This window comes from Pseudomonas sp. A-RE-19 (genome assembly GCF_019956555.1).
Classification (GTDB): Bacteria; Pseudomonadota; Gammaproteobacteria; order Pseudomonadales; family Pseudomonadaceae; genus Aquipseudomonas.
The window spans coordinates 55,968-171,310 of the sequence record NZ_JAHBDQ010000005.1 but is presented as its reverse complement, the minus strand read 5'-3'; the positions used below and the strand labels follow the sequence as shown (position 1 = coordinate 171,310).

98 protein-coding genes and 1 pseudogene (2 of these 99 cut by a window edge) are annotated in these 115,343 nt (G+C 59.6%); 64 read left to right on the top strand and 35 right to left on the bottom strand.

Translation table 11 applies throughout. From position 1 onward, the window contains the following. Positions 1–69 carry the 5' end (the start) of a phosphoribosyltransferase gene (locus tag KGB14_RS04625; protein WP_411740771.1) on the bottom strand. 636 nt of this gene lie to the left of the window's left edge, so the window shows 69 of its 705 coding nt (coding positions 1–69); the start codon lies at positions 67–69; its stop codon lies beyond the left edge, outside the window. A 254-nt stretch (positions 70–323) separates the two neighbouring features. On the opposite strand from KGB14_RS04625, the gene KGB14_RS04620 reads away from it, so the two are divergent. Further along, complete coding sequence (locus tag KGB14_RS04620) at positions 324–890, top strand: phosphoribosyltransferase family protein (RefSeq protein WP_223484303.1); 567 nt, start codon at positions 324–326, stop codon at positions 888–890. Positions 891–1,401: 511 nt separating this feature from the next. On the opposite strand, the gene KGB14_RS04615 is transcribed toward KGB14_RS04620, so the two are convergent. Further along, positions 1,402–1,983, bottom strand: coding sequence for a Spy/CpxP family protein refolding chaperone (locus KGB14_RS04615; protein ID WP_223484302.1), 582 nt, complete (start codon positions 1,981–1,983; stop codon positions 1,402–1,404). 127 nt (positions 1,984–2,110) lie between these two features. After that, a complete protein-coding gene (locus KGB14_RS04610) occupies positions 2,111–2,671 on the bottom strand; it encodes a nitroreductase family protein (protein WP_223484301.1) in 561 nt (186 codons plus the stop codon). 248 nt (positions 2,672–2,919) lie between these two features. Here KGB14_RS04610 and KGB14_RS04605 point away from each other — a divergent pair, with 248 nt between their 5' ends. The 3 genes from KGB14_RS04605 to KGB14_RS04595 are packed head-to-tail and all read left to right on the top strand — an operon-like array spanning position 2,920 to position 7,366. Further along, the gene (locus tag KGB14_RS04605) at positions 2,920–3,756 is read left to right on the top strand and encodes a polysaccharide deacetylase family protein (protein WP_223484300.1); all 837 of its coding nucleotides are present in this window, start codon (positions 2,920–2,922) and stop codon (positions 3,754–3,756) included. Then, entirely contained in the window at positions 3,753–5,024 is a 1,272-nt protein-coding gene (locus KGB14_RS04600) for a putative glycoside hydrolase (RefSeq protein ID WP_223484299.1), read from the top strand. Before KGB14_RS04605 ends, KGB14_RS04600 begins: the two co-directional genes overlap by 4 nt. Beyond that, entirely contained in the window at positions 4,976–7,366 is a 2,391-nt protein-coding gene (locus tag KGB14_RS04595) for an exo-beta-N-acetylmuramidase NamZ domain-containing protein (RefSeq protein ID WP_223484298.1), read from the top strand. The genes KGB14_RS04600 and KGB14_RS04595 overlap by 49 nt, the downstream gene beginning before the upstream one ends. A 14-nt stretch (positions 7,367–7,380) precedes the next feature. Here KGB14_RS04595 and KGB14_RS04590 read toward each other — a convergent pair whose 3' ends face one another. The 7 genes from KGB14_RS04590 to groL form a co-directional block, all read right to left on the bottom strand. Next, positions 7,381–7,659, bottom strand: a complete 279-nt coding sequence (locus KGB14_RS04590; RefSeq protein WP_223484297.1) for an acyl carrier protein — start codon at positions 7,657–7,659, stop codon at positions 7,381–7,383. Between the two features lie 9 nt (positions 7,660–7,668). Next, complete coding sequence (locus KGB14_RS04585) at positions 7,669–8,784, bottom strand: dihydrolipoamide acetyltransferase family protein (RefSeq protein WP_223484296.1); 1,116 nt, start codon at positions 8,782–8,784, stop codon at positions 7,669–7,671. 40 nt (positions 8,785–8,824) lie between these two features. Further along, positions 8,825–9,811: an alpha-ketoacid dehydrogenase subunit beta gene (locus KGB14_RS04580; RefSeq protein ID WP_223484295.1), complete on the bottom strand. Its 987-nt coding sequence runs from the start codon at positions 9,809–9,811 to the stop codon at positions 8,825–8,827. Further along, the gene (pdhA, locus tag KGB14_RS04575) at positions 9,808–10,740 is read right to left on the bottom strand and encodes a pyruvate dehydrogenase (acetyl-transferring) E1 component subunit alpha (RefSeq protein WP_263294512.1); all 933 of its coding nucleotides are present in this window, start codon (positions 10,738–10,740) and stop codon (positions 9,808–9,810) included. Before pdhA ends, KGB14_RS04580 begins: the two co-directional genes overlap by 4 nt. A gap of 47 nt (positions 10,741–10,787) precedes the next feature. Then, positions 10,788–12,551 carry an acetate--CoA ligase gene (gene acsA / locus KGB14_RS04570; RefSeq protein WP_223484293.1) on the bottom strand — a complete coding sequence of 588 codons (1,764 nt, stop codon included), beginning with the start codon at positions 12,549–12,551 and terminating at the stop codon, positions 10,788–10,790. 119 nt (positions 12,552–12,670) lie between these two features. Then, on the bottom strand, positions 12,671–13,561 hold the full coding sequence (locus tag KGB14_RS04565) for a universal stress protein (RefSeq protein ID WP_223484292.1): 891 nt from the start codon (positions 13,559–13,561) through the stop codon (positions 12,671–12,673). Between the two features lie 181 nt (positions 13,562–13,742). Continuing rightward, positions 13,743–15,359: a chaperonin GroEL gene (gene groL, locus KGB14_RS04560; RefSeq protein ID WP_223484291.1), complete on the bottom strand. Its 1,617-nt coding sequence runs from the start codon at positions 15,357–15,359 to the stop codon at positions 13,743–13,745. 299 nt (positions 15,360–15,658) lie between these two features. Between groL and KGB14_RS04555 the strand changes: the two genes are divergently transcribed. Then, positions 15,659–16,156 carry a BCAM0308 family protein gene (locus KGB14_RS04555; protein WP_223484290.1) on the top strand — a complete coding sequence of 166 codons (498 nt, stop codon included), beginning with the start codon at positions 15,659–15,661 and terminating at the stop codon, positions 16,154–16,156. 228 nt (positions 16,157–16,384) lie between these two features. On the opposite strand, the gene KGB14_RS04550 is transcribed toward KGB14_RS04555, so the two are convergent. Next, positions 16,385–16,582, bottom strand: coding sequence for a YbdD/YjiX family protein (locus KGB14_RS04550; protein WP_007900300.1), 198 nt, complete (start codon positions 16,580–16,582; stop codon positions 16,385–16,387). Between the two features lie 14 nt (positions 16,583–16,596). Beyond that, positions 16,597–18,654, bottom strand: a complete 2,058-nt coding sequence (locus tag KGB14_RS04545; RefSeq protein WP_223484289.1) for a carbon starvation CstA family protein — start codon at positions 18,652–18,654, stop codon at positions 16,597–16,599. A gap of 366 nt (positions 18,655–19,020) precedes the next feature. Between KGB14_RS04545 and KGB14_RS04540 the strand changes: the two genes are divergently transcribed. From KGB14_RS04540 to KGB14_RS04520, 5 genes are all read left to right on the top strand, one after another. Further along, complete coding sequence (locus KGB14_RS04540) at positions 19,021–20,382, top strand: cache domain-containing protein (RefSeq protein WP_223484288.1); 1,362 nt, start codon at positions 19,021–19,023, stop codon at positions 20,380–20,382. A 33-nt stretch (positions 20,383–20,415) separates the two neighbouring features. Next, on the top strand, positions 20,416–21,048 hold the full coding sequence (locus tag KGB14_RS04535) for a response regulator (RefSeq protein ID WP_018925859.1): 633 nt from the start codon (positions 20,416–20,418) through the stop codon (positions 21,046–21,048). 195 nt (positions 21,049–21,243) lie between these two features. Continuing rightward, the gene (locus KGB14_RS04530; RefSeq protein ID WP_223484287.1) at positions 21,244–22,776 is read left to right on the top strand and encodes an efflux transporter outer membrane subunit; all 1,533 of its coding nucleotides are present in this window, start codon (positions 21,244–21,246) and stop codon (positions 22,774–22,776) included. Then, positions 22,773–23,921 carry an HlyD family secretion protein gene (locus tag KGB14_RS04525; RefSeq protein WP_223484286.1) on the top strand — a complete coding sequence of 383 codons (1,149 nt, stop codon included), beginning with the start codon at positions 22,773–22,775 and terminating at the stop codon, positions 23,919–23,921. The genes KGB14_RS04530 and KGB14_RS04525 overlap by 4 nt, the downstream gene beginning before the upstream one ends. Beyond that, positions 23,911–24,966 (top strand): DUF2955 domain-containing protein, encoded by a 1,056-nt coding sequence (locus tag KGB14_RS04520; RefSeq protein WP_223484285.1) that lies wholly within the window; start codon positions 23,911–23,913, stop codon positions 24,964–24,966. The genes KGB14_RS04525 and KGB14_RS04520 overlap by 11 nt, the downstream gene beginning before the upstream one ends. On the opposite strand, the gene KGB14_RS04515 is transcribed toward KGB14_RS04520, so the two are convergent. Next, positions 24,951–25,403 (bottom strand): YMGG-like glycine zipper-containing protein, encoded by a 453-nt coding sequence (locus KGB14_RS04515; RefSeq protein WP_223484284.1) that lies wholly within the window; start codon positions 25,401–25,403, stop codon positions 24,951–24,953. The genes KGB14_RS04520 and KGB14_RS04515 overlap by 16 nt on opposite strands. Beyond that, positions 25,400–26,326 carry a helix-turn-helix domain-containing protein gene (locus KGB14_RS04510; RefSeq protein ID WP_223484283.1) on the bottom strand — a complete coding sequence of 309 codons (927 nt, stop codon included), beginning with the start codon at positions 26,324–26,326 and terminating at the stop codon, positions 25,400–25,402. The genes KGB14_RS04515 and KGB14_RS04510 overlap by 4 nt, the downstream gene beginning before the upstream one ends. 163 nt (positions 26,327–26,489) lie before the next feature. Between KGB14_RS04510 and KGB14_RS04505 the strand changes: the two genes are divergently transcribed. The 7 genes from KGB14_RS04505 to KGB14_RS04475 all read left to right on the top strand — a co-directional run bounded on the left by KGB14_RS04505 (position 26,490) and on the right by KGB14_RS04475 (position 34,089). Then, positions 26,490–27,848 carry a glutamine synthetase family protein gene (locus tag KGB14_RS04505; protein ID WP_223484282.1) on the top strand — a complete coding sequence of 453 codons (1,359 nt, stop codon included), beginning with the start codon at positions 26,490–26,492 and terminating at the stop codon, positions 27,846–27,848. 141 nt (positions 27,849–27,989) lie between these two features. Further along, a complete protein-coding gene (locus tag KGB14_RS04500; RefSeq protein WP_223484281.1) occupies positions 27,990–29,078 on the top strand; it encodes a polyamine ABC transporter substrate-binding protein in 1,089 nt (362 codons plus the stop codon). Then, complete coding sequence (locus KGB14_RS04495) at positions 29,075–30,376, top strand: NAD(P)/FAD-dependent oxidoreductase (protein ID WP_223484280.1); 1,302 nt, start codon at positions 29,075–29,077, stop codon at positions 30,374–30,376. Before KGB14_RS04500 ends, KGB14_RS04495 begins: the two co-directional genes overlap by 4 nt. A 228-nt stretch (positions 30,377–30,604) precedes the next feature. Further along, positions 30,605–31,201 carry a paraquat-inducible protein A gene (locus KGB14_RS04490; protein ID WP_223484279.1) on the top strand — a complete coding sequence of 199 codons (597 nt, stop codon included), beginning with the start codon at positions 30,605–30,607 and terminating at the stop codon, positions 31,199–31,201. Next, the gene (locus KGB14_RS04485; RefSeq protein WP_223484278.1) at positions 31,198–31,875 is read left to right on the top strand and encodes a paraquat-inducible protein A; all 678 of its coding nucleotides are present in this window, start codon (positions 31,198–31,200) and stop codon (positions 31,873–31,875) included. The genes KGB14_RS04490 and KGB14_RS04485 overlap by 4 nt, the downstream gene beginning before the upstream one ends. Next, positions 31,856–33,511 carry an intermembrane transport protein PqiB gene (locus KGB14_RS04480; RefSeq protein ID WP_223484277.1) on the top strand — a complete coding sequence of 552 codons (1,656 nt, stop codon included), beginning with the start codon at positions 31,856–31,858 and terminating at the stop codon, positions 33,509–33,511. Before KGB14_RS04485 ends, KGB14_RS04480 begins: the two co-directional genes overlap by 20 nt. 17 nt (positions 33,512–33,528) lie before the next feature. Continuing rightward, on the top strand, positions 33,529–34,089 hold the full coding sequence (locus KGB14_RS04475; RefSeq protein WP_223484276.1) for a membrane integrity-associated transporter subunit PqiC: 561 nt from the start codon (positions 33,529–33,531) through the stop codon (positions 34,087–34,089). A 6-nt stretch (positions 34,090–34,095) separates the two neighbouring features. On the opposite strand, the gene KGB14_RS04470 is transcribed toward KGB14_RS04475, so the two are convergent. After that, entirely contained in the window at positions 34,096–35,367 is a 1,272-nt protein-coding gene (locus KGB14_RS04470; protein ID WP_223484275.1) for a sensor histidine kinase, read from the bottom strand. A gap of 289 nt (positions 35,368–35,656) precedes the next feature. Here KGB14_RS04470 and KGB14_RS04465 point away from each other — a divergent pair, with 289 nt between their 5' ends. From KGB14_RS04465 to KGB14_RS04455, 3 genes are all read left to right on the top strand, one after another. Beyond that, on the top strand, positions 35,657–36,316 hold the full coding sequence (locus KGB14_RS04465) for a histidine phosphatase family protein (RefSeq protein ID WP_411740770.1): 660 nt from the start codon (positions 35,657–35,659) through the stop codon (positions 36,314–36,316). Positions 36,317–36,513: 197 nt separating this feature from the next. Further along, complete coding sequence (gene arnT, locus KGB14_RS04460; RefSeq protein WP_223484274.1) at positions 36,514–38,235, top strand: lipid IV(A) 4-amino-4-deoxy-L-arabinosyltransferase; 1,722 nt, start codon at positions 36,514–36,516, stop codon at positions 38,233–38,235. 27 nt (positions 38,236–38,262) lie between these two features. Then, positions 38,263–39,792 (top strand): ArnT family glycosyltransferase, encoded by a 1,530-nt coding sequence (locus tag KGB14_RS04455; protein ID WP_223484273.1) that lies wholly within the window; start codon positions 38,263–38,265, stop codon positions 39,790–39,792. A 3-nt stretch (positions 39,793–39,795) separates the two neighbouring features. Here KGB14_RS04455 and secF read toward each other — a convergent pair whose 3' ends face one another. Then, positions 39,796–42,369: a protein translocase subunit SecF gene (gene secF, locus KGB14_RS04450; protein ID WP_223484272.1), complete on the bottom strand. Its 2,574-nt coding sequence runs from the start codon at positions 42,367–42,369 to the stop codon at positions 39,796–39,798. Between the two features lie 187 nt (positions 42,370–42,556). Here secF and KGB14_RS04445 point away from each other — a divergent pair, with 187 nt between their 5' ends. From KGB14_RS04445 to KGB14_RS04375, 15 genes are all read left to right on the top strand, one after another. Next, positions 42,557–43,222 (top strand): response regulator transcription factor, encoded by a 666-nt coding sequence (locus KGB14_RS04445; protein ID WP_223484271.1) that lies wholly within the window; start codon positions 42,557–42,559, stop codon positions 43,220–43,222. Next, positions 43,212–44,630, top strand: coding sequence for a sensor histidine kinase (locus KGB14_RS28530; RefSeq protein ID WP_223484270.1), 1,419 nt, complete (start codon positions 43,212–43,214; stop codon positions 44,628–44,630). The genes KGB14_RS04445 and KGB14_RS28530 overlap by 11 nt, the downstream gene beginning before the upstream one ends. Before the next feature lie 236 nt (positions 44,631–44,866). After that, complete coding sequence (locus tag KGB14_RS04435; RefSeq protein ID WP_223484269.1) at positions 44,867–45,883, top strand: iron ABC transporter substrate-binding protein; 1,017 nt, start codon at positions 44,867–44,869, stop codon at positions 45,881–45,883. Between the two features lie 51 nt (positions 45,884–45,934). Beyond that, positions 45,935–47,485, top strand: coding sequence for an ABC transporter permease (locus KGB14_RS04430; protein ID WP_223484268.1), 1,551 nt, complete (start codon positions 45,935–45,937; stop codon positions 47,483–47,485). Further along, positions 47,482–48,567: an ABC transporter ATP-binding protein gene (locus KGB14_RS04425; RefSeq protein WP_223484267.1), complete on the top strand. Its 1,086-nt coding sequence runs from the start codon at positions 47,482–47,484 to the stop codon at positions 48,565–48,567. The genes KGB14_RS04430 and KGB14_RS04425 overlap by 4 nt, the downstream gene beginning before the upstream one ends. Before the next feature lie 446 nt (positions 48,568–49,013). Further along, on the top strand, positions 49,014–50,162 hold the full coding sequence (arnB, locus tag KGB14_RS04420) for a UDP-4-amino-4-deoxy-L-arabinose aminotransferase (RefSeq protein ID WP_223484266.1): 1,149 nt from the start codon (positions 49,014–49,016) through the stop codon (positions 50,160–50,162). Then, positions 50,159–51,178, top strand: a complete 1,020-nt coding sequence (gene arnC, locus KGB14_RS04415; protein ID WP_223484265.1) for an undecaprenyl-phosphate 4-deoxy-4-formamido-L-arabinose transferase — start codon at positions 50,159–50,161, stop codon at positions 51,176–51,178. Before arnB ends, arnC begins: the two co-directional genes overlap by 4 nt. Next, on the top strand, positions 51,175–53,169 hold the full coding sequence (arnA, locus tag KGB14_RS04410; protein WP_223484264.1) for a bifunctional UDP-4-amino-4-deoxy-L-arabinose formyltransferase/UDP-glucuronic acid oxidase ArnA: 1,995 nt from the start codon (positions 51,175–51,177) through the stop codon (positions 53,167–53,169). Before arnC ends, arnA begins: the two co-directional genes overlap by 4 nt. Further along, positions 53,169–54,053: a 4-deoxy-4-formamido-L-arabinose-phosphoundecaprenol deformylase gene (gene arnD, locus KGB14_RS04405; RefSeq protein WP_223484263.1), complete on the top strand. Its 885-nt coding sequence runs from the start codon at positions 53,169–53,171 to the stop codon at positions 54,051–54,053. Before arnA ends, arnD begins: the two co-directional genes overlap by 1 nt. Continuing rightward, positions 54,050–55,699 carry a lipid IV(A) 4-amino-4-deoxy-L-arabinosyltransferase gene (arnT, locus tag KGB14_RS04400; protein WP_223484262.1) on the top strand — a complete coding sequence of 550 codons (1,650 nt, stop codon included), beginning with the start codon at positions 54,050–54,052 and terminating at the stop codon, positions 55,697–55,699. The genes arnD and arnT (KGB14_RS04400) overlap by 4 nt, the downstream gene beginning before the upstream one ends. After that, positions 55,696–56,040 carry a 4-amino-4-deoxy-L-arabinose-phosphoundecaprenol flippase subunit ArnE gene (gene arnE / locus KGB14_RS04395; protein WP_223484261.1) on the top strand — a complete coding sequence of 115 codons (345 nt, stop codon included), beginning with the start codon at positions 55,696–55,698 and terminating at the stop codon, positions 56,038–56,040. Before arnT (KGB14_RS04400) ends, arnE begins: the two co-directional genes overlap by 4 nt. After that, positions 56,037–56,450, top strand: coding sequence for a 4-amino-4-deoxy-L-arabinose-phosphoundecaprenol flippase subunit ArnF (gene arnF / locus KGB14_RS04390; RefSeq protein WP_223484260.1), 414 nt, complete (start codon positions 56,037–56,039; stop codon positions 56,448–56,450). Before arnE ends, arnF begins: the two co-directional genes overlap by 4 nt. Next, positions 56,447–57,820 carry a UDP-glucose dehydrogenase family protein gene (locus tag KGB14_RS04385; protein ID WP_223484259.1) on the top strand — a complete coding sequence of 458 codons (1,374 nt, stop codon included), beginning with the start codon at positions 56,447–56,449 and terminating at the stop codon, positions 57,818–57,820. The genes arnF and KGB14_RS04385 overlap by 4 nt, the downstream gene beginning before the upstream one ends. Next, on the top strand, positions 57,793–59,415 hold the full coding sequence (locus tag KGB14_RS04380) for an ArnT family glycosyltransferase (protein ID WP_223484258.1): 1,623 nt from the start codon (positions 57,793–57,795) through the stop codon (positions 59,413–59,415). The genes KGB14_RS04385 and KGB14_RS04380 overlap by 28 nt, the downstream gene beginning before the upstream one ends. 13 nt (positions 59,416–59,428) lie before the next feature. Continuing rightward, positions 59,429–59,803, top strand: coding sequence for a GNAT family N-acetyltransferase (locus KGB14_RS04375; RefSeq protein WP_223484257.1), 375 nt, complete (start codon positions 59,429–59,431; stop codon positions 59,801–59,803). A gap of 2 nt (positions 59,804–59,805) precedes the next feature. Here the strand turns inward: KGB14_RS04375 and KGB14_RS04370 are convergent, their stop codons facing one another. Next, positions 59,806–60,771, bottom strand: a complete 966-nt coding sequence (locus KGB14_RS04370) for a LysR family transcriptional regulator (RefSeq protein ID WP_223484256.1) — start codon at positions 60,769–60,771, stop codon at positions 59,806–59,808. A 305-nt stretch (positions 60,772–61,076) separates the two neighbouring features. Here KGB14_RS04370 and argH point away from each other — a divergent pair, with 305 nt between their 5' ends. From argH to KGB14_RS04315, 11 genes are all read left to right on the top strand, one after another. Next, a complete protein-coding gene (gene argH, locus KGB14_RS04365; protein ID WP_223484255.1) occupies positions 61,077–62,504 on the top strand; it encodes an argininosuccinate lyase in 1,428 nt (475 codons plus the stop codon). A 174-nt stretch (positions 62,505–62,678) separates the two neighbouring features. Beyond that, complete coding sequence (locus KGB14_RS04360) at positions 62,679–63,557, top strand: amino acid ABC transporter permease (RefSeq protein WP_105346141.1); 879 nt, start codon at positions 62,679–62,681, stop codon at positions 63,555–63,557. Positions 63,558–63,567: 10 nt separating this feature from the next. After that, a complete protein-coding gene (locus tag KGB14_RS04355) occupies positions 63,568–64,332 on the top strand; it encodes an amino acid ABC transporter ATP-binding protein (protein WP_223484254.1) in 765 nt (254 codons plus the stop codon). 53 nt (positions 64,333–64,385) lie between these two features. Beyond that, positions 64,386–65,210: an ABC transporter substrate-binding protein gene (locus KGB14_RS04350; protein WP_223484253.1), complete on the top strand. Its 825-nt coding sequence runs from the start codon at positions 64,386–64,388 to the stop codon at positions 65,208–65,210. A 279-nt stretch (positions 65,211–65,489) separates the two neighbouring features. Further along, complete coding sequence (locus KGB14_RS04345; RefSeq protein ID WP_223484252.1) at positions 65,490–66,338, top strand: polysaccharide deacetylase family protein; 849 nt, start codon at positions 65,490–65,492, stop codon at positions 66,336–66,338. Next, positions 66,331–67,218: a polysaccharide deacetylase family protein gene (locus tag KGB14_RS04340; RefSeq protein WP_223484251.1), complete on the top strand. Its 888-nt coding sequence runs from the start codon at positions 66,331–66,333 to the stop codon at positions 67,216–67,218. The genes KGB14_RS04345 and KGB14_RS04340 overlap by 8 nt, the downstream gene beginning before the upstream one ends. Continuing rightward, positions 67,215–68,678, top strand: a complete 1,464-nt coding sequence (locus KGB14_RS04335; protein ID WP_223484250.1) for an MmgE/PrpD family protein — start codon at positions 67,215–67,217, stop codon at positions 68,676–68,678. Before KGB14_RS04340 ends, KGB14_RS04335 begins: the two co-directional genes overlap by 4 nt. A 102-nt stretch (positions 68,679–68,780) precedes the next feature. Further along, complete coding sequence (locus KGB14_RS04330; protein ID WP_223484249.1) at positions 68,781–69,959, top strand: MFS transporter; 1,179 nt, start codon at positions 68,781–68,783, stop codon at positions 69,957–69,959. A gap of 158 nt (positions 69,960–70,117) precedes the next feature. Further along, complete coding sequence (locus KGB14_RS04325; RefSeq protein WP_223484248.1) at positions 70,118–70,810, top strand: HPP family protein; 693 nt, start codon at positions 70,118–70,120, stop codon at positions 70,808–70,810. 231 nt (positions 70,811–71,041) lie between these two features. Then, positions 71,042–72,148 (top strand): enoyl-CoA hydratase/isomerase family protein, encoded by a 1,107-nt coding sequence (locus KGB14_RS04320; RefSeq protein WP_223484247.1) that lies wholly within the window; start codon positions 71,042–71,044, stop codon positions 72,146–72,148. A 3-nt stretch (positions 72,149–72,151) separates the two neighbouring features. Continuing rightward, positions 72,152–73,303: an acyl-CoA dehydrogenase family protein gene (locus KGB14_RS04315; protein WP_223484246.1), complete on the top strand. Its 1,152-nt coding sequence runs from the start codon at positions 72,152–72,154 to the stop codon at positions 73,301–73,303. 98 nt (positions 73,304–73,401) lie between these two features. Here the strand turns inward: KGB14_RS04315 and KGB14_RS04310 are convergent, their stop codons facing one another. The 6 genes from KGB14_RS04310 to KGB14_RS04285 form a co-directional block, all read right to left on the bottom strand. Then, positions 73,402–74,175, bottom strand: a complete 774-nt coding sequence (locus KGB14_RS04310; protein ID WP_223484245.1) for an enoyl-CoA hydratase — start codon at positions 74,173–74,175, stop codon at positions 73,402–73,404. Positions 74,176–74,306: 131 nt separating this feature from the next. Beyond that, a complete protein-coding gene (locus tag KGB14_RS04305; protein ID WP_223484244.1) occupies positions 74,307–75,434 on the bottom strand; it encodes an acyl-CoA dehydrogenase in 1,128 nt (375 codons plus the stop codon). Positions 75,435–75,481: 47 nt separating this feature from the next. Further along, a complete protein-coding gene (locus KGB14_RS04300) occupies positions 75,482–76,675 on the bottom strand; it encodes an acetyl-CoA C-acyltransferase (protein ID WP_223484243.1) in 1,194 nt (397 codons plus the stop codon). 12 nt (positions 76,676–76,687) lie between these two features. Continuing rightward, positions 76,688–77,449: an SDR family NAD(P)-dependent oxidoreductase gene (locus tag KGB14_RS04295; RefSeq protein WP_223484242.1), complete on the bottom strand. Its 762-nt coding sequence runs from the start codon at positions 77,447–77,449 to the stop codon at positions 76,688–76,690. 16 nt (positions 77,450–77,465) lie between these two features. After that, the gene (locus tag KGB14_RS04290; protein WP_223484241.1) at positions 77,466–79,130 is read right to left on the bottom strand and encodes an AMP-binding protein; all 1,665 of its coding nucleotides are present in this window, start codon (positions 79,128–79,130) and stop codon (positions 77,466–77,468) included. Positions 79,131–79,405: 275 nt separating this feature from the next. After that, positions 79,406–80,422 carry an AraC family transcriptional regulator gene (locus tag KGB14_RS04285; RefSeq protein ID WP_223484240.1) on the bottom strand — a complete coding sequence of 339 codons (1,017 nt, stop codon included), beginning with the start codon at positions 80,420–80,422 and terminating at the stop codon, positions 79,406–79,408. A gap of 310 nt (positions 80,423–80,732) precedes the next feature. On the opposite strand from KGB14_RS04285, the gene efeU reads away from it, so the two are divergent. Genes efeU through efeO (KGB14_RS04265) form a run of 4 tightly spaced genes read left to right on the top strand, consistent with a single transcriptional unit; the run spans position 80,733 to position 84,949 of the window. Continuing rightward, positions 80,733–81,572: an iron uptake transporter permease EfeU gene (efeU, locus tag KGB14_RS04280; protein WP_223484239.1), complete on the top strand. Its 840-nt coding sequence runs from the start codon at positions 80,733–80,735 to the stop codon at positions 81,570–81,572. A gap of 8 nt (positions 81,573–81,580) precedes the next feature. Beyond that, complete coding sequence (gene efeO / locus KGB14_RS04275) at positions 81,581–82,780, top strand: iron uptake system protein EfeO (protein WP_223484238.1); 1,200 nt, start codon at positions 81,581–81,583, stop codon at positions 82,778–82,780. An 18-nt stretch (positions 82,781–82,798) separates the two neighbouring features. Further along, positions 82,799–84,097 (top strand): iron uptake transporter deferrochelatase/peroxidase subunit, encoded by a 1,299-nt coding sequence (gene efeB, locus KGB14_RS04270; RefSeq protein ID WP_223484237.1) that lies wholly within the window; start codon positions 82,799–82,801, stop codon positions 84,095–84,097. A gap of 27 nt (positions 84,098–84,124) precedes the next feature. After that, the gene (efeO, locus tag KGB14_RS04265) at positions 84,125–84,949 is read left to right on the top strand and encodes an iron uptake system protein EfeO (protein ID WP_223484236.1); all 825 of its coding nucleotides are present in this window, start codon (positions 84,125–84,127) and stop codon (positions 84,947–84,949) included. A gap of 142 nt (positions 84,950–85,091) precedes the next feature. On the opposite strand, the gene pssA is transcribed toward efeO (KGB14_RS04265), so the two are convergent. Next, positions 85,092–86,435 (bottom strand): CDP-diacylglycerol--serine O-phosphatidyltransferase, encoded by a 1,344-nt coding sequence (gene pssA, locus KGB14_RS04260; RefSeq protein WP_223484235.1) that lies wholly within the window; start codon positions 86,433–86,435, stop codon positions 85,092–85,094. A gap of 217 nt (positions 86,436–86,652) precedes the next feature. Between pssA and KGB14_RS04255 the strand changes: the two genes are divergently transcribed. Continuing rightward, positions 86,653–87,216 (top strand): TetR/AcrR family transcriptional regulator, encoded by a 564-nt coding sequence (locus KGB14_RS04255; RefSeq protein ID WP_223484234.1) that lies wholly within the window; start codon positions 86,653–86,655, stop codon positions 87,214–87,216. A 56-nt stretch (positions 87,217–87,272) separates the two neighbouring features. Then, a complete protein-coding gene (locus tag KGB14_RS04250; protein WP_123361208.1) occupies positions 87,273–87,749 on the top strand; it encodes a DUF1348 family protein in 477 nt (158 codons plus the stop codon). A 105-nt stretch (positions 87,750–87,854) separates the two neighbouring features. Here the strand turns inward: KGB14_RS04250 and sfnG are convergent, their stop codons facing one another. Then, positions 87,855–88,949, bottom strand: coding sequence for a dimethylsulfone monooxygenase SfnG (gene sfnG, locus KGB14_RS04245; protein ID WP_411740769.1), 1,095 nt, complete (start codon positions 88,947–88,949; stop codon positions 87,855–87,857). A 333-nt stretch (positions 88,950–89,282) separates the two neighbouring features. On the opposite strand from sfnG, the gene KGB14_RS04240 reads away from it, so the two are divergent. After that, positions 89,283–90,521 (top strand): acyl-CoA dehydrogenase family protein, encoded by a 1,239-nt coding sequence (locus KGB14_RS04240; RefSeq protein ID WP_223484232.1) that lies wholly within the window; start codon positions 89,283–89,285, stop codon positions 90,519–90,521. A gap of 181 nt (positions 90,522–90,702) precedes the next feature. Then, positions 90,703–91,482: a TSUP family transporter gene (locus KGB14_RS04235; protein ID WP_223484231.1), complete on the top strand. Its 780-nt coding sequence runs from the start codon at positions 90,703–90,705 to the stop codon at positions 91,480–91,482. Here KGB14_RS04235 and nudC read toward each other — a convergent pair. Both nudC and KGB14_RS04225 read right to left on the bottom strand, forming a co-directional pair. After that, a complete protein-coding gene (gene nudC / locus KGB14_RS04230) occupies positions 91,450–92,280 on the bottom strand; it encodes an NAD(+) diphosphatase (RefSeq protein ID WP_223484230.1) in 831 nt (276 codons plus the stop codon). The genes KGB14_RS04235 and nudC overlap by 33 nt on opposite strands. Positions 92,281–92,286: 6 nt before the next feature. Further along, on the bottom strand, positions 92,287–93,099 hold the full coding sequence (locus KGB14_RS04225; RefSeq protein WP_223484229.1) for a crotonase/enoyl-CoA hydratase family protein: 813 nt from the start codon (positions 93,097–93,099) through the stop codon (positions 92,287–92,289). Between the two features lie 185 nt (positions 93,100–93,284). Between KGB14_RS04225 and pncA the strand changes: the two genes are divergently transcribed. Further along, positions 93,285–93,914: a bifunctional nicotinamidase/pyrazinamidase gene (gene pncA / locus KGB14_RS04220; protein WP_223484228.1), complete on the top strand. Its 630-nt coding sequence runs from the start codon at positions 93,285–93,287 to the stop codon at positions 93,912–93,914. A gap of 70 nt (positions 93,915–93,984) precedes the next feature. Here the strand turns inward: pncA and KGB14_RS04215 are convergent, their stop codons facing one another. Further along, complete coding sequence (locus tag KGB14_RS04215; RefSeq protein ID WP_223484227.1) at positions 93,985–95,286, bottom strand: ATP-binding protein; 1,302 nt, start codon at positions 95,284–95,286, stop codon at positions 93,985–93,987. Between the two features lie 4 nt (positions 95,287–95,290). Then, the gene (locus tag KGB14_RS04210) at positions 95,291–95,992 is read right to left on the bottom strand and encodes a response regulator transcription factor (protein ID WP_223484226.1); all 702 of its coding nucleotides are present in this window, start codon (positions 95,990–95,992) and stop codon (positions 95,291–95,293) included. A 278-nt stretch (positions 95,993–96,270) separates the two neighbouring features. Between KGB14_RS04210 and KGB14_RS04205 the strand changes: the two genes are divergently transcribed. The 4 genes from KGB14_RS04205 (at position 96,271) to KGB14_RS04190 (ending at position 102,022) form a co-directional block, all read left to right on the top strand. Further along, entirely contained in the window at positions 96,271–97,428 is a 1,158-nt protein-coding gene (locus KGB14_RS04205; protein WP_223484225.1) for an efflux RND transporter periplasmic adaptor subunit, read from the top strand. 15 nt (positions 97,429–97,443) lie between these two features. Then, a complete protein-coding gene (locus KGB14_RS04200; protein WP_223484224.1) occupies positions 97,444–100,542 on the top strand; it encodes an efflux RND transporter permease subunit in 3,099 nt (1,032 codons plus the stop codon). A gap of 146 nt (positions 100,543–100,688) precedes the next feature. After that, positions 100,689–101,330, top strand: coding sequence for a DUF1345 domain-containing protein (locus tag KGB14_RS04195; RefSeq protein WP_223484223.1), 642 nt, complete (start codon positions 100,689–100,691; stop codon positions 101,328–101,330). 191 nt (positions 101,331–101,521) lie between these two features. Continuing rightward, on the top strand, positions 101,522–102,022 hold the full coding sequence (locus KGB14_RS04190; protein ID WP_223484222.1) for a hypothetical protein: 501 nt from the start codon (positions 101,522–101,524) through the stop codon (positions 102,020–102,022). Between the two features lie 72 nt (positions 102,023–102,094). Here the strand turns inward: KGB14_RS04190 and KGB14_RS04185 are convergent, their stop codons facing one another. The 3 genes from KGB14_RS04185 to KGB14_RS04175 form a co-directional block, all read right to left on the bottom strand. Continuing rightward, positions 102,095–104,338 (bottom strand): autotransporter outer membrane beta-barrel domain-containing protein, encoded by a 2,244-nt coding sequence (locus KGB14_RS04185; RefSeq protein ID WP_223484221.1) that lies wholly within the window; start codon positions 104,336–104,338, stop codon positions 102,095–102,097. Between the two features lie 223 nt (positions 104,339–104,561). After that, entirely contained in the window at positions 104,562–106,598 is a 2,037-nt protein-coding gene (locus KGB14_RS04180) for a hypothetical protein (RefSeq protein WP_223484220.1), read from the bottom strand. Positions 106,599–106,695: 97 nt separating this feature from the next. Continuing rightward, positions 106,696–107,508 carry a hypothetical protein gene (locus tag KGB14_RS04175; protein WP_223484219.1) on the bottom strand — a complete coding sequence of 271 codons (813 nt, stop codon included), beginning with the start codon at positions 107,506–107,508 and terminating at the stop codon, positions 106,696–106,698. Between the two features lie 227 nt (positions 107,509–107,735). Here KGB14_RS04175 and KGB14_RS04170 point away from each other — a divergent pair, with 227 nt between their 5' ends. The 5 genes from KGB14_RS04170 to KGB14_RS04150 all read left to right on the top strand — a co-directional run bounded on the left by KGB14_RS04170 (position 107,736) and on the right by KGB14_RS04150 (position 113,100). Next, positions 107,736–108,761 carry a LacI family DNA-binding transcriptional regulator gene (locus tag KGB14_RS04170; protein WP_317851010.1) on the top strand — a complete coding sequence of 342 codons (1,026 nt, stop codon included), beginning with the start codon at positions 107,736–107,738 and terminating at the stop codon, positions 108,759–108,761. 167 nt (positions 108,762–108,928) lie between these two features. Beyond that, complete coding sequence (locus tag KGB14_RS04165) at positions 108,929–109,711, top strand: sugar phosphate isomerase/epimerase family protein (protein ID WP_223484218.1); 783 nt, start codon at positions 108,929–108,931, stop codon at positions 109,709–109,711. Further along, on the top strand, positions 109,704–110,723 hold the full coding sequence (locus KGB14_RS04160) for a sugar kinase (protein WP_223484217.1): 1,020 nt from the start codon (positions 109,704–109,706) through the stop codon (positions 110,721–110,723). The genes KGB14_RS04165 and KGB14_RS04160 overlap by 8 nt, the downstream gene beginning before the upstream one ends. 79 nt (positions 110,724–110,802) lie before the next feature. Continuing rightward, positions 110,803–112,101, top strand: a complete 1,299-nt coding sequence (locus KGB14_RS04155; RefSeq protein ID WP_223484216.1) for an MFS transporter — start codon at positions 110,803–110,805, stop codon at positions 112,099–112,101. Between the two features lie 21 nt (positions 112,102–112,122). Continuing rightward, entirely contained in the window at positions 112,123–113,100 is a 978-nt protein-coding gene (locus tag KGB14_RS04150) for a 2-hydroxyacid dehydrogenase (protein WP_223484312.1), read from the top strand. Positions 113,101–113,273: 173 nt separating this feature from the next. On the opposite strand, the pseudogene KGB14_RS04145 reads toward KGB14_RS04150, so the two are convergent. The 3 genes and pseudogenes from KGB14_RS04145 to KGB14_RS04135 all read right to left on the bottom strand — a co-directional run. Next, positions 113,274–113,949: pseudogene (locus KGB14_RS04145) on the bottom strand (methionine adenosyltransferase). A 104-nt stretch (positions 113,950–114,053) separates the two neighbouring features. After that, a complete protein-coding gene (locus KGB14_RS04140; protein ID WP_223484215.1) occupies positions 114,054–114,938 on the bottom strand; it encodes a ribose-phosphate diphosphokinase in 885 nt (294 codons plus the stop codon). Then, a protein-coding gene (locus KGB14_RS04135) for a thymidine phosphorylase family protein (protein ID WP_223484214.1) crosses the window boundary here: on the bottom strand, positions 114,935–115,343 show its 3' portion. The gene runs 1,109 nt beyond the window's last position; the window shows 409 of its 1,518 coding nt (coding positions 1,110–1,518); its start codon lies off the right edge, out of view — the gene reads right to left on this strand; it ends in the stop codon at positions 114,935–114,937. The genes KGB14_RS04140 and KGB14_RS04135 overlap by 4 nt, the downstream gene beginning before the upstream one ends.

Below are 115,343 nucleotides of genomic sequence, written 5' to 3'. Positions count from 1 at the left end.
CGGTTCCACCAGGCGCCGGCCGGCATCTACCCGGTCACGCAAGATGGTTTGCGATGAGGGACCTTGAATCACTTGAACACCTCCCCGGGCGATCACGCCTGTCGGTTCGTATCACACCGCCCTGACCGTGGGCAGCCGTCGCGTCCTCACTGAATCAAGCATCATCCTTGGTTTAGATTCCGCTCCTGAAGTCTCCTTGTTGTTGATTTATATCAAGTCCCCGCGCAAGGTCGTCCAGTGGACCAACCTCCCAGGAATCTCGCACGTGCCCCAACACAGCCTTACGCTATGATTCACCCATCGGCTCTCGACGGGAGACTGCCATGCCGCCTCCACCTGCGGGTCAGCGATTGCGCTTGTACGACAGTGATGAACTCGATTCGGTGCTGCAGGCGATGGCGCGCCAGGCCGCCATACTGTTGCCGCCCGCCCAAGCGGCGCTGATTGGCATCCAACGCCGCGGTGAGCCTCTGGCACAGCGTTTACAGCAACACCTGTCACGTCAGACCGGCCAGCCGGAACTGCCTCTCTACCCCCTGAAGGTCAAGCGCTATGCCGACGACCTCAAGGTGCTGCATGCACACACGGAACTGACCGAGAACCCACTGCTCAGCACGCTGGACCTTGCCAACACCACCCTGCTGGTTGTCGATGATGTGCTGTTTGAAGGCCATTCACTTCTGCGCACCTGCGCGTACCTGGCGCAACTCGGTGCTCGTCGGGTCTACACGGCGGTACTGGTCGACCGGCATGTCTGCCAGCAGCCGGTCCATGCCTATATTGTCGGCGTGCACCTGCAAGTTGCTCCCCATGACATCGTCGAATGCAACGTGCCTCCCTACGAAATGGAGTTTTGCATTGAAGTGCTGCGTCATGGCGCCGCCCGCTGACGGTGCAATTGATCAAGGGTTGAAGTCAGGCAGCAGCAAGTGCCGGATACCGGCCGCACGTCAGCGTATTTGGCCAGGCGGTGTCGCGGGAACCCTGCGCCACGGTTCAGGACACTGGCGCACATAGGGGTAGTAGCCTCTGGCTGAATCGCAGTAATACCAATTGGGGGCTGGCTGGGCGGCGGACGGTGCTGTCCCCCCGGGCGGGGGGAGTGCCGGAGGCGATTCGATAATCACCGTGGGAGGACTGGCGGGGTAGTAGTAACCCGGTGCGGGGTAGTAATAAACCGGATAGGCCGGGTAGTAATACGGGCCGCGGATGTGCGCGGCCTCCCAACCCAGTCCCAAACCCAGACCTATTCCCCACCAGAATGGACCTGCGCCGCCTCTGTGCGAATCGGCATTGGCCGGTAATGCAAAGCCTGTGGCGATCAGGATCAGCCCTGTCAGCGCGCAACGTTTTACCGCGTCGATGTTCATGATGTTTACCCAATCGAACAGTGAGCAGCGCTTACTGTTTGCCTGTTTCGTCCTGGTCGCCGTCCATTTGCGGTCTGAACATGTGCATTGGCATCCGCGAACCGTCATAGCCGGAGTTGCGGTGATGCATCACCGTCCAGAACAGGTCGAATATGGTTTTCTGTTCAGTCTCCAGAGCGTCGTAGAAGGTTTTGGTACGCACCTGAGCAGCATCCAGACGCGCCAGATGCGCCTGCATCCAGTCGGTTTGTGCACGCAGACGCGCTATCCCTTTTGCCATTCTCTCCGGCGTCGTTTCATCCATCGGAGCTTTCTTTGCGCTTGCCATTTCGTCGTGCCCGGTTTTGTCCTTTTCCAGTTGCTGCTGGGCATCCGTGACGACCCCCGTGGCCCATGTATCCCAGGCGGGCATTTGCTCAGGCTTGAGATTGAGCTTGCCCTTGAGGTCATCCAGGGTCTGCTGCGTATGGTTGACCCAATCGAAATCCGGGAGGTGATGGAACATGCCACCTGGCGATGACATCGGCGGGTAGGCGAAAACGCTGGTAGAGGGCCACAGTAAAACGCTTGCCGCTATCAACAGGCATTGGCCGATCAGGCTTGATCTGTTCATTTTCAGCTCATCTCAACACCATGGGGAGTATTCGAGGATAGGAGCCAGTCAGGGGCAGAATCTGATCCACATCAGAAAACCGCCAGACAAGCGGGCCAGCGGATAGACGGTCGGTTGCGTCAGCAAATCAGCCGATCCAGCGGATCTCTGGCTCCTTGTGCGAAACGGGCAACGGTGCGGACTTCGGATGACCCACGATGATGGGCGCGACGGGCGTCCACTCGGCGGGAAGACCCAGTGCTTTCTTTCCATCCGGGGTATTGAGAAAACCTTGGGCGAAACCGATCCAGCAGGTGCCGAGTCCATCAGCGTACGCAGCCAGCATCAGATTCTCGGCGGCCAATGCGCAGTCTTCGACGACCCACTCACCTGGCGCATTCCCCGAAATCAGGATCAGTACCGGTGCGTGATAGAAGATGTGAAAGTTTTCATCATTGAGCATCGAACGAAAGTGTTCGGACCGGGTTCCCGAGGGCATCGTCGCGAGCATGTAGGCCTTCGCTTCGCGCGAGACCCGATCCAGCAGTCCTTGATCGCGTATCACCGTGAACGCCCACGGTTGTTGGTTGACTGCGCTGGGTGCATGGACCGCGGCGTTGATCAAACCACGAATGATGTGTTCATCAACGGCTTGTGTCGTGTACTCACGCGTCGAGCGACGGCCCAGGATCGCGTCGTTGATATTCATGTCGGCAACCTCCAATAGTGTCGTCTCACAAAGTCGCGCGCCGACGAGGATGTGCTATTGATTTAGATCAGATCAAGACGCAACCGGCCTCTCGTTTCGTCTGACCGCTCGCGCGCCTCTGAGCGGCTCCATGTCGCGCGAAATTGATCTGCATCAGAAGGACGATGTGCGCCCACCGCACACTGGATACGCCTCACGCTCGCGAGATGGATAAGGCGAGTGAACTTGGCTCACGCAGGAGCGCTGACATGTATGAAAAAATCATGGCGTGCATCGACAGCAGCGCCGTATGTCGGCGTCTGGCGTGCATCGTGCTGATGTGCCTCTGCGGGCTTGCCTGGGGGGAGGATGGAACCGCTCAGAGCGCCACGATCCTCGTTTACCACCGCTTTTCAGACACGGCAGACGACTCGATGACCGTGCGGATGAGCACGTTCGAAACCCAGTTGCGCGTCCTGCACGAGCAGGGTTACCACATCGTGTCGCTGCGTGAGGTTGTCGACTGGCTGCAAGATCCAAAAGCGACGTTACCGCACAAGCCGGTGGCGATCACAGTCGATGACGGGCATCGTTCGGTATTCGACAAACTGCTGCCCGTCGTACTGCGCGAGCGTTTTCCGGTCACCCTGTTTATCTACCCATCGGCGATCTCGAACGCCTCCTACGCGTTGACCTGGGAGCAACTACGAGCCCTGAGACAGACCGGACTCATCGACATTCAGTCGCATACGTTCTGGCATCCCAATTTCAACGTCGAGCGAAGGCATCGCACGCCGGCGGACTTCCAGCAATTCGTCCGTACACAACTCAACAAATCGCGCCAACGCATCGAGTCGCAAACCGGTGCGCATGTCGACATGCTCGCGTGGCCGTTCGGTATCTACGACGACGAGTTGATCGCACTCGCCGCCGACGAGGGTTACACCGTCGCCTTCACACTGCAAGCGCGCAAGGCAGACCGGCACGCGCGACTACTCGCCCTGCCGCGCTTTCTGATGAGTGATGCCTACGGCGCAAGCGCGTTCGCGCAGCTTTTAGGCGAACCGAATGCTCAGCCGACACCCGCCGTGGGGAACCGTCAATGACCTTCATCCGCGCATTGAGGCGCTATGCGATCCCGGCGCTACTTGCCGTCGCAGCCCTGCTGACCGAGCGAGGCGCACTGGCCGTCACCGGTGTCGTACTCGACTCAAGCACGCAGACTCCGGTCGCCGACGCAATCATCACGACATCGCTCGGCGTGATGCGTACCGATGAAAACGGACGGTTCGAGACGGCTCAGGCGGCCGAGCGTGTCGCGGCCCGCGCCCCAGGATATCTGCGTACCGAGGCTAAGGTGAACGACGAAACGCCCGTGACGCTCGCGCTGACCCCGTTTCGCCCCAAAGCGGTCTATCTGTCGGTGTTCGGCGTGACCAGTTCAACCCTGCGTAACAACGCCGTCAGCCTGACTGAAAACACCGTGATCAATGCATTGGTGATCGACGTCAAGGGCGACCGCGGCCTGACGCCGTATCGCAGTGCGGCGCGCGAGGCGATCGGCGCGGCAGCTCACGTGACTCAGCACGCCCCCCAGGCAAAAGATTTTCCGGCGCTGCTTGCCAGGCTGCATGCACAACACCTGTACTTGATCGCGCGCATCGTGGTGTTCAAGGACGATCCACTGGCCGACGCTCATCCGCAGTGGAGCGTGCACACCGCGGACGGCGAGCCGTGGCGGGATCGCGAAAATCTGCAATGGATGGATCCGTTTTCGCATGACGTCCGGGAGCACAATCTTGATGTCGCCGAGGAGGCCGCGCGGATGGGTTTCGACGAGATCCAGTTCGACTATGTGCGCTTTCCCGACAAGAGCGGGCTGCGCTTTGCCCTCCCGAACACCCAAGCCAACCGGACCGCGGCGATCATCGACTTCCTGCAGGCCGCACGCGCACGGCTCGCCCCCTACAATGTATTCATCTCCGCGGACATCTTTGGCTATGTCTGCTGGAATCTGAATGACACCGCGATCGGCCAGCAAATCGAACAACTGGGCGCGGCGCTCGACTATATTTCTCCGATGCTGTACCCCTCCAGTTTCACGTGGGGGCTGCCGGGTTTTACCAACCCGACTGCCGACCCCGGCCAGATTGTCAGGCGCACCCTGGCGGAGGCGATGCAGCGCACTCGACTGCCGGGTGTGCGCTTTCGTCCCTGGCTGCAGGCCTTTCGTGACTATGCGTTCGATCATCGCCCGTTTGATGCAGCGGCGATCAGTGCGCAGGTCAACGCCGCCGATGCCGCCGACACCGATGGATGGATGTTATGGAACCCGCGCAATCACTACGAAGCCGCCGATCTGCCACACCGTTGATCGGCGCACTGAAACGCTGGGCGATGCTGCTTGGCATGGCGACGGTGACGCAGATTGCGAGCGCCACCGACTTCGATGCGGTGGCGCGCTTGCAAGTCGCACAGATCGTCGAGGGCCAGATCGCCGCTGGGCGCATTCCGGGGGCCGTTGTCCTGATCGGGGACGCAACGCATGTGCGCTATCGCCAAGCGTTTGGACAACGCGCGACGGCGCCTTCCCCCGAACCGATGTCGCTGGAGACCGAGTTCGATCTCGCATCGCTGACCAAGGTCATCGCGACCACGACGGCGATTATGCAACTGGCCGAAGCGGGCCGTATCGACCTGGACGCACCTGTTGCGCGGTATTGGCCAGCCTTTGCGTCATACGGCAAAGACGCGGTGACGGTGCGCAACCTGCTTGCGCACACCTCCGGGCTGCGGCCAGACCTGCCTGCGCGGCCGGTACATCCGGGTCGGGAAGGTGTGTTGAGCGCTATCGCGGCGCAGCGGTTGCGCGACGCGCCAGGTGAGCACGTCATTTACAGTGACCTGAATTTCGTGGTGCTGGGCGAACTGGTCGAGCGCATCACGCACAGCCCGCTCAACGCGTATTGTCAGGTTCACATCTTCGGACCGCTGGGTATGCGCGACACGGTTTTTCTGCCGGACGCCCAGCGAGCGGCACGCAGTGCGCCGACGATTGTCAACCAGGCCGGCATACTCCGGGGGCGCGTGCATGATCCGACGGCTCAATGGATGGGCGGCGTCTCCGGCAACGCCGGGCTGTTTTCCACGGCGGACGACCTCGCACGTTTCGCGCAGATGGTGCTGAACCAGGGCCGTACAGGCACCCGGCAGATTCTGCGGCCAGCGAGCATCGCTGCCCTCGCGAGTGCTGCTTCGCCGCTCGACACCGTGCCGTGGCGTGGCCTGGGCTGGGAACTGGCCGCGCCGTTCGTGCCTGACCATGATCGCCTGCCGCCAATTGGCGTCATCGGCCATACCGGATACACCGGCACGGGGCTGTGGATTGATCGGGTGACGGGCCAGTTCATCATCATCCTGAGCAACCGGGTGTATCCGGACGACAGCGGTGATGCTCGCCCGCTTCGTGCACAGTTGCTCGCACTGTTGGCAAGTCGCGGGGCTTCGGTGAGCGTCGCGCAAATCGCGCGGGGGCTGCCCTCCGCACTGCCGGCATTGCGTGCCGCCGATCGCCTGCCGAGTTCGACGGGGCCGGTGCGGACCGGTATCGATGTGCTCCAGGAGCAGCAGTTTGCCCCGCTCGTCGGCATGCGCGTGGGCTTGATCACCAATCGCAGCGGTTTCGACGCCAACGGCCGGCGCACCGTCGACGTCCTCGCACACGCGCCAGGTGTCAGGCTGGCGGCATTGTTCTCACCGGAGCACGGGCTGAACATCGACGTGGATGAGCGGGTCGGCGACACACTCGACGCAGCAACGGGACTCACCGTACACAGTCTCTATGGCGCAACGCAGCGCTTCCCTGCAGGTTCGCTCAAAGGGCTGGATGCGCTGATCTTCGACATTCAGGATGCCGGCGTGCGCTTCTTCACCTATGAGACGACGCTCGGCTACGCACTTGAGGCCGCAGCTGCGCAAGGCATTCCTCTGTTCGTGCTGGACCGGCCCGATCCGCTCGGTGCACAGCGCTTCGGCGGACCGGTGCTGGACAGTCGCCGAGAATCGTTCACGGGCTATTTTCCTATGCCGCTACAGCCTGGAATGACGGTCGGCGAATTGGCGAGTCTGTTCAACCGCAACAAGCACATTGGTGCGGATCTGCGCGTCGTGCCGATGCAGGGGTACCAGCGTGCGATGACCTTTGCCGATACCGGGCTCGGTTGGGTGCCGTTATCGCCGAACCTGCGCACGCTGGCCCAACTCGACCTGTACCCGGATGTCGGCTTGCTTGAAGGCGCGAATCTGAGCGTGGGGCGCGGCACACCGCATCCGTTCGAATGGATTGGCGCACCGTGGATCGACGCGACCCGGCTCGCAAATGCGCTGAATGCGTTTGATGTCGGCGCGCATTTCGAGCCGGTCGACTTCGTCCCCACCGAGTCAACCTGGCGCGGTCGGCTCTGTCATGGCGTGAGCATCACGCGCGACACAATGCCCGCACAACGTCCCGTAGCAAACCTGGGACTGGCCCTGCTCGCCTCACTGCACACGCTCTATCCCCACGTATTCGATCTGGCGGCGACCCGTGATTCGATCGGCTCGCAAAGCGTGTGGCAGGCAATTGGCGACGGCGCGACGCCTGACGCGGCGCAGGCACTCGACGCCGTGCCGCTTGCGCGCTTCGCACGACTGCGGCAGGAGAACTTACGCTATTGATCGCCTCTTCATCTTCATCCATTGCGAATCGTGGGTTCGCCGACGCTGGATTCACCCTTTTGCATCAGATAGGCGACAAGCTTGTCCAGGGTGTCCACGTGTTGGTAATCGGTTTCAGGAATGACAATGCCCAGGCTCCGATGCAGGGCCTCGATGAGGCGAAGCCAGTCCATCGAGTCCAGATCTACCTCCTCGCGTAGCGACCGGTCACTGCGTAATTGCTCAGGCTCGACTTCAGGAGCGATGCCCTTCAAGGCGCTCAACACCTGATTGCGTACCGATAGCGGGTCCATAGGCTTACCTCAAAGGTTCTCTGGCGTTTGTAACAAGCGACGGACTTCCCCCAGAAAGCGTGCGCCATAGTGACCATCGCTGACCCGATGATCGGCTGACAAGCTGCTGACGACGGTGGGCATGACGCACAACTGGCCTTCGTTCACCCAGGGGCGCTCGCCGATACGACCGAAGCCGACCAGGGCGACCTGGGGCGGATAGATCACACCCAGGACGCTGTCTACGCCCTGATCGCCGAGTTGAGTCACCGTTATGCCCGCGCCACCGAGCTCGGAGCTGCGCAGAGAACCGCTGCGGGCGCGCTCCACCAGGCTGGCCAGTTCACTCATCAAATCGGTCAGGGTCGTGTCCGCCACATGACGCAGCACCGGGGCGACCAGCCCGCCCTGGCGCAGGGTGATTGCCACCCCAAGGTCAGTATCGAGCGCGGGTTCAAAGGCATTGTTCCGCCAGGAACCGTTGAGCTGCGGATAGTCGCGCAGGGCCAACGCCACCGCTTTGAGCAGCAAGACACTGGGCAACAGGCGTTCCTGTAATGTGGCTTGTGCGTTGTGTGCCTGCAGCCAGGCCATGGCTTTGCCCAAAGCAATGGTTTCGCTCAGGTAATAATGGGGAATCTCGCGTTTCGAACGGCTCATGGCCGCTGCGATCGTGTGACGCATGGCCTGGTTATGGTCAGGCGCCGGGGCCACACGGGCGGCAGCCTCGACATCTTCCAGGGTCACCACACCGTGGGGGCCATGGCCTTGCAATTGGCTGGCAATGAGCCCCAACTCGGCAGCGCGCTTGCGTGCAGCCGGAGAAATCCGCGGGCGTCTATCGGATAGGTTTTCTTCGGCGGTCGGCACCGGTGGGGTCGGTATCCGTCGCGCGGTCTGCGCACTTTCACCGGGCTCCAGCAACAGCGCGATGGGTGTACCCACGGGTACCTTGGCGCCGACGTCGATCAGCAGCTGCAGGACCGTGCCGTCGTGCCAGCACTCTACGTCGATGGCGGCCTTGGCCGTATCGACCACGGCAATCACCTGACCCGGCTTGAGCGCATCGCCCGGATGGATTTTCCATTCCAGCAACGTGCCTTCATCCATATCGGCCCCCAGGGACGGCAGTTTGAATTCGATCATGGTTGACCCTCCCGGCCCTGGGTTCGACACGTTGATGCCATCACGCTGACGTCCCCTGGCACAGCTCATGCGCGGCCGCGACGATCGTCGACACCTGTGGCAACGCGGCTTCTTCGAGATGCCGTGGGTAAGGTATCGGCACCTCGGCGCTGCACACGCGTGCTGGCGGAGCATCCAGCTCGAAAAAGCTCTGTTCGATAATCCGCGTGATGATCTCGGCGGCCAGACTGCCGCTGCGCCAGCCTTCATCGACGACAAGGGCGCGACGGGTTTTACAGACCGAGGCCATGATTGTCTGGTCGTCCAGAGGGCGCAGAACCCGCAGGTCGATCACTTCGCAATCAATGCCCTCCCCGGCCAGTTGCTCCGCCGCCGTCAGGGCTTTGCCGAGTGTGCCGCCGTACGTAATCAGGGTCAGGTCCTTACCGACACGGCGGACCTTGGCGGTACTGATGTCCAGCGTCTCCCAGTCGCCTGTATCACCCTCCATGTTGTAGAGCTGGGCATGTTCGAAAATCAGCACCGGGTCTGGATCCAGCAACGCTGGCCAGAGCATGCCGCGTGCGTCTTCGAGGGTCGCCGGAGCCAGAATTTTCAGGCCGGGAATATGCGCGTACCACCCTTCAAGACTGTGGGAGTGTTGAGCGGCGAGCTGACGTCCGGCGCCTGTCGCCATGCGCACGACCAGGGGAACGGAGAGCTGTCCACCGGACATGTGCCTCAGGGCTGCGGCCGTATTCATCAGAGGATCGAGGGCGAGCAGACTGAAATTCACGGTCATGATTTCTACAATCGGCCGCATGCCACCCAGGGCCGCTCCGATGCCGGCCCCCACAAAGCCTAACTCCGACAGCGGTGCGTCTCTAATGCGCTCGGGGCCGAACGCTTCAAGCAACCCCAGGGACACGGCATAGCTGCCACCGTATCGGCCGACGTCTTCGCCCATCAGAAATACCCGAGGGTCCCGCTGCAGCGCATCGCGCAGGGCCTCGCGCAACGCTTCGCGATACGTCATACGAGCGCTCATGACACCGACCTCGGGGTGTAAACATCGCGGGACAGATCCTCAAGCGGTTCCAGGCTCCCGCTTTCGGCATAAGCGACGGCGGCCTCCACTTCAGCGTCCACCTCGGCCAGGATCGCCAGAAAACCGGGCTCGTCCAAAAGGCCTTGTGCCTTGAGTTGTGCACTGTAGGTATGAATCGGTCCGCGCGTCTTCCATTGCTCCACCTCAACCTTGTCGCGATACAGCTGCGGGTCGAACATCGAGTGGGCACGAAATCGATAGGTGCGAAACTCCAGAAAAAAAGGTCCGTGCCCCTCCCGGATATGTTTAACCGCATCACAAGCGGCTTCGTACACCGCGATCACATCCATGCCATCGACGGATCGGGCATCGACCTTGTACGCCGAGGCTTTGGCACACAAGTCGGTTTGCGACTGCGAACGCTCCAGGGCCGTGCCCATGGCATACAAGTTGTTCTCGCAGCAAAACAGCATCGGCAACTGCCACAAGGCGGCCAGGTTGATGGCCTCATGAAAGGCGCCCTCCGCCATCGCGCCTTCACCAAAAAAGCACGCAGAGAGACGCGATCCACCCTGCATACGCTCGGCCAGTGCCAGGCCGACCGTGAGTGGCAAGCCACCGGCCACAATGGCATTGCCACCAAAAAAACGTGTGCCGGCATCAAACAAGTGCATTGAACCGCCGCGCCCTCGCGAGCATCCCTCCTGGCGTCCGTACATCTCGGCCATGATCGTCTTCATGGGCACACCCTTGATCAGGGCATGGCCATGTTCGCGATAAGTCGCGACCACCGCATCATCAGCTGCCAGTGCATGCAAAACGCCGACGGCGACCGCTTCTTCACCGATATACAGGTGCAGGAAGCCACGGATCTTGCCCTCCCCGTACAATTCGCCGGCGCGCTCCTCAAGGCGGCGGATGCGCACCATGTCCCGTAGCAAGGCGAGCGAAATACCCTGGGGCAACGATTGGAGGCTCATGACGGATTCTCCAGGCTGGAAGTATCACCTTCAGGCAAACCCAACTCCCGGGCCTTGAGCAGACGTCGCATGAGTTTTCCGCTACGCGTGTGCGGAAGCGCCTGCATAAACTCCAGTTCCTTTGGCGCGACCACGGCACCGAGGCGCTTGCGTCCATGGCCAAGCAACTCATCGTGCAGGGCCTGGCTGGCGGTGAAACCGCTCTTGAGGGAAATAAAGGCCTTCACGGTTTCACCCAGCAACGGGTCGGGCTTGCCAATCACCGCTGCCTCGGCCACCGCGGGATGTTCCATGAGCGAGCTTTCAACTTCGAACGGGCCGATAAGGTGCCCGGCCGACTTGATGACATCGTCGCCGCGGCTAATGAACCAGTAGTAACCATCGGCATCGCGACGCACCAGATCACCACTGAGGTACCACTCACCGACAAAGCTCTGTCGATAACGCTCGTCCTGCCCCAGATAGGCACGAAACATGGCTGGCCATGGCCGCTTCAGGGCCAGGTCGCCGACCTCATTGTCATCGAGAAATACCAGTGCACCGTCCGCGCCGCGCTCGACGATGGCGGCCTCGACGCCTGGTAGAGGTTTGCCCATCGAGCCGGGTTTAATGGCCATCGAAACGGTATTGGCAATCATGATTCCACCCGTTTCGGTCTGCCACCAGTTGTCATGGATCGGTAGCCCCAACACCTCTTTGCCCCACCAGACCGCCTCGGGATTGAGCGGTTCTCCGACGCTGGCAATAAAGCGCAGACACGCAAAGCGATGGCTGCGCGCCAATGCGTCACCTGCTTTCATCAAGAGGCGGATTGCCGTCGGGGCCGTGTACCAGACCGTCACCTGTTGTTTTTCGAGAATCCGGTACCAGCGTTCGGCATCGAATTCGTTGCCCTCGACCACGCTGGTGACACCCAGCAACAGCGGTGCGAAGATCCCGTATGAAGTTCCTGTGACCCAGCCCGGATCGGCACTGCACCAATAAATATCTTCGGGGTGCAAATCCAGGGCGTATTTAGCGGTGACACGGTGAGTCAACGCGGCGCCGTGGACATGCAACACACCTTTGGGAGTGCCTGTCGTGCCACTGGTGAAGTGCAACAGTGCCGGACTGTCGACCGTTGTCCGGGCGATGTCGAAAGCGTCATCGGCTTCGGCCAGCAGTCGATGCAAGCTGTGGGCGCCCTCCACAGCAGTCGTATCCCCACCCTCTGCGTCATACAGCAGCACATGCTTGAGCGCCGGCAAACGTTCACGAATAGCCGCAATCTTGCGCCGATAGAGCGTTTCGCTGGTGAGCAGCACGCTGCCTTCGCCAAGCCGCATGCGGGTTTCTATGGGCTCAGGGCCGAACGCGCAGAATAACGGTGAAACCACGCAACCGAGCTTCAAGCCTCCCAGCACGCCCAGATACAGCTCCAGCCCTTGGCCACAAAGCACAAACAATCGTTCGCCCGGGGCCACGCCCAATGTTTTGAGCACATTGGCAAATCGGTTGGTCAGCGTACTCAACTGCGCGTAGCTAATGTCGCGGTGCCCGCCATTGCGATCGAGGATGCGTAATGCCGTATGTTGGCGATTCCCGCCCATTGCATGCCGGTCCACGGCCTCATAGGCAAGGTTCAAACCTCCTCCCGGCAATCCGGCCAATCCGGCTGCTTCCACCTGCCACGAAAAGGCTTTGCGGGCTTGCTCGCTTTCCAGCCAATTGGGCGTAATCGACAAGTCGGCGAGTGTTTTTTTGATGATCGGCAAATGCATGTGATTCACCTCGGCAATACACGGCTGTTCAACAGCCAGTGGTCTGCCCGACAGCGCCTGCGGTGGTTCGAGCCGGTTTGAACAAAGCCGGCATCAGGTTTATTGATGCCGGCCCGCCCCTAGACCGCCAGAACGCTGCAAGGCACCTGATACAGGATATGTTCGGTCGTGCTGCCCACCAGCTTGTTCAAACCGTGAGACTGGACCCTGCCCATCACGATCACATCCACGTGTTGCTCGAAGGCGAACTCGCTCAGCGCCGAGACGGGATGTCCCAGAACGAAATGCCGACGGTCAGAGGGCACACCGTAACGGCCGGCCAACTTGAGGAACGATCTTTCCAGGGTTTTGCGCTGTTGCCTGGCCAGTTCCGACAGCGTCAGACCGCCGCCGCCCATATCACCCAGATAGTCTGTCGAAGTGTCGCAGGCGTACAGCAGGTGCAGCTCGGCATCACACTGCAGGGCGAGGCCGGAAGCCTGCTGGATAATCCGGTCATTCAGCTCGCTGTCTGAAGGCTCGGTATCCGAAGCATCGACCGCCGCCACGACCTTGCGCGGCAAGGCATGGCCACTGGCGCCTACCAGATAGACCGGTATCGGACAGTGGCGCAGCAAGTGCCAATCCTGAGGGGTGAAGAGCGCACGCTTGAGCGCTGATTCATGCTGGACTTCCTTGATCAACAGGTCGGGCTGCATTTCCGTGACGTGATCAAGAATGTCCTGCTGCAGGTCATCGGCCCAGGCCACCTCCGTCGTCACCTCGATCCCCCGGCCACGGATATTCTTTGCCTGGCTCTGCAGCCAATCTCGATGGTCTTGCAGGTAGCCTTCCCGAGCTGTTTCCCGCACGCCCTCTTCCAGCAGCGACAGAATATCCAACGATTTTATCAAGGCAACGATATGCAAAGTCGCGCCGCTGGCCTTGGCCAGGGCCGCTGCATGGTGTATTGCGGGAGAATGGCGCAGGGCCGGGTTGATGATCAGTAATAACCGTTGATACTGGCTCATGATCTGACTCCAGACAGGTGGGCTTTCAACGCCTGCACTGCCTGGTGCGGGGGCAGCCGTTGCGTGCTCGCTGGATCAAGCACCAGCGTCAACCCAGATTCCTCCGTTGGCCTCTCCCTGGCGTTGATAAATATCAAATAGCTGTGCAAGGGGGCCGGTGCCGCTCAAACACCTCGGCAGGTCATTCAGGAAACGGTGGCTGGGCAGGCGATTCCTTTTCCGCAATATCGGTCATGGTCGCCTCGGTGAGCAGCAAGATGCTGGCCACTGAGACAGCGTTTTCCAGGGCTATGCGCACCACTTTGGTCGGATCAATGATGCCGGCTTCGTACATGTCCACATAACAATTGGCTGACGCATCGAAGCCAATGTTTTCCGGTTCTGCGAGCATGCGAGCAACGACCACGCCCGCATCCACCGCCGAGTTTTCAGCGATGATCCGGGCCGGCGCTTCCAGGGCCCGGCGGAGAATCTGCAGACCGGTTTTGACATCGCCCTCATGGTTCGCCTCCTCGGCCGCGATAATCGGCACAGCCTTGAGCAGGGCCAGGCCGCCACCCGGAACAATGCCTTCGGCGATCGCCGCCCGGGTCGCTGAAATCGCATCATCCAGCGCATCCTTACGTGCCTTCATCTCGGCTTCGGAAGGCGCACCGACCCGGATCACGGCGACACCGCCAGAGAGCCTGGCCAGTCGCTCCTGAAGTTTTTCACGGTCGTAATCGCTGGTGGTACTGTCCATTTGCACACGAATCTGTTGCACACGCGCCTCGATAGCCTCGCGTGTGCCTGCGCCGCCAATCAGCGCCGTGCTGTCTTTTTGCACAACGACCCGATGCGCTCGCCCCAACTGGCTCAAATCCACCTGCTCGAGACTGATGCCCATGTCAGCGGACACCACGGTTGCACCGGTCAGAACGGCTATGTCCTGCAGCATTTCCTTGCGTCGATCACCGAAGCCTGGCGCCTTGATCGCTACCGCCCGCAATACACCCCGGATCTGGTTGACCACCAGCGTGGTCAACGCCTCGCCTTCTATGTCGTCTGCGATCAGCACCAGGGGTTGCCCACTTTTAGCAATGAGTTCCAGCAAGGGGAGCAGGTCTTTGAGCACGCCGATTTTATGGTCACAGAGCAGCAGGTAGGCGTCATCGAGTTCGACCTGCATCTTCTCGGCATCGGTCACGAAATAAGGCGAGACATAACCACGGTCCAGGCGCATCCCTTCCATCACCTCGACCACTGTTTCCGTGGTCTTGGACTCCTCGACACTGACAACCCCTTCAACGCCGACTTTTTCCAGAGCATCGGCAACCAGTTGACCGATGACGGCATCGTTGTGCGCCGAAAGCGCGGCAACCTGGGCCTTTTCCTTGAGTGTGCTGACCGGACGCGATTGGGCAACCAGCGATTGCACGACCAGAAAAAGCCCCCGGTCCATGCCGCGTTTCAGGTCGATCGCACTGGCACCCGCGACGACATTGCGTATGCCGTCGGCCAGGATGGCGTGGGCCAGAATGGTTGACGTACTGGTGCCGTCCCCTACCGCCTCGCCGGTGCGCTCCGCGGCCTGACGCAGCATCTGGGCACCCAGATTCTCTTCGGGGTCGAGCAGGTCGATCCGTTTGGCAATCGTCACGCCGTCATTGCAGACCGTCGGATGACCCCATTTATTCTGAATCAGCACCGATTTCGATTTCGGCCCCAAGGTCACCCGGATCGCGTCCGCCAACTGTGTTGCGCCACTCAGGATTCTCTCGCGAGCGGCAGCACGAAAGAGGATTTTGGTGTGAGCCATGAGGTTGCTCTCCAGAGTATTTTTTATAGCAAGTACATCTTTACAAGTTCCCTCAAACGGCAGGTGTCACGTTGACTTTTATCAATAAAGTCGACGTCATCGAGCCCTTTCAGCGGCCCAGACCGACTGTCGGCTGTTGGCCCCGAGTTGACAAAAGTCAACCTGCCCTGCAACAAACCGAGTCCAAATGAAACCTTGAAATCCACGGTGCTATCAGCGGGCGAAACAGTTAAGGAGCCTTTTTGAAAGCACGGCTACGCGTGGAATCTTTATCCACTTCATTGGTGAGGAAAAAGGCCATGGACAAGTTTCAGCGGAGTCAGAAAGACAAGTTGTTCAAAACACCCTCCCATGACCCTTATTGCTTGCAGAAAGTCGAAGGTACCGCCATCTGCTCGCAGTGTGGAGCGGCTTATCAAGCAGGCAACTGGACCTGGAAAGTTCCTGAGAACACGGTGATTCATGACGCGCAAACGGTAACCTGCCCGGCCTGTCGGCGCATCGAAGACAATCAGCCAGCGGGTACGCTGACGCTAACGGGCAGCTTCTTGCTTGAGCATCGAGGCGAAATCGTCAACCTGATTGAAAACACCGAAAAACTCGAAAACGCCGATCATGCCCTGGAGCGCATCATGAGGCTGACCGACTCTGAGGGGGCGCTGGTCGTGACCACCACCGGCATCCATCTCGCGAATCGCTTGGGCCATGCACTGAAAGCTGCTTTCAAAGGGCACACTGATTACCAGTACGGCGATGACGAGTACCAGTTGAGCGTCAACTGGACACGTGATGAGTAAAGACACCAGAAACCGGGCGTAGCTTCTCACCTGAATGCGGCAGCCAGAACATCTGGCTACCGCGTCTGTTCGTCATGACTGCAACAGTTACACCGCGTTGATTGCCTCTACCGTGGACTAGAAAAGTACAACGACAAAAAAGCCCGGCTTGCCGACGGTAGCGTCTTGAAGATCGCTATCGCCGGCAGGCCGGGCTCCTAAAGCAGAATGCTGCTTAAATGTTTTACCTCAACAGCATTTCGGTCCCGCCTTGCTGCCGTAACGAGCCTCCTGACGTTCCCGAAAGAACACCTCGTAGCTCATCACCGGTTTGTCCGGGTGTTTGGTTTGCATGTGCTCAACGTAGGTGTCGTAGTCAGGCATGCCGACCATCAGGCGCGCGGCCTGACCGAGGTATTTACCGAGGCGACTCAGGTCATTGAACATGGTGCACTCCTCGATCACGCATTCGGCAGCGCCTGGAATGGCGCTTCTTTATCCGTACGTTCTTTGGTGCCCCAGGCGGCAATGCCGACCTTGAGCGCAAAGAACAGGATGCTGAACACTACAAGCAAAAACAGCACGGTCAGCGTCGCATTGGTGTAGGCGTTGTAGATCACGTGCTGCATCTGCTCGATGCTTTTGGCCGGCGCGAGGACCTGCCCGTTGGCCAACGCATCGCTGTACTTCTTGGCCAGCGCCAGGAAACCGATTGCCGGGTTGGCGTCGAACAGCTTGATGAAGCCTGCGGTGGTGGTGCAGATCAGCAGCCAAATCGCTGGCAGCATGGTGACCCAGACGTAGCGTTGGCGTTTCATTTTGATCAGCACGACGGTCGCCAGCATCAGCGCGATTCCGGCCAGCATCTGGTTGGAAATACCGAACAACGGCCACAAGGTGTTGATGCCACCCAGCGGGTCGATTACGCCTTGATACAGCAGGTAACCCCACATCGCCACGCAACCGGCCGTTGCGATGAGGTTGGCGGTCCAGGATTCGGTGCGTTTGAGCGCCGGCACGAAGGAGCCGAGCAAGTCCTGCAGCATGAAACGTCCGGCACGGGTACCGGCGTCGACGGCGGTCAGGATGAACAGCGCTTCGAACAGGATCGCGAAGTGGTACCAGAACGCCATGGTGTTTTCACCCGGCAGAACGTGGTGCAGGATCTGCGCGATACCGACCGCCAGGGTCGGCGCACCACCGGCACGCGCCAGGATGGTGGTTTCACCGATGTCCCTGGCCACCGCTTGCAGCGCTTCCGGGGTAATTGCAAAACCCCAACTGCTGACCGTCTGAGCCACCGAAACAGCATCAGCGCCAACCACGGCCGCCGGACTGTTCATGGCGAAGTACACGCCCGGATCAATCACCGAGGCAGCGACCATCGCCATGATCGCCACAAAGGACTCCATCAACATGCCGCCGTAACCGATGTAACGGGCGTGGCCTTCGCTGGCGAGCAACTTCGGCGTGGTGCCGGAAGCAATCAGTGCGTGGAAGCCGGACACCGCGCCACAGGCGATGGTGATGAACAGGAACGGGAACAACCCGCCCTTCCACACCGGCCCGGTGCCGTCGATGAACTGGGTCAATGCCGGCATTTTCAGCTCGGGCATGGTGATCAGGATGCCGATGGCCAGTGCAACGATGGTGCCGATCTTGAGGAACGTTGACAGATAGTCACGCGGCGCCAGAATCAGCCACACCGGCAGTACCGCCGCGACGAAACCGTAGCCGATCAGCATCCAGGTAATCTGAAGTCCGGTGAAGGTAAAGGCTTTGGCCCAGACCGGGTCAGCGGCAATCTGCCCGCCCAGCCAGATCGAACCCAGCAACAACGCCACGCCGATCACCGAGATTTCACCGATGCGGCCCGGGCGGATGTAGCGCATGTAGATGCCCATGAACATCGCGATCGGGATGGTCGCCATCACCGTGAAAATACCCCACGGGCTTTCGGCCAGGGCCTTGACCACGATCAGCGCCAGCACCGCGAGGATGATGATCATGATCAGGAAGCAGCCAAACAGCGCGATGGTCCCGGGGATGCGGCCCATTTCTTCACGAACCATGTCGCCCAGGGAGCGGCCGTTGCGGCGGGTGGACATGAACAGCACCATGAAGTCCTGAACCGCACCGGCCAGCACCACCCCGGCAATCAGCCACAGCGTACCGGGCAGGTAGCCCATCTGCGCCGCCAATACCGGCCCGACCAGCGGCCCCGCGCCAGCGATGGCTGCGAAGTGGTGACCGAAGAGCACGTGTTTGTTGGTCGGCACATAGTCCAGACCATCATTGTTGAGTACGGCGGGAGTGGCTCGATTAGGATCGAGCTGCATCACCTTATTGGCGATGAACAGGCTGTAATAGCGGTATGCGACGAGATAAATAGCGACTGCTGCGACTACGATCCAGAGGGCGTTGATGGCTTCGCCGCGGCGCAGGGCCACGACACTCAGCGCAAACGCTCCCAGGACAGCCACGGCAAACCAGGCGAGGTGTTTAGCCAGACGGGGCATAGCGTGTCTCCTGCCGACAGCCAGTGGACTGCGGCGGTAATTTTTATAATTGTGTCCGCTGTGCGGAGCGAGCCCAATATCCGCGCATGTTGTCGACAAATAAATCCGCGTTACTACGTACGCGGCGTCTACGTAGTTCTACGTAGATGCCGCAAACCCTGTGGGAGCGAGCCTGCTCGCGATAGCGGTCTGACATTCACCGTCGATGTTGACTGTGCCACCGCTATCGCGAGCAGGCTCGCTCCCACAGGGTTTTGCATTTCTGCATCGCTGCGGGTCATTCTGTCCAGCACCGCTACTGGGCGCGCGTATCTTTGGCATATGATGCCGGGCCATCGCCTTCCCTCGGTCTGGCCAGGAGTAGAGATGCAGCTCAAACACAAAATCGTCGCGCTCGGGATTCTGCCGCTGGTGCTGGCGATCGCGGTCATCTGTGCGCTGGTGATTTCCCTGAACCGTCAATTGGGTGATCAACAGGCGCAACTGATCGAAGACAGCATTCTGGCCAGCAAGCGTGCAGAGCTGAAAAACTACGTCGAAATGGCGCAAAGCCTGATCGCGCCGCTGTACGACGACGGTCGGGGCGATGAGCGCGCGCAGCAACAAGTGCTGGAAGAACTGCGCAAGCTCAGCTTTGGCATCAATGGCTACTTCTTCGTCTACGACCGCGAGGGCCGCAGTCTGATGCACGCGCGCCAGTCAGAGCTGGTGGGCAAATACCTGTGGGACATGACGGACCCTCACGGCTTGCCGGTGATCCAGGCGTTGCTCAAAAGTGCGCAATCGGGCGAAGGTTTTCAACGTTATGCCTGGAACAAACCCTCTTCCGGCCAAGTGACCGACAAACTCGCCTACGTGGTGATGCTGGATCGTTGGGGCTGGATGCTCGGCACCGGCATCTACCTTGAAGACGTTGAACGCGCCACTCAGCAAGCGCGTGCCGAAGTGGCTCAGGGCATTCGCAAAACCATGCTGGCAATTGCCGTGGTGGCCCTCGTGGCGGTGCTGTTTGTATTCGCCAGCGGCATGACGCTGAACGTCAGCGAACATCGCCTGGCCGACAAAAAACTCCAGCGCCTGACCCAACGCATCGTCAGCCTGCAGGAGGAAGAACGGTCCCGGGTTTCCCGAGAACTGCACGACGGCATCAGCCAGCTATTGGTGTCTATCAAGTTTCAGTTCGAACTGGCCAGCCATGTGCTGGAGAACGGGCAAGACAAGGGGTTGAGCATTCTAAGAGACGCCACGGAGCGTCTGGGGGAAGCGATTGGCGAGGTTCGCAGCCTCTCTCACGACCTGCGTTCATCATTGCTCGACACCCTTGGCCTGCCGGCGGCGATCGGTCAACTGGCCGCCGAATTCGAGCAACGCAGCGGTCTGGTCGTGACCTTCAACGATAACGAATTCGACTGTCACCTCGTCGATGGCGCCGCCGTCTCGTTGTTTCGCATCGTGCAAGAAGGCCTGACCAATATCGAACGCCACGCACAGGCAAAACACGTCATGATTACCCTGCACGGCTCTGAAAAGTCCGTCCGGTTGACGGTGGTCGATGACGGTATCGGTTTCAACGTCGCCCAGGTCGAGCGTCGTCACGCCGGCATTGGCCTGCGCAATATCCGTGAACGTGTCGAGCATTTTGGCGGTCGATTCGACCTGACTTCAATGCCAGGAAGAAGTGAGCTGGACGTGCTGCTACCGATGAAACCGCCCGGTACAGAACGCTGACTCACCCCATAACAATTAGAGTGAATGCCTGCAATGAACCTGCCCTACCCGATCCGCGTCGCCCTGGTCGATGATCACTCCCTGGTCCGTGACGGGATCAAATCGCTGCTGGCGGTCATGGCGCCGCTTGAAGTGGTGGGAGAAGCCGAGAACGGCGCCGATGCCATTGAAATGGTCGGGCGCTGCCAGCCGGATCTGTTGCTGGTCGACATCAGTCTGAAGGACATCAACGGCCTCGAGCTGACCCGGCTGTTACGCAGCCAGTACCCGTCGCTCAAAGTGCTGGTGCTGAGCATGTACGACAACTATGAATACGTCAGTGAGTCCGTTCGCTCGGGTGCCAGCGGTTATGTACTGAAGAACGCGCCTTCACGGGAAATCATTGCGGCGATCGAAGCCATTGTCAGTGGCGGGACGTTCTACAGCGCCGAGATCGCCCAGCGGCTCATCGCCGATAAAAGCACCGACAACGAACTGACTCCACGGGAAAGCCAGGTGCTGTACAAGATGGCTCAGGGGCTGAACAACAAGGAAATGGCTCGCGAACTGGACATCAGTGTCCGGACGGTAGAAACCCACCGCCTGAGCATCCGTCGCAAGCTCAACATCGACAAACCCGCCGCCCTCGTAAAGTATGCGATCGATCACGGGATCATTTCCCGCTAGAAGGGCTCCTGTTCACGAGTAATGAATGGCTTTCCGAAGCGTAGCGGTTGGTCGATCCGATGATCGTCCAACATGACCTTGTATTTGTCGGGGCTGTACTAACCTAAGCGAACCGGTTCAAGTCTCAATAGCAGGCCATTCCAATACCAGGGACGCTCGGATGATGTTTTCCCGTGATCTACTTGTTGTGCAGCGATGCTGACGCGCTCGGGCCGGCTACTTCTGCTGGGGGCTCTTGGCCTTGGCGGCTGTGTCCGTCTGGGGCCGGATTTTCAGGCCCCCGGCGAGGCCTGGGCAAAACTGTGGAGCAGCCCTGCACTTGAACAGGCCAGCCAAAGACGCCTGTATCCCGATGTTCGCCAATGGTGGCAAGTGTTTGCCGACCCGGTCCTCGATGCGTTGATTGCCGAATCGGATGCGCACAATTCAAGCCTGAAAATTGCCGGCATTCGCGTCATGGAAGCCCGTGCCCAGTTGGGGATTGCGCAAAGCGGACGCTATCCGCAGCTGCAACAGGCCAGCGCTGAAAGCCTGTACTTCAACCGCCGACAATCCGGCGGCAGCAACCCGCAAGACAGCCACTTCTGGCAACACAGCGCAGGTTTTGACATCGGTTGGGAACTGGACTTCTGGGGGCGTTTCAGTCGAGCCATCGAGTCGTCCGATGCCAGTTACTTCGCGGCTCAAGCCAACTATGAAGATGTACTTGTCCTGCTGCGGGCTCAGGTGGCCGATACTTACTTCTCGTTGCGCACCACCGAAGCGCGATTACGCGTTGCGCGAGAAAACGCCGAACAGCAAAAGCGCAACTTTGAAATCACCGAGAAACTCTTCAACAGCGGCCAGAGTGCCGAACTCGACTTGCAACAAGCCAAGACCCAGTACCTGGGCACCTTAAGCAGCATTCCGGACCTTGAGGCGCAAGTACTGCGCACCCGCAACGCGTTGGCCGTGCTGATCGGCCGGCCGCCCAGCGCCCTGCCCCAATTGCTCGAAAACACGGGGTTGATCCCGCTGGTTGACCGGGCCGTGCTGCAAGACGTACCGGCCAGCCTGTTGTTGCGTAGACCGGACGTGCGCGCTGCCGAACTCAATGTCGCCGCCCAGTCGGCACTGATCGGTGTGGCGGAAACCGACTTCTACCCGTCGCTGACCTTGCTGGGCAGCATCGTCTGGACGACCGATTCGCTGAAAGGCAGCTCCAACAGCCTGGACCTGATCGGCGGTCCCAGTTTGCGCTGGAACCTGTTTGACCACGGCCAGATCAGCAACAACGTGCGAGTGCAGGATGCGCGGTTGCAGCAGCTGATCGAGGTTTACCGCGACAAAGTCCGCCAGGCCGCGCGCGAGGCCGATGATGCCGCCAGCGGTTTGACCAAATCACTGGAACGCGAACGCATCCTGGGTGAGGCGCAGATCGCCGCCAAGCGTTCGCTGAGCCTGGCCAGCACCCAATACCGGGAAGGCTACTCGGACTTCCAGCGCGTACTGGATGCTCAACGCGCCCTGCTCGAACAGCAGGACAATTACCTGCTCAGCCGCAGCAATGCCGTGAGCAACCTGATTGCCCTGTACAAAGCCCTGGGCGGTGGGTGGTACAGCGCACGACCGCTAATCGATCCAGGCACCCGCCAGCAAATGGAACAACGCACGGACTGGGGCAACCTGCTGAGTGAGCCGGCCCCTTCGCAAGCCTCCTATCCCGAGCCAGAAGGTCAAAGCCAATGACTGAACCCTCGCCGCCCGTCACTGAGGCGCCCTCTCCCAAGGCACCCGAGCCTGCCGCCGATTCCGCAAAAAAAGGCATCAAATGGGTGATGCTGCTGATCGTATTGAGTCTGGCCTGGTACTTGTTGGCTGACCGTTTCACACCGTATACGCAACAGGCTCGGGTGGGAGCTTTTGTCATTCCGGTGGCCGCCGAAGTTGCTGGCCGGGTGACCCGTGTGAATGTGCGCAACAACCAGGACGTCAAGGCGGGCGAAGTCCTGTTCGAGGTGGACCCGCAGCCGTACCAAATTGCTGTCGACCGTGCACGCGCGGACCTCGAATCGACACGCCGCCAGATCGGTGCCAGCACCGCCGGTATTGCTTCGGCTCAAGCCAATTTACGCGCCGCCCAGGCCAATGAACTCAAAGCCCGGCAGGACAATCAGCGTCTTGAAGGCTTGTACCGCGAAGATCCCGGCACCATTTCCGTGCGCCTGCTCGAAGTCTCTCGGGCCACCCGTGAACAGGCCGTCAGTCAGGTCGCCGCGGCCCGTGCCGAAGTTCAGCGGGCACGGGAACAGGAAGGCGGCAGCGAGGAAGACAACGCGCTGTTGCGTAGCGCTGCCACGGCGTTGTCAAAAGCCGAACTGGACTTGTCCAACACGCAGATACGCGCGCGGTCGGCGGGACTGATCACCGATCTGCGCACCGATGTCGGACAGTTCGCCGCTGCCGGCGGCCCGGTCATGACCCTGATTGCCATCCACGATGTATGGATCAGCGCGGACATGACCGAAAACAACCTCGGCCTGGTCGAGGTCGACACGCCTGTTTCGATTGTTCTGGATGCCCTGCCGGGGAAGATTTTCGAGGGCCGTGTGCGCAGTGTCGGCTACGGTGTCAGCGTCGGTCAGCCCACGTCGCCCGGCAGCCTCCCCAGTGTGCAGAACAGCCGCGACTGGCTGCGTCCGGCCCAACGTTTTCCGGTGATCATCGAGTTTACCGAGGACTCCATGAACACGTTGCGCGACAGCCGCGCCATCCGTTCCATCCGTGCTGGTGGGCAGGCTGAAGTGATGGCGTTCCCAACCCAAGACAACCCGCTGAACCTGCTTGGGCGTTTGTTTGTGGGGCTAATGAGCTGGCTGAGCTATGCCTATTAAGAGCGTGCCTGCCAAGCGCACGCCCAGGGTTCAGCGCGCGCTACGTCTGGCCACAGGCACGGCGCTGTGCCTGGCGGCCAGCTTCGGCCTGGGTTTGCCGATCCCGTTTCTCGCGCCGGTGCTCGCCGTGTTGCTGTTGGCCACGCTCAATCGGCCTCTGCCGTTCAAGGCCGGATTGATGCTCGCACTGATCGCCATGTTGACTACTGGCGTCGGCCTGTTGTTGATTCCTGTCCTGCGTTATTACCCGGTCAGCGGCGTGCTGCTGATTAGCGCAAGTCTGTTCCTGGCCTTCCTTTTTGGTTTGCGCGGCGGTAGTAACCTGGTCGTCACGTTCCTGGTGATTGGCCTGACCATGATCTCCTCGGCCGGCGTTGCCGATTTCGACCTGGCGATGATGGTCATCGGCGCACTGGTCAAGGGTTTGCTCCTCGCTGTCATGGTATCGGCTTTAAGTCACTGGCTATTTCCCGAACCGGTCGATGCCCCACCGCCACCCGCCGCCGCTACCCTGCCGGCCGCAGACGTTGGCCGGTTGGCACTGCGTGCAACCCTGATTGTGCTGCCGACATTCATCTTGGTGCTGATCGACCCGGCCAGTTATCTACCCATCATTCTCAAGGCTGTCAGTCTCGGTCAGCAGAGTTCGACAATGACCGCCCGCAATGCCGGTCGTGAACTGGTGGGTTCAACGTTGTTCGGTGGTCTGCTGGCAATCCTGTTCTGGTGTGCCCTCAGTCTGTTTGTTCACCTCTGGATGTTCTTTTTGTGGATGCTGCTATTTGGCCTGCTACTGGCGCGCAAGCTGTATGCCTTGAGCCCCACGCGATTTAGCCCCGGGCTCTGGCTCAACAGCCTGATGACGATGATTATTCTATTGGGTCAGTCCGTTCAAGACAGTGCTGCGGGCAAGGACGTGTACACAGCCTTTGCCGTGCGCATGGGGCTATTCATCGCCGTAACGCTCTATGCCTGCCTGATGGTTTATCTACTCGATCGGCGGCAGCGCAATCCGGGCGTCACTGACACTCACGGGGTGACCTGATAACCCCGCCCTTGCAGGCAACCGGTATAGGCCGTTGAACTGGCTGCCGCGTTGGTCTGTTCCTGCGCCCGGCGCTCCTGCCGCTGACGCGAGCCACCGACCACCGCGCCCGCCGCCGCGGTTTGCCCGGCACGGTTCTGGCGATAGTCCTGTTTCGCACTGTCGTCGGCCTGTTCGTAAAACTCATCATGCTGACGTCCTCGCACCTCGGCGCCCGCAGCGCCCGCGGCGGCACCCACCGCAGCACCGCGCAGGCGCCCGCCCGAAGGTGGCGGACTTGAGGCGCTCTGACTGGCCGCAATATTGCGGCAATCGTTGATGTCCAGCTGGATTTGTTGCGAAGTCTGCCCTTTCAAGGGCGTGACCGTTTCGGCCTGAACCTGCGTATAGACCATCGACATTACGAAACACAAGCTGAAAGACGATAACCGACTCATGATGACCTCCGACAAGGTCCACTGTGTTTGCGGGCGAGCGTTTGGCTGGGAAGTTCCTGGAACAACGCTCGATAACTGCTGGAAAATCGCCCCAAATGCCAGAACGACCAATCCATCGCCACTTGCGCGACCGTCGTTTCACCGGCCGTTCGGCTGAGTAACTCACGGCGCGCGCTGTTGAGCCGACGCAAGCGCAACCAATGCGTGGGTGTCATTCCGGTATAGGCCTTGAACGCATGCTGCAACTGACGCAGCGAAACCCCGGCCACCTGGGACAACTCCAGCAAATTGAGGGTTTCTTCCGGGGTATCGGCGGCCCATTCGGCGACGCGCTTCATGATCTTTCGCTCTTCGGCCCGGCGCTGCAAGCTGGCGTGATCCAGGCACACGCAGGCGTTATCGAGGATGTACAAACAGTCCTCCAGCAGCTGCTGGGTCAACGCCTCTTTGCTCGGCGGATCCAGCGTCTGCGTCAGCCGTGTCAACGTCCCGCTCAACCAACGGCTGAAGAGCGCGTTCTGCCCTGAATTGAGCGGTGCCATGAACAAGCCTTCGAGCCGCGCCATGTCCAGACCATGCCGTTGAACGAATTCAGGACCGAACACCACGGCGATTTCCTGATAGTTCTCCGGAGTGATCCAGATGTTGCGACTTTCACCGTTCAACACATAGAGCGAGTTGTCGCTGCGATCGAAGCAGAACGCCAGCGAGCCTTCGGGGGCGCTGAAATTCTGCTCCACACGGGTGTTCATCTGTTCCTCGTAAATCTCTACCCCTTGCAGGTCCAGATAGCGCACCCGCCCGGCGAAATGCCCCGGCGACATTTGCTGATAGTGCTGCACCCAACCCGGTGTGGCGCGGATCTGCTCGGCCACGTCGGCGGTGTTGAACGCTTGAACCTGTAACGAATTGCACGCTGTCATGGGGTGACCTTGCGCACTCTTTTGGTGCGCTTTGGTGCTGCTTAAAGTGGATAGATGGAACGGCGAGGCTCACCCAAGATAGTCGTCAACGCGTCACAGGGGAAGTGTTCGGTGGATGAAGCTGCCTTCTCCCGGCGTCAATCAAACCAACAATGAGGTCTTTATGAATGCCCCTTTCGATCAGCTGCTCACATGGCTGAAAGATCACAAGATTACCGAAGTCGAGTGTGTGGTCAGCGACTTGACCGGCATTGCTCGCGGCAAAATTGCACCCACCAACAAGTTCCTGCATGAGCGAGGCATGCGCCTGCCGGAAAGTGTGTTGTTGCAAACGGTAACCGGGGACTTTGTCGACGACGACATCTACTACGACTTGCTCGACCCGGCCGACATCGACATGGTCTGCAAGCCCGTCTCCGACGCGGTTTACGTCATTCCATGGGCGATCGAGCCGACCGCCATCGTGATCCATGACACGTTCGACAAGTTCGGCAATCCCATTGAGCTGTCGCCACGCAACGTGCTGAAAAAAGTCCTGCAGCTCTACACCGATAAAGGTTGGCAGCCGATTGTCGCGCCGGAAATGGAGTTTTACCTGACCCAACGCTGCGAAGACCCGGACTTGCCGCTCAAAGCGCCATTGGGACGCTCGGGCCGTGCGGAAAGCGGTCGCCAGTCGTTTTCCATCGACGCCACCAACGAGTTCGATCCTCTGTTTGAAGATGTCTACGACTGGTGCGAACTCCAGGGCCTGGACCTCGACACGCTGATTCACGAAGACGGCCCGGCGCAGATGGAAATCAACTTCCGTCACGGCGATGCGCTGGATTTGGCGGACCAGATCACCGTGTTCAAACGCACCCTGCGCGAGGCGGCACTCAAGCACAACGTCACGGCGACTTTCATGGCCAAACCCATCGGTGACGAACCCGGCAGTGCCATGCATATCCATCAAAGTGTGGTCGATATCGCCACCGGCCAGCCGATTTTCGCCGATGCCGACGGGCAGATGAGCGAGCTGTTCCTGCACCACATCGGCGGCCTGCAAAAGTACATTCCCAAAGTGCTGCCGATGTTCGCGCCCAACGTCAATTCGTTCCGCCGCTTCCTGCCCGACACCTCGGCGCCGGTCAACGTCGAATGGGGCGAAGAAAACCGCACCGTCGGCCTGCGCGTGCCGACTTCCAGCCCTGAGGCCATGCGCGTGGAAAACCGTTTGCCGGGCGCCGATGCCAACCCTTATCTGGCGATTGCCGCGAGCCTGTTGTGCGGGTATCTGGGGATGGTCGAACGCATCGAACCGAGCGCGGCGGTACAAGGCCGCGCCTATGAACGTCGCAACCTGCGCCTGCCGATCACCATTGAAGACGCACTGACGCGCATGGAAGAGTGCGAAACCATCGAGCGTTATCTGGGGAGAAAATTTGTCCGGGGTTACGTCGCGGTCAAACGCGCCGAACACGAAAACTTCAAACGCGTGATCAGTTCCTGGGAGCGGGAGTTCCTGCTGCTTAGCGTCTAGTCCGTAACGGCCCCATCGCGAGCAGGCTCGCTCCCACATTTGAAATGCATTCCCCTGTGGGAGCGAGCCTGCTCGCGAAGACGGTCCCCAGAACATCAAAGAAGCGCCTGAAGAAATTCAATAACTAAAAGAGGTGTCGATATGCGTCTATTGAAATCCGTGGTTCCGGTCGCGCTGGCGTTGCTGTTCAGCGCCACTGCGCAGGCTCAGCCAAGTGTGAGCGTCTACAACTGGACCGATTACATCGGCGAGACCACCCTCGCCGATTTCCAGGCAAAAACCGGGACCAAGGTGATCTACGACGTATTCGACTCCAACGAAACCCTGGAGGGCAAACTGCTCGCCGGCCGCACGGGTTATGACGTGGTGGTGCCTTCCAATCACTTCCTTGCACGTCAGGTGAAGGCCGGCGCATTCCTCAAACTGGATCGCTCGCAGCTGTCCAACTGGAAAAACCTCGACCCGAAACTATTGGCCTTGCTGGAGAAAAACGATCCGGGTAACGAACATTCGGTGCCGTATTTGTGGGGCACCAACGGCATCGGCTACAACGTCGACAAGGTCAAGCAGGTGTTGGGCATCGATCGCATCGATTCCTGGGCGGTGTTTTTCGAGCCGCAGAACCTGAAGAAGCTCAGTCAGTGCGGCGTATCGATGATGGATTCGGCGGATGAAGTGTTCCCGGCGGTCCTGAACTACATGGGCATGGACCCACGCAGCGAAAATCCCGAGGATTTTAAAAAGGCCGAGGCCAAACTGCTGACCCTCCGGCCTTACATCACCTATTTCCATTCGTCCAAGTACGTGTCGGACCTGGCCAACGGTGACATCTGCGTTGCCTTCGGTTACTCGGGCGATGTGTTCCAGGCGGCGAACCGGGCCAGGGAAGCGAAGAACGGTGTGAGCATCGCCTACTCGATCCCGAAGGAAGGCAGCAACCTGTGGTTCGACTTGCTGGCGATCCCTGCCGACGCCAGTAACCCGAAAGAGGCTCACGCGTTCATCAACTACCTGCTGGACCCGCAAGTGATCGCCAAGGTCAGCGCCTCGGTCGGTTATGCCAACCCGAACCCGGCGGCCAAACACTACATGGACCCTGAGTTGGTCAATAATCCTGAGGTCTATCCGCCCCAGGACGTCCTCGACAAACTCTACATCTCAACCACCCCGCCCCAGGCGATCATGCGTCTGATGACCCGCTCGTGGAGCAAAGTGAAGTCCAGCCAATGAATCAGTACGACAACGAACATACGCATTCCTATTACGCGGCGTCGGCCAAGGACATGACGCCCTATCCCATGCTGGACTCGGATATCGAGGCCGATGTCTGCGTGATCGGCGGCGGTTTTACCGGGGTCAACACCGCGATCGAACTGGCGCAGCGTGGGCTCTCGGTGATTCTGCTGGAAGGCCGGCGGATCGGCTGGGGCGCCAGCGGACGCAACGGCGGGCAGTTGATCCGTGGCATCGGTCATGACGTCGAAGGGTTCGCCCGCTATGTCGGTCAGGAAGGTGTGCGCTATTTGGAGCGCGCGGGCATCGAGTCGGTGGAACTGGTGGGCAATCGTATCCGTGAGCATGGGATCGATTGCGACCTGCGCTGGGGTTTCTGCGAACTGGCCAATACCCCGACGCAGTTCACTGCGTTCAAGGCTGAACGGCAACGCCTCGCCGAGCTGGGCTACGCCCACGAAACCCGACTTGTCGGCCCCGAGCAGATCCGCCAGCAAGCAGTAGGCTCTGATGTTTATGCGGGAGGCCTGATCGATATGGGCTCGGGTCACTTGCATCCGCTCAATCTGGTGCTCGGCGAAGCGCGGCTGGCGCAATCCCTCGGGGTGCGGATCTTCGAGCAGAGCCCGGTGCTGGAATTGGTCCACGGCAGCACCGTGCAGGTTCGCTGCGCTGGCGGCACGGTGCGCGCCGGCAGTCTGGTACTGGGGTGTAATGCGCATCTGGAAGACCTCGAACCGCGCCTGAGCGGCAAGGTACTGCCGGCGGGCAGTTACATCATCGCCACCGAACCCTTGGCGCCCGAGGTGGCCGCGCAATTGATCCCGCAAAACCTGGCGCTGTGCGACCAGAAAGTCGGCCTCGATTACTACAGGCTCTCGGCGGATCGACGTTTGCTGTTCGGCGGTGCCTGCCATTATTCGGGGCGTGATCCGGAGGACATCGGCGCCTACATGCGGCCAAAAATGCTCAAAGTCTTCCCGCAACTGGCGGATGTGCGCATCGACTATCAATGGGGCGGCAAAATCGGCATCACGGCCAACCGCTTCCCCCAGGCCGGGCGCCTGAGCCAGTACCCGAACGTGTTCTATGCCCAAGGTTATTCCGGTCATGGCCTGAACGTGACCCACTGGTGCGCACGGCTGCTGGCCGAAGCGATTCATGCCGGACATAGCCAGGGGCTGGACGTTTTCAGCGCCGTGCCACACATGACCTTCCCCGGCGGACGAGTCCTGCGTTCGCCACTGCTGGCCCTCGGCATGTTCTGGTATCGCCTGCGCGAATTGCTTGGCTGACCACCCTTCTTACAGCTGCCGCAAATGGCCCGGCTGACTACGTCCCTGTAGGAGCTGCCGCAGGCTGCGATCTTTTGACTTTTAAAAGCAGGATCAAAGGATCGCAGCCTGCGGCAGCTCCTACAGGGACCACTTCGATTCTGAATAGCCTTTTAATTTGCTCAATCGCAAGTCACTTCTATATTGAGGGAGTGCTCTGACTTTTCTGCCTCCTGGCGAGTGCGGTCTATGGCTACGACTGACCAACTGATCATCTGCGAGCACTGCGACTGCGTGTATGAAAAAGTCACGCTCGCCAAACATCAGAAAGCCCTGTGCACACGCTGTGGCGGCGTGCTCCAGCGCCACAACGGTTTGTCGGTGCAACAACGTCTGGCGCTGAGCATCACCGCGATGGTGTTGTGGATCTTCTCCAACTTCTATCCGGTCATGAGCATCAGCATGAAGGGCCTGAAAAACAGCGCGACCCTTTGGGACTCGGTTGTTGCGCTGAGCCAGGGGCCAATCTTGTTTATTGCGCTAGTGGCAGCGATTGCCATCATCATCGCGCCGGTGTTCCAGCTGGTCCTGCTGATCTGGGTGTTGGGTTTCGCCCTCACCTCCCAACGCTCGCCCGGCTTCAAGCTGTGCATGCGCTGGCTGGAGACCCTCAGGCCCTGGAGCATGCTGGAGGTCTGCCTGCTGGGCGCCATGGTCGCGGTGTTCAAACTCGCCGGGTTGCTGGATGTAGTTCCCGGCATCGGCCTGTTTGCCCTGGCCGTTCTCAGCCTGCTGTTGATTCGCATCGCCGGGCGCGATGTGCGTGATTTGTGGGACAGCCTGTGAACAGGCCACCGCTCGCCAGCGAGCTCAATCTGTGCCTGTGCCACAGCTGCGGCATGGCCTGCGACATGACGGATAAACCTCACGAGTGCGAACGCTGTGGCGCACCACTGCATGCCCGCAAAACCAACTCACTGAACCGTACCTGGGCCTATCTGCTGGCCTCACTGGTGTTTTATATCCCGGCCAATCTGCTGCCGGTCATGAACACCAGCCTGTTCGGCAACGGTTCCGACAGCACCATCATGAGTGGTGTGCTGGAGTTCTGGGCACACGGTTCGTGGGACATTGCCCTGATCATTTTCATTGCCAGCATCGCGGTGCCGGGCATCAAGTTCGTTGCCCTCTCCCTACTGCTGATCACCGTGCAACGCGGCAGCCTTTGGGCTCGCAAGGAACGTTCGAAGCTTTACCGTTTCGTCGAGCTGATCGGCTACTGGTCGATGCTCGACGTGATTGTCGTCGCGCTGGTCGCGGCACTGGTGAAATTCCAGGCCCTGGGCGATATCGAACCGCGCATAGGCATTCTGTTTTTTGGTCTGGTGGTGGTGTTTACCATGCTGTCAGCGATGAGTTTCGACCCGCGGCTGATCTGGGATGAAGAGCGGGATACAGAGCACGAAGAATTGGATAACCCACCCAACGAGGAGCTCACGGATGAAGTCGCAAGCCACTGACGGGCCGCAAGCCCCCGGCCAGGCCACTATCAAGACCCGTCGCTTCAGCGTTTCGCTGGTATGGATCGTGCCGATCGTCGCGGTGTTGGTGGGGATTTCCCTGGTGGTACACAGCTGGCTGCAGGAAGGTCCGACTATTACCGTCATGTTCAAGACCGGTAGCGGTCTCACGGCCAACAAGACCGAGGTCAAGTATCGCAACGTGGTCATCGGCCATGTCTCGGAGGTGAAACTGAGCGGCGATCAAAAGAGTGTCAACGCCACGATCCAACTCGACAAACAGGCTGAAAGCTTCACCCGAGAAGACTCGCGATTCTGGGTCGTGCGGCCGCGCATCGGTGCCGGCGGCGTTTCGGGCATCGATACCTTGCTGTCGGGCGACTACATCGGTGCCGACATTGGCCAGGCCAATGCCCGTTCCAAACACTTCACCGGTCTGGAAAACCCGCCGCCCATTACCTACGGCGAACCGGGTAAACGCTTCAACTTGCACACTCAGGACCTTGGTTCGCTGGATATCGGTTCACCCGTCTATTACCGCAAGATTCCGGTCGGGCAAGTGGTGGCGTATGCACTGGATGCCGACGGCAAAGGGGTGGACATCGAAATCTTCGTGCATTCGCCCAATGATCTTTACGTCACTGAGAACACCCGGTTCTGGAACGCCAGTGGTATCGATGTGAGCGTCGGTGCCAATGGTTTTGCGGTGAAGACCGAATCCCTGTCTTCGTTGCTGGTGGGCGGCATCGCGTTTCGCGCGCCGGACTACAGCCCCAACGATCAGTCGGCCAGCGAGGATAAAACCTTCGACCTGTTCGAAGATCAGCAAACCGCCCTCGCCCCGCCCAACGGTAAGGCACAGTACCTGAGCCTGCGTTTCGATCAGGCCTTGCGCGGGCTCAAGGTCGATGCACCGGTGGAATTCCTCGGCGTCGAAATTGGCAAAGTCGTGGCGATCAATCTGGATTTCGACGCGAAGAAACGCAGCTTTCCGCTCAATGTCGGCATCGTGATCTACCCGCAACGACTCGGCCAGGCCCACACCAAGATGCTTAAGGCCTTGAATCATGATCCCAATGACGAAGCCGCCAGCATAAAGCTGATGGGCAGCTTCATCGACAACGGCCTGCGCGCCCAGGCCCGCAACGGCAATCTGTTGACCGGTCAGCTTTACATCGCGCTCGACTTCTACCCCAAAGCGGAGAAAGTCGTGTTCGATCCTACTGCCCGTCCTGTCGTTATTCCCACCATTCCTGGCAGCCTTGAGCAGTTGCAGGAAAAACTGGAGAGCATGGTCAACAAGATCAACCAACTGCCCATCGAACGCATCGCCGGCAACCTCGACAGCAACCTCGTCGAACTACGCAAGGGCCTCGTACAGTTCAATGCCAGGACCCTGCCCGGCGTGCAGACCACCCTGGCGGACGTCAGCAAGACCTTGCAATCGGCCAGTTCGACCCTCGCCGAGGATTCGCCGCAACGGGAACAACTGACTCAAACCCTGGACGAACTCGGGCGCATGTCACGCTCACTGCGTGAGCTCTCGGATTACCTGGGTCGGCATCCGGAATCGCTGATTCGCGGCCGCCCCGACAACGCCGCGCCGATGGACTTGCAGCCGCCTCCGCGTAACTGAGCACAGGAGCAACACCCATGGCTTTTTCGCTGAAAATTACGTTGGTCACTGCGCTATTGTTGCTCACCGCTTGCCGCAGCGAGCCGATTCAGTTCCACACCCTGACCCCGGCTCAACCGGGCGGCGCAAGCGGGGGCGGCGCGGACATCCAGATCGAAGCCGTCACCGTGCCACCTCAAGTGGACCGCCCGCAGATTGTCATTCGCCAAGGCAACAGTGGCCTGGCAATTCTCGAAACCCAATGGTGGGCGGCGAGCCTGACGGACGAGTTGCGCAGCGCCCTGTTCGATCAGTTGGTCAACAGTAACCTGCAACGCCGAGTGTCATTGCGCCTGGATGTCCAGCGTTTCGATTCGATTCCGGGGCAGTACGCGTTGATCGACGTCAAATGGCGCCTGCGCATTTTCGGCAGCGGCGATGCCGCACCGATCACCTGCCGTAGCACCTTGCAGACCCCTTCCGGTGCGAGCATCGACGACCTGGTGATCGCCCATCAGAACAATGTGAAACGGTTGGCCGCCGCCATCAGTCAGACCGTTGCCGCCGGAACATCGAGGGGCTGTCCAACGGCCAGATAAAAGCAATCACGCGCCTTCCAGCTTAACGGTGAAACAACAGCCGTTGGGCTGAAGGCTACTGAGTTCCACTCGCCAATTCTGATGAGTACAAATTCGCTGGACCAGTGAAAGGCCTAGCCCCAGCCCTTCTCCCCGGCATTCGTCACCGCGTACGAAGGGTTGAAACATCGCCTGGCGTTTTTCTTTCGGGATACCTATGCCACTGTCTTCGACGCTGAAACCGTGCGTGCGCAGGGTCAGGCGAATGTAACCGTGGTCGGTGTAATGCCAGGCATTGCGCAGTAAATTGCCCATGACCGATTGCAGGAACGTCAGGTTATGACGCTCCGACGAAGCCTGTTCGTCGTCATAGATGAACTCGATGCCCTTTTCCCGGATCAACGGCCCCCAGATGTCCACGAGAGCGTCAGCAACCTCTTTCATCGTCGCGCTTGCCGCAGTTGCACAGTCTTCTCGGTCGCGAGCCAGCATCAGAAAGGTATCGACCAACTGCCGCATTTCGTTGCTCGCGCGGGTGATTCGGCTGACCTGAGCCACGGAGCGCCGGTCAAGCGAGGGATTAGCGAGCAGCAATTCACAGGAACTGGTCAATACCATCAACGGCGTGCGCAGTTCGTGGCTGACATCGCTGGTGAACAGTTTTTCCCGGCCCAGTGCCTCACGCAACCGGCCCAGGGTCTGATCAAAGGAAAGCGCCAACTCTCCCACTTCGTCAGCCGCGTAGTCAGGATGAAGCGCAGGGGCCAGTTCCAGCAACTGATCACGATGGTGCACCTGGCGCGCCAGACGAATAACCGGCGCCATAACGCGCCTGGCCAGCAACCGGCCCAGCAAAACCGCCAGCAGGACACTCAAGACGAACCCGACGACCAACACCGAGAACAGCGCGTCCTCGCGCCGTTCGAGGCTTCGTTTGTCTCGCAACAAAACGTATTGGCGAGCACCCACCCTGTTCACCATGGCGTAGTACTTCGAACCCGCGTAGAGGATTTCCTGAAAACCCGGTGCCAGCGCCGCCAGTTCCGTATCCAGCGCCATGGACCCCGACCCGCCCTGAATGAAAAACAGTTCGTCTTTCTCCGGTTGATGACTCCACTGCGCGCTGTTCTCCATCAACAGCAAGCGGTGCAGCGCTCCTCCCAGGCGGGCGGCCGTGAGTTTTCGCTCCACCGTATGCACGGTGACGACGATGCCTACAGCAAAAACGCCGGCGACCAACGCGCTCATCAAGGCAAATACAATGACAATCCGCTTAGTCAGGCTCTGCTTTAAATCCATTCTGTTCTGGGTCCACTGCCGGTTCAAACCACGACATCTGTTGACTCGGGCCGATTGCCGCAGAGCCGGGGTGCGCACCAAAGATAGACCACTGTGTGTGAAGTACAAGATAACGGCTTGCAATAACGAACTAAATGGACGTTGATATTTTTCTGCGCAAAATTTTCACATCCCCTTCACTACTCCGACACCTGCCTTGATCTACTATCTGCGCCATGACCTTTAAATGTTGCTCAGCGAGGTCGTATTTGAAAGTTATTCTCTATTGCGCACTAACGGGTAAACACGAGTGGCTAATTTTTTTCCACGAATCCTTGCCTCGCGGCTCATCAAACTGGTCTCGGTAGCGGCAACTCTGGTCATCGCTACGCTGGTGATGGGGTTTGTCTTGTGGCCCAGATCCCCCGTCAATCTGGGGACTGCCGGCCCCGAAGTGACCAACAGCCTGATCGATCGCTGGCAAGCCGGCGAAGTGGTGGTGCTGGTTCGCCATACCGAACGCTGCGACCAATCCAGCAACCCGTGCCTTGGCCCTCCCGATGGCATTACCCGAGTCGGCAGCGATGCTGCTACGGCCGTGGGCCAAGGCTTTATGCACTTGGGCATGGCACAGACCGATGTCTTGAGCAGCCCGGCCACCCGCACGGTGCAAACCTCACACTACATGTTCGGTCAAGATGCGGTGACCCAGGAATGGCTAGCCATTTGTGGCGAAACCATGCGTAACGATGTGGTGAAAAACAAGCATGCCCATCGAAATCTGGTGCTGGTCACCCACAGCGGTTGCATCAGCGATTTCGAAGCCCAGACCGGTTTCGAGCACGCGAAGACCAGTGAATATGGCAGTGCTTTGTTCGTCGCCATTGCCGATGGGCAACCTCAGGTGCTCGGCATTGTAAATGCCACTGACTGGCATTCCCTGTTGAGCGGTAAAATCTTGAAACAATAACCGCTGCAAAAAAACCTTGGCACTTAGAGAGCTTTTTATATGGGTTGACTATAACTTTCCCATAACAACTAGATAGCTGACGCAACTTCTGTAGTCTAAATCGCTATTGCGTTCCGTTATGTAAGAAGTTTCGCTCTCGCGCAAGTGCACCGCGCGCCATTAAACCGAGCAACATCTTTCCGCACCAAGGTCGAGTCATGACGTCCAACAACCTGTTGCCCCAGCCTGCCGGCTCTTTATCCCATAGCACCCTGCGTGCGCTACCCGTTACCGAACGCTGGATAGTGCCTGGCTTGCTGCTGGCGTACGTTGTTTTCTATCTGTTGCCGCTCATGACCCATGGTCTATGGATTCCCGACGAAACCCGCTACGGTCAGATCAGCCAGGAAATGCTGCTGAGCGGCAACTGGGTCTCCCCGCATTTCATGGGCATTCGTTACTTCGAAAAACCGATCGCCGGTTACTGGATGATCGCCATCGGTCAGGCGGTATTCGGCGACAACCTGTTCGGCGTGCGTATCGCTTCGGCACTCAGCACCGGGCTGAGCGTCTGGCTGACCTACCTGATTGCCCGCCGCGTCTGGAATGACCCGCGCAAAAGCGCTGCCTGCGCACTGCTTTACATGAGTTTCGGCCTGATTGCCGGGCAAGCCGGATACGCCAACCTCGATCCGCAATTCACGCTCTGGGTCAACCTGAGTCTGGTTGCGCTATGGTTTGCCATCAGCAGCCATTCTTCGCGCGGCAAACTCGGTGCCTGGATGCTGTTGGGATTTGCCTGCGGCATGGGCTTCATGACCAAAGGGTTTCTCGCCTGGCTGTTGCCGGTGTTGATCGCCCTGCCCTACATGGTTTGGCAACGACGCCTGGGAGAGCTGTTGCGTTACGGGTCGCTGGCGGTAGTCGTGGCCGCAGTGGTTTGCCTGCCGTGGGTGCTGGCCATTGATCAACGGGAACCGGATTTCTGGCGGTTTTTCTTCTGGCACGAACACATTCGCCGTTTCGCTGCCGATGATGCGCAACACGCTCGCCCGTGGTGGTTCTATCTGCCGTTGCTGGTCGCCTCAAGCCTGCCGTGGGCCGCCTTGTTACCGACGACATTTGTCCAGGCCTGGCAGCAAAAGCGCCAACCCGCGATCGGTTTTCTGTTGCTCTGGTTGCTGCTGCCGCTAGCATTTTTCAGCTTGAGCCGCGGCAAACTGCCGACCTACATCATGCCGTGTCTGTTGCCCCTGGCGTTGCTGATGGGGAACGCGCTGATAGCGCTGTTGAATCAAGGCCGAGGCCGGGCCATTCGCCTCAATGGCGTATTCAACGTCGTCATCGCCACCGGCGCCCTGATCGCCCTGCTTTATCTGCAAGCCACCAAAGAGGTCTACGAAAACACCGAGATGTTTGCCTTGTCTCTGGTGTTCATCGTGTTGTTCGGCTGGATCATCGCCAACGCCTTGCAGGTGCTGCGGCCCCTGGTGTTCTGGGCCGTGCCGGCGCTGGGTATCTGGCTGTTGGTCGCGCTATTGCCGGCGGCGATGCCGAGCCAGATTATCGATAGCAAGATGCCCGATCAGTTCATCGCCGAGCATCTGGATGCCTTGAGTCAGACCACATCGTTGCTCAGCAACGATCTCGGCGCGGCGTCAGCCTTGTCGTGGCGCTTGAAGCGGCCTCAGGTCGATCTTTTCAACACGATTGGCGAACTGAAGTATGGCCTCGACGACCCCGCCATGGCCTCACGTAAAGTCACCATGGACAACGTCGGGCAATGGATGACCGAGGCCCGAAAAAAAGGCGCGGTCGGGGTGGTGATGCGGGTTAACAGCGTCGCGGAAATGCAAGAAGTCTTGCTATTGCCAGTCGATGGCAAGCGTTATCAGCGCGGCAACCTGGAGATTCTGATTTTTCCTCAAAGCCAACCCTGACGCCGTCCTCCTTACAGGAAACCCTCCATGAAATTTTGGGCAAGTGACAGGGGCGCGTTGGCGCTCCTGCTAGGCGCGTGCGCGCTGATTCTGTTGCTTGGGCTGGGCACGCGGGAGTTGTGGGGGGCGGAAACCCGTTGGGCCAACATCGCGTTGCAAATGCTTCAGAGCGGTGACTATTTCGACCCTTACCTCAAGGGCGCAGCGTATTACGACAAACCGCTGCCCTCCTATTGGCTGATCACTGCCACCGCCTGGCTGACGGGTGGCTTGGGGCACTGGTCATTGCGCCTGTCTTCGGTGATCGCCGCGTGGCTGAGCGTCTGGCTGGTGTACCTGATCGGTGAGCGGCTGTACCGCAAAGGCACCGGGCTGATTGCCGGCTGGATGCTGGCAACAACGTTCTATTTCGCCTTTTGGGCACGGGTCGCTACTGCCGACATTCTAACGGTGTGTGGTGTGCTGGCGGCGGTGTGGTGGTATTGGCGCGGGCCCGACGACACACGCTTCAGTCGTTACCTGGTGTTTTTTCTGCTGCTGTCTCTGACCTCACTGTTCAAGGGGCTGATCGGCTTCATTCTACCGGGCTTGTTACTGTTGCCCCATGTGTCGCAGGACGGGCGCTGGAAACGCCATCTCAACCTCCGACTGTGCATGGCCCTGATGGTTGCCGGGGCGTTCTACATGACACCGTTCGTGTTGTCGCACGTCTACGGTGCGCCAACCTATGGCGAGAGCGGCCTGGGTCTGGTGCTTCGGGAAAACGTCGTGCGTTTTTTCCAGCCCTTCGACAACATCGGTCCGATTTACACCTACCTGCTTTATCTCCCCGTCTACACCTTGCCGTGGACACCCTTTTGGCTACTTGCATTGTGGTGTGCACTGCGCAACTGGCGAATCATCGAACCCGATACACGCTGGCTGATCTGGGGCCTGGGCCTGTTGATGCTGTTTTTCACGGCCAGCGGCAGCCGGCGCAGTTACTACGTATTGCCGCTGGTGCCCTTTGCTCAGTTGCTGGGCGCCTGGTGGGTCACCCGGCGAATGGCTGAACGCAAGGCGCCTGGCAGGTTCGGTGGTCGTGGGTGGAAGATCGGTTTCGGCCTGACCACGGGGTTGTTACTGGCGGTGTTGGGTGTGCTCTATCCCTGGACCAACAGTGGTGGCGGCGTGGTTCAGTTCGGTGAGACGGTCAGGTTCGAGGCTGGCAAGCGAGCGCCGTTGAGTCAATGGCATATGGTGATGATCGAAGTGGACAACAAAGTCCCGATGTACCTGCAAACCGGCGGCGCGCCCTTCTATTACGTATCAGGAACCCAGGACTTTCCACGCACGGGTGATACCGCAGCGCTGATGACCTGGCTGGACAACACCAGTGGCCGGCACTGGGATCCGCAGCGCACCATCATTGTCGCCCAGTACCGCAATGGCGACGCGCTGCCGCTGAACTACCTGGGTGTCGACCATCAGGTCATCACCACCACACCCACCAACGGCGAGCGAATATTCCACGCCCGCGAAGAACAGAGCGTGGCGTTTATTCCCCGGGCCGAATAAGCGTCAGTGCATGCTTTTGCTGTCGATCTTTGTCGCCAGGGTATCCAGCGCCGCGGAACACGCCGCCAGATCCGGCACCCCGGTCCTGACTTGTTTCAACGCTCTGTCCAGGGACTTGTCGATGGAGGTCCAGCCTTCAGGATCAATTGCTCGCAGCTTTTCCTCGTTTTGGTCCCAGGTGCTTTCCAGCTCGGTGATCCTGGCCCGTGCGCCTTTCATGTCGCCATTGCCGAGCAGCTTTTTGGTGTCGGAAATGATGACCTTCAGGTAGGACAAGTCGCCCATCGACCCGGCGGGAGTTGCCGCTATAGGGATGGCGGCACTGATCTGCTGGTTATCAACTTTGGCCAGCAGGGTATTCAGGGCGTCGGCACAGGCTTTCGGGTCCGGTTTGCCGGAGCGCAATTGGGACAGCGCGCGGTCGATCGATTTGTCGACCGACGTCCAGGATGCCGGCGACTTTGGCTGCAAGGTTTCTTCGGCCTGATCCCAGGCTGTTTCCAGGTCGGTGATGCGGGCCTTGGCCGCCTTCAGGTCACCGGCGTCCACTAAGCGGGCGGTGTCTACGATAATCGTCCGGAAACTCGACAAGTCGCCGAGTGAACCGGCTGCCGTCGAGGCGCTGATCTCCGTTTTGCCCGCCGTTGCCTGGGCCGGCACCCAGAACCATCCACCGACTCCGACCATGCAGACGGTCAGCAGTGCCCCCAGGAACGGCGTGGACGCCAGATGCGGGATGCGTTTGGCGCTGACGTTCAACGTCGAGCCAACCTTCGCCACCTGAAGTTTCCGCCGGGACAGCGTCAGCCAGATAGCGCTGGACATGAAAATCGACGACACCGCACCGGATATCAGGCCCAGCACCAGTGCGAGCGAGAACATCTGCAACGGTTCACAGGCAAACAGATACAGACAGGTCGACGCCATGACCACCGTCAGCACGGTGTACAGCGAACGCCCCAGCGTCTGGCTGATGCTCAGGTTGATCAAACCCCACAAGGCCACTGCATCCATTGGCGGGGACTTTTTCACGTTTTCGACAATGCGTCCGAAGATCACAATCTTGTCGTTCAGCGAATAGCCGATGATCGTCAGCAATGCCGCGATGTAGGTGACGTCGATCTCGAACTTGAACAGCGAGAAGATCGCCGAGACGATGAGGATGTCCTGAACGATCGGCAGCAAGGTCGCCAGAGCGATGGCCCAGGAGAAACGCAGGCCGATAAAGATCGCGATGCTGGCGAATGCCGCAATCACCGCATAGATGGCCCGAGTGGCAAAATCCCGTGCAACGCCGGGGTCTGCGGTGTTTTCCTCGTACTCTACGGTCTGATACCTGCCTTTGAACGCGGTAATGATCTGCTTCAGATCAGCCGGCTTGAGCACTTCATCAAAGCGCACGGCGATATGCTGATTCTGTGCGCCTCCCACGGCCACGGTGGCCGGAATAGTGCCCGCCCCGGTCATGATTTGCGTGGCGGTTTCCTGAGTGATTGTACGGTCGACGTCGATGTCCAGCGCGGTGCCGGCGGTAAAATCGATGTCCAGGTTCAGGCCGTGAGCGCGGTAGTACAGCGAGCCGGAAACGATGGTCAGCAACGAGACCACAATCGCCATTTTCCCCAGGCCCACGAAGTTGAAACGGCGGGCTTTGGTGGCGCGCGGCTTGCCCTTGCCGATCAACCAGCGCTGGCTGACCCACTGGGTATCAACCAGCCACAGCATCAACCGGCGAATCAGCAAGTAGTTAGTGGCGACACTGATCACGATGCTCACCAGCAGGGTCAACGCAAATCCTTGAATCGGCCCGATGCCCGCCGCGAATAAGGCAATCATCGCCAACGCGGTCACCAGGTTTGCATCACGTATCGTCGACAGCGAGCCGTTGAAGCCGTTTTCCACGGCTTCGCGCAGAGACCGACCGAGGTCGATTTCCTCACGCATACGCTCCAGGCAAATGATGCTCGCATCCGCCGCCATACCAATGCCCAGCACAAACGCCACCACCGCCGACAGCGACAAGGTGGCACCCGAGACGGTGAACACAATCAGCAATAGCCACAGGTAGACCAACGTACAAAACGCGGCGATCAAACCGCCGGTGCGGTACAGCCCCACCAGCAGCAGAAAAATACAGGCGATGCCGATCAGACCTGCCTGAACGGTTTCTGCCAGAGCGGTTTTGCCCAACACGCTGCCGACGGTCTGGGTGTATTTCTCGGTCAACTGCGTGGGTAACCCCTGCGAACTGCCGAGCAGCGAGCGTGATTCTTCGGCGGACGTCAGGCCTGCCAGTTTCACCCGAATATGGTTGGCGCCCTCGACGCGGATGTCCGGCTCGGTAATACCAATGCTGTCGGCACGTTTACTCAGGATCGCGACCGTCTGCAACAGGTCATCCTTGCCGAGCAGGGTCTTGCCCGGTACCGGGTTCACAACGTAATAAATCTCGTAACCGCCGCGAAACTCCAGCCCGAAGCGCACATGAGTGGCCAGGCTGGAAAATGTCGCGGCCATCAGACAGGCCAGAAGCCCCGTCAGGAGGATGAACGACAGGCGTCGACTGGAAAGGCTCATGGAAGAAATCCAGATAAGGGACTGAAAAGCGAATCGAAGCCGAAGGGCATGTTCACCACTGTCGGGCAGTCTAAAGAGGCGAAAATGAACCGCTTGTTAACGAAGTCGTATAGCTGTGCGACGGCTTGCCAGCGCGTGCCGGACATGCCATGAATGCACGCCTGCATGCCTGTTCAGAGAGCGAGTGATGAAGGTTCTGGTGGCCGAAGACAATGCCCTGCTGGGTAACAGCATCAAGCGCGGGCTTGAGGAAGAAGGCTGGGTGGTGGATCTGGCCAGGGACGGCAAAGAGGCCATGTACTATGCCGATGCGAGCGAGTACGACGTGTTGGTGCTGGACTGGATGCTGCCGCAAATGTCTGGTCTGGACGTACTCAAAGTGCTGCGCGGCAAGGGCAACGAAGTGCCGGTGATCATGGTCACGGCCAGAAGCGAGGTGGTGGATCGGGTGCAGGGGCTGGATCTCGGCGCCGACGACTATCTGACCAAACCTTTCGAAATGATCGAGTTGGTGTCGCGGCTCAATGCCCTCTATCGACGCTCGATCGCCCGTGGATCGAAATCGCTGACACTGGGCAATTTGAACATCGAACTCGACACCTTGCGGGTCAGCATCGGCGACCGTCCGCTGGAGCTCACGGGCATGGAATACGACCTGCTGGTGGCGCTGGCCGGCAAGGCTAATCAATTGCAGACCCGCACGGTATTGCTGGGGCTGCTCTACCCTTTCGACAGCGAGCCGGACAGCAACAGCCTGGACGTGCTGCTCAATCGCCTGCGACGCAAGTTGGCGGGTGCCGACGTCGAGATTGAAACCATTCGCGGCAAAGGGTTGATCCTTCGTGTGGCGTAACCTGGCGCTGAACATCAAAATCGCGCTCACACTGTTCGTGGTTCAGGCGTGTGTGTTGCTCATCGGCTATGTGTGGCTGAGTCATTGGGTGCAAACCACCCGGCTCGATGAACTTCGGCACCATCTCGATACCCAGTCGGACGTCATCGAGTCGCTGATCAGCGTCGAGAACGCGCAGTTGGTCTATCAGCGCCAGGGTGAATTCGCCTCGGAACTGGATCACGATCACGACCTGTACTTTGACCTTTCATCGGCATCGGGCGAATTGCTGCAAGATTCCAGGGGGCCGACGCTGCCAATGCGCAAAGCGCTTCGCGAGGCCATGAGTCAGGTTCGCGCCGGCGACGAAGAGACGTTCCTGTTCGATGTCGGTAACGAGAAATGGATCGCGCAGATGGGCGACCTTGAACGCGCCAGCCCCAAAGGACCGCTGAAGGCCAGGTTGTTGGTGGCCACCAACGCGCAACCGGTACTCAATGCGGTCGCGGCCTTCAAGCGTGTGGTGGCGCTGGCCGCAATAGGGATACTGCTGCTGACGACGCTTGGCAGTTTTATCGTGGTGTCGCTCTCCACCCGCAACCTTCGCCATTTCGCTCGACAACTTCGCACATTGAGGCCACCGGAATTCACGCGCCGGGTAGTGTTCGAGGCGCACTCGGCGGAAGAGAAACTGCTGTTCGACAGCTACGCGCAAATGGAAACGGCGGTTCAGGAAGTGCTGGAACATCAACGGCTGTTTATCGCCAACGCCTCCCATGAACTGAAGACGCCGATTGCTGCCGTGACCGCTGCGCTGGAGGTCATTCTGGCGCGGCCACGGCACGCCGAAGATTACGCCCAGACCTGTCGTGATGTACTGGCCGAAATGCAGGTGCTCAAGCGCCTGTCTCTCGGCCTGTTGAACCTTGCGCAACTGGAAGGCACCGCAGACATTGGCGGGCAGTCAAGCGGGTTGAATGACAATGCGCTCAATGCCGTCGAGCGCTGGCGCAAGGCCGCCGAACTCAAAGGTCTCAGCCTCTCCCTGCATCTGCTGGAGGACTATCAGGTTCAAGTCGCCGGAAATCAGGAACAATGGGAAGTGGTGTTTGGCAACCTGCTGGACAACGCCATCAAGTACACCCCGGCCGGTGGCGCTGTCGACGTCACGCTGGACGAACAACCCGGCACCGGTTTGATCATCCGGATCACCGATAACGGTGCTGGTATGTCCGCGCAAGAGGTCCGACAGTTGGGGCACGTGTTTTTTCGTGCCGACGCTGCACGGTCGCAACCCTCGTCGTTCGGGCTTGGGTTTGCCCACTGCAAGCGGATTGTCGAAAGACTGGGTGGACATCTGACGGTTCAAAGTACGCCGCAGACAGGGACCCGTGTGACCGTTGCCATTATGCGTTATAAGCCCCGGTAGGTTTGCAGCCGCGCCCAAAACCCTATTCTGATCGACGATATCGTTTGATAGTTGCCCACCACAGCATCGGTTCGGGCTTTCCGTCGACATTAAAATGACATCTATTAACGGTTTTTTTGACGTTTTTTTCTCATATTGCGCTCTACATTCGCTGCGCCTCAAACATGCAAATGATTCGCATTGTTCCGCTAATGAATCTGCGCGAGCGTACTAAAAAGACAGGAGCCGTCGACCGAATGATTTCCCGCATCCCCTCGTTCCTTAAAACAGCGTTGCTGACCACAGCTTTCCTCGGCGCCGGTCACGTGTATGCCGCCGCGCAGGCTGACGGTATCGTGGTCTACAACGCTCAACACGAAAGCCTGACCAAATCCTGGGTCGAAGGTTTCACCAAGGAAACCGGCATCAAAGTGACCGTGCGCAATGGCGACGACACCGAGATGGGCAATCAGCTGGTGCAGGAAGGTGCAGCTTCCCCGGCCGACGTGTTCCTGACCGAAAACTCCCCGGCAATGGTGCTGGTCGACAACGCGGGGCTGTTTGCACCGGTTGCGCCGACCACGCTGGAACAAGTGGGCGCGACCTATCGTCCGGCGCATGGCAAATGGGTAGGGATTGCCGCACGCTCCACGGTGTTCGTGTACAACCCGAGCAAGCTGGCCGAAGCAGACTTGCCAAAATCGCTGATGGACCTCGCCGCACCGAACTGGAAAGGTCGCTGGGCCGCTTCGCCGGCCGGTGCCGACTTCCAGGCCATCGTCGCTGCCGTGCTGGAACTCAAGGGGGAAGCCGCTACCCTCGACTGGTTGAAAGCCATGAAAACCAACTTCACCGCTTACCGGGGCAACAGCGCCGTGCTCAAGGCGGTCAACGCCGGTCAGATCGATAGTGGCGTGATCTATCACTATTACAGCTTCGTCGATCAGTCCAAGACCGGCGAGAACAGCAAGAACACCTCGCTGCACTACTTCAAACACAAGGATCCAGGTGCGTTTGTCAGTCTGTCCGGTGGCGGCGTTCTGGCCTCCAGCCAACACAAGGAACAGGCCCAGGCATTCCTGAAATGGATTACCGGCAAAGACGGCCAGGCGATCCTCAAGAACGGCAACTCGTTTGAATACGCCGTGGGCAAGAACGCAGAATCCAACCCGAAACTGGTACCGCTGCAGCAACTCGACGCCCCGGCTGTCGACGTCTCGAAACTCGACAGCAAAAAAGCGGTAGAGCTGATGACCCAGGCAGGGTTGCTCTAATTGCTTCCTGAAACTCTACCGGTGGAGGTCGCTGCGGCGCCCTCTGCAAACTTGCGCACACGCTCTCGCGGCCTCTTCGCGGGCCGCGGTGGTGCATGGGTGATTGGTTTGTCGGTGCTGGTGTCATTGCTGGCGTTACTGCCGATTGCTTTCGTCATCGGCGTGTCGGTACAGACCGGCTGGGCGACGCTTGTGACGCTGGTATGGCGCCCACGTGTCGGCGAGTTGGTGATCAACACCGCGTTGCTGGTGTTGCTCACCATTCCCTTGTGCATCGCGCTAGGGCTGGCGCTGGCCTGGTTGACGGAACGCACCAACTTGCCGGGGCGGCGTTGGTGGTCGCTGTTGGCGACGGCGCCGCTGGCGGTGCCGGCATTCGTTCACAGCTATGCCTGGGTCAGTCTGGTCCCACCGATTCACGGGCTGTTTGCCGGCGTTCTGGTTTCGGTCATCGCCTATTTCCCGTTTCTTTACCTACCGATAGCGGCGACGTTGCGCCGGCTCGATCCGGCCATCGAAGATGTCTCCGAGTCGTTGGGGCTCAAGCCCTGGGCGGTGTTTTTTCGCGTGGTGCTGCCGCAATTGCGCCTGGCCATCTGTGGCGGTGCCTTGCTGGTGGGGCTGCACCTGCTGGCTGAGTACGGTCTGTACGCGATGATCCGCTTCGACACCTTCACCACGGCCATCTTCGATCAGTTCAAGTCCACCTTCAACGGGCCTGCCGCCCATATGCTGGCCGGCGTCCTCGCACTCTGCTGCCTGGCCATGCTGACTGCCGAGTCGGCTGCCCGCGGCACGGCGCGTTACGCCCGGGTCGGGTCGGGAAGCGCGCGCGAACAAAGGATCGTGCGTCTGAATTTGCGCACCACCCTGCTCGCGTTCATGCTGCAAGGCATGACCTGTGCTCTGGCACTCGGTGTGCCGTTGATCACCCTTGGTAAATGGCTGATCGCCGGTGGCGCACAAGTCTGGCAACTGAGCGAACTGCTGCCGGCGCTGGAACAAACGCTCATGCTCGGGGCCGCTGGCGCGCTCATTACTACATGCGCGGCCATCCCGATTGCCTGGCTGTCGATTCGCTCGCCGGGCCCGTTGCAGCGCGTGCTGGAAAGCTGCAACTACATTACCAGCGCGTTGCCGGGGATTGTCGTCGCGCTGGCATTGGTGACCCTGACGATTCATTTTGCCCGGCCGATTTACCAGACCACCTTCACAGTGCTGCTGGCTTATTTACTGATGTTTTTGCCCCGCGCCCTGGTGAGTTTGCGCGCAGGCATCGCCCAGGCGCCGGTGGAGCTGGAGAACATGGCCCGCAGCCTCGGCCGTTCGCCCGCTCGGGCGTTGTGGCTGATCACTTTGCGTCTGGCTGCACCCGGTGCTGCCGCTGGCGCTGCGTTGGTGTTTCTGGCGGTCAGCAATGAGTTGACCGCGACCCTGCTGCTCGCCCCCAATGGCACGCGCACCCTGGCCACCGGTTTCTGGGCAATGACCAGTGAAATCGACTATGCGGCCGCGGCGCCCTATGCCTTGCTCATGATTCTGCAGTCGCTTCCGTTGACCGGACTTCTTTATCACCAATCCAAACGCACGGCTGGCCGATGAACGCTCTTGAACTCCACTCGATCTGCAAGTCCTACGGTTCTCACCGAGCCCTGGAGAACATCAACCTGTCGGTGCCGACAGGAAGCCGTACGGTTATCGTCGGCCCGTCCGGTTCGGGCAAGACCACCTTGCTGCGAATGATCGCCGGTTTCGAATTCCCGGACTCGGGCAGCCTTTCGCTCAATGGTCAGACGCTGGTCGACAGCAGCCACGAGGTACCCGCGCATCAACGGTTGATCGGCTATGTTCCGCAGGATGGCGCACTGTTCCCGCACATGACCGTAGCCGCCAACATCGGTTTCGGGCTTGCGGCCAAGGGCATTGCCAAACAGGAGCGTATCGCTGAGTTGATGGACAGCGTGGCGCTGGATGCGAGCATGGCCAATCGTTGGCCGCATGAACTCTCCGGCGGCCAGCAACAGCGTGTCGCGCTGGCCCGGGCCCTGGCGCAACAGCCACGATTGATGTTGCTGGACGAGCCGTTTTCGGCGCTCGATACCGGTTTGCGCGCCGCCATGCGCAAATTGGTCGCACGGCTTCTGGCAGACGCCGGTGTCACGACCATTCTGGTGACACACGATCAAAGTGAAGCGTTGTCGTTCGCCGATCAGTTGGCGGTGATGCGTCAGGGCCGGTTAGTCCAATCCGGACGTCCGCTGGACCTTTATCGCTATCCCGCAGATGAACAAACCGCCCTGTTTCTCGGGGACGCCGTGATCATGCCGGCCAGAATCGAAGCAGGTTGGGCTCATTGCGATCTGGGTCGCATACCGGTCGACAACCACAGAAACAACGGATCAGCGCAAATCATGCTGCGCCCCGAGCAACTTCAGCTGATCAGCGCACCCCACGGCCTGGCGCAACCGGACGGCTGTCGCGGTGTGGTCACCGAGTGCGATTTCGGCGGAAACACCTGCACCTTGACCGTGGAATTGCAGTCGTTGGCGGCGGATGAACGTCCGGGGCGTTCATTGCTGGTGCGCAGTTCCGGCATGCACGCGCCACCCGCTGGCAGCGAGGTTCATGTGTCGACCATCGGCCATGCTCATGTACTGAGCGCTTCCACAGGTTCCGTGCTTTAACGGACTGGCACCAGGGTCAACAGGTTGGTTTTTGAAGCTTTTGAATCGGTCAATCAAGCGAAATCGCTTTGAATGAAAACAGTTCAAAAAACAACTAAGCAATGCAGCACAAGTCCATTAAGGCGGGCACTTGTGTACGCCTTCCCCTATAAAAAGCGCGATGAGCGGCAGCAGCCTGAACAGTGGCTGTATGAGCTCGAGATAAACGAATCGCCCACCGGTTTTTCATATTCCTTTCACAAAATCACGCTTAACCTCAATGGGGTCCGAGATGACGCCTTTGTGGGCGTCCAACGTGCTGACCATGACACGAGAAATCAACCGATGTAATTTGTCACAAATTTCCGGCAACTGCTTGATGCAGCTTTTGTTTTGGCGTCTACTCTGCCATTGGATCCAGTGCTTTTAACCTTCATGGTTATTCATTTTCAAGTTCCGAGGTGCTCATGAGTCAGGCGTTTCTACCCTTCTCCCGCCCCAGTATTGGCGATGAAGAAATTGCTGCCGTAGAGCAAGTACTGCGCTCTGGCTGGATCACTACCGGCCCGAAAAACCAGCAACTGGAAGAACACTTCGCCCACTATGTCGGCTGTCGTCATGCCGTGGCATTGTCCTCGGCCACCGGCGGCATGCACATTACCTTATTGGCCTTGGGCATCGGTCCCGGCGATGAAGTCATCACACCGTCCCAAACCTGGGTGTCGACCGCCAACATGATCTGCCTGCTCGGCGCGACACCGGTTTTCGTCGACGTTGACCGCAACACGTTGATGAGTGATCTGGCGAGCATCGAAGCGGCGATCACGCCACGTACCAAGGCCATCGTTCCGGTACATTACGCCGGCGCGGCGTTCGACCTGGACCCACTCTACGCACTGGCCGACAAACATGGCATCGCCGTCATCGAAGATGCGGCTCATGCAGCAGGCACTTTCTACAAAGGTCGTCACGTCGGCGCCCAAGGCACGGCGATCTTCTCGTTCCACGCGATCAAGAACATGACCTGCGCCGAGGGCGCCATGTTTGTCAGCGACGATGATGCTTTGGCCACTCGTGTGCGCATGCTCAAGTTTCATGGCCTGGGCGTTGACGCTTACGACCGCCTGACCCACGGCCGCAAACCCCAGGCCCAAGTGATCGAACCGGGCTTCAAGTACAACCTGGCCGACATCAATGCCGCCATCGCCCTGGTACAGCTGGAGCGTCTGGATGCGATCAACGCCAGGCGCACGGAACTGGCCCAGACCTATTTGCAACGCCTGGAAGGTTTGCCGGTGCAACCGCTGGCCATTCCGGAGTATGCACAGCAGCACGCCTGGCACCTGTTCATCCTGCGCATCGACGCCGAACGTTGCGGGCTGGACCGCGAGGCGTTCATGAAGGCTTTGCAGGAACAGAACATCGGTACCGGCATTCACTTCATCGCCACCCACCTGCACACTTACTACCGGCAGCGTTTCCCCAACATCTACCTGCCCAACACCGAATGGAACTCGGCGCGGCTGTGTTCGATCCCGTTGTTCCCCGACATGACCTGCGATGACGTCGATCGTGTCGTCGGCGCCATTGAAAAAACACTGGACAGAAGCCTGTGAAACCTTATCCGATCCGTTGCGTATCAATCGTCATCCCGGTCTACAACGAGCAAGACAGCCTGCCCGAGTTGCTCCGTCGCACCGAAGCGGCGTGCCGGCAACTGCACCATGATTACGAAATTGTGTTGGTCGATGACGGCAGCCGCGACAACTCTGCGCAAATCCTCGAGGACGCTGCCAGTCGCGACGGCAGCCCGGTGGTGGCGGTCATTCTCAACCGCAACTACGGCCAGCACGCGGCGATCATGGCCGGGTTCGAACAGTGCAAGGGCGATGTGGTCATCACCCTCGACGCCGACCTGCAAAATCCGCCTGAAGAAATCCCGCGGCTGGTGGCTCAGGCCGAACTGGGCTACGACGTGGTCGCCACGGTGCGCAACAACCGTCAGGACTCGGCCCTGCGTCGCTGGCCGTCGAAGCTGATCAACCTCGCCGTGCAGCGCTCCACCGGCGTTGCCATGAGCGACTACGGCTGCATGCTGCGCGCCTACCGCCGGACTATCGTCGACGCCATGCTCGCCTGTCGTGAACGCAGTACGTTCATTCCGATCCTGGCCAACAGCTTCGCCCGGCACACCACCGAAATTCTGGTGACCCACGCCGAGCGCGAACACGGTGAATCCAAATACAGCCCGATGCGCCTGGTCAACCTGATGTTCGACCTGATCACCTGCATGACCACGACTCCGCTGCGATTACTGAGCATCGTCGGCTTCTGCATGGCGACGCTCGGAGTGCTATTCGCCATCGCGTTGGTTGTGCTGCGCCTGGTTTTCGGTGCCGGTTGGGCCGGTGGCGGCACATTCGTCCTGTTCGCCGTGCTGTTCGTTTTCACCGGCGGCCAATTCATTGGCATGGGTCTGTTGGGTGAGTACCTGGGCCGCATGTACAGCGACGTCCGGGCGCGTCCACGGTTTTTTATCGAAAAGGTTTTGCGTAGCACCCCCTCTGTTCCTGCCCCCGCTGTCACCGTTGACGGTCTCACTTCCACTTCTTCAGATCAGGTTCTCTCATGAGTGCAAAAGCTGTTGTTTTCGCTTATCACGATATTGGCTGTGCCGGCATCGAAACCCTGCTTGCCAGCGGTTTCGAGATTGCCGCCGTGTTCACTCATCCCGATGACCCGAAGGAAAATGCGTTCTATGGCTCGGTTGCACAGCTGTGTGCCCGCAAAGGCATTCCGGTGCATGCCCCGGAAGACGCCAACCATCCGCTGTGGATCGAGCGCGTCAGCAAGCTCAACCCCGATTACCTGTTTTCGTTCTACTACCGCAATCTGTTGAGCGAACCACTGCTGGCCACGGCCCGCAAAGGCGCGTTCAACCTGCACGGCTCGTTGCTGCCACGCTACCGTGGCCGCGCACCGGCGAACTGGGTGTTGGTCAACGGTGAAACCGAAACCGGCGTGACCCTGCACCGCATGGTCAAACGTGCCGATGCCGGCGCAATCATTGCTCAGCAACGGGTGGCGATCGAGCGCACCGACACCGCGCTGACCCTGCACGGCAAATTGCGCCAGGCCGCCAGCGATCTGCTGCGAGACACTTTGCCTGCACTGCTTCAAGGCAAAATCAGCGAAACCCCACAGGACGAATCCAAAGCCACAGTGTTTGGTCGTCGTACTCCAGCGGATGGCAAACTGGTCTGGAGCAAACCGGCCGAAGAACTGTTCAATCTGGTGCGTGCCGTGACCCAGCCTTATCCGGGCGCGTTCTGTGCCGTGGGCGAGCACAAGTTGATTGTCTGGAGCGCGGATGTCGTCAAGGGCAACGAAGGTCAGGCACCCGGTCGGGTCATCAGCGTCGATCCATTGCGAATCGCCTGCGGTGAAGACTCACTGGTAATCAACGCCGGTCAGCGTAACGACAATGGCCTGTACCTGAGCGGCCCGCAACTGGCCAACGAGCTGGGGCTGGTCGATGGCTCGGTGCTGCGTGGCGCCGAGTCGGGTCGTGCCCCCCGTCGCACCCGGGTGCTGATCCTTGGCGTCAACGGCTTTATCGGCAATCACCTGTCCGAGCGCCTGCTGCGTGACGACCGGTATGAAGTGTACGGTCTGGACATCGGCTCGGACGCCATCGAGCGCCTGCGCAGCCATCCGAATTTCCACTTCGTCGAAGGCGATATCAGCATCCACTCGGAGTGGATCGAGTACCACATCAAGAAATGCGACGTGGTTCTGCCGCTGGTGGCGATCGCCACGCCGATCGAATACACCCGCAATCCACTACGGGTGTTCGAACTGGATTTCGAAGAGAACCTGAAACTGGTTCGCTACTGCGTCAAATACAACAAGCGCGTGATCTTCCCGTCGACCTCGGAAGTCTATGGCATGTGCCAGGACACCAACTTCGACGAAGACAGTTCCAACCTGGTGGTCGGGCCGATCAACAAGCAACGCTGGATCTACTCGATCTCCAAGCAGTTGCTCGACCGGGTGATCTGGGCTTATGGCCAGAAAGGCCTGAACTTCACCCTGTTCCGTCCTTTCAACTGGATGGGCCCACGCCTGGACCGTCTGGACTCGGCGCGCATTGGCAGCTCCCGGGCCATCACACAGCTGATCCTGAACCTGGTGGAAGGCACACCGATTCGTCTGTTCGATGGCGGCGAGCAGAAACGCTGCTTCACCGACATCGCCGATGGCGTCGAAGCTCTGGCGCGGATCATCGACAACGAGAACGACGCCTGCAACGGCCAGATCATCAACATCGGTAACCCGGACAACGAAGCCAGCATTCGTCAATTGGGCGAAGAGCTGCTGCGTCAGTTCGAGGCTCATCCGCTGCGCGACAACTTCCCGCCGTTCGCCGGTTTCCGCGATATCGAAAGCAAGGCCTTCTACGGCACCGGCTATCAGGACGTGTCTCACCGCAAACCGAGCATCGCCAACGCCAAGCGTCTGCTTGACTGGGCACCCACGGTGGCGATGAACGAGACCATCGGCAACACGCTGGACTTCTTCCTGCGCGAAGCCATGCTCGAAATCGCGGACAAAAAACGTTGATGCAGGCAGGCCTTCGAATCGATGTCGACACTTACCGAGGCACCCGTGAGGGCGTGCCTCGGTTGCTCGAAATGCTCGATGAAGCACAGGTCAAGGCGACGTTTTTCTTCAGCGTCGGGCCAGACAACATGGGGCGCCACTTGTGGCGCCTGATCCGTCCGCAGTTTCTCTGGAAGATGCTCCGCTCCAATGCCGCCGGCCTGTATGGCTGGGACATTTTGCTGGCGGGCACCGCGTGGCCGGGCAAACCGATCGGTCGCGACCTCGGGCACCTGATGCGTCAGACCCTGGCGGCCGGGCATGAAGTCGGCCTGCACGCCTGGGATCATCACGGCTGGCAGGCCAATGCCGGACGCTGGAGCGACGCGCAACTGATCGAGCAGATTCGCCGTGGCGTTGACAGTCTCAGCGATATCCTTGGAAAAAAGGTAGAGTGCTCGGCGTCCGCCGGCTGGCGTGCGGACGAGCGCGTGATCGAGGCCAAACAGGGTTTCGGCTTTCGCTACAACAGCGATTGTCGGGGCCAGAGTCTGTTCCTGCCGACGTTGGCCGATGGAAGTCCAGGTACACCGCAAATCCCGGTAGACCTGCCGACTTTCGATGAGGTGGTCGGTCCGACCGTTACGGCCAGGGACTTCAATACTTTCATTCTTGAGCGGTTCACTGCGCAAACACTCAACGTCTACACGATCCATGCCGAAGTAGAAGGGATTCTGATGGCCAACGATTTTCGTCAACTGCTGGCCGATGCGCGCCGACAGGACATTCATTTCCAACCCCTGGGCGATCTGCTGCCCGAGGCACCCGCCACGTTGCCCATGGGCCATGTCGTGCGCGGCACCCTCGAGGGCCGAGAAGGTTGGCTGGGGGTACAAGGCGCATGAGCAAGCGCTGGGCATTGCCGTTATTGCTGGTCGTTCTTGCGCTGGCGTACTTGCTGCCGCTGGGCACCCACGGCTTATGGATTCCCGATGAAACCCGTTATGCCCAGATCAGCCAGGACATGCTCCTGAGCGGTAACTGGGTGTCACCACACTTCATGAGTCTGCGTTACTTCGAAAAACCGGTGGCGGGCTACTGGATGATCGCCATCGGCCAGGCGCTGTTTGGCGACAACCTGTTTGGCGTGCGTTTCGCCTCGGCGCTGAGCACCGGGCTGAGCGTATTGCTGTGTTACCTGATTGCCCGTCGGTTGTGGAACGAACCGCGCAAGAGCTTTGCCTGCGCGCTGCTGTACATGAGCTTCACGATCGTCGCCGGGCAAGCCGGCTATGCCAACCTCGATCCGCAATTCACTTTCTGGGTCAACCTGAGCCTGGTGGCTTTGTGGTTTGCGCTGGACAGCGTCGGCCGTGGCCCGCGTCTGCTCGCTTGGGCGATGCTGGGGCTGGCCTGCGGCATGGGCTTCATGACCAAGGGTTTCCTCGCCTGGCTGCTGCCGGTGCTGATCGCCCTGCCCTGGATGCTCTGGCAAAAGCGCTGGAGGGAATTACTGACCTACGGCCCGGTGGCGATTGCCGTGGCCATCGCGGTGAGCCTGCCGTGGGCTTTGGCAGTACACGCACAGGAGCCCGATTACTGGCGGTTCTTCTTCTGGCACGAACACATTCGCCGCTTCGCCGGTGATGATGCTCAACATGACGCACCGTGGTGGTTCTACCTGCCGCTGCTGGTGGCATTCAGTCTGCCGTGGGCGGCGTTGCTGCCATCAGCGCTGAAACAGGCCTGGCAGACCCGGCATCAAGCCAGCATCGCCTTTCTGTTGCTGTGGCTGCTGATGCCGTTGGCGTTTTTCAGCCTGAGCAACGGCAAATTGCCCACTTACATCATGCCTTGCTTGCTGCCCCTGGCGTTGTTGCTGGGCCATGCCCTGGCGGACCGCCTCAGGCTGGAACAGGGCCGCGCACTGGGAATCAATGGCCTGCTGAATTTGACGCTGGGCCTGATCATTCTGATTGCGCTGATCTATCTGCAATTGAAAAAGCCGCTGTATACCCATGAACTGCACAATCTGATGCTGGTGTTTATCGGGTTGATCGGTTGGATCATGGCCAACCTGCTACAAGCGTTCCGCCCGTTGCAATGCTGGGCGGCACCGGCCTTCGGCAGTTTGTTGCTGATCGGCGTGCTACCGGCCGGGCTGCCCGATTCGGTGGTGGCGAACAAGATGCCCGACCAATTCATCCTCCAGCACATCGGGGAACTGGCGCAGAGTGGCAAGCTGTTGAGCAACGACCTGGGCGCCGCTTCGGCCCTGGCCTGGCGCCTGAAGCGCCCTGACGTGGCGTTGTACAACACGATAGGTGAATTGAAATACGGCCTCGGATATCCTGACGCAACAAAGCAGCGAATCGACCCGGACAAGGTGCAACAGTGGATGCGCGAAGCCCGGCAGAACGGCTCGGTCGGCGTGGTGATGCGGGTCAAGGGCGATGACGAGTTGCAAGAAATCGAACAACTGCCCAAAGATGGCAAACGTTATGAACAAGGCAACCTGGTGATTCTGATCTTTCCTCAGGGGGCGTCGTGAGTCTGCTGCTGCTTTTGGTCGCCTGCCTGCTGACTTGCCTGGGCCAGATCGCCCAGAAGTACGCCGTGGAAAGCTGGCGCGGCAAGACGTCGGGCTGGGGCGAGAAACTGCGTTCGCCGTGGCTGTGGCTGGCGCTCGCCTCTCTGGGATTGGGTTTGCTGGTCTGGCTGCTGGTGTTGCAGCGCCTTGAAGTCGGTATCGCCTACCCCATGCTGAGCCTGAATTTCGTATTGATCACGCTGATCGCACGCTTCGTCTTTCACGAAACCATCGACCGTCGTCACTGGTTGGGCGTGGCGCTGGTGATTGGTGGTGTGGCGCTGCTGGGGCAACACGCATGAGCCTGCGTCGCGGAATCACCTTCGCCCTGATCAGCGTGCTGCTGGGCAGCGCCGCGCAGTTGGGCATGCGTTGGAGCATGACCCGCCTGCCCCATCCCGAACAATGGTTATCCGCCTTGAGCAACCGCAGCGTCGATGTCTCCGCCGTGGCGGTCGTATTGGCTGCCATCCTTGCCTATGCCGTGTCGATGCTCACCTGGCTCGCCGCCCTGCGGGATTTGCCCCTGGGCCGGGCTTACTCGCTGCTGAGCATCAGCTACGCGCTGGTGTATGTACTGGCCGCCAGCCTGCCATTATTCAACGAAACCTTCAGTCTTTCGAAAACACTGGGGGTGGCACTGGTCATCCTCGGTGTTATCACTATCAACTCTCGACCTGCTCGTGCGCCCGAATTTAGGAGTGCTTCATGAAAATCAGTGTATTTGGTAGCGGTTATGTCGGCCTGGTGCAAGCCGCCGTCCTGGCTGAAGTCGGCCACGACGTGGTGTGCATGGACATCGACGAGAAAAAAGTCGCGTTGCTGCAACAAGGCCATGTGAGCATCTTCGAACCGGGGCTGGCCAGCCTGGTGCGCGAAAGTCTGGATGCCAAGCGGCTGCAGTTCACCTCGGACGAAAAATTCGCGGTGCAGCATGGTCAGGTGCTGTTCATCGCCGTCGGCACGCCGTCCCGGGAGGATGGTTCGGCGGACTTGCAATACGTGTTGTCCGTAGGTGACGCAGTGGCGCGTCACCGTGAGCAGCCGGTAATTCTGGTGGAGAAATCCACGGTGCCGGTGGGCACGGGCGATACGCTGCGCGCCCATATCGACAAGTGCCTGGCCGGTCGGGCATTGCAGTTCGATATCGTCTCTAACCCCGAGTTTCTCAAGGAAGGTTCGGCCGTGGCCGATTGCCGACGCCCGGATCGCATCATCATCGGCTGTGAAGGTGATGAGGTGCGTGACGTGATGCGCGACCTCTACGCCCCATTCAACCGCAACCATGACCGCGTCATGTTCATGGACCTGCGCAGCGCCGAGCTGACCAAATACGCCGCCAACTGCATGCTGGCGACCAAAATCAGTTTCATCAACCAGATCGCCGAACTGGCCGAGCACCTGGGCGCCGACATCGAGTCGGTGCGGTTGGGCATCGGTGCCGATTCGCGCATCGGTTACCACTTCATCTATCCCGGTTGCGGTTACGGTGGCTCGTGTTTCCCCAAGGACATGCGCGCACTGATTCACAGTGCTCAAGAGGCCCACTGCTCCAGCGACCTGCTGCAAGCAGTGGAAGCCATCAACGAGCGGCAGAAACACAAACTGTTCGACCGCATCAACGCCTTCTACAAAGGCGACTTGCGTGGCAAAACCTTTGCCGTGTGGGGCCTGGCATTCAAGCCCAATACCGACGATATGCGCGATGCGCCGAGCCGGGTGCTGCTCGAATCGCTGTGGGCCGCCGGGGCCAATGTGCGGGCATTCGACCCGGAAGCCATGCAGGAAACCCAACACCTTTACCCTGATGAGCCGAAGTTGATGCTCATGGGCACACCGGAATCGGTGCTCGCAGGGGCCGATGCACTGATCATCTGCACCGAATGGCAGCAATTCAAGGCACCAGACTTCGAGCTTATCCAGCAACGGCTCAATGCACCGGTGATCTTCGACGGGCGCAACCTGTACGATGCCGAGCGCCTGGCCCGTAGCGGCTTCCTGTATTTCCCGATGGGCCGCGGTGAATCACGCAAGCTGCCGATTCCGCTTCAGCAATGGCCGGCAGCCTCGGTCGTCGCGTGATCACGGCATCACCTGGCATTCGTCGGCAGTCCCTGGGGGTTGGGCTGCTGGCGTTAATGCTGTTCATCGCCGGGGTTTATCAGCAAGCGGCGATCGGTTTCGATTCGCGGTTCGTGCTGTTCGCCCAGGAAATGTTGCGTCATGGGCTGTCGTTTTTCCCGACCACCTATGGCCAGCCCTATGCCGATTACTCGGCGGTGTCGACCCTGTTCATCTGGTTGCTGTCCCTGCCCTTCGGGCAGGTCAACAGCCTCAGCGCCTGGTTGCCAAGCGCCATCGCCGCCGCCGTGATCGTCACGTTGATGTACCGGTTGCTCGCGCCGTACTCCAGACGCTGGGCCCTGCTGAGCATCGCCCTGATGCTGCTGACCAGTACGTTTGTCACTGAAACCCGTGCCGTGTCCCAGGACTTGATACTGGCGGCCGTCGCTTTTTCAGTGTTCTACCTGGGTTACGTCACCGATCATTTCGCAGCGCCCCGTCGGTGGCCGCTGATCTTTGCCTTGTTGCTGCTGGGCTTCGGGGTTCGTGGGCCGATCGGGCTGGTGATACCCACTGGCATGCTGTGCAGCTATTACGTGCTCAATCGCCAATGGTCGCGGTTGTTCGGCTTCGGCTTGCTGGCGGCTGTATTGTTGGCCGTGTGTGTTGGCGCGCTGCTGTGGCTGGCTGAAACCAGTGGTGGACCGGCCTTCATGCAAGACGTGGTGCGCATGCAGTTCATGGGGCGCATGGACGGCAGTGAAGGTGTCAGCGGTTCGCTGTATTACTTCACCAGCTCGCTGGGCAACTATGCACTCGCCTATCCGCTGGCACTGCTGGCGTTGGCTACGGTCTGGCTGACGAATCCGCGGCAGGCCGGTCCGACATTGCGTCTGTTGCAGTACTGCACGGCGGCCGGATTGATCGTGATGATTGGTTTATCGATTCCCCAGGCAAAAAAAGCCCGCTATCTGCTGCCGATGTTGCCCATGGCGGCGATCATTGCGGCGTACCCGTTTCAGGTGACGCAGGGTCGGGTGTTCGGCTGGTTACGGGGCTTGATGCAAGGGCTGTGGTTGCTGATTCCGGGGCTGTTGATTGTCGTATTGCTGGTCGCTCAGCGGCGTCTGCCCACGCAACCGGCTGCCTTTGTGCCCGTTCTGATCGTGCTTGCGGCCCTGCAAATTATTGCGCTGGCGGCGTGGTTCCGGTCGCAGTGGCGGGCCGAGGTATTGGCCTGTTGCGCAGTTCTGGCGCTTTGGTCGGTTTACATCCTGGTGTTTGAACCGGTCGAACGTCAGCTTTACGATACGCAAACCTTCAGCCGAGCCGCATTCGCACAGGTTCAGAAAGACCCGGCGCCGCTGGTGCTGTACGGCATGGGCAAGGACGCCAAGGCGATCAAGTTCATGGTCAATATCGAGCAGGACCTGCAACCGGTGTTCACCGAATCCATTCAGGAACTGGAGGCCCTGCCCGGCCCGGCCTGGTTGATGATGGACCGCAACGACCTGAAGGCCCTGCAAGGCACTCGCCTGAGCAACTTGCAACCGGTATTGAGTGGGCGTTTCGATAAAAACGATTTCGTGTTGCTGCACACGTCCCCCTTGTAGGCGCTGCCGAAGGTTGCGATTTTTTGGCCGCTTCGATGTTGCTGAAGATCAAGATCAAAAGATCGCAGCCTGCGGCAGCTCCTACATAAAGCCCGGTATGGAGCTACATATTCACGAACTGTCCGTCAGCCAGCAGTTTCAGGGCCAGGGCGCTGGCCGCAAGTTGTTGTTAACGGCACTCGAACACGCAGACAAACGGGAACTCCACTCTCTGACTTTGACCACGTTTCGCGACTTGCCCTGGAATGAACCGTTTTATCGGCGGTTCGGCTTTGAAACATTGAGCCCGGCTGAAATCAGCCCACGGTTAACGACGGTGTTGAACAACGAAATCAACCACGGCTTGCCAGGGGAGCGACGCTGTGCAATGCGTTTGAAGCTGCGTTAGCCTCAAACCGGCGCCTTCAAATCCACCCCCAACGCCTGGGCAAAAGCCTTCACCAGCGGACTGCGCACGGTGTTGTGGCGCAGGATCAGATTGAACGGCGTGACGATGTTGATCAGGTCGGGCCGCACCGTCCGAAACTGTCCTTGGGCCACCAGGGTTGCGGCGTAATGCTCGGGCAGAAAACCCACGAAACGGCCGGTCTTGACCAGCAGCGCCACGGCTTCCACTTGAGTTGCCGAGGCCGAAAAGCTGTCGTAGCGGGCAAAATTCAGTTTGTCCCGATGGATCGCGTAACGGTGGTTGATGCACTCGTAATCCTCCAGCACATTGCCGCCCATGTCCGCCTCTGGCATTGAGAACAGAGGATGGCCGACGGCGCAATACACGTACGAGCGTTCTTCATAAAGCGGGAAGTAATCGAACTCTTCTCGTTTCTGATAAACCGGCACGATCCCGGCCACTAACCGCCCCTCGACTACGCCTCTTTCCACTTCATCTAACTGAGACGCCTGAAGTTGAAATCTTACCTTCGGCGACTCTTCATTTATTTTTCTAAGCGCAGCAACTAACGGTGAATTTGAATCCGTGATCGTATTATCAATCACGCCTACCCCAAGGTCGCCAATAAGTTCGTTCTGCGCCGAACTAAGCCGATCACGAAAGTTATCGACCGAGGCAAATAAATCAATCGAGGCCTGATACACCAGACGCCCTTCTTCGGTCAGATGAAAGCCTTCTCGGCCTCGAGTACACAGACGCATGCCGATGCGGATTTCAAGGTCGGAAATCTGTTTACTGATGGCCGCCAGGCCCACATTCAGTTCGTTCTGGGCGGCACTGAAGCCACCGGCCTCGACCACGGCCTTGAACACCTTGAGCAGTTTAAAGTCCAGACCGCTGAGGGCCAGCGGTGCCCGATGTACCGTTTTTGGCGGCGGGTTTCCAGAATTGGAAAGTGGGGTTTCCATAATGCTTATTTACCTCAGGTGCCCTATTCAACAATCTGTGTCCAACAACAAAAACATAGCCGACCAATAATAATGAACACAGAAAACAAGGCTTGGCAACCGTTAATAAATCCCACGGATCAGTGCCAACTCACTGATTTCGAACTATTAAAAGCTGACACTTCGATCAGCTCTCGCCATTTAGCAACTGCGCTTTTCCCCTGCCCTTGAATTTGATTGAGCCGAACCACGCCCGAATGATTTTCGGCGGGTGTTTCGGGCTCGGTATACCGATTTCAATTTGCTCTACGATGAGGAAAACAACAATGTCTCAAACCACCGACCGTCTCTGGGGTGCCCGCTTCAAGAGCGGCCCTTCCGAAGCCCTCGCGGCCCTGTCCCGTTGCCCCGAGCGCTACTTTCGCCTCACCCCGTACGACCTCGCCGGCTCCAAGGCGCATGCCCGGGAATTGCAGCGCGCAGGGCTGTTGAGCGAGCAGGAAACCCAGACCATGCTCGATGCTTTGGAACGCATCGGTGATGACTTCCGTGCCGGCAGCATCGCGCCGACGCTCGACGACGAAGACGTCCACACCTTCATCGAGCGCCTGCTGACCGAACGCCTCGGCGCACTGGGCGGCAAGCTGCGCGCCGGCCGCTCGCGTAACGACCAGACCGCCAACGACCTGCGCCTGTTCCTGCGTGATCATGTGCGCACCCTGGCTGTCGAAGTCCTGGCCTTGCAACAAGCACTGGTGGATCAGGCCGAGCAGCACATCGAGAGCATCTGCCCTGGGTTCACCCACCTGCAGCAGGCCCAGCCGATCGTCTTTGCTCACCATTTACTGGCCCACGCCCAATCGATGCTGCGCGATGTGCAGCGCTTGGTGGACTGGGACGTGCGCACCTCGCTGTCGCCACTCGGTGCGGCGGCCATGGCCGGTTCCGCCATCGCTCGCCTGCCGCAGCAATCGGCCAAGGAAATGGGCTACAGCGGCGTCTGCGAAAACTCCATCGACGCCGTGGCCAGCCGCGATCACGTTGCCGAGTTCCTGTTCATCGCCAGCATGTTGGGGATCAATATTTCCCGCCTCGCCGAAGAGTTCTGCCTGTGGTCGTCGCGGCAATTTCGCTGGGTCGCGCTGGACGATGCCTACGCCACTGGCAGTTCGATCATGCCGCAGAAGAAAAACCCGGACATCGCCGAACTGGCCCGGGGCAAGGCCGGCCGCCTGATCGGTAACCTGACAGGTTTGCTGTCGACCCTCAAATCCCTGCCGCTGTCGTACAACCGTGACCTCAGCGAAGACAAAAACGGTGTGCTCGACAGCGTCGACACCCTGCTGCTGGTGCTGCCGGCCATGGCCGGGATGGTTGCGACCATGAAAGTCAACGTTGAAGAGCTGCGTCGTCAGGCACCGTTGGGCTTCACCCTCGCCACCGAAGTGGCCGACTGGCTGGCGGTGCGCGGCGTGCCGTTCAAGGAAGCACACGAGATCACCGGCGCACTGGTCCAGGCCTGCGAGAAGCATGACATCGAATTGTGGGAAGCATCCCCGGCGCTGCTGGCCGAGATCGATCCGCGCCTCAAGCCTGAAGTGCGTGACAGCCTGACCCTCGAAGCCGCTATCGCCGCCCGCAGTGGCTGGGGCGGTACCGCGCCGCAACAGGTGCGTGAGCAGATCGGCCGTTTGAAGACTGCCCTCGCCGCCCAGCAGCAATGGACCGAGAACTATCAGGGTTTCCGGCTCTGAATCAACGCCACCAAACCTGTGGGAGCGAGCCTGCTCGCGATAGCGGTATTACATTCAACATCCATGTTGACTGATCCGCCCCCATCGCGAGCAGGCTCGCTCCCACAGGGATTGCGCTTAACCTGAAAAACCACACGCGCCGTCTTTATTGAGCGCGGCGTACGGAGAAACAACATGAGCCAGACTCAGGCAGAACGACTCCAGGCGGAGCGCAAACTGGCGGAAAACCAGTTCGATATCACCCAGTACCAGCACGTGCCACGGCGTTACTACGGACGGATTTTTTTCGCCACCGTAATCGTCATCGCGATCATAGGATTGGTGCGGGCCTTCGCCGAAGGCAAGATCGAATGGTCGTACATCGGCCAGTTCCTCACCTCACAGGCCATTATGTGGGGCCTGCTCAACACCATCGTCATGGCAGTGCTGGCGATGGCGTTGGGGATTGTCTTCGGGGTGATCACGGCGATCATGCGCATGTCGGCCAATCCGATCCTGCGCTATGTAGCGTTGACCTACACCTGGCTGTTCCGCGGTACGCCGCTGATTTTGCAGCTGCTGCTGTGGTTCAACCTGGCGCTGATCTTCCCCACCATCGGCATCCCCGGCCTGTTCGAAATGGACACCGTGAGCCTGATGACGCCGTTCGTGGCCGCCCTCCTCGGCTTGAGCATCAACCAGGGCGCCTACACCGCCGAAGTGGTGCGCGCCGGTCTGCTCTCGGTGGACACCGGGCAGTACGAAGCCGCCAAGTCGATCGGCATGCCGCGCCTGCAAGCGCTGCGCCGGATCATCTTGCCCCAGGCCATGCGGATCATCATTCCGCCGGTGGGTAACGAGTTCATCGGCATGGTGAAAATGACTTCCCTGGCGAGCGTCATCCAGTACTCGGAATTGCTCTACAACGCCCAGAACATCTACTACGCCAACGCCCGCGTGATGGAGCTGCTGATCGTCGCCGGTATCTGGTACCTGGCCACCGTCACCGTCCTGTCCTTTGGTCAAAGCCGTCTGGAGCGTCGTTTCGCTCGCGGCGCCGGCAAGCGTTCTTGAGGAGCCCCACATGAGAAGCATCGTCAAGGCCGTGAGCCTGAACAAGTATTACGACCATTTCCACGCGCTCAAGGACATCAACATCGAGGTCGAGCAAGGCGAAGTGCTGTGCATCATCGGCCCGTCCGGCTCCGGTAAAAGCACCCTGCTGCGCTGCGTGAATCAGTTGGAAAAGATCGACAAGGGCGGCCTGTGGGTCGACGGCGAACTGGTGGGTTACCGCATTGCCGGCAACAAGCTGCACGAGCTCAACGAGTCGCAGATCGCCCGTCAACGTCTGGCCACCGGCATGGTATTCCAGCGTTTCAACCTGTTCCCGCACATGACCGTGCTGCAAAACATCATCGAAGGGCCGTGCCAGGTGCTCAAGCGTTCGCCCAAAGAAGCGCACGAAGAAGCCTTGGAATTGCTGGCCCGCGTCGGCCTGGCCGACAAGCGCAACAGCTACCCGATCGAGCTGTCGGGCGGCCAGCAACAACGGGTGGCGATTGCCCGCGCGCTGGCCATGCGACCCAAGCTGATGCTGTTCGATGAACCCACTTCGGCACTCGACCCGGAACTGGTCGGTGAGGTGCTGTCGGTGATGCGCGATCTGGCGCAGACCGGCATGACCATGATCGTCGTCACCCATGAACTGGGCTTCGCTCGCGAGGTTTCCAACCGCATGGTGTTCATGGACGGCGGGCAGATCGTGGAGGCTGGAAGCCCCGAAGAAATACTAATAAGTCCACAAAACCCACGCACCCAAAGCTTCATTTCTGCCGTTCGAACCTAAGCGCCAGTCTCAGAAATCAAGAGCGGCGTAACAACACTCATAAGAGAACGACCATGAAGAACTTCGTTATTCCAGCAGTACTCGCAGGCGTTATGGCTTCCAGTTTCACTTGGGCCGCCGAGCTACCGGCCAGCATCAAGGACAAAGGCGAGGTCGTTGTGGCAATCATGCCGAACTACCCGCCGATGGATTTCAAGGACCCGGCCACCAACACCCTCACAGGGCTCGACTATGACCTGGGCAACGCCTTGGCCGAACGTCTGGGCGTGAAGATCAAATGGCAGGAAACCGGCTTCGAGCAAATGATCAACGCGCTGACCACCGACCGCGTGGACATGGTGATGTCGGGCATGACCGACACCGCCGAGCGTCAGGCCAGCGTGACCTTCGTTGACTACTTCACCAGCGGTCCGCAGTTCTACACCTTGCAGAAAAACAAGGAAACGAACGAGATCATCGACCTGTGTGGCAAGAAAGTCGGCACCAGCCGACGTACGACCTTCCCGGCGGAAATCGCCGAGTGGAGCAAGGCCAACTGTGAAGCCGCCGGCAAACCTGCGATCAACGTGATCGGCACCGAAGGCTCGGCCGACGCCCGCGCACAACTGCGTCAGAGCCGCATCGACGCGGCCATGCAGGGCAGCGAAACCCTGCCGTACCTCAAGACCCAGGAAAAGGATATGTACAAAACCGTGGGCCTGCCGATTTCCAAGCAGTTCACCGGGTTGGGCGTGAGCAAGAAAAAGCCTGAGCTGAGTGAAGCGGTGAAAGTCGCGTTGCAGAGCATGGTCGATGACGGCAGCTACCAGGCGATCCTGAAGAAGTGGGACCTGGAACTGGGCGCGATCAAGACCGTGACCATTAACGCCGGCAAATAATGGATCGGTGTGATGCCTTTGTGGGAGCGAGCCTGCTCGCGATAGCGGTCTGTCAGATGACATAGATGTTGAATGCACCGCCCTCATCGCGAGCAGGCTCGCTCCCACACTGAACCCGGGTCGATCACAATTTTGTGGCCAACCGAAAAACCTGTGGGAGCGGGCTTGCCCGCGATAGCGGTCTGTCAGGCGACACGCAGGTTGAATGTACCGGCCTCATCGCGAGCAAGCCCGCTCCCACAGGGTCTGGCGTTTACATATAAATAGTTGGAGCACCACATGTCCTCCTCGCTACAACCGACCTGGCCGGACCAGCACACAGCCTGCCTCGCCCTGGCCTTCGACCTTGATGGCCCGACCGGCGATGCGATGCTCAACGGCTCGATCTGGCGCAAGCCCGAGTATTTCGGTTTTGGTGGTTATGGCCCCTATCGGGCGCTGCCGCGGATTCTCGACGTGCTGGATGAGTTCCGGATCCCGACCACGTTTTTCGTTCCGGCCTGGGTCGTGGAAAACTGGCCGAAACAGTGCCAGGCGATTGTCGAGCGCGGACATGAGGTGGCGTACCACGGCTACAAACACGAATCCTTTTACGCCCTGACGCTGGACCAGCAGAAGGACGTGATGAACAAATCCCGCGAGGTGTTCTGGAAGCACCTGAACATCCGCGCCGAAGGTTTCCGCACGCCGTCCGGCGACTGGCGAGCCGAAACCCCCGCCATGCTGGTGGAAGCCGGCGTGACCTATTCCAGCAGCATGCGCGGCGATGATCGGCCTTATCTGGTGAAAGTGCCGGGTTTCGACACGCCACTGGTGGAAATCCCCGGTCGCTGGGAAATGGACGACTATGCCTCCCTCGCCTACACCCGCGCGCCAGACTTTCCCTCGGGGCTCGACCGCACGGCCAGCTACGCGCTGACCCTCGACAACTGGTGCCGCGAGTTCGACGGTGCCATGGATGAAGGGCTGTGCCTGACCACCCTGTTCCACCCCAAGATCACCGGCAAACCGGGACGCATCCTGTTGCTGGAAAAACTCTTCGAACACATGCGCCAACGCGACGACGTCTGGTTCGCCACCTGCCGCGACGTCGCCCACTGGTGGCTGAAGGAGCATCATCATGGCTGATTCCACTGTCTGGCCTGACGGCTACCGCTGTGCCGTGGTGCTGACCGTTGATTACAACGACATCCACGGCATCCTCACCCAAGCCCCGGAAGTCGCCGGGCGCGACAAGACCTTATCGGTGTGGCGCTACGGCACGCAACGCGGTGTCGAGCGTTTGCTCGGATTGTTCGAAGCCCTGGGCGTTTCCAGCAGTTGGTTCATTCCCGGCATCGTCGCCGAGGAAAACCCGGAGCACATCCAGGCGATCCTGGCCGGCGGGCATGAAATTGCCTGCGCCGGGTATCGCCATCAGCACTACGACAACCTGACGCTGGCCGAGCAAAGCGCCGAAGTCGCCAAAGGTTGCGCGGCCCTGAGCGCGCTGACCGGTCAGCGTCCGACAGGCTTTCGCATCCCCGCCGGCAACGGTGCGCCGGGCTTCATCGAGGCGTTGCGCGATCACGGCATCCGCTGGGATTCGTCATGGCGCGGTGATGATTTGCCCTTCGCTCACCCGACGGCAGCCGAAGTGATCGAGCTGCCGTTGCACTACGAACTGGAAGACGAACCCTACTTCGCCTTCAACCTCAGCCCGGCGGTGCCGCCCGCGCAATCGCGCATCGCCTCCTACAGCCACACCTTGGGCAACCTGCAAATGGACTTCGCCGGGTTTCATCGGTTCGGGCTGTGTTACGTACTGCGACTGCACCCCGAAATCATCGCCACGCCTGGACGGATCGGCGTGTTGCGGGAATTGCTGCTGAGCATTCAACAGCACGACGACGTCTGGATCGCCACCGGGGCCGAGGTCGCCCGATGGTGGGCCGAGTCGGCAGCGCCCGTGAGCGAGGATCACCCGGCGGCGGTGTACGAACATCATTATCGGGATTACGGCGTATGAAAGATCAAGAGATCGCAGCCTTCGGCAGCGCCTACGATGGGGTGATGCGGATGGAGCGCCTGGCGCAGTTTTGCGTCGATACTCGCTTTGAAGATTTACCACCCGCGTTGGTCGCACAAGCCAGGCGGCACATCCTCGATACCTTCGGCGCGGCGCTGGCCGGGGCTGACAGCGATGTGGCGAAACAAGCGCGTCAGGTCTTCGAGGGAGAAGCCGGCAGCACGCTGATCTGGGGCACTGATCAGCGGGTCGGCGCGGCGCAGGCCGCCATGCTCAACGGCATCGCCGCGCATGCCCTGGAGCTGGACGACACCGGCGGCTGCGACCATTCCGGCGCGGTGGTGCTGCCGGCGGTGATGGCTGCTGTGTCGATGTCTGAGCTATCGATTTCTGAAACACCGGTCACTGGCCGCGAGTTGATCACCGCGGTAGTGATCGGCTATGAAGTCGGCCGTCGGGTACTCGAAGCCTGCGGCAGTTACTCGGCCCATAACGGCGCCGGTTGGCACTCCACCGCGACGTGCGGGGTGTTTGGCGCGGCGGCCGCCAGTGCGCGAATTCTGGGGCTGGATGCCCAGCAAACTCTGGCGGCCCTGGGCATCGCCGGCAGCTTCAGCGGCGGTCTTTGGGCCTTCATTCATGACGGTTCGCAAAGCAAAAAGCTCCACAGCGGTCGGGCCGCCGAAGGCGGATTGCTGGCGGCGCGGTTTGCTCAACAAGGCATCACCGGGCCGACAAAATTGTTCGATGATGTCTGGGGCGGTTTTCTCAAGACCCTCGCGGCGGATACCGCCGTGCCCGAGGCGCTGGATGCCGAGCTGGGGCAGGTCTGGAAACTCGCCCGCTGCTCGATCAAACCCTACGCCGCATGCCGGGGAACGCATTCGGCGATCGATGCATTGGGCCTGTTGCTGGATCAATTGCAGGTCAGCGCGGATCAGGTCGAGGGCGTTGAGGTTTCGTTGTGCGGATTCCTGCAAGACATGTGTGGCGGTCAGGACATCAACAGCCTGGCGGCGGCGCAGATGAGCTTGCCTTATGCCCTTGCGGCCCGGCTGGTCCATGGTCATTGCCGGTTGGAGGCCTACGACGACGAACAGCGCCGCCACCCGCGGATTGCGCACTGGATGTCGCGCATTCGCCTTGAAGTCGACCCGCGACTGTCGGAGGATGGCGAGCCTGTGGTCAGCGTTCAGACCGTGGATGGTCGGCACGCTGGTTTGTGTGTTGAGGTGCCGTTGGGTGCGCCGGGCAATCCGCTGAGTGATGGCGCGCTGGAGGAGAAATTTTTCAGTCTGGCGGGGCGGGTGATGCCGCGACAGCGGGCGGAAGGATTGCTTGCGCTGTTGTGGCGGCTGGAAGCGCTTGAATCGGTGGCTGACTTGAATGTTGCGATGTCTGTGCGGGCCTCTTCGCGGGCAAGCCTCGCTCCTACAAGGTTCACGTCGAGCCACGATTAAATGCTCGACACAACACCTGTGGGAGCGGGCTTGCCCGCGATTGGCAGCAACTCGGTATCGCGTCGATACCATAGAATCTGAATAAGGACATTTGCCCCCACCGTGGCCACTTACTCCCTCGTCATTCGCCGCTTGATGATCGTTTCGCTGACCATCGTCGTCAGCCGCGCCATTACCAGCCCGTTGCTCACCCTGTTTCTGAGCAACAAACTCGGCCTCAACCAACAGGACGTCGGCCTGCTGCTGGGCATCGCGGTGTTCATCGCCACCCTGCTCGCCCTTTACGGCGGTTACATCATCGACCGCCTTGAAAAGCGTCGACTGCTGATCCTGGCCATGCTCTCCAGCGCCATCGGCTTCGTGTTGCTGACGTTCGCTCAAAACCTGTACCTGACCACCGCCACCCTGGTGATCACCGAAACCGCCTCGGCGCTGTTCCTGATAGGGTCCAAGGCGATTCTCAGCGAAAACCTGCCCGTGGGTCAGCGCGCGAAAGCCTTTTCGCTGCGCTACACCCTGACCAACATCGGCTACGCCACCGGTCCCATGCTCGGTGTGGTGATCGCCGGGGTGCAGCCGCTGGCGCCGTTCCTGATTGCCGGTGGCATCGCCTTCTTCAGTATTTTCCTGATGAGCGGGATTCCCAAAGACCCGGCCCAGACACCCGTCATCGGCCAGCCCCAGAGCTTTCTCAAAACCCTGATCACCCTGAAGAACGACCGCACGCTGATCATGTTCACTTGCGGCTGCCTGCTCAGCACCGTCGTGCACGGTCGTTTTACCCTGTACCTGTCGCAATACCTGCTGGTGACCCACGATTCCAAGCGAGCGCTGGAAACCATGGCCGCCCTGCTCGCCTGCAACGCCATCAGCGTGATCCTGCTGCAATACCAGATCGGCCGGTTCCTCAAACGTGAACAACTGCGCTACTGGATTGTCGGCGGCACCAGCCTGTTCATCCTCGGGTTGATCGGTTTCAGCCTGGCCGACAGCCTGGTGAGCTGGTGCGTGGCGATGTTCATTTTCACCCTCGGCGAAATGATCATTTACCCCGCCGAGTTTCTCTTCGTCGACACCCTGGCCCCGGAAGAACTGCGCGGCAGCTACTACGGCGCGCAGAACCTCGCGGCCCTCGGCGGTGCGCTGAGCCCGGTGATCTGTGGCTATCTGTTGATGCACACGCCTGCGCCCACCATGTTCTATGCGCTGAGTGCGTTGACGGCAATGGGCGGTTTTCTCTGCTTCATGAGTGGTCGGCGGGTGGCCATACTGCAAAAATAATGCACTGAAACTGCATTAATATGAATTTGTCAGTACCTGGAATGATCGGCACACTGTGCGGCGTTCCTCCCCCAATAGTTGGAACGACTTCAAGGGCTTTCTGGGTCTCCCAGCTAAGCCTTTTTTTTGCCTCGATTTTTCTACGGATCGTTTGCCTCATGTTCGCTCGCTGGTTACCTGCCGCCATCAATACCCGTCCTTCAGAATGGAGCCGCGCCGCGATCGGCATGTCGCTGGGCACGATGTTCAGCGTCTGGCTCTGCAGTCAGGTATTCGGCATGCAAGTGGCGCAGCACCTGATCGGCCCGCTGGGTGCATCCGCGGTATTACTGTTTGCTGTGTCCTCAGGCGCCCTCGCCCAGCCTTGGTCGATTCTTGGCGGCTATTTGAGTGCCGGGGTGGTCTCGTTGCTGGTCGCTCACGTGCTCGGGCGAACCCTGGGCAGCGCCTGCCTCGCGGCGGGCATGGCGCTGATTCTGATGTGCTGGCTGCGTTGCCTGCACCCGCCGGCCGGCGCGCTGGCATTGCTGTTGGTGCTGGCGGACCCGGCGACCATTGCCCTGGACTGGAAAGCCCTCGGCCCGGTGATGCTCAGTGGCTCGACGATGCTGCTCAGCGCGCTGGCGTACAACAACCTGACGCGCATTCGTTACCCAAAACGTCCCGCTGAGCCGGCACCGATGATGCCCGCTCCCGACAGCCAGGCAATCACTGCCGCGGATCTGAAACTGGCCCTCGCCGACATGGAGGCCTTCTACGACGTCACCCCCGAAGACCTGGAACAGCTGATTCATGCCAGTGAGTTGCATGCCAAGCGGCGTAGCATCGGGGATGTATTTTCCAAGGGTTGAAGATCAAAAGAAAGATCAAAGGCAAGATCAAAAGATCGCAGCCTTCGGCAGCTCCTACGCGCCCTGGGGGGCGCTGCCGCAGGCTGCGATCTTTTGCATTTACCTTAAGGTAAAAATGCAGACGGAACCTGCACGTATCCCGGTTGTACATCACAAATTTGCACTGTTACGATCCAGCATCGCTCGCGCGCGAGCTTCTCTATAAAGAACAATAAAAGCAGGGAGTTAGTGATGACTGCTCAGGTTTCATCCCCGGAAACACAGTCCATGGATGCCACGCAAAACGAAGTGTTGGCCGAGGTTCGCAATCACATCGGGCACCTGACCCTCAATCGCCCCGCCGGCCTCAACGCCATTACCCTGGACATGGTCCGCAGCCTGCAACAGCAGCTCGATGCCTGGGCACAGGATTCGCAAGTGCATGCGGTGGTGTTGCGCGGCGCTGGCGAGAAAGCGTTCTGTGCCGGCGGCGATATCCGCTCGCTGTACGACAGTTTCAAAAGCGGCGACACCCTGCACGAAGATTTCTTCGTCGAGGAGTACGCCCTCGACCTCACCCTCCATCACTATCGCAAACCGGTCCTGGCCTTGATGGACGGCTTCGTGCTGGGCGGTGGCATGGGGCTGGTGCAAGGCGCCGATTTGCGGGTGGTCACCGAGCGCAGCCGTCTGGCGATGCCGGAAGTAGCCATCGGTTATTTCCCGGACGTCGGCGGCAGCTACTTCCTGCCACGCATTCCCGGCGAGCTGGGCATTTATCTCGGGGTCAGTGGCGTGCAGATTCGCGCAGCCGATGCGCTCTATTGCGGCCTGGCCGACTGGTATCTGGACAGCGCGAGCCTGAGCACGCTGGACGAACAACTCGATCACCTCGAATGGCACGATACGCCGCTCAAGGACCTGCAAGGCTTGCTGGCGAAAGTCGCCGTGCAACAACTTCCGGCAGCGCCTCTGGCGGCGTTGCGGCCGGCCATCGACCACTTCTTCGCCCTGCCCGATGTGCCGAGTATGGTGGAACAACTGCGTGCAGTGACCGTCGCCGACAGCCACGAATGGGCCATGGCCACCGCCGACCTGCTGGAAAGCCGTTCACCGCTGGCCATGGGCGTGACCCTGGAAATGCTGCGGCGCGGTCGGCACCTGAGCCTGGAGCAGTGCTTCGCCCTCGAACTGCACCTGGATCGTCAGTGGTTCGAACGCGGCGACCTGATCGAAGGCGTGCGCGCCTTGCTGATCGACAAAGACAAGAAGCCGCGCTGGAATCCGCCGACGCTGCAGGCGCTGGACGCCGAGCACGTGGCGAGTTTTTTCACCGGGTTCGACCCAAGCTGGAGCTGAGCCATGCACGATATCGAATTGAGCGAAGAACAAGTGATGATCCGCGACATGGCCCGGGATTTTGCCCGCGGCGAAATCGCGCCCCACGCACAAGCCTGGGAAAAGGCCGGCTGGATCGATGACGGTCTGGTGGCGAAGATGGGTGAACTGGGTCTGCTGGGCATGGTGGTGCCCGAGGAATGGGGCGGCACCTATGTCGACTACGTCGCCTATGCGCTGGCGGTGGAAGAGATTTCCGCCGGTGACGGCGCCACTGGCGCACTGATGAGCATCCACAACTCCGTGGGCTGCGGGCCGGTGCTCAACTACGGCACCGAAGAGCAGAAACAGCAATGGTTGCCGGACCTCGCCAGCGGCCAGGCCATCGGTTGCTTCTGCCTCACCGAACCCCAGGCCGGTTCCGAAGCGCATAACCTGCGCACCCGCGCCGAACTGCGCGACGGCCAATGGGTGATCAACGGCGCCAAGCAATTCGTCAGCAACGGTAAACGGGCGAAACTGGCGATCGTCTTCGCCGTGACCGATCCGGAGCTGGGCAAGCGCGGCATCTCGGCGTTCCTGGTGCCGACCGAAACCGCGGGTTTCATCGTCGACCGCAGTGAACACAAGATGGGCATCCGTGCTTCCGATACCTGCGCCGTCACCCTGAACAATTGCACCGTTCCCGAGGCCAATCTGCTGGGCGAACGCGGCAAAGGCCTGGCCATCGCCCTCTCCAACCTCGAAGGCGGCCGCATTGGCATCGCCGCGCAAGCCTTGGGCATCGCCCGGGCGGCGTTCGACGCGGCGCTGGCCTACGCGCGGGATCGTGTGCAGTTCGACAAGCCGATCATCGAGCACCAAAGCATCGCCAATATGCTGGCCGACATGCACACCCGCTTGAACGCCGCGCGCTTGCTGATCCTGCATGCCGCCAGGTTGCGCAGTGCCGGTAAACCGTGTCTGTCGGAGGCCTCACAGGCCAAGCTGTTTGCCTCGGAGATGGCCGAGAAAGTCTGCTCGTCGGCGATACAGATCCATGGCGGGTATGGGTATCTGGAGGATTACCCGGTGGAGCGCTACTACCGGGATGCGCGGATCACGCAGATTTATGAAGGGTCGAGTGAGATACAGCGGATGGTGATTGCCCGGGAGTTGAAAAACTATCTGGTGTGACCTTTAAAAGCATCGCGGGCAAGCCTCGCTCCTACAGGGGAATGCATATCCTTGTAGGAGCGAGGCTTGCCCGCGAAGACGTCCGTGAGAACGCTACATCACTTACCCTGGAACTCCGCCTCACGCTTGGCAATAAACGCCGCCATCCCTTCCTTCTGATCCTGCGTCGCAAACGCCGCATGGAACACTCGACGCTCAAAACGCACGCCTTCCGACAGGCTGACTTCAAACGCGCGGTTGACGCTTTCCTTGATCATCATTGCAATCGGCAACGACTTCTTGGCAATCAGCGCCGCGACTTTCAGCGCTTCGTCCAATAGCTCATCGGCCGGCACGATCCGCGCCACGATCCCGCAACGCTCCGCTTCCACCGCATCGATCAAACGCCCGCTCAGGCACATTTCCATGGCCTTGGCCTTGCCCACCGCGCGGGTCAGGCGCTGGGTGCCGCCCATGCCCGGCAGCACGCCGAGATTGATTTCCGGCTGACCAAACTTCGCGTTGTCGCCGGCCAGAATGAAGTCGCACATCAACGCCAATTCACAACCACCGCCCAAGGCGAAACCGTTCACTGCGGCGATGATCGGCTTGCGGCGGCTGGCCACACGATCGCTGTCGCTGAACAGGTCATCGAGGTAGATCTGCGGGTAGGTCAGCTCGGCCATTTCCTTGATGTCGGCACCGGCGGCGAAGGCCTTTTTCGAGCCGGTCAGCACGATGCAACCGATGTTCGAATCGGCTTCCAGGCCATCAAGGGCGTGGTTCAATTCGCTGACAAGTTGGGCATTCAACGCGTTCAGGGCTTGCGGGCGGTTGAGGGTGACCAGGCCCACACGGCCGTGTGTTTCCAGCAAAATCGTTTCGTAATTCATAGATGACTCCTGATAAACACTCGATCCTCCGTAGGAGCTGCCGAAGGCTGCGATCTTTTGATCTTGCTCTTTAAAAACAACATCAAAAGATCGCAGCCTCGTTTCACTCGACAGCTCCTACAGGTTCATTCTTAAAGATTGCGTGAGATGACCATGCGCTGAATATCGCTGGTACCTTCATAGATCTGGCACACCCGCACGTCGCGGTAGATCCGCTCCAGCGGGAAGTCGTTCAGGTAACCGTAACCGCCAAGGGTTTGCAACGCCGAGGAGCAGACCTTCTCGGCCATCTCCGAAGCGAACAGCTTGGCCATGGACGCTTCCACCAGCGCCGGTTTGCCGCTGTCGCGCAATGCCGCCGCGTAATGCACCATCTGCCGGGCCACAGCGATCTGGGTCGCCATGTCTGCCAGGCGAAACGCTACCGCCTGGTGTTCGATGATCGGCTTGCCGAAGCTCTCGCGTTCACGGGCATAGTCGCGGGCCGCTTCAAACGCGGCGCGGGCCATGCCCACCGATTGCGAGGCGATGCCGACGCGCCCGCCTTCGAGGTTGGCCAGGGCGATCTTGTAACCTTCACCCTCCTCACCCAGTCGATTGGCCACCGGGACTTTCACATCCTCAAAGAGAATCTGGCAGGTATCGGAAGCATGCTGACCGAGCTTGTCTTCGACTCGCGCGACTTTATAGCCCGGCGAATCGGTGGGCACGATCAGCGCCGTGATCCCGCGCTTGCCGGCACTCGGGTCAGTCACCGCAAACACAATCACCACCCCGGCGTTTTGCCCGGAGGTGATGAACTGCTTGCAGCCGTTGAGCACGTAGTGATCGCCATCGAGCCGGGCACGGGTTTTCAGGCTGCTGGCGTCGGAGCCGGCTTGCGGTTCGGTCAACGCAAACGCACCGAGCATCGTGCCGCTGGCCAGTGGTTTGAGGAAGCGCTCTTTCTGGTCGTCGTTGCCGAACTTGAGGATCGGCACGCAACCCACCGAGTTGTGCACGCTCATGATGGTCGAGCAGGCGCCATCGCCGGCAGCGATTTCTTCCAGGGCCATGGCGTAGGCCAGGTAACCGGTGTCGCAACCGCCCCACTGCTCCGGCACCAGCATGCCGAAAAAGCCCAGGTCGGCCATCTCGCCGATGGCTTCTTTGGGGAAGCGATGTTCACGGTCCCATTCGGCGGCGAACGGTTTCAGCCGTTCCTGGGCAAACTGCCGGGCCGCGTCGCTGATCTGAAGTTGTTCGTCATTGGGAATCATGCCAAGTCCTTAAAATGTAATTGCCCCCGTAGGAAACCATGCGGGCCTCAGTACAGGCATTCCACAGCCATGGCCGTCGCTTCACCGCCGCCGATGCAGATCGCTGCAACACCGCGCTTCAGGCCTTTCTGGCGCAGGGCCGAGAGCAAAGTCACGAGGATCCGCGCGCCGGACGCACCGATCGGGTGGCCCAAGGCGCAGGCACCGCCGTGGACGTTGATCTTCTCGTGGGGGATTTCCAGTTTGGTCATGGTCACCAGACTGACCACCGCAAAGGCTTCGTTGACTTCGAACAACTCGACTTCGTCCAGGGACCAGCCGGTTTTCTTCATCAGCTTCTTGATCGCGCCCACCGGAGCCACCGGGAACAGCCCCGGCGTGTCGGCAAACGCGGCATGGCCGTGAATCACCGCCAATGGTTTCAGGCCTTGTTTCTCGGCTTCGGAGCGGCGCATCAGCACCAGCGCCGCCGCGCCGTCGGAGATCGAGCTGGAGTTCGCCGCCGTCACGGTGCCGCCGTCGCGGAACGCCGGTTTCAGCGAGGCAATCTTGTCCAGCTTGGCTTTCGGTGGCTGTTCGTCGTGGCTGATCAGCACCTGCTCTTTGCCGACCGTCACCTGCAGCGGCACGATCTCGGCGTCGAAACTGCCGTCCTTGATCGCCTGTTGGGCGCGGGTGGTCGAAGCAATGGCAAACGCGTCCTGATCTTCGCGGCTGAAGCCGTTGGTTTCGGCGCAATCCTCGGCAAAGGTGCCCATCAAGCGGCCCTTGTCATAGGCGTCTTCAAGACCGTCGAGGAACATGTGATCGAGCACCCGACCATGGCCCATGCGGTAACCGCTGCGGGCGCGGTCCAGCAGGTATGGCGCGTTGGACATGCTTTCCATACCGCCAGCGACCACCACATCGGCACTGCCGGCGATCAGCATGTCGTGGGCCAGGATCGTGGCTTCCATGCCCGAGCCGCACATTTTGTTCAGCGTCGTGCAGCGGGTCGATTTATCCAGCCCGGCGCCCAGAGCCGCTTGCCGCGCCGGGGCCTGGCCGAGGCCGGCGGAGAGTACGCAGCCGAACAGCACTTCTTCTACGGACTCAGGGGCGATACCGGCGCGTTCGACGGCAGCACGAATCGCTGCCGCGCCCAGTTGTGGCGCGGTCAGGCTTTTCAGATCACCCTGGAAACCGCCCATCGGGGTGCGGACGGCGCTGACAATAACAATCGGATCGTTGGACAGTGTCATGACAAATCCTCCTTATTTGGCGGCCATGCGCAAGGCACCGTCGAGACGGATCACCTCGCCGTTGAGCATGCTGTTTTCTATGATATGCCTGACCAGCGCGGCGTACTCGCTCGGCTTGCCCAGGCGCGGTGGAAACGGCACGCCAGCGGCCAGGGATTCGCGCACTTGCGGGGTCATGCCGGCCATCATCGGTGTTTCGAAAATGCCCGGTGCGATGGTCATCACGCGGATGCCGAAACGTGCCAGTTCACGGGCAGCGGGCAAGGTCAGGCTGGCGATCGCGCCTTTCGAAGCCGAATACGCGGCCTGGCCGATCTGGCCGTCGAAAGCTGCGGCCGAAGCGGTGTTGATGATCACCCCGCGCTCGCCCTCTTCATTGGCTTCGGTTTCGGCGATGGCTGCCGCCGCCAGACGCAGCATGTTGAAACTGCCGATCAGATTGACGTTGATCACCTGGCTGAAACTGGCCAATGCGTGGGGGCCGTTCTTGCCGAGGATCTTCTCGCCACGGACGATGCCGGCGCAATTGACCAGACCATTGAGGCCGCCGAACGCTTTGACCGTCGCTTGCACCGCAGCCTCGGCCGCCGCTTCATTGCTGATATCCGCCACCACACTTTGCGCGCCGAGACGTGCAGCCTGGGCCGCGACGGCTTCGGCGTTCATGTCCACCAGCATCACTTTGGCGCCAGCAGCCACCAGCATTTCAGCAGTGGCGGCACCGAGGCCGGACGCACCACCGGTGACGAGAAAAACCTTGTTTTCGATCTGCATCATTGTTTCCTTGGATTCAAGCTGAAACGTTCTTCGCGGCGGCCTCTTGAGCCTTGGCGATTTCCTGGTTGCGCAAGATAAAGCGCTGCAATTTGCCGCTTGGGGTTTTCGGCAACTCGCTGACAAATTCGATTTCACGGGGGTACGCGTGCGCCGCCAGACGCTTGCGCACGTGTTGGCGCAGCTCTTCGGCGAGCGCAGGTTCGGCACGGTATTGCGGGCTGAGCACGACGAAGGCTTTCACCAGCTCGGTGCGCTCCGGATCGGGTTTGCCGATCACCGCGGCTTCGACCACCGCCGGGTGTTCGATCAGCGCGCTTTCGACGTCGAACGGGCCGACGCGGTAGCCGGAGGTGGTAATCACGTCATCGCTGCGGCCGACGAAGCTGATGCTGCCGTCCGGGTTCCACTCCACGGTATCGCCGCTCAGGTAATAGTTGCCGACGAAGGCCTTGGTCGGCGCACCTTCGTAGCCGCCAAACCAGCACATCGGCGACTGGGTGCGGTCGATGGCCAGAATGCCTGGCTGGCCGACGCCCAGTTCTTGGTATTCGTCGTCGAGCACCACGATGCGGTGGCCCGGCGAAGCAAAACCGGCTGCTCCCATGTGGATCGGATGCTCCAGACCATGGTGATTGCACAGGACCATGCCCAGCTCGGTCTGCCCGTAATGGTCATGAATCACCACGCCGAGGTTATCGGCGAACCAGCGGATCACTTCCGGGTTCAGCGGCTCGCCGGCGCTGCTGACGATGCGCAGCTTGCCCTTGATCGAACGGGCGAATTCATCGCCACCGGCAATCAGCAGGCGGTAGGCCGTCGGTGAACCAGTGAGGTTGGTGATCCCGTATTTGTTGATCACCCGGCAGGTGCTTTCGAGGGTGAACGGGCCATCGTAAAAAGTAATCGGATGCCCCATCGACATCGGCCCGGTGACACCGAAATAAATGCCGTAGGCCCAGCCCGGATCGGCGACGTTCCAGAACGCGTCTTCGGGACGCAGGTCCACCGCGTCACGGGTGTAACTCTGGAACGCGACGATAGCCTTGAGCGGCACCGACAGCGCTTTCGACGGGCCGGTGGTGCCCGAGGTGAACATCAGCAGGAACGGGTCTTCGCCGGTCAGCAATACCGGTTCGCACTCGGAAGAATAATTGGCCAGTTCGGCCCAGAAACTGAAATCGCCACGCACGATGCCCTGCCCTTTGGGGCCGCCAACGGTGACGATGGTCGGGCAGTCGGCTACTTCAGCGAGTTTCGGGCGATTGACCGCATCGGTCACCACGACGGCGGCGCCGGAGCTGTTGAGGCGATGTTCGATGGCTTTGGGGCCGAAAGCCGTGAACAGCGGCTGATAGACCGCGCCGATGCGCCAGGTGGCGAACACAGTGATCAGTAATTCGATATTGCGGGGCAAGAGGCCGGCGACTTTATCGCCCTTCTTCACGCCCTGGGCCAGCAGGAAATTGGCAAACCGCGCGGCTTTGTCCTGCAAGTCGCTGAAGGTGTAGGTCGCGCTGGCGCCATCGCGGCCTTCCCAGAACAGCGCGATGCGCCCCGGCAAGGCATGCCGGTCGCAACATTCGACGCAGGCGTTGAGCGCGCTCAACGACCCGGTGAGCGCGGCATCGACGGTGTGCTGATAATTGAACTGTGAAGTGGCAGACAGGTAATCGCGCATTGCCAGAATCCCTCTGTGTTTTTATTAGGTTGGGGGAACCGTAATCAACAGGGAAATACTCGCTCTGCGCGGGGAGCGGGACAATGGTCAAAGTTATCAAGTTGTGTGACTGGTTTGGCCAAGGTTCAGCGGTGCGGTGCCTGAGAGGGCCTCATCGCGAGCAGGCTCGCTCCCACAGGGATTTGGGTGTGGCATAGAGAGAGTTCAAACCGCAGATCCAATGTGGGAGCGAGCCTGCTCGCGATGGCATCCTTCCCGACGACAGAGACCTCGGATCAGTCGGCCTCGTTAAGAATCAAACTCCGATAATGCCCCGGATTAGACCCCGACCACTTGCGAAACGCCTTGTAGAACGAACTCGCATCGGCAAACCCCAAGCGGGTGGCGATTTCGGCAAAGCTGATGGTCGGTTCGGCCAGCCAGACGATGGCCAACTCCTTGCGCACGCTGTCCTTGAGCCCCTGATACGTCTGGCCCTCTTCGGCAAGGCGTCGGCGCAGGGTCGAGGCCGACATGCACAGTTGCTGCGCCAGCGCCTCGGTTTCCGGCCAATGCTCGGCAGGCAGTTGCCGCAGATCGTGTTTGATCCGGCTGGCCAGGCTCTCGGGGTCGCGATACTTGACCAGAATGTTTGCCGGCGCATGAGCGAGGAATCGCTTGAGCTCTTCAGGGCTGCGCTTGATCGGCAAATCCAGGCAATCGGCCGAGAAAATCATCCGCGTGCGCGGCCGGTCGAACCGCAGGTTCTCGGAGAACATCACCCGGTAGTCATCGCAAAAGTCCGGCGCCGAGCAGCGCAACTCGATGGCCAGGATCGGAATCCGCCGCCCCGCCAGCCAGCAGGCCACGCCGTGCACGATCATCCAGTAAGTGAAGTAGGTGAAGGCACGACGCGGCTCTTCGTCGTCCTCCAGCAGGACGATTTCCGCCAGGCTTTGCTGACGAACCAGTTGCGCGGGCAGGTGTTCGAGCATCAACGACAGAAAGCTCAGGCCCGAAGTCAACCCGGCGGCCAGGCTCGGCTGAACCATCGAGCAACGACACAGAAACTCCAGGCTGCCGGACTTGAGCTTGCGCGGGTCCATGCCAAAAAACTCATCGTCTTCGCGCCGGGCCAGCAAGCGCCACAACCGCGCATAGGCGGTGGCCGGGACACGGGCGTCGGAGGTATCCAGCAGCGTCGGATCGATGCCGACCTTGTTCAACACCTCTTCGGTGGCAGCGCCCGGGGCGCAACTTTGCAACAGCGCTTCACGCACCAGTTGAATGGAGATGGTGTCTTTTTCCGACATTGACCGTGGCGAGCCTTGTTCTTGTTTAAGTGGTGGGCATATTAGCGCAGCCATTAACCCGGCGCAGATCCCTGTGGGAGCGGGCTTGCTCGCGAAGGGGCCATAACAGTCAACATTGATGTCGTCTGACACACCGCTTTCGCGAGCAAGCCCGCTCCCACATTAGATGGGTGTCGGTCTCAAAAAGGTGCTTACCATGAACTCGAGGGTTGTTCAGCTTAGGTTCAGCTAAATACCAATGCCTTACATATGCGAATGAGTGTCATTATGCTACAACTTAGCACCCTATCTAGTTCCCCTCCGGTGCTGAATGCTCGTTCCTTTTCTGATCATGCTGCGCGAAGGCATTGAAGCCGCGCTGATCGTTGGCATCATCGCCAGCTACCTCAAGCAGACCGGTCGCGGTCAATGGATGCCTGCCGTATGGATCGGCGTATTCCTCGCCGTCGCTTTGGCCCTGCTGGTGGGCGGTGGCCTGGAAATGGTCAGCGCCGAATTCCCGCAAAAGCAACAAGAACTGTTTGAAGGCGTCGTCGGTCTGGTGGCCGTCGGCATCCTCAGTTCCATGGTGTTCTGGATGCGCAAGGTGGCGCGTTCGATCAAGCATTCGCTGCACGCCTCCCTCGATCATGCGTTGACCGGTTCCAAACACCAGGTCACCGCGCTGATCGCCATGGTGTTTTTCGCCGTGGCCCGGGAAGGCCTGGAAACGGTGTTCTTTCTGCTCGCGGTGTTCCAGCAAAGCGAAGGCCCGGCGGCACCGATCGGTGCCCTGCTCGGTTTGATCCTGGCGATCATCATCGGTTTTCTCATCTATAGCGGCAGCATGCGCCTGAACCTCGGCGCGTTCTTTCGCTGGACCGGTCTGTTCATCCTGGTGGTGGCCGCCGGGATTCTCGCCAATTCAGTACAAGCCCTGCATGAAGCCGGCGTGTGGAATCACCTGCAAACCGTGCTCTTCGACTTCAGCGTCACGCTGCCAATGGATGGCCCGTTGGGCTCGGTGCTGGCTGGCATGTTCGGGTATCAGGACGCACCGACCGTCAGCACCCTCGGGGCGTATCTGATTTATCTGCTGGTGGCGCTGGTGATGTTTTTTCTTCCGGCGGCCGCACCCGCTCAAACACCCTCTTCCGTTTCCAGCCAGTAAGGGCCTTCATGTCAACGCCTGTTCCTCCAGTGGCTTCCCCTCCCCGCGCCTTGCGCTGGGCGGTGGCCGGTTCGGTGATCGTAATGATCGCCGCCGGCGGCCTGTTCTACTACGCCTCGAACATGGCGTCGGCCAAGCGCCAGACCAACCATGACGAAGTGGTCGTGACCATCCACCCGCACAGTTGCGAGCCGAATGCACTGACCGTCCCGGCCGGTCGCGCCAGTTTCCGCATCGTCAACCGCTCGGACCGTGCTGTCGAATGGGAAATCCTCGACGGAGTTCTGGTGCTCGAAGAACGGGAGAACATCGCGCCCGGCCTGAGCCAGGTGATCAACGCCAACCTGCTGCCCGGTGACTATGCAATCACCTGTGGCCTGCTGAGCAATCCGCGCGGCACCTTGCATGTCACTCCGACTGCCGCTTCCAATGCGGCTGCCAAAGCGCGTCCATCGATGGTGGCGTTCATTGGTCCGCTGTCGGAGTTCCGTGTCTACCTGAACAGCCAAAGCAACACGCTGATCAAAGCCGTCACCGCCCTCGGGCAAGCGATCGAAGCCGGCGACCTGAGCCAGGCACAAGCCTTGTATGTGCCGGCGCGCGCGGCCTATCAACGGTTGGCGCCCGCGGCCCAGCGCCTGGCGGAACTGGACAACGCAATCAATGCCCGCGCCGATTACTTCGACAAGCGCGAGCAGGATCCGGGTTTCGTTGGCTTCCACCGTCTTGAATACGCGCTGTTCCAGCAACGTAACCTCGATGGTTTGACGCCTGTCGCCCAGCGCTTGATCAGCGATGTCACCGCCCTCAAACAGCAACTGCTGGCCCAGTCGCTGCCACCGGAGCAACTGGTGAGCGTTCTGGTGCGCAACCTCAACAGCCTCGCCGATGTACGCGCCGGCAGCGGTGAAGAGGAACGCTACAGCCACACCGATCTGAACGGCTTTGCCGCCAACCTCGACGCGACCCGCAAAGTCGTCGACCTGTTGCGGCCGTTATTGAGCAAATCCGCCGCCGAACTGCTGCCGACAATCGACAGCGCGATCACGGCTTTCGATGCCGAACTCAATGGCTTCAAGGTCAAGGATGGCTACGCCAGCTACGACACCGTCAGCCCCGAGCAACGCAAGCACATCACCGACAAGGCCAAGACTCTGGCCGACGCACTCGATGGAATCGATCCCGCCCTTGGCCTTTCCGGCCTGTAAGCAGAAGACCACTTTCACATGAACGACTCAGAACAGTTTTCAGCGCAGCGCCGTCGCATATTGATGGGCATGGGCGCCGCCGGTGTGGCATTAGCCGGTTCTGCCTTGAGCTGCCCGGCCATGGCCGCGAGCCCCGCGCAAGTCACCGAAGCACCGAGCAGCGACAAGACCGAGGACCGCCACGCGTTCCACGGCAAGCACCAGACCGGCATCGTCACCCCACGCCCGGCGTCGGGCATGCTGGTGTCGTTCGACGTGCTGGCCAGCGACCGTGAAGATCTGGAGCGGCTGTTTCGCACGCTCAACGCACGCATCGCGTTCCTGATGCAGGGCGGCCCGGTGGCGCAGGTCGATCCGAAACTGCCGCCGCTGGACTCGGGAATTCTTGGCCCGGTGGTGACGCCGGACAACCTGACCATCACCGTGTCGGTAGGCGAGTCGCTGTTCGACGAACGCTTCGGTCTGGCCGACGCCAAGCCGAAGCGGCTGATGCGCATGGTCGGTTTTCCCAACGATGCGCTGCAAGCCGATTGCTGCCACGGCGACCTGAGCTTGCAGTTCTGCTCCAACACCGCCGACACCAATATCCATGCCCTGCGCGACATCGTGAAAAACCTGCCGGACCTGTTGCTGGTGCGCTGGAAACAGGAAGGCAGCGTGCCGCCGCAAGCCCCGGCGAAACCCGGTGTACCGGCGCAAAGCGCGCGCAACTTTCTGGGTTTTCGCGACGGCTCGGCCAACCCCGATTCCAACGATGCCAAGGCCATGGACAGCATCGTCTGGGTGCAGCCCGGCAGCGACGAACCGGCCTGGACGGTCAACGGCAGCTATCAAGCCGTGCGGATCATCCGCAACTTCGTCGAACGCTGGGACCGCACGCCGCTGCAAGAACAGGAAAGCATCCTCGGCCGGGTCAAGAGCACCGGCGCGCCCATGGGGGGCGAGCATGAATCTCAAGTCCCGGACTATGCCAAGGACCCGCAAGGCAAGCTGACCAGACTCGACGCCCACATCCGCCTGGCCAACCCGCGCACCGCCGCGACCCAGGCCAACCTGATCCTGCGCCGGCCGTTCAACTACTCCAACGGCGTGAACAAGAACGGGCAGCTGGACATGGGTTTGCTGTTCATCTGTTACCAGGCGGACCTGCAAAAAGGCTTCATCACCGTGCAGACCCGACTCAATGGCGAGCCGTTGGAGGAATACCTCAAGCCAGTCGGCGGCGGGTACTTCTTCACCTTGCCGGGCGTCACCGGCGACCAGGATTTCATCGGTCGCTCGCTGCTCAACGCCACACACCCCAAAGCCTCAGTCTGACCCTCGATAACCTCACGGAACCGTCCCATGAAAAAATCGCCCCTCGCGTTACTGCTGACCCTTGGTTTGCTCAATATCCCGCTTTCGGCGTTTGCGGCGACGGCGCCGCTGGAGTTGGTGGGGCCGATCTCGGACTACAAGATTTACGTCACCGAGCAACTGGATGAACTGGCCAGCCACACCCGGCAGTTCACCGATGCGGTGAAAAAAGGCGACCTGGCCAGCGCAAAAAAACTCTACGCGCCGACCCGGGTTTACTACGAATCCATCGAACCGATTGCCGAGCTGTTCAGTGACCTCGATGCGTCCATCGACTCTCGGGTCGACGACCACGAAAAAGGTGTGAAGGCCGAAGATTTCACCGGTTTCCACCGCCTCGAATATTCACTGTTCTCGGAGAACAGCACCAAGGGCCTGGACGAGTTGGCCGACGGCTTGAACAAAGACGTGAAAGACCTGCAAACCCGGGTCGCCGGCCTGACCTTCCCACCGGAAAAAGTCGTCGGCGGTGCCGCCGCGTTGCTTGAAGAAGTGGCCGCCACCAAGATCTCCGGGGAGGAAGATCGCTACAGCCACACCGACCTTTATGACTTCCAGGGCAACATCGACGGCGCGAAGAAAATCGTCGACCTGTTCCGTCCGCAGATCGAGAAACAGGATGCTGTGTTCATGGCCAAGGTCGACAAGAACTTCGCCACGGTGAACAAGACGCTGGCCAAGTACAAAACCACGGACGGTGGTTTTGAGACGTATGACAAGGTGAAGGACAGTGACCGCAAGAGGCTGGTGGGGCCGGTGAATACGTTGGCTGAGGATTTGTCGATGTTGCGGGGGAAGTTGGGGTTGAATTGAGTTTTGTGGCGTCTGCGCTATACCCATCGCGAGCAGGCTCGCTCCCACAGGGGATTTGTGTCGATCACAATTCCAATGTGGGAGCGAGCCTGCTCGCGATGGCATTTGGGCAGGCACCACACCCGCCCCGCCGTGTTACCCCTTACAAAATCCGATACAACAACCGCTCGATCCGTACCCGACTCACACGCTTGAGAAACTTGGCCACCCCCGCCGGGTAATCCGGCAGCGTTTCCAGTTCCTGATAACGCTCAATGCGGCGGGTGTGCCGGAAAATCTCCGTCAGCTCATTGCCGCGAGGCTCCAGCAACTCACCTTTCGGATCATCGATCAGCAACGCATTTTCCAGATCGAGACGGAACGCACGCGGGTTGAGGTTGTTGCCGGTCAGCAAGGTATAGCGCTGGTCGATCCACATGCCCTTGAGGTGATAGGTGTTGTCGCCATCCTTCCACAAATGCAGGTTCAACTTGCCGCTGTCGATGCTGCGCTGATGGCGCTTGGCGAAGCGTCGCAGGCTGATCTCGTAAAGGTATGGCAGCGCCGCAATCACCTTGAACGGCTCGCTGGGCGGAATGTAGAAATCGTTGGCTGTCTTGTCGCCGACGATGATGTCGATTTTCACGCCCCGCGCCAGCGCCCGGTTGATTTCCCGGGTCACTGCCAGCGGCAGGTTGAAGTACGGCGTGCAGATGGTCAGCTGATGCCGGGCGCTGGCGATCAGCTCGCAGATTACCCGACTCAACGGGTTGTTCTTGCCCACACCGAGCAAGGGGCTGACGGATAAACCGTCCTTCACTGTGCTGCCTGCGGTGGTGTCGTACGCCGCGTGCTTGAGACGGCTGCGCAGGTCGCCGATGTCGCTGCGCAAGCTGCGGGTGGTCGGCAGGTTCGGCAGGTCGAGGCGATGCACCGCTTTGGAGGCGATCAGGCCATGCTGAATCAGGTGCTGCATCGAGTCGGCCAGCGCGTGGTTCTGCAGCAGGTGATAACGGTCGAAGCGGTACTTGTCGAATCTGTGCAGGTAAACGTTGTTCAGGCTCGCGCCGCTGTAGAGCACACAATCGTCGATCACGAAGCCTTTCAAATGCAGCACGCCGAACAGCTCGCGGGTTTGCACCGGCACGCCGTACACCGGCACAACGCTTTCGTGGGTGCGGGTCGCTTCCTGATACCAGGCGGCGTTGCCCGGCTGTTTGCCGGCACCGATCAAACCGCGCTGGGCGCGCAGCCAGTCCACGACCACCACCACGTCCAGTTCCGGGCGCGCCCGTTTGGCGGCGTGCAGGGCATCGAGGATTTCCTGCCCGGCTTCGTCCTCTTGCAGGTACAACGCGACGATATAGATGCGCTGGGTGGCCTGAGCGATTTGTTCCAGCAGGCAACGACGAAACTCGGCGGCGCCAGAGAGGATGGTGACGGCATCGGCGGTCAGCGGAAAACTGCGCAGTTTAGGCAGCAGAGAGCGTTTGAAAAGCGACGGCATAGGGCTCGCAAAAGGGTCGAATCCGAAGAACCCGAGAGCTTACACCATGGATGGGTTTGGGTCTTGTTAGTGTCTGTAAAGATCCTATCGCGAGCAGGCTCGCTCCCACAGGGGAATGCATTTCAAATGTGGGAGCGAGCCTGCTCACGATGGCAATTTCACGGTCAACACAAATAACTTCTTGACCAAGGAGAACGATCATTCTACTGTTGGCCACATGAACGAAATCACTAGCAACGACACACGCGACATCATTCTGGATGTCACCGAAAAGTTGATCTACAAAAGTGGCATCGCCGCCACCGGCATGGATCTCCTGGTGAAAACCGCCGGCGTCTCCAGAAAAAGTATTTACCGCTACTTCGCCAACAAGGAGGAGCTCACCGTCGCGGCCTTGCAACGCCGCGATGTGCGCTGGATGCATTGGTACCGAACGGAAGTCGGCAAGGCCCAAACCCCGGCCGACAGGCTGCTCAACCTGTTTACCGTGCTCAAGGCCTGGTTCGCCTCCGAAGGCTTTCGCGGCTGCGCATTCATTAACACCAGCGGCGAAACCGGCGACCCGCAAGACCCGGTTCGCCTGGTCGCCAAAGACCACAAACAGAAGCTGCTCGACTACGTGCGCGAGCTCTGTACCGAATATGGCGCAAAAGACCCGGAGACGCTGGCCAAACAGCTGCTGATCCTGATCGACGGTGCCATTACCGTAGCGCTTGTGATGGGTGATCACAGTGCCGCCGATAATGCGCAATGCATGGCGCGAAAGTTATTGGACCTGTAACACTTTTAACAAGCCCGACAACTTGCCAGAACGTTAATTTGATAGGGAGACTTGATATGTCTACTGCCGAAGTTCGTCCGCCATTACCGCCGTTTACCCGTGAATCGGCCATCGAAAAAGTTCGCCTGGCCGAAGACGGCTGGAACTCCCGTGACCCGGAACGGGTGTCCCTGGCCTATACCCTGAACACCCAATGGCGTAACCGCGCCGAGTTCGCCCACAACCGCGAAGAAGCCAAAGCTTTCCTGACCCGCAAATGGGCCAAGGAACTGGATTACCGGCTGATCAAGGAACTCTGGGCCTATGGCGACAACCGTATCGCCGTGCGTTACGCCTACGAATGGCACGACGACTCGGGCAACTGGTTCCGCTCCTACGGTAACGAGAACTGGGAGTTCGATGAAAACGGCTTGATGTTCAATCGTTACGCTTGCATCAACGACATGCCGATCAAGGAAAGCGACCGCAAGTTCCACTGGCCGCTGGGTCGTCGGCCGGATGATCACCCGGGCTTGTCCGACTTGGGTCTGTAACCTCAATCCCCTGTAGGAGCTGCCGAAGGCTGCGATCTTTTGATCTTAAAAAGGCAACATCAAAAGATCGCAGCCTTCGGCAGCTCCTACAGGGGCCGTGTGCAATCAGGCTACTGCAGCGGTCTGCTTCAGCTGAGCTTTGGCCTCCAGCTCCCGCACCAACGGCAGCACTCGTTTACCGAAGTATTCCACCTCTTCCTGGAAGTGCAGAAACCCCGCCAGCACCAAATCCACGCCCACCGCCTTCAATGCGACGATCCGCTCGGCAATCTGCTGCGGTGTGCCGATCAGATTGGTCTTGAAGCCATCGTTGTACTGCACCAGATCTTCAAAGGTCGATTTGGCCCAGTTGCCCTCGCCCTCGGGCGACGCCCTGCCCGCCTGTTTCGCTGCATCGCCAAAGGCGTTCACAGCTTGCGGGTCGGCCTGATCGATGATCTGCGCCAGCACCGCCCGCGCCTCCTCTTCGGTGTCGCGAGCGATGACGAAAGCATTCACCCCGACCTTCACCGGATGATTGTTCGCGGCCGCTTTCGTGCGAATGTCATCGACCTGGGCCTTGATGCCTTCGGGGGTGTTGCCGTTGGTGAAGTACCAGTCCGAGACTCGCGCCGCCATGTCCCGTGCCGCGCGGGAACTGCCGCCCTGAAAGACTTCCGGCTGGCCCAGCGGCTTGGGTTTGAGGCTGTAGTTGTCGAAGCGGTAGAAGTCGCCGCGAAAGGTGAAGTTGTCCTGCGTCCAGATGCCCTTGAGCGCACGGATGAACTCTTCGGAGCGGCGGTAGCGCTCATCGTGCTCCAGCCAGTGTTCGCCAATAGCCTGAAACTCGCCTTTGAACCAACCACTGACAATGTTGACCGCCACCCGGCCGTTGGTGAGTTGATCAATGGTCGCCAGTTGCTTGGCCGCCAATGCCGGTTGCCATGGCCCTGGCAGAATCGCCGCAATGACTTTCAATTTGGTGGTGGCGGCCAGCAACGCATGGCTGAAGGCAACCGATTCATGCTGGAACTCGGCGCCATAACCGGCGGTGAAACGAATCTGGGTCAGGGCATATTCGAACCCCGCCTCTTCGGCCAGTTGCGCCAGTTTGCGGTTGTAATCGATGCCCCAGTGGGTGCGCTGCTCGATCTTGCTGACCACCAGCCCGCCGCTGACGTTCGGCACCCAGTAGGCAAATTTGACGGCTTGCTGACTCATTGGCATGTCCTCGGGTTTTCAGGGTAGTCCTGAGGCCAGAGCAGCAACCGTGCCAGTGCTGAATCTTGAGGCGCGCGCGAACTGTGACGAGGGGGCTTGCCCCCGTTGGACTGCGCAGCAGTCCCTTTTTTGGGGCCGCTACGCTACCCAACGGGAGCAAGCCCCCTCGCCACAGAGTGGCTGTGCCCGGGGCAATTTGCTGATGCACTGTTGGTGCGGCAACAGTTGCAGTGGGGGCAACCCACGTACCAACCCGCAATGACAGGCCTATGGATTTCGGCATGGACCGTGCAATCGACTATGGTACTCACTGCCGTTCCAAGGAGCTGTCCCATGACCGAACATCAAGTAATCAACCCACTGTCCACCGGTACCGACTATGAAGCACTGGCCGCGCGCTTTCGGCCGATCTTCCAGCGCATCGCCGCCGGTGCCGTCGAACGCGAACAAAGCCGCAGTCTGCCTTATGAACCCATTCAATGGCTCAAGGACGCTGGCTTCGGCGCGGTGCGGGTGCCGGTTGAATACGGCGGTGGCGGCGCCTCCCTGCCGCAGTTGTTCGAGCTGCTGATCGAGCTCGCCGAAGCCGACTCCAACGTGCCCCAAGCCCTGCGCGGGCATTTCGCCTTTGCCGAGGATCGTCTGAACGCGGCGCCAGGGCCTGCCCGGGATGTCTGGTTCAAACGCTTCGTGGCAGGCGACATCGTCGGTTGCGCCTGGACCGAAATCGGCAGCGTGGCGATTGGCGATGTGATCACCAAGGTCTCGCCCCACGGCGATCAATGGCGGCTCGATGGCGAGAAGTTCTACAGCACCGGCAGCATTTTTTCTGACTGGATCGACGTCTATGCCCAACGCAGCGATACCGGCGGCGATGTGATCGCTGCCGTCCGCACACGCCAACCGGGTATTGTGCAGAGCGATGATTGGGACGGTTTCGGTCAGCGCACCACGGGCAGCGGCACTTCGCGGTTTATCGAGGCTGAAGTGGACGCCGAGAACATCATCGACTTCGCCACCCGCTTCAAGTACCAGACGGCGTTTTATCAATTGGTGCTGTTGGCGACCCTAGCCGGGATTGGCCGCGCCGCGTTGCGCGATGTGGCGCATCAAGTGCGCGAGCGCAAGCGCATCTATAGCCACGGCAATGCGCAGCGGGTCAGCGAAGATTCCCAAGTGCAGCAAGTGGTGGGTGAGATTACCGCGTGGGTGTACGCCGCAGAAGCCAGTGCGTTGAAAGCTGCGCAACCGGCACAGAGGGCGTATCTGGCGCGGTTTTCGGGAGATGAAGCGCTGGAGCGCGCGGCGAATGTGGCAGCGGAAATCGAATCGGCCAAGGCTCAGGTGGTGGTTTCGGAGTTGATCCAGCGGGCGACCACTGCGCTGTTCAATGCCTTGGGCGCTTCGGATGTTCGCGAAGGCAAATCGCTGGATCGCCATTGGCGCAATGCCCGGACCGTGTCATCGCACAATCCGGTGATTTACAAGGCGCGGATTGTCGGGGATTGGGCGATTAACGGGACTGAACCGCCGTTTGTGTGGCAGATCGGTAATGGACCTGAGCGCAAGTGATGTGTCGTCGGGGCTGACGCCTTCGCGGGCAAGCCTCGCTCCTACAAAGACATTACATTCCCTGTAGGAGCGAGGCTTGCCCGCGAAGACGCCAGATCGGTCGCCGCAGAGTTTGGATATGGGTAAGATACCGGCCTTCCCCGCAGCCCCTCTTCTGCGCCCTGCCGAATAAGCCCCTTCCATGCCTTTCGAACTCAGCGTTGACCTCACTACCCTGGCCGTTCTGGCTCTCGTCGCTTTCATTGCCGGTTTCATCGACGCCATCGCTGGCGGTGGCGGCCTGTTGACCACTCCGGCGCTGCTGACCGCCGGCCTGCCACCGCACCTGGTGCTGGGCACCAACAAACTCAGTTCGACCTTCGGCTCGGCGACCGCCAGTTTCACCTTCTACCGGCGCAAGCTGTTCCATCCTCGGCAATGGATGCACGCCATCGTTGGCACGTTGGTCGGCGCACTCACTGGCGCCATGGTCGCTCAATACTTGCCGGCGGAATGGCTGAACAAGATGCTGCCGGTGATCGTTTTCGCCTGTGGCCTGTATCTGTTGTTTGGTGGCACGCCGAAGGCGCCGCTGGACAGCGACGCGCCAATCAAGAAAAAGTGGCAATCGACCCAAGGCTTCAGCCTCGGCTTCTACGACGGCGTGGCCGGCCCGGGAACGGGTGCGTTCTGGACCGTCAGCAGCCTGTTGCTCTACCCCATCGACCTGGTCAAGGCCAGCGGCGTGGCGCGCAGCATGAACTTCGTCAGCAACATCGTGGCGCTGTCAGTGTTCATATTTTCCGGGCAGGTGGACTGGATCATCGGCCTGAGCATGGGCCTGTCGGTGATGGTCGGCGCCTTCTTCGGCGCGCGCACCGCCATCAGCGGCGGTGCGAAATTCATTCGCCCGGTGTTCATCACCGTGGTGCTCGGCCTGACCGTCCGCTTAGCCTGGCAGCACTGGTTCAGCGTGGCCTAAGCGCCGCGCCACATAGACGTCGATCAGATAACGGGCAATCGAGCGTGACGCCGGCAACGGCGGCAGCTCGTGCACGTTGAACCACTGGGCATCTTCAATCTCGTCTTCCTGACAGACAATCTCGCCCCCGGCATATTCGGCGTGAAAACCGAGCATCATCGAGTGCGGGAACGGCCAGCATTGACTGCCCATGTACTGGATGTTCTTGACCTCGATCTGCACCTCTTCTCGAACCTCACGAATCAGGCAGTCTTCGGCCGACTCACCCGGCTCGGCAAACCCCGCCAACGTGCTGTAGACCCCGGCGACAAACCGCGGCGAACGGGCCAGCAGAACCTCGTCGCCGCGGGTGACCAGCACGATCATGCTCGGTGAAATGCGCGGATAGTGGCGTAGATCACACGGTTCACAGTACATCGCCCGCTCACGCGGCACCTGGCTCATCACCTGCCCGCAGTTGCCGCAAAAACGGTGTTCACGGGCCCAGGTACCGATTTGCGCGGCATACCCGAGAACCTTGTAGACGGTGTGATCGCCATCGAACATGAACGCCCGCAGGCCTTTCCAGTTGCAGCCCGGCACTTCGCTGTGACTGCGCAGCTCCAGCAGGTAGACCGGTTCGCCATCCAGGTGACCGATGCCGTGCTCGGCGAGAATCGACAGGTCCTGACGCTTGAGCCATTCCCGTGGAAACAGCGCGCCATTGTCATCGAACAAAAAACCTTCGGGGCTGCGCGCCACGGCCCAGCCGCCGGGTTGATCAGTGTCCAGTACTGCAGTGGTCCAGCGTGAAGTCATGGTTAATCAGTCCAGAAAATCGGGTTTCTGTTTGCTCATATGGGCGGCCATGGCCACGCGCAGATCGGTGGATTGCAGCATGGCGGCGTTCCAGGTGGCGACGTATTCGAGGCCATCATCGATGCGATGATCGCGCATGTAGCTGATCATCTCTTTGGTGCCGGTGACGGCAATCGGCGACTTGCCGGCGATCTCGCGGGCAATGCCCATCACGCCGTCAAGCAGGCTGGCGGTATCGCTGTAGACGCGATTGACCAGGCCGATGTTGCGCGCTTCGTCGGCACCAAAGGTGCGACCAGTGTAAGCCAGTTCACGCAGCATGCCGTCACCGATTATCCGTGGCAAGCGTTGCAAAGTGCCCACATCCGCCGCCATCCCGATATCGATTTCCTTGATGGAAAATTGCGCGTCCTCGGCCGCGTAACGCATGTCGCAGGCCGAAATCAGGTCAATGGCGCCGCCCAGGCAATAACCCTGGATCGCCGCCAACACTGGCTTTCGGCAATTATCAACGGCATTGAACGAGGCTTGCAGCGCGAGGATCTTGCGACGCAGCAGACGCGCGTTGCGGCCCACGTCCTTGCCCAGTTCGTTGGCCACACCGGCCAGCATCATCAGGTCGATACCGGAAGAAAAATGCTTGCCGGCGCCACTGAGCACCACCACCCGAACTGCATCGGTATCGTCGACCCACTGGAAAATTTCGATGATCTCGCTCCAGAACGCGGCGTTCATCGAGTTGATCTTTTCCTGGCGGTTGATCTGCACATGGGCGATGTTATCGGCCAGTTCGACGCTGAAGGCGGTGTATTGAGTCATGGCAGTGATCCTTTACCGGGCAGAAAATGAGGCCCGAACTATAACAAGGCATCAGTGCCGGCAGTAAGGCAGCGGTTCGGCCAAATGCGGGACTGGCTTCTGGGTATTTAGCGTCTGGGCTGACCTCATCGCGAGCAGACTTGTCGCTATGCTTGCGTCGGACTTTCCAAGGAGGAACCCAACCCATGCCGATTTCTTTACGTGCAGCCTTGCTGGTGATCGACGTACAGAACGACTTCATCCCCGGCGGTCAATTACCGGTGCCTGAGGGCGACCTGATTGTGCCCTTGATCAACCAGCTCGGGCGCCAGTTCAAACAGGTCATCATCGCCCAGGACTGGCACCCGCCCGGTCATGCCTCGTTTGCGTCCAGCCACCCCGGCCGCAAGCCTTACGACGTGATTCAGCTGCCTTACGGTGAGCAGACACTCTGGCCTGAGCATTGTGTACGAGCCACACCCGGCGCCGAGTTCCACGCGGAACTGGACCTGCCCCATGCCCAATTGATCATCCGCAAGGGCTGCAATCCGGACATCGACAGTTATTCGGCGTTTCTGGAGGCGGATCGAACCACGACCACCGGCTTGGCCGGGTATTTGAAAGAACGCGGTATCGACACGGTTTACATGGTCGGGCTGGCACTGGATTTCTGCGTGATGTTTTCCGCCCTGGACGCGCGGGCGGCGGGGTTCAATGCGTTTGTGGTGATGGATGCGTGTCGGGCGATTGATCTGGATGGATCACTGGCGGCAGCGATTGAGCGGATGCAAGTGGCTGGGGTCGGGCTGATTGAATCAACCGAATTACTCGACTGAGCTCTCAAAAACCTGTGACTGGCAGCTCCTACATTTGGATCGCAAACGCGAATCGTCTGAAGGCATGCCTTTAAACCGGAGTCGGCAACCATAACCTGAACCGCGCGCCACCCAGCGGCGACGCTTGCGCGGTGAGTGTGCCGCTCTGTGCTTCGAGCGCCCGGCGACTGATCGCCAGGCCCAGCCCAAACCCGCCAGTGGCGCGATCCCGGCTGCGATCCAGTCGATAAAACGGCTCGAAAATCCGCTCCCGCTCATCCTCTGGAATGCCGATGCCATCGTCATCCACCCAGATTTCACAGCCCTTGGGGCATACCTGCACACCAATCTGAATGCGCTTTGTGCAATACCGCATGGCGTTGCGCAGCAGGTTCTGGATGGCCCGGGCGGTCAATCGCGGGTCCAGCGAGAAGCGTTCGAGCTGGCCGCCAAGCAACACATCAATGACGATTTCCGGTGATTCGAGCTCTTCATCGACGCTGCCCAGAATACTGTCGATGAACTCATCCAACGAGACTTCGACCTGTTCCAGCAGCCGCGCCGGATTCTGCAGGCGGCTGTAAGACAGCAATTCCAGCACCAGCTCATCCAGTTCGCGAATGTGCGCGACCAAGCCTTGCAGACGTTCGCGACTGGCGGCCGGCAAGTCGTCGGACAGCGCCAGGGCCAGGCCGAAATCCAGCCGCGTCAGTGGCGTGCGCAACTCATGGGACACGGCGTTGAGCAGATCGCGTTGCTGGTTGAGCAGGTTTTCGATGTCGCCTGCCATGGTGTCGAACACGTTGGCCAGGCTGCCGATGTTGGAGCTGGGGGAAATCTGTGTGCGCTCGCTCAGGTGGCCCTTGCCGAAGCGTTCGGCGGTGCCTTTGAGGCGTTCCAGGTCACGCCAGTGCGGGCGCAACCACAGCAACAGACACGCGAGCATGGTCGCGCCGATCAGCACGTTGATGCTCCAGTACAGCCAGCTGACGTCCGTCGGGTCCGGCGGCACGACCATTTCCACCACCATCTGCTCGTTCAAGGGCGTCACGGCCAGGGTGCGCCAGCCCCAGTCACCGATACGCACAACATTCTCGCCGCGCTGCAAGCGTTCACGCTCATTGGGGGTGAATTCGGCATCGTCGTTGCGGGTCAGCACGATGTGCAGCGGCTGGAATTCCTTGTCCATCTCGGCCGCCAATGCCGGCCATTGCTCGACAGGTACTGCGTGAAACTGCTTGACGATCAGCGTTTGCAACCCTCGGGAGTAATCGAGGTTGTAGGTCATGAAGCGTTCATGAAAGACCTGGATCACCAGGTCCGGCACCAGGTAGATCGCCGCGCTGAACGAGACGATGGTCACCAGATAGAGGCGAAACAGGATTCTGAACATCGACTCAGCATTCCCACTCGGAGCGGCTGAACAAGTAACCCTTGCCCCACACGGTCTTGATCTTGCGCGCTTCGCCGGCGTGATCATCGAACTTGCGTCGCAGCTTGGAAATCGCCACGTCCACCGAGCGGTCGGTGCCGTTGAATTCGATACCGCGCAGGCGTTGCAGTATCTGGTCGCGGCTCAGCACTTCGCCGGCATGCCGGGCCAGCACCACCAGCAGGTTGTATTCGCCGCTGGACAGTTCAACCAGCTGCTCGCGCCAGGTCACGGTACGCTCGGACAGATCGATGCACAGATTGCCCATGAGAATACGGTCGTTGGCGGTCTGCGGGTCGCTGAGGCTGCTGCGGCGCAGCAAAGTGCGCACCCGGGCCAGCAACACCCGTGGCTCGCAAGGTTTGGTGACGTAGTCGTCGGCGCCCATTTCCAGCCCCAGCACCTGATCGTGGCTGTCGTCGCGGGCGGTGAGCATCAGGATCGGCAGGGTTGCCGAATCGGCCCGCAGCAAACGACAGACCTGCAAGCCGTCGAGCCCCGGCAGCATCAGGTCGAGGATCACCAGGTCCGGCGGATTGACCCGCGCCCGTTCGCGCACATGATCGCCACGGCTGATCACGCTGACGCAATAGCCATTGCGTTCCAGATAGCTGGAAATCAGTTCGGAGAGCGCGGTGTCGTCTTCGACCAGGAGGATGTTGGGCATGGGTGTTTCCAGAAAGTGCTGTGGCGCCTGTCAGGGCCTCTTCGCGAGCAAGCCCGCTCCCACACTGGATCTGTGTCGCACCAAAGATCGAATGTGGGAGCGGGCTTGCTCGCGAAGGCGGCATAACAGTCGCAATAAGTTTCAAGCTGCGAAGGATATACGCCCTCGCATGCCCATGAGCAAAACCCTTACACAATTTCACACAGCGCCTACAAAGCTTCACCGCTACCCTCGTCGGCTCCCCGTAGGATGCGGGAGGTCATTATTGGGGTACTTACATGTCAAAGAAACTGCTTGCCACCCTCAGCCTGATTGCACTGGCCTTGACGCTGAGCGCTTGTGACAAGTCCTCGAACGCCGAAGAGCAAACACCGCTGGCCACCGTGCGCATCGAAACCATCGAGGCCCGCCCCTTGTCGATCAGCAGCGAACTGAGCGGGCGGATTGCCGCGCCACGGATTGCCGAAGTGCGTGCCCGTATTGCCGGCGTGGTGTTGCAGCGGGCCTTCCGTGAAGGCAGCGACGTAAAAAAAGGCGACGTTCTATTCCGTATCGACCCGGCACCGTTCAAGGCCGACCTGGACAGCGCCGAAGCCGCATTGCGCAAGGCCGAAGCCAACGCGTTCCAGGCCAGGCTGCAAGAGCAGCGTTACGCCCAGTTGATCGAAGGCAACGCCATCAGCGGCCAGGATTACGACAACGCTCGCGCCAATGCCCGGCAGACCGCCGCCGATGTCGCCGCCAACAAAGCCGCCGTGGAACGGGCGAAACTGAACCTGGGTTATGCCACCGTCACCGCGCCGATTTCCGGGCGCATCGGCCGGGCGCTGGTGACCGAAGGCGCGCTGGTCGGGCAGAACGAAACCACCCCGTTGGCGCTGATCCAGCAGTTGAACCCGATCCACGCGGACCTGACGCAATCGACCCGAGAACTCAACGACCTGCGCCGAGCGTTTCGGTCCGGCCAGTTAACGGAAGTGGGCCAAGGTCAGGCCAAAGCCACATTGATCCAGGACGACGGCAGCCTCTATCCATTACCGGGCAAATTGCTGTTCACCGACATCACCGTCGATCCAGGCACTGGTCAGATCATTCTGCGCAGCGAGTTCCCCAACCCGGACCTCGACTTGCTACCGGGCAGCTTCGTTCGCGTGCGCCTAGAGCAAGCGTTCAATCAGCAAGGCATCAGCGTGCCGCAGCGGGCCATCCAGCGTGACAGCGCCGGCGTCGCCCAAGTGCTGCTGCTCGACGCCGAGCAGCGGGTCGGCCAGCAACCGGTCGAACTGGGCACCGTGCAGAACGATCGCTGGATCGTCACTCGCGGCCTCAAGCCCGGCGACCGCATCGTCATTGAAGGCCTGCAACACGCGCGCCCCGGTGAAAAAGTCCAGATAGACGACACCCCTCTTCCACTTGCCCAGGTTTCTGGTCAGTAAGCAGGACGCTTTTTTATGCCGCAGTTCTTTATCGACCGCCCGGTGTTCGCCTGGGTGATCGCCTTGTTTATCCTGCTGGCCGGCGCGCTGGCTATTGGCCAATTGCCGGTGGCGCAGTACCCGAACGTCGCGCCACCGAAAGTCGAAATCAATGCCACCTACCCGGGCGCTTCGGCGCAGACCGTGGATGAAAGCGTGGTCAGCCTGATCGAGGAAGAACTCAACGGCGCCGACCATCTGCTGTATTTCGAATCCCAGAGCAGCCTCGGCAGCGCCACCATCACCGCGACGTTCCAGCCCGGCACTGACCCGGAAATGGCACAAGTCGATGTGCAAAACCGCCTCAAAGTGGTCGAGTCACGTTTACCGCAAGCCGTCACCCAGCAGGGCTTGCAGGTGGAGAAAGTCTCTGCCGGCTTCCTGCTGCTGATCACCCTCACCTCCAGCGACGGCAAGCTCGACGACGTGGCGCTCAGCGATTACCTGGCGCGCAACGTGATGAACGAGATCAAGCGCCTGGACGGCGTCGGCAAGGCCCAGTTGTACGGTGCCGAACGGGCAATGCGAATCTGGATCGACCCGCAGAAGCTGATCGGCTTCAACCTGACCCCGGCCGATGTCAACGCCGCGATCGTTGCGCAAAATGCCCAGGTTTCGGCGGGCAGCATCGGCGACTTGCCGACCCGCACCACGCAGGAAATCACTGCGACCATTCTGGTCAAAGGCCAGTTGTCGACACCTGAAGAATTCGCCGACATCGTGCTCAAGGCTAATCCTGACGGCTCCACCGTGCGCATCGGCGACGTGGCGCGCGTCGAGATCGGCAGTCAGGAATATCAGTTTTCCACGCGGCTGAACGGCAAACCGTCGACCGCCGTCAGCGTGCAACTGTCGCCGGGCGCCAATGCCCTGAGCACCGCGACCCTGGTGCGGGCGAAGATGGATGAACTGGCGCGCTACTTCCCGGCCGGTGTCGAATACAAGATTCCGTACGACACCTCGCCCTTCGTCAAAGTCTCGATCACCAAAGTGGTCTACACCCTTATCGAGGCGATGGTGCTGGTGTTTGCGGTGATGTTCCTGTTCCTGCAGAACATCCGCTACACATTGATTCCGACGCTGGTGGTGCCGGTGGCGCTGATGGGCACTTTCGCAATCATGTTGGCGCTGGGTTTCTCGATCAACGTGCTGACCATGTTTGGCATGGTGCTGGCCATCGGCATTCTGGTGGATGACGCCATCGTGGTGGTGGAGAACGTCGAACGGATCATGGCCACCGAGGGCCTGTCACCCAAGGACGCGACGCGCAAGGCAATGAAGCAGATCACCGGGGCGATCATCGGCATCACCCTGGTGTTGGTGGCGGTGTTCATTCCGATGGCGTTCATGCAGGGCTCCGTCGGGGTGATTTACCGGCAGTTCTCGCTGTCGATGGCCACGTCGATTCTGTTCTCGGCGTTCCTCGCCCTGACCTTGACCCCGGCGCTGTGCGCGACGCTGCTCAAGCCGATTGCCAAGGGCGAACATCACGCCAAGGGCGGCTTCTTCGGCTGGTTCAATCGACGCTTCGAACAACTGACCGAGCGCTATCAGGGCTGGGTCGCCTATGCACTGAAACGCACCGGGCGTTACCTGTTGATCTACGGCGTGCTGCTGGTCGGTCTGGGGCTGTGCTTCAGTCGCCTGCCCTCCTCGTTTTTGCCGGTGGAAGACCAGGGTTACACCATCACCGACATTCAACTGCCACCGGGTGCAAGCAAGAACCGCACGGTGCAGGTGGTCGAGCAGATCGAAGCGCACAACGCCACCGAACCGGGTGTCGGCGACAGCACGGTGATTCTCGGTTTCAGCTTCTCTGGCAGCGGGCAGAACGCCGCGCTGGCATTTACCACGCTCAAGGATTGGTCGGCTCGGGGCAGCGATGATTCGGCGAGTTCGATTGCCGACCGCGCCAACATCACGCTAAGTCAGATCAAGGACGCCATGGCCTTTGCGATCCTGCCGCCGCCGGTCGATGGCCTGGGGACTTCCAGCGGTTTCGAGTTCCGCCTGCAAGACCGTGGCGGCCTTGGCCATGCCACGCTGATGCAGGCGCGCAGCCAGTTGCTGGCCGCCGCCGAAAAAAGCCCGATCCTGATGAACGTGCGCGAAAGCGCCCTGGCCGAAGCGCCGCAGGTGCAGCTGGAAGTCGACCGCAAGCAAGCCAACGCCTTGGGCATTTCGTTTGCTGACATCGGCAACGTACTGTCCACCGCCGTGGGCTCGGCCTACATCAACGACTTCCCCAACCAGGGACGGATGCAACGGGTGGTGGTCCAGGCCGAAGGTGATCAACGCAGTCAGGTCGCCGACCTGCTGAAGATTCACGTGCGCAACAACGCCGAGAAAATGGTGCCATTGTCGGCCTTCGTCCGGGCCAACTGGACCCAAGGCCCGGCGCAGTTGACCCGTTACAACGGTTACCCGGCCATCAGCATTTCCGGCGAACCGGCGCCCGGTTACAGCACCGGCGAAGCCATGGCGGAAATCGAACGGCTGGTGGCGCAAGGCCCGGCCGGGTTGGGTCAGGAATGGACCGGGTTGTCGTTGCAAGAACGCTTGTCCGGCAGCCAGGCACCGATTCTGCTCGGGCTGTCGCTGCTGATCGTGTTCCTGTGCCTGGCGGCGCTGTACGAGAGCTGGTCGATTCCGACGTCGGTGCTACTTGTTGTGCCGCTGGGTGTACTCGGTGCGGTACTGGCCGTGACCCTGCGCGGAATGCCCAACGATGTGTTCTTCAAGGTCGGACTGATTACCATCATCGGTCTGTCGGCGAAGAACGCGATCCTGATCATCGAATTCGCCAAGAGCCTGTACGACGAAGGCCACGACCTGATCGACGCCACCCTGCAAGCCGCACGGCTGCGACTTCGCCCCATCGTGATGACCTCGCTGGCATTCATCCTCGGCGTAGTGCCGCTGGCCATTGCCACCGGCGCCAGCTCGGCGAGCCAGCAAGCCATCGGCACCGGCGTGATTGGCGGGATGATCACCGCGACCCTGGCGGTGGTGTTTGTACCGGTGTTTTTTGTGGTGGTGATGAAGCTCGTGCGCAAATCCACCAAACACCACTGATCCCACCTGTAGGAGCTGCCGAAGGCTGCGATCTTTTGACTTTGCTTTTAAAGATCAAGATCAAAAGATCGCAGCCTTCGGCAGCTCCTACAAAAGCGCTGTTGCGTGCGCTATGGTGCAGAGACGCGCCATCAAAGTGAGCCTCCATGCCCCTACTCGCCCGCACCCACCCTCGCCTGTCCGCCGCTGCCACATTCGGCGTCGCGGTGGGCATTCTGGCTCCAGCCGATTCGATCCTCGGCAAAATCCTCATCGGCTGGAACGCCGGGGTCTGGACGTATCTGGTGCTGATGCTCTGGCTCACCGTGCGCGCCAAGGCCCCGGACGTCAAACGCATTGCCGAAGTCGAGGACGAAAATGCCGGTCTGGTGTTGCTGCTGGTAAGCATCGCGGCCCTGGCCAGCCTCGGTACCATCACCTTCGAACTCGCCGGCAGCAAGGACCTGGAAACCACCCGCAAACTGCTGCGCTACGGTTTCACTGCGCTGACGGTGATCGGCTCATGGCTACTGATCGGGGTGATTTTCTGCGTGCACTACGCCCGGCTGTATTACACCTGGGACGGCAAAGAACCGGCACTGCGTTTTGCCGAGGGGCTGACAACGCCCAATTACTGGGACTTCCTGTATTTCTCGTTCACCATCGGCGTGGCGGTACAGACCGCAGATGTGGGCGTCGCCACTCGGGATTTGCGCAAGATCGTGCTGGCGCAGTCGTTGATCGGGTTTGTGTTCAATACCGCGATTCTGGGGTTTTCGATCAATATTGCGGCGGGGTTGTTTGGCTAATGGCTGCACAAACCTTCTAGCCACTACGTTCGGTGGAGCGCTAAATTATTCTGCAAAAAATCACATTAATCGTGCCCTGTAAACTAACAAGTCTGACAGTTTACAGGCCCGCTCCATCAGCGGTTTGATACGTCATCCCGGAAGCTGTCTTTAATAGCGGGATACCTGTCATGACAATGGAGACCGCATTAATGAACACGATCACGCAAAAAATCAAACAGGCTGTGAAAACCGGTACCTGTAGCGGAACGATCAACAGCGCAGAAACATTTAACGCAGGTCTGGTGGAGCTCGAGGAGAAGGTCTTTCCACCACAACACAACGAGGCTTACGTTATGTTTGCGCGGCAACGTGCCGGGGAACCGGATTACACGACAAAAGAAATCACACTCTCCTTTTCAAAGGGGCAAAGCAATGGCAGCTACGATTTGACGCCGGCAGCGTATATTGTCCGACTGACCTTCGCTGATAATAGCGATCCCGCCAAACCTGTTATTTACACCCAAAGCGGGGGAAAGGCCGAGCTGGAATATGACGCCGCCAACGATGTTTTTTCTGGCAAGCTGATTAGCGCTGTTGTTGAAAACCACGATGACGACGTCGCTAAAACATTAACGATTGATGTGGAATTTTTGGCAAAAAAAAATAACGCAACCTCCAGCCGTTCACGCACTCGCGCGGTAGCTGCGTAACCGATTGATAAATCAGCAATAGTAAAAAAGGAAGCACAAGCTTCCTTTTTTTACATTATTGAACAGGCGTACTCACCACTCATAACGAACGCCAACGTTGACACCAAAAGGCTGCTCAAAATTCCGGCCGCTGCTGTAGTCAAAATCCGCGTGCATGTGGAAATTTGACGTCATCGAGACAGCTACCCCGGTACCCAATTCAGCCCGAGAACCGGACAGATCGTTATTGAATACATTGTTGTTGACCTGAACCTCATTGCTCTTCGCGAACTCATGAGCCCACGCGGCGCGCAGGTATGGCTGAATCACGCGCCCATGTTCCAGTGCAATGTTTCTCCCTGCGGTCGCCCCCACCTTACCGATAAAGGAACGCGTGCGGTCCCCTTCAGCCTGCATATCGTTGTCCAGCGAAAAGTCCTTGCCTTGAATGACCACCGCGGACCATTGAGTGAAAGGTTCAAGGAAGTTGCCGTTGGCGAAGTTGATATGGCGTCCGAACTCAATGGAGCCTCCCAGGCCTGAGTTGTCATAGTCGCCCTTGGCTCGGGCTCCATCGCTCAGACCGACTTTCGCTTCATTACGAAAACGGTTCGCCTTCAGCACGCCGTCGAAATAATAACCGGTCCGGGGATCGAGCCAGGTGGCGTAAGTGCCCAGGTAGTAACTGTCCACACGGCCTGAGGTTCCAGCGGTCAAATCGAGGTCGGATTTACTGTGACCGGCCATCACACCCACTAGCCATTGGCCGTCTCCGAAAGGCAGCGGCGCATCTGCGCCCAGGGTGAAACCTTGCTGGGTTTGCTGATATCCGACACCCGAACCATCGGCGATGTTGTATTTGTTCGCGTATGTGCGACCCCAGGCACCCGCTTTACCGCCATTGAAACGCAATTCCCCCATGCGGGTGCGCAACGAGGTCAACTCGCCTAACCATACAGTCGATGCCGTATTGAAGAGCGCAAGCACCGAACGTGTGCCCGGACTGACCGTGCGAGTGCTCGGATCAAGTATCCAGTCATTGCCACTTTTTTCCAGCCCGTAGGAATAGGTCCCAAGATCGACCGCTTTGCCCAGGAAGAATTGCGCATCTCCTCCCGCTGTCTGAACCACGCGAATCGGGCCGGCGGGATCAACACCACTGCTCGTAATAAACAATTCATGACGACCACTGGCGGTCCCCGTGACATTCAGCAAATCGGTCTGGCCCATGGAGAGATTTGTGCCCATCACAAACCGGCCATTACCCGACAAATTGGTCACGTTCAATTGATAGAAGGCATTGTCAGCACCAAATACTACCGAGCCGCCATTGTTGAGAGTGAGCGTGCCAACGTTGCTGTTATCTACCAGTACCCATCTGGAACTGTCATTGATGGTGGCGCTGGCCACATTTTCCAGGCGGCCGGTCAAGACTGAATCGTTCTCCAGGGTCAGTTGGGTGGTACTGCCTTGCTCGGTAACGATGTTACCGGTCAACGTGCTGCCATTAACGGTCATGGAGGTGTTGGCACCGCCTCTGACATCCAGCAGCGTTTCATTGCCGGCCAACAGTCGAGAATTGTTCAGCGCGATGGTGGCAGTGGAGGAACTTGCATTGGCGAAGTCAACCTGGATGGCGGAGCCGGTGATTCCCTGAACAGTCGTATTGTCGAGATCCAGTGTAGCGGGCTGAATCGCGGTCACATCGAGTCCGATGGTTATCCCGTCCTTTCCGCCAATGATCGTGCTGTTAGTAGCCGTGGCTTGACCACTCGCCAACCTCATCCCATAGCTCGTGGCGCCGGAGCCCTGAATCGTTGAGTCGGTTACATCCAGACGACTGAATGCACTCACCAATGCTCCCCCTGTAGCGCCGCTGATTGTGCTATTACCACTCACGGTTGCGGTTGAACCGGTTTGCGTACTGACTTCACGCACCACCTGCAGCCCTACGCGATTGCCAGTAATGCTGCTGTTATCAATGCTGCCTTGACTATTGACCAGCACGACGGCCGCCAGGCCGCCAACGCCAGAGACAGTTGCCCCCGTCAGGTTCACTTGAGAGCCATTGCGTGCCGTTATCTGCTGGGTGGTGCTTCCTGCATTGACGTTAAGTGTTGAACTGTCAGAGGTGATGAACAGCGTCTGGGCTCCGTTGACGTTTAATGTGGCATTTGAACTGAGACTCCAACTCTCAGGAACACCACCCGTAATCGTCGTGGTTCCTCCAACGATAGGCGCTGCGGTTGTGGACGACGAGAGAAATGCCAACACGGGTGAGCATATCAATACCCACCGGGTGGCGGTGTTGGAAACAAACGAAAACTTATCTGGCATAGTAGACACCTGCTTAATAAAACTGGACTTCTGCCACTCGCCTATAGGAATGGCCAGACAAATGAGGGTCGCTAGGCTAGCGGGGTGCCACGTATATTTATGTAGGACTTATCTGTTTTTTGGCGTCGAAAAATCGTTAGCTGGAATCGTTTTTTTTTAACATGCCGAAACAATAAAAAACAGTGCGACTCAAACCGCCTGGTCGCACTGTTTATACAAGGCGTCATGGAATCGGGTATACCTCCTCGCAGTACTGCGCCTCGCTATTCGTAACAAGTATAAAGTGTTTTGCCTGCGCTGAAGGCGGTGTAGGCGTAGTGCCTGTCCGGGTAATGGTGTAACTGAGCACACCGTTGGCGCGGTTCGCCGGCTTGAAGTGTTCCTCATATGTGCCGATATTTATCAGAGCACCGGCATCGGGAAAGGTACCCGTGATTGGATAACTAGCTGTGGTCTCTGTGCCAGGGATAAGTACCGGTATGGCTTCATCGGAATACGCTGCCCAGCTTAAAGTAATGGTTTCCCCGTCAACAGTGTATGCGCTTTTAGGGATACGCACCTTCAGGTTGCGTCGAGACGTGCCATCGCCTGGAGGAACGAAGTTCAATGTCGAACAACCGATTCTCTTGAGTGGGCCTGCAAGATCCTGTACCTCGGGTGCGAGTGTCTGAATAGGAAAAGCCGCTACAGGAATATCTTTGGGAGGACAACCAATCGGGTTAGGATTTGCCGCTGTATAAAGTACCCAGCGCAAAACCTTAGTCCCTATTCCTTGCTCAAAAATTGTTTCCCAGGGAATTGGCCGTGTGAGGGTGGTGCCTTCTTGACCCGTCGTTAAGCGGACGGTCTCACCGATCTTTTTGTCATTATAAAAAATGTCAATCAACCATCCTTCTTGAGTAGGAGGAGTTGCAAACAGATCAATCGAAATTTCTGCGTCGTTTCCATAATCCACTTCGTTTACTTCATCAGTGCTGCCGCCTGCAAACTTCAGTACCGCAGGATTCAGAGCAGGGTTTACAGGGTCCGGCTCATTCGGGTTCGGCGGACCGATATAAAAGATATTGACTTTTATGACATCTTCATTGCCGCCGATGCGACGGACGCCTCTGAACATGCCATAACTGATAGTGGTGTCTTCATCACCATCCGTATTGCCATATACTTTTTTGATGATGGCAAAAGAAACATTTTCCCAAGTCAACTTGCCATCGACACTCTCTGATACCCGCTTCTCGCCAAGTTCCTCTCCCCCCCAGTAAGCCATGATGGTGTCCGTGGGAGCATTCGGCGTGGGCACGATAATCTCAACTGACACCCCCTGATGACAGTCAGCCAGATCAATCAGACCGTCGCCGTCCGGACCATTGGCCAATGGCACCACGGGTTTTTCAAATACAGTAGGATCGGCAATACGCTTGACTTCGCGTGAGGCCGGATTGGAGCGTTTCCCGATGTTCTTCACAAGGTCTGTCACCACATAAATTAATGTGTTGAGACCTTCTACGGAGTCTATGAACTTTTGAATCGGAACGGTGACTTCAAAGTCTGCAGGCAACAAGCCCTCAAATGCAGGCTCGTCGCGGTCTGGATCCGGGGCTATACCCCAGAAAACCTTGATCGTGTCTGTCGCATGATAGCTTCCATAACTGGCGGCCTTGATCTTGATTCCGGATGGGTTATTGCCGATATAGGCCTCATCGATAGGATCGGTCGGCCCGAGATCCGCAGGGAAAGTCGCTGCGCCCGGGGAATAGTTTGACGGCGGTTCCTTCACTCGGTAAGGCGCCGTGCGGTCAATCGCGTACGTAGTGATGTCCGAATAGCCCTCGTTCACGGCGCCATACCAGTAAATATACCTAACCTCATATTCGGTAGGCGTTTCGGGGGTTGAATCCTCTACCAGGTATGCCAACGGTATCGTCTTTGGCAAAGGCCATACCCTGTCCGCTACAGGACCCAACTCGAGGTAGGGCTCGATTTCCGTCCAGTCTAGAGCGCCTTTCTTGCGGATTTGGAACTCAATCAAATCATCTGGATCCTGAGGCTCGGTAGGCTGAGGAATGGTATATGCAAGTGGTGCAGACAAAGCTGCTATAGGTATGCGCAAGTCCGACGGAAGCGTTTGCGCTGTAATAGTAACTTTTACAGGATTTGCGCGCTTGCGCCCGACTCCACCCATTCCCTGAAGAACAGCTCTTCTGGACAATATGGCTTTTTCAATTTTGGACAATTCGATTTTTTCAACTTTTGCATTCATCTTGAACATCTCCTGCAATCACAATTGATAGCACCTGAATTAAAAATCCAACTAACCACTTCACACTCTTCTGTACAACACCAATCTCCATGCTTCCTCAAGGCCCGCAGGCAAGGTCTTTACCATCTTCACCAGGTATAATCCTGTCTATCTTTACCACTGCAACCTTTGACTCCCCTACAAGTTTCATACCGCGATATACCTTATACCCAACGGTGGCGGAGGCGTTGTCCACCATTGGTTTTATATGAGGGTCGTAAGGTTCGATAACCAAGGAGTATCCTTCGCGGACATCCTGGTCGGTCAAGTTTGGGCGAATAACGTTTTTTCGAGTTCCGCTGATCTCAGGGCCACTGCCGTTAAGGCTTGAATAACCTTTCCAGAGCACCTCGCAACGATCGCCAACATTAAATCCCGATAGTGCCGGAATCTTGATTGTGACACCGTCCCATAACGGAGGGTCAGTGTCGCAATTTAGATAACCTTCTTTATTAGCATGAGGAAACTCGGCTTCCTTAAGGTCGCTGGGAATAGGCGTATGATCAATAGTCAGTTTTCGAGGAAATGAAAAAGAAGGATTATCGGCAGAGTCAAGAAGGTCATACCATAACTCGCCCACACCATTATTCTGCAGATACTCCGGGACGATATGAATAATGAATTCGGATTTCATATCCTCAGGCAAGTAAGTATTTTCGATTTTTACCGGTTCTTGCCCTGGCTGTTCAAAACGGACTGTCAGAATATCTCTTTCACCTGGATCCTTCGCTGGTTCGGGCCACAAAGGAACTACCACATCAATTCCCGTGCGCAACAACTCAAGCGGAATATGCCCCTCTGGATCAACATCAGGATCTGCCACCCCGTTGACTTTCGGCGCATTGAATGTCAGTGGTCCAGTGGCCGCCATATCGTAACTCCTTCACCTGTTCGCGGAATTGTTCTTTGTTGTTGTAATAAATTAAGCGCTGACTTAACTGTCTTGACTACTGTCATATCTGACAGGTAAAGCTACCGTTCGTCGGCTTTTCCCTAGGCTTTGAGGCTTCACTGGCTTGACGCGTTCTCGTTAATGGTGTCTTCTGAAACCGGTTTCAAAGCCAGCCTGCACAAACTCCAATAACAAGGTTAAACACCGTGAACGACTTCTCCGCCGCCCAACGTAGCCGCGTGACCATGCTCGACGTCGCCGAACACGCGGGCGTCTCCAAGGCCAGCGTCTCGCGCTTCATCGGCGATGACCGCGCCCTGCTCTCCGATGCCATTGCCTTGCGTATCGAGCAGGCGATCAGCGAGTTGGGCTATCGCCCGAACCAAATGGCCCGTGGCCTGAAACGTGGGCGCACGCGCCTGATCGGCATGCTGGTGGCCGATATCCGTAACCCTTATTCGATTGCCGTGATGCACGGGGTGGAAACCGCCTGCCGTCAGCACGGCTACAGCCTGGTGGTGTGCAACACCGATCGCGATGACGAGCAGGAACGTCAGCACCTGGCGCTGCTGCGCTCATACAACATCGAAGGCTTGATCGTGAACACCCTCGGCCATCACCGCGATGAGTTGCGTGAGTTGCACCGGGAAATGCCCATGGTGTTGGTGGATCGCAAGGTCGATCAGCTCGAGAGCGATCTGGTGGGGCTGGATAATCCGACCGCCGTCGAGATGGCCGTTGCGCACCTTGAAGAATGCGGTTATCGCGATGTGCTGATGGTCACCGAGCCTTATGACGGCACCAGTTCGCGGATCGAGCGGGTCAGCAGTTTCAAGGCGCAGATCGGGCAACGTCCGGCGCTCTCGGGCGCGGTGGTTGAAACCGGCGGCGATCTGACCGCCCGCGTGAACACCTTTTTGCAAACCCCGGGTCCCGGGCCGAAAGCGCTGTTCTGTGCCAACGGTATTGCTGCGTTGGCCAGTACTCATTCGTTGCGTGAGTTGAAGTGCAAGCTGTTTGAGGATGTCGGACTGATCGCTTTGGATGATCTGGATTGGTACCCGCTGGTGGGCAGCGGAATTACCGCCCTCGCCCAGCCAACGGCGGAGATTGGCGCGAGTGCGTTTGAATGTTTGCTCAAGCGACTGCGTGGCGATGACGGGCCGGTGCGGACGCTGGATTTTTCGGCGCGGCTGATTGTTCGGGGGTCGACCCTGGGGAATCTTCGGTGAATGTTCGGGCCTCTTCGCGGGCAAGCCTCACTCCTACAGGTTTTGTGAACGCCATAGACCCCTGTAGGGGCGAGGCTTGCCCGCGAAGAGGCCCTGACAACCACCACATAACTCAACATCACTATTTTTTTGACCAAAAATGAAACCGGTTTCAGAGGTGCATAACAATGAACAAACCACCCGTTTCCATCAGCCTGTCCAGCTACGGCGCGGACCTTGTCCGTCAACGCGGCCAAGGCAGTTTTGTCGAGGTGCTGGCCGCGGCCCATGCCACGCACATCGAATGGCGCGAAGAGCTGCTGACCCTCGAAAACCCCGCGCAACTGACTGAAGCCACGCAATCCCGGGGCCTCGACAGTGTGTATTCCTCACCGATGGAATTGTGGCTGGCCGGACACTCGACACCCAATCCTGAACTGCTATCAACCCTGAAGCGCGCCGAGGCGTTCGGCGCCAAATGGTTGAAAGTCTCCTTGGGTTATTTCACCGACAACAATGATCTGCAAACACTGGCGCTTGCGTTACAACAGAGCCCGGTGCAACTGCTGGTGGAAAACGACCAGACCTTGCACGGCGGCCGAATCGAACCCTTCCAGCGTTTCTTCGCCGAAGTCGAGCAGCACCACCTGCCGATCAAAATGACTTTCGATATCGGCAACTGGCAATGGCAGGACCAGTCCGCCGCCAGCGCCGCGCGGCTGCTCGGTCGGCACGTCGGTTATGTGCACTGCAAAGCGGTAGCGCGCCGGGCCGACGGCAAACTGGTGGCGGTGCCGCCCGCCGCCACTGATCTGCATCTGTGGGAGCAACTGCTGCGACACATGCCCCAGGGCGTGATGCGTGCGGCGGAGTATCCGCTGCAGGGCGATGACCTGGTGCAGCTGACCACTGAGCATGTCGCCACCCTCTCCCGCCTTGGCCTGTCCCATCTGGAGCCTGCTCATGTCTGAGATCGATATTCTGTCGTTCGGTGAAACCATGGCGATGTTCGTCGCCGAGCAGAACGGTGAGCTGGCCGACGTCGACCACTTCCACAAGCGCATTGCCGGGGCTGACAGCAACGTTGCCATCGGTCTGTCACGGCTGGGTTTTAACGTCGCCTGGCTGAGCCGGGTGGGTGCGGATTCTCTTGGCAGGTTCGTCATCGATACGCTGGAGAAAGAAGGCCTGGACTGCAGCCACGTCGACATCGACCCCGCGCACCCCACCGGGTTTCAACTCAAGTCTCGCACTGACGATGGCAGCGACCCGGTTGTCGAGTATTTCCGCCGTGGCTCGGCGGCCAGTCATTTGTCGGTGCGGTCCATTGCTCCGCCATTGCTCACGGCTCGGCACTTGCACGCCACGGGCATTCCACCGGCGCTGTCTGCCTCGGCCCGGGAAATGTCGTTCGAGCTGATGACTCGCATGCGTTCTGCCGGGCACAGCGTGTCGTTCGACCCAAACCTGCGCCCAAGCCTGTGGGCCAGCGAGCAACAGATGATCACCGAGATCAATCGCCTCGCCGCCCTCGCCCATTGGGTGCTGCCGGGTTTGAGCGAAGGGCGTTTGCTGACCGGGTTCGAAGACCCCGCCGACATCGCTGCGTTTTATCTCGGCCAGGGCGCTGAAGTCGTGGCGATCAAACTTGGGCCGCGCGGTGCGTATTACCGCACCCATCTGGACGAAGGTTTCGTTGCAGGCGTGCCCGTGGAAACAGTGGTCGATACGGTCGGGGCCGGTGACGGGTTCGCTGTCGGCCTGATCAGCGCCCTGCTGGAAAACTACAGCGTTGCCCAAGCGGTGCAGCGTGCCAACTGGATCGGTAGCCGCGCGGTGCAGAGCCGTGGGGATATGGAGGGGTTGCCCGATCGGGCTGAGATGTATGCCGAATTCGGGGCCCCCAATCGCGAGCAGGCTGGCTCCCACATTAAATCGGGTTCAAACACAGATCCCCTGTGGGAGCCAGCCTGCTCGCGATGAGGCCATAACAATCACCGCAAAAAATTGATTCAGACCCGTTACCTGCTGCGACAAAAACAACAAGCTCAGGAGCATCACTATGAAAACCGCGACACTGGCCACCCGCCGCTGGTGGTACATCATGCCCATCGTGTTCATCACCTACAGCCTGGCGTATCTGGACCGCGCCAACTATGGGTTCGCCGCCGCCTCCGGCATGGCCAAGGACCTGATGATCACGCCGGGGCTGTCTTCCCTGCTCGGCGCACTGTTCTTCCTTGGTTATTTTTTCTTCCAGATCCCGGGAGCGATCTACGCCCAGAAACACAGCGTGAAGAAACTGATTTTCGTCAGCCTGATCCTCTGGGGCGGGCTGGCGACCTTGACCGGGATCGTCTCCAACGCCTACTGGCTGATCGTGATTCGCTTCATGCTCGGCGTGGTCGAAGCCGCCGTGATGCCGGCGATGCTGGTGTACCTGTGCCATTGGTTCACCCGTGCCGAACGCTCGCGTGCCAACACCTTCCTGATCCTCGGCAACCCCGTGACCATGCTCTGGATGTCGGTGGTGTCGGGTTACCTGATCCAGCATTTCAACTGGCGCTGGATGTTCATCATCGAGGGTTTGCCGGCGGTGCTGTGGGCGTTTATCTGGTGGCGGCTGGCCGATGATCGTCCGGCTCAGGCCACGTGGCTCAATGACCAGGAAAAGCAGGACCTGGAAAGCGCCCTGGCCGCCGAACAGGTCGGCATCAAAGCGGTGAAAAACTACGCCGAAGCCTTCCGCTCGCCGAAAGTGATCATCCTTGCCTTGCAGTTTTTCTGCTGGAGCATCGGCGTCTACGGTTTCGTGCTGTGGCTGCCATCGATCCTCAAGGCCGGTGCACAGATGGACATGATCGAAGCCGGTTGGCTGTCGGCGTTGCCCTACCTGGCGGCGGTGATCGGCATGCTGCTGGTGTCCTGGGGCTCGGACAAACTGCAAAAGCGCAAACGCTTCGTCTGGCCGCCGCTGCTGATCGCGTCGATTGCGTTCTATGGCTCCTACGCTTTGGGCGCGGAGCATTTCTGGTGGTCCTACACCCTGCTGGTGATTGCCGGCGCCTGCATGTACGCCCCGTACGGGCCGTTTTTCGCCATCGTCCCGGAAATCCTCCCGGCCAACGTGGCCGGTGGCGCCATGGCGTTGATCAACAGCATGGGCGCGCTCGGTTCGTTTGGCGGCTCTTATCTGGTCGGTTACCTGAACAGCTCCACCGGATCGCCCGGTGCCTCTTATCTGCTGATGAGCGGGGCCTTGATGCTGTCGGTGGTGCTGACGATTTTCCTCAAGCCTGGCGCCAGTGACCGGGTCGTGGCCAAGGCCGTTGTGCAACGGCCGAGCGCTGCTCATTCCTGAATTGAAGTTGAGATAACGATGATGAAAAAACAGGTCGTGCTGTACAAGAAACTCTCGCCGTTGCTAATGGCTCGCCTGCACGAGCAGACCGAAGTGACGCTGATCGACAGCCTCGACGCCGAGGGCCTGGCGCAGTTGCGTCAGGCCCTGCCCCGCGCCCACGGGCTGCTCGGTGCCAGTCTGAAGCTGGATGCCGGCTTATTGGATCTGGCGCCCAACCTGGAAGCCATTGCCAGCGTCTCCGTCGGCGTCGACAACTACGACATTGATTACCTGACCGAACGGCGAATCCTGCTCAGTAACACGCCCGATGTATTGACCGAAACCACCGCCGACACCGGTTTCGCGTTGATCCTGGCCACCGCCCGGCGAGTGGTGGAACTGGCCAACATGGTTCGCGCTGGCCAGTGGAACCGCAACATCGGCCCGGCGCATTTCGGCAGCGATGTGCACGGTAAAACGCTGGGCATCATCGGCATGGGGCGGATCGGCGAAGCCTTGGCGCAACGTGGGCACTTTGGTTTCGGCATGCCGGTTCTGTATCACAGTCATTCGCCAAAACCGGCGGTGGAGCAGCGATTCAATGCGCAATACCGCAGCTTGTCGCAGCTGTTGCAGCAGGCCGATTTCGTTTGCCTGACCTTGCCGCTCACCGCTGAAACCGAAGGGTTGATCGGCGCTAAACAGCTCGCCCGGATGCGCCCCGAGACGATCTTCATCAACATCTCTCGGGGCAAGGTGGTGGACGAAGCGGCGCTGATCGAAGCATTACAGCAGAACCGGATTCGCGCGGCGGGGCTGGATGTGTTCGAGCGTGAGCCGCTGGGACATGACTCGCCGTTGTTGCAGTTGAACAACGTGGTGGCGACGCCGCATATCGGCTCGGCGACGCATGAGACGCGGGAGGCGATGGCGACGTGTGCGGTGGAGAATCTGTTGGCGGCGCTGGCTGGGGAGCGGCCGGCGAATCTGGTGAATGCCGGCGCTTGGCGGGTTTAAGAAATTTAGCGTTTGTCAGTCAGCCATCGCGGGCAAGCCCGCTCCCACAGGGTTTTGTGAACGCCACAAATCCCTGCAGGAGCGATGCTTGCCCGCGAACAGGTCATCAAATTCAGCATAAATCGATCAGGCCTTTTTATCAGAAGGCAGGTAGATCGCCGCGCACCAAACACTCAATGGTACGCTCGATGTCGGATATTGATGGCCAGATCACAGGGAAACGCCAGGGACGCGATTAGATGCTCCGTAATTGCCTGCTTGACCGCGAAATATTCTGCCGCATGGTGAATCTGCCGATCGATGAGCGCCAATGCAACGGTGAATGTCATCCTGTCGCCAACCCGCGCGCCCATGATCTTGTAGTCGTCGCCCGCTGCCGGAAACCGCGCTTGGAACGCGGCCGAGTGCAATAGCGCCCCCAGTTGCAGCACTTGTTTTTCGAGGGGCGAGTATGGCGAGAAACCAATGCCGAAGGAGGTGTCGTTGGCCAAGGCGTGGGACATCCCGCGCCCGAAAGCCTGCTGCAGATTGGGGCTGCCGCTGCGTACCGCACATTCGATTTCGAACAACGCCGGATCGCAGCGCAGGTTTTCGGACAGATAGCGGTGTGCAGCGCTCCGCACCAATTCGGCCAGCCCGGCGTTCGGCAAGGGACTGGCTCGACCACACAGAATCAGGCGCATCGGCGTCAACGCCTGTCCACCGCCAAAGCGCGGCTGGCTCTCGCCGCCGATCAACAAGGCCTTGTCGACGTTGTAGCAGGTAGGCATGGTTGAGGGCCAGCGACACGGCTTCCGCGACACCATTGCACAGGCTGTCCGGATGACCGATGCCCTTGTGTTCGCACATCTCGACTTCGCTCATTCGGTGCAAGCGTTTGCAGGCAGTGATCACGAACCGGGTCGCGTCGGTCATGTGCCCTCCCGCGTCACCTTTCGATTATCCATTTAAAGTCATGGAGCAAGCTCCTCGATGGCTTGTCCAACCAGCTCGGACAGATCGATGGTGTTGCTGGCGTGCGAAATGCTATTGCTAGTGAACGCCTGAATGCCGGCCGCTTGCAGATCACGTTCGGCGTGTTCTGCATAGACTCCATGTACCGCCAAGGCCACCGGTGGGCGCATGCCTGCTCGTTGCAGATGACCGGCGGTTTCGAGCAGGGTACGCCCCGTCGAGATGATGTCGTCGATCAGCACCGGAGTGTGTTCACGCCAACGCTCGATATCGGGCACGGAGACCGAGACCTCCCGATCGCCGAGCCGCACTTTCTGCAGCACGATGAATGGCGCTTTCGCCAGCCGGGCGACCTCCGACACCCATTGCTCACTTTCGCTGTCGGGACCGATCAACAATGGCCGGGGGATCTCGCTGGCGACCCAGGCTGCCAAGGCCGGCGCGGCCTGTACGACTCGATGCGGTACCGGGTATAGAGTGCCCAGATCATGGATGCGGTGCAGATGCGGATCCACCGTCACTAACCAGTCGATGTGCGGAGCCAACAAGGCAGCGAACAGGCTTGCGCTGACGGCCTCTCCCGGATGAAAACGCTGATCTTGGCGCATATAGGCCAAGTAGGGAGCAACCAGGCCCACGGAACGGGCACCCAACTCACGCAGGGTTTCCATGAGGAAGCACAGCGGTATGAACAAGTTGTCCGGGCGGCGCAGGCTGCACAAAACCACCGCGTCGCGGTCCTGCACGTCGCTTAACACACGCACGTAGCTTTCCTCGTCGGGAAACTGCCGCAGTTGGCAGGCGGCGGGTTGCAGCCGCGCACGGGCCGCGAGCCCGGTCTGTAAGGCCAGGTTACCATCGAGACAAAACAGCAGGGGATTCATGGCGCGTCCTCCTCGATGAAGAAGAGTTCCGGGTGCTGCTGCGCATACTCCAACGCATAGGCCAGTTCGCCCGGGCTTTCGGCATGCACGGTATAGAGCGGCTGATCGGCCTCGACCCGTTGTCCGAGCGCCGTACCGAGTACCAGCCCGGCTGCGGGGGCCGCCGGCGCCCCAGCCAATTTGCCGATGCGCGACAGTACGCGGTTGTCGATGCGGCACACACGGCCGTCGCGGCTGGCCAAAACCGGGTGCCGATAGCGCGCCTGCGGCGGCTCGCGCAGCCCGCCTTGGGCGTTCGCGATGGCCTGGAATTTCCGCCAGGCGCTGCCACTCGCCAAGGTTGCGGCGGCGAGCGTATAGCCACGGCCGGTCGGCACCTTGCCGGCCATTTCCAGCAACAGGCCG

Excerpts from the sequence above, each read along its gene's own strand:
- KGB14_RS04620 (WP_223484303.1), top strand. The coding sequence starts at position 324 with ATGCCGCCTCCACCTGCGGGTCAGCGATTGCGCTTGTACGACAGTGAT.
- KGB14_RS04615 (WP_223484302.1), bottom strand. The coding sequence starts at position 1,983 with ATGAACAGATCAAGCCTGATCGGCCAATGCCTGTTGATAGCGGCAAGC.
- KGB14_RS04610 (WP_223484301.1), bottom strand. The coding sequence starts at position 2,671 with ATGAATATCAACGACGCGATCCTGGGCCGTCGCTCGACGCGTGAGTAC.
- KGB14_RS04605 (WP_223484300.1), top strand. The coding sequence starts at position 2,920 with ATGTATGAAAAAATCATGGCGTGCATCGACAGCAGCGCCGTATGTCGG.
- KGB14_RS04600 (WP_223484299.1), top strand. The coding sequence starts at position 3,753 with ATGACCTTCATCCGCGCATTGAGGCGCTATGCGATCCCGGCGCTACTT.
- KGB14_RS04595 (WP_223484298.1), top strand. The coding sequence starts at position 4,976 with ATGGAACCCGCGCAATCACTACGAAGCCGCCGATCTGCCACACCGTTG.
- KGB14_RS04590 (WP_223484297.1), bottom strand. The coding sequence starts at position 7,659 with ATGGACCCGCTATCGGTACGCAATCAGGTGTTGAGCGCCTTGAAGGGC.
- KGB14_RS04585 (WP_223484296.1), bottom strand. The coding sequence starts at position 8,784 with ATGATCGAATTCAAACTGCCGTCCCTGGGGGCCGATATGGATGAAGGC.
- KGB14_RS04580 (WP_223484295.1), bottom strand. The coding sequence starts at position 9,811 with ATGAGCGCTCGTATGACGTATCGCGAAGCGTTGCGCGAGGCCCTGCGC.
- pdhA (WP_263294512.1), bottom strand. The coding sequence starts at position 10,740 with ATGGTGCGCATCCGCCGCCTTGAGGAGCGCGCCGGCGAATTGTACGGG.
- acsA (WP_223484293.1), bottom strand. The coding sequence starts at position 12,551 with ATGCATTTGCCGATCATCAAAAAAACACTCGCCGACTTGTCGATTACG.
- KGB14_RS04565 (WP_223484292.1), bottom strand. The coding sequence starts at position 13,561 with ATGAGCCAGTATCAACGGTTATTACTGATCATCAACCCGGCCCTGCGC.
- groL (WP_223484291.1), bottom strand. The coding sequence starts at position 15,359 with ATGGCTCACACCAAAATCCTCTTTCGTGCTGCCGCTCGCGAGAGAATC.
- KGB14_RS04555 (WP_223484290.1), top strand. The coding sequence starts at position 15,659 with ATGGACAAGTTTCAGCGGAGTCAGAAAGACAAGTTGTTCAAAACACCC.
- KGB14_RS04550 (WP_007900300.1), bottom strand. The coding sequence starts at position 16,582 with ATGTTCAATGACCTGAGTCGCCTCGGTAAATACCTCGGTCAGGCCGCG.
- KGB14_RS04545 (WP_223484289.1), bottom strand. The coding sequence starts at position 18,654 with ATGCCCCGTCTGGCTAAACACCTCGCCTGGTTTGCCGTGGCTGTCCTG.
- KGB14_RS04540 (WP_223484288.1), top strand. The coding sequence starts at position 19,021 with ATGCAGCTCAAACACAAAATCGTCGCGCTCGGGATTCTGCCGCTGGTG.
- KGB14_RS04535 (WP_018925859.1), top strand. The coding sequence starts at position 20,416 with ATGAACCTGCCCTACCCGATCCGCGTCGCCCTGGTCGATGATCACTCC.
- KGB14_RS04530 (WP_223484287.1), top strand. The coding sequence starts at position 21,244 with ATGCTGACGCGCTCGGGCCGGCTACTTCTGCTGGGGGCTCTTGGCCTT.
- KGB14_RS04525 (WP_223484286.1), top strand. The coding sequence starts at position 22,773 with ATGACTGAACCCTCGCCGCCCGTCACTGAGGCGCCCTCTCCCAAGGCA.
- KGB14_RS04520 (WP_223484285.1), top strand. The coding sequence starts at position 23,911 with ATGCCTATTAAGAGCGTGCCTGCCAAGCGCACGCCCAGGGTTCAGCGC.
- KGB14_RS04515 (WP_223484284.1), bottom strand. The coding sequence starts at position 25,403 with ATGAGTCGGTTATCGTCTTTCAGCTTGTGTTTCGTAATGTCGATGGTC.
- KGB14_RS04510 (WP_223484283.1), bottom strand. The coding sequence starts at position 26,326 with ATGACAGCGTGCAATTCGTTACAGGTTCAAGCGTTCAACACCGCCGAC.
- KGB14_RS04505 (WP_223484282.1), top strand. The coding sequence starts at position 26,490 with ATGAATGCCCCTTTCGATCAGCTGCTCACATGGCTGAAAGATCACAAG.
- KGB14_RS04500 (WP_223484281.1), top strand. The coding sequence starts at position 27,990 with ATGCGTCTATTGAAATCCGTGGTTCCGGTCGCGCTGGCGTTGCTGTTC.
- KGB14_RS04495 (WP_223484280.1), top strand. The coding sequence starts at position 29,075 with ATGAATCAGTACGACAACGAACATACGCATTCCTATTACGCGGCGTCG.
- KGB14_RS04490 (WP_223484279.1), top strand. The coding sequence starts at position 30,605 with ATGGCTACGACTGACCAACTGATCATCTGCGAGCACTGCGACTGCGTG.
- KGB14_RS04480 (WP_223484277.1), top strand. The coding sequence starts at position 31,856 with ATGAAGTCGCAAGCCACTGACGGGCCGCAAGCCCCCGGCCAGGCCACT.
- KGB14_RS04475 (WP_223484276.1), top strand. The coding sequence starts at position 33,529 with ATGGCTTTTTCGCTGAAAATTACGTTGGTCACTGCGCTATTGTTGCTC.
- KGB14_RS04470 (WP_223484275.1), bottom strand. The coding sequence starts at position 35,367 with ATGGATTTAAAGCAGAGCCTGACTAAGCGGATTGTCATTGTATTTGCC.
- arnT (WP_223484274.1), top strand. The coding sequence starts at position 36,514 with ATGACGTCCAACAACCTGTTGCCCCAGCCTGCCGGCTCTTTATCCCAT.
- KGB14_RS04455 (WP_223484273.1), top strand. The coding sequence starts at position 38,263 with ATGAAATTTTGGGCAAGTGACAGGGGCGCGTTGGCGCTCCTGCTAGGC.
- secF (WP_223484272.1), bottom strand. The coding sequence starts at position 42,369 with ATGAGCCTTTCCAGTCGACGCCTGTCGTTCATCCTCCTGACGGGGCTT.
- KGB14_RS04445 (WP_223484271.1), top strand. The coding sequence starts at position 42,557 with ATGAAGGTTCTGGTGGCCGAAGACAATGCCCTGCTGGGTAACAGCATC.
- KGB14_RS04435 (WP_223484269.1), top strand. The coding sequence starts at position 44,867 with ATGATTTCCCGCATCCCCTCGTTCCTTAAAACAGCGTTGCTGACCACA.
- KGB14_RS04425 (WP_223484267.1), top strand. The coding sequence starts at position 47,482 with ATGAACGCTCTTGAACTCCACTCGATCTGCAAGTCCTACGGTTCTCAC.
- arnB (WP_223484266.1), top strand. The coding sequence starts at position 49,014 with ATGAGTCAGGCGTTTCTACCCTTCTCCCGCCCCAGTATTGGCGATGAA.
- arnA (WP_223484264.1), top strand. The coding sequence starts at position 51,175 with ATGAGTGCAAAAGCTGTTGTTTTCGCTTATCACGATATTGGCTGTGCC.
- arnD (WP_223484263.1), top strand. The coding sequence starts at position 53,169 with ATGCAGGCAGGCCTTCGAATCGATGTCGACACTTACCGAGGCACCCGT.
- arnT (WP_223484262.1), top strand. The coding sequence starts at position 54,050 with ATGAGCAAGCGCTGGGCATTGCCGTTATTGCTGGTCGTTCTTGCGCTG.
- arnF (WP_223484260.1), top strand. The coding sequence starts at position 56,037 with ATGAGCCTGCGTCGCGGAATCACCTTCGCCCTGATCAGCGTGCTGCTG.
- KGB14_RS04385 (WP_223484259.1), top strand. The coding sequence starts at position 56,447 with ATGAAAATCAGTGTATTTGGTAGCGGTTATGTCGGCCTGGTGCAAGCC.
- KGB14_RS04380 (WP_223484258.1), top strand. The coding sequence starts at position 57,793 with ATGGCCGGCAGCCTCGGTCGTCGCGTGATCACGGCATCACCTGGCATT.
- KGB14_RS04370 (WP_223484256.1), bottom strand. The coding sequence starts at position 60,771 with ATGGAAACCCCACTTTCCAATTCTGGAAACCCGCCGCCAAAAACGGTA.
- argH (WP_223484255.1), top strand. The coding sequence starts at position 61,077 with ATGTCTCAAACCACCGACCGTCTCTGGGGTGCCCGCTTCAAGAGCGGC.
- KGB14_RS04360 (WP_105346141.1), top strand. The coding sequence starts at position 62,679 with ATGAGCCAGACTCAGGCAGAACGACTCCAGGCGGAGCGCAAACTGGCG.
- KGB14_RS04355 (WP_223484254.1), top strand. The coding sequence starts at position 63,568 with ATGAGAAGCATCGTCAAGGCCGTGAGCCTGAACAAGTATTACGACCAT.
- KGB14_RS04350 (WP_223484253.1), top strand. The coding sequence starts at position 64,386 with ATGAAGAACTTCGTTATTCCAGCAGTACTCGCAGGCGTTATGGCTTCC.
- KGB14_RS04345 (WP_223484252.1), top strand. The coding sequence starts at position 65,490 with ATGTCCTCCTCGCTACAACCGACCTGGCCGGACCAGCACACAGCCTGC.
- KGB14_RS04340 (WP_223484251.1), top strand. The coding sequence starts at position 66,331 with ATGGCTGATTCCACTGTCTGGCCTGACGGCTACCGCTGTGCCGTGGTG.
- KGB14_RS04335 (WP_223484250.1), top strand. The coding sequence starts at position 67,215 with ATGAAAGATCAAGAGATCGCAGCCTTCGGCAGCGCCTACGATGGGGTG.
- KGB14_RS04325 (WP_223484248.1), top strand. The coding sequence starts at position 70,118 with ATGTTCGCTCGCTGGTTACCTGCCGCCATCAATACCCGTCCTTCAGAA.
- KGB14_RS04320 (WP_223484247.1), top strand. The coding sequence starts at position 71,042 with ATGACTGCTCAGGTTTCATCCCCGGAAACACAGTCCATGGATGCCACG.
- KGB14_RS04315 (WP_223484246.1), top strand. The coding sequence starts at position 72,152 with ATGCACGATATCGAATTGAGCGAAGAACAAGTGATGATCCGCGACATG.
- KGB14_RS04310 (WP_223484245.1), bottom strand. The coding sequence starts at position 74,175 with ATGAATTACGAAACGATTTTGCTGGAAACACACGGCCGTGTGGGCCTG.
- KGB14_RS04305 (WP_223484244.1), bottom strand. The coding sequence starts at position 75,434 with ATGATTCCCAATGACGAACAACTTCAGATCAGCGACGCGGCCCGGCAG.
- KGB14_RS04300 (WP_223484243.1), bottom strand. The coding sequence starts at position 76,675 with ATGACACTGTCCAACGATCCGATTGTTATTGTCAGCGCCGTCCGCACC.
- KGB14_RS04295 (WP_223484242.1), bottom strand. The coding sequence starts at position 77,449 with ATGCAGATCGAAAACAAGGTTTTTCTCGTCACCGGTGGTGCGTCCGGC.
- KGB14_RS04290 (WP_223484241.1), bottom strand. The coding sequence starts at position 79,130 with ATGCGCGATTACCTGTCTGCCACTTCACAGTTCAATTATCAGCACACC.
- KGB14_RS04285 (WP_223484240.1), bottom strand. The coding sequence starts at position 80,422 with ATGTCGGAAAAAGACACCATCTCCATTCAACTGGTGCGTGAAGCGCTG.
- efeU (WP_223484239.1), top strand. The coding sequence starts at position 80,733 with ATGCTCGTTCCTTTTCTGATCATGCTGCGCGAAGGCATTGAAGCCGCG.
- efeO (WP_223484238.1), top strand. The coding sequence starts at position 81,581 with ATGTCAACGCCTGTTCCTCCAGTGGCTTCCCCTCCCCGCGCCTTGCGC.
- efeB (WP_223484237.1), top strand. The coding sequence starts at position 82,799 with ATGAACGACTCAGAACAGTTTTCAGCGCAGCGCCGTCGCATATTGATG.
- efeO (WP_223484236.1), top strand. The coding sequence starts at position 84,125 with ATGAAAAAATCGCCCCTCGCGTTACTGCTGACCCTTGGTTTGCTCAAT.
- pssA (WP_223484235.1), bottom strand. The coding sequence starts at position 86,435 with ATGCCGTCGCTTTTCAAACGCTCTCTGCTGCCTAAACTGCGCAGTTTT.
- KGB14_RS04255 (WP_223484234.1), top strand. The coding sequence starts at position 86,653 with ATGAACGAAATCACTAGCAACGACACACGCGACATCATTCTGGATGTC.
- KGB14_RS04250 (WP_123361208.1), top strand. The coding sequence starts at position 87,273 with ATGTCTACTGCCGAAGTTCGTCCGCCATTACCGCCGTTTACCCGTGAA.
- sfnG (WP_411740769.1), bottom strand. The coding sequence starts at position 88,949 with ATGAGTCAGCAAGCCGTCAAATTTGCCTACTGGGTGCCGAACGTCAGC.
- KGB14_RS04240 (WP_223484232.1), top strand. The coding sequence starts at position 89,283 with ATGACCGAACATCAAGTAATCAACCCACTGTCCACCGGTACCGACTAT.
- KGB14_RS04235 (WP_223484231.1), top strand. The coding sequence starts at position 90,703 with ATGCCTTTCGAACTCAGCGTTGACCTCACTACCCTGGCCGTTCTGGCT.
- nudC (WP_223484230.1), bottom strand. The coding sequence starts at position 92,280 with ATGACTTCACGCTGGACCACTGCAGTACTGGACACTGATCAACCCGGC.
- KGB14_RS04225 (WP_223484229.1), bottom strand. The coding sequence starts at position 93,099 with ATGACTCAATACACCGCCTTCAGCGTCGAACTGGCCGATAACATCGCC.
- pncA (WP_223484228.1), top strand. The coding sequence starts at position 93,285 with ATGCCGATTTCTTTACGTGCAGCCTTGCTGGTGATCGACGTACAGAAC.
- KGB14_RS04215 (WP_223484227.1), bottom strand. The coding sequence starts at position 95,286 with ATGTTCAGAATCCTGTTTCGCCTCTATCTGGTGACCATCGTCTCGTTC.
- KGB14_RS04210 (WP_223484226.1), bottom strand. The coding sequence starts at position 95,992 with ATGCCCAACATCCTCCTGGTCGAAGACGACACCGCGCTCTCCGAACTG.
- KGB14_RS04205 (WP_223484225.1), top strand. The coding sequence starts at position 96,271 with ATGTCAAAGAAACTGCTTGCCACCCTCAGCCTGATTGCACTGGCCTTG.
- KGB14_RS04200 (WP_223484224.1), top strand. The coding sequence starts at position 97,444 with ATGCCGCAGTTCTTTATCGACCGCCCGGTGTTCGCCTGGGTGATCGCC.
- KGB14_RS04195 (WP_223484223.1), top strand. The coding sequence starts at position 100,689 with ATGCCCCTACTCGCCCGCACCCACCCTCGCCTGTCCGCCGCTGCCACA.
- KGB14_RS04190 (WP_223484222.1), top strand. The coding sequence starts at position 101,522 with ATGAACACGATCACGCAAAAAATCAAACAGGCTGTGAAAACCGGTACC.
- KGB14_RS04185 (WP_223484221.1), bottom strand. The coding sequence starts at position 104,338 with ATGCCAGATAAGTTTTCGTTTGTTTCCAACACCGCCACCCGGTGGGTA.
- KGB14_RS04180 (WP_223484220.1), bottom strand. The coding sequence starts at position 106,598 with ATGAATGCAAAAGTTGAAAAAATCGAATTGTCCAAAATTGAAAAAGCC.
- KGB14_RS04175 (WP_223484219.1), bottom strand. The coding sequence starts at position 107,508 with ATGGCGGCCACTGGACCACTGACATTCAATGCGCCGAAAGTCAACGGG.
- KGB14_RS04165 (WP_223484218.1), top strand. The coding sequence starts at position 108,929 with ATGAACAAACCACCCGTTTCCATCAGCCTGTCCAGCTACGGCGCGGAC.
- KGB14_RS04160 (WP_223484217.1), top strand. The coding sequence starts at position 109,704 with ATGTCTGAGATCGATATTCTGTCGTTCGGTGAAACCATGGCGATGTTC.
- KGB14_RS04155 (WP_223484216.1), top strand. The coding sequence starts at position 110,803 with ATGAAAACCGCGACACTGGCCACCCGCCGCTGGTGGTACATCATGCCC.
- KGB14_RS04150 (WP_223484312.1), top strand. The coding sequence starts at position 112,123 with ATGAAAAAACAGGTCGTGCTGTACAAGAAACTCTCGCCGTTGCTAATG.
- KGB14_RS04140 (WP_223484215.1), bottom strand. The coding sequence starts at position 114,938 with ATGAATCCCCTGCTGTTTTGTCTCGATGGTAACCTGGCCTTACAGACC.